At 56.5% G+C, this 115,024-nt stretch carries 103 protein-coding genes, 3 tRNA genes and 1 pseudogene (1 of these 107 cut by a window edge); 63 read left to right on the top strand and 44 right to left on the bottom strand.

From position 1 onward, the window contains the following. On the bottom strand, positions 1-266 hold the 5' portion of the coding sequence (gene barA / locus PGQ95_RS00535; protein WP_087858596.1) for a two-component sensor histidine kinase BarA. Its footprint begins 2,485 nt before the window's first position; 266 of the gene's 2,751 nt are visible here — the first part of the coding sequence; the start codon lies at positions 264-266; its stop codon lies beyond the left edge, outside the window. 110 nt (positions 267-376) lie between these two features. Between barA and rlmD the strand changes: the two genes are divergently transcribed. The 5 genes from rlmD to eno all read left to right on the top strand — a co-directional run bounded on the left by rlmD (position 377) and on the right by eno (position 8,240). Further along, entirely contained in the window at positions 377-1,681 is a 1,305-nt protein-coding gene (rlmD, locus tag PGQ95_RS00530; RefSeq protein WP_087858595.1) for a 23S rRNA (uracil(1939)-C(5))-methyltransferase RlmD, read from the top strand. A 121-nt stretch (positions 1,682-1,802) separates the two neighbouring features. Next, positions 1,803-4,040, top strand: a complete 2,238-nt coding sequence (gene relA / locus PGQ95_RS00525; RefSeq protein ID WP_047078980.1) for a GTP diphosphokinase — start codon at positions 1,803-1,805, stop codon at positions 4,038-4,040. A gap of 112 nt (positions 4,041-4,152) precedes the next feature. Then, complete coding sequence (gene mazG, locus PGQ95_RS00520; RefSeq protein ID WP_430916685.1) at positions 4,153-4,944, top strand: nucleoside triphosphate pyrophosphohydrolase; 792 nt, start codon at positions 4,153-4,155, stop codon at positions 4,942-4,944. 279 nt (positions 4,945-5,223) lie between these two features. Further along, positions 5,224-6,861: a glutamine hydrolyzing CTP synthase gene (pyrG, locus tag PGQ95_RS00515; RefSeq protein ID WP_015703305.1), complete on the top strand. Its 1,638-nt coding sequence runs from the start codon at positions 5,224-5,226 to the stop codon at positions 6,859-6,861. An 80-nt stretch (positions 6,862-6,941) separates the two neighbouring features. Further along, a complete protein-coding gene (gene eno, locus PGQ95_RS00510; RefSeq protein ID WP_015369968.1) occupies positions 6,942-8,240 on the top strand; it encodes a phosphopyruvate hydratase in 1,299 nt (432 codons plus the stop codon). 67 nt (positions 8,241-8,307) lie between these two features. Here eno and PGQ95_RS00505 read toward each other — a convergent pair whose 3' ends face one another. Then, positions 8,308-9,417, bottom strand: a complete 1,110-nt coding sequence (locus tag PGQ95_RS00505) for an SDR family oxidoreductase (protein ID WP_430916683.1) — start codon at positions 9,415-9,417, stop codon at positions 8,308-8,310. A gap of 514 nt (positions 9,418-9,931) precedes the next feature. Here PGQ95_RS00505 and queE point away from each other — a divergent pair. After that, positions 9,932-10,603 carry a 7-carboxy-7-deazaguanine synthase QueE gene (gene queE / locus PGQ95_RS00500; protein ID WP_087858621.1) on the top strand — a complete coding sequence of 224 codons (672 nt, stop codon included), beginning with the start codon at positions 9,932-9,934 and terminating at the stop codon, positions 10,601-10,603. Positions 10,604-10,793: 190 nt separating this feature from the next. Continuing rightward, positions 10,794-11,582: an SDR family oxidoreductase gene (locus PGQ95_RS00495; protein ID WP_430916681.1), complete on the top strand. Its 789-nt coding sequence runs from the start codon at positions 10,794-10,796 to the stop codon at positions 11,580-11,582. Between the two features lie 66 nt (positions 11,583-11,648). On the opposite strand, the gene queD is transcribed toward PGQ95_RS00495, so the two are convergent. Then, positions 11,649-12,014, bottom strand: a complete 366-nt coding sequence (gene queD, locus PGQ95_RS00490) for a 6-carboxytetrahydropterin synthase QueD (RefSeq protein WP_430916679.1) — start codon at positions 12,012-12,014, stop codon at positions 11,649-11,651. Positions 12,015-12,331: 317 nt separating this feature from the next. Between queD and cysJ the strand changes: the two genes are divergently transcribed. From cysJ to cysH, 3 genes are all read left to right on the top strand, one after another. Beyond that, positions 12,332-14,131, top strand: coding sequence for an NADPH-dependent assimilatory sulfite reductase flavoprotein subunit (gene cysJ, locus PGQ95_RS00485; RefSeq protein ID WP_087858592.1), 1,800 nt, complete (start codon positions 12,332-12,334; stop codon positions 14,129-14,131). Further along, entirely contained in the window at positions 14,131-15,843 is a 1,713-nt protein-coding gene (cysI, locus tag PGQ95_RS00480) for an assimilatory sulfite reductase (NADPH) hemoprotein subunit (protein WP_015369975.1), read from the top strand. The genes cysJ and cysI overlap by 1 nt, the downstream gene beginning before the upstream one ends. Before the next feature lie 101 nt (positions 15,844-15,944). Beyond that, a complete protein-coding gene (gene cysH / locus PGQ95_RS00475; protein WP_032709016.1) occupies positions 15,945-16,679 on the top strand; it encodes a phosphoadenosine phosphosulfate reductase in 735 nt (244 codons plus the stop codon). Positions 16,680-16,719: 40 nt separating this feature from the next. Here cysH and PGQ95_RS00470 read toward each other — a convergent pair whose 3' ends face one another. The 8 genes from PGQ95_RS00470 to ecpA form a co-directional block, all read right to left on the bottom strand. Then, the gene (locus tag PGQ95_RS00470) at positions 16,720-18,336 is read right to left on the bottom strand and encodes a fimbrial adhesin EcpD (protein ID WP_430916677.1); all 1,617 of its coding nucleotides are present in this window, start codon (positions 18,334-18,336) and stop codon (positions 16,720-16,722) included. Between the two features lie 56 nt (positions 18,337-18,392). Then, positions 18,393-20,081, bottom strand: coding sequence for a fimbrial adhesin EcpD (locus PGQ95_RS00465; RefSeq protein ID WP_430916920.1), 1,689 nt, complete (start codon positions 20,079-20,081; stop codon positions 18,393-18,395). Between the two features lie 121 nt (positions 20,082-20,202). After that, the gene (locus PGQ95_RS00460) at positions 20,203-21,912 is read right to left on the bottom strand and encodes a fimbrial adhesin EcpD (protein WP_430916675.1); all 1,710 of its coding nucleotides are present in this window, start codon (positions 21,910-21,912) and stop codon (positions 20,203-20,205) included. Between the two features lie 40 nt (positions 21,913-21,952). After that, positions 21,953-22,657, bottom strand: a complete 705-nt coding sequence (locus PGQ95_RS00455) for a fimbria/pilus periplasmic chaperone (protein WP_430916673.1) — start codon at positions 22,655-22,657, stop codon at positions 21,953-21,955. Then, positions 22,626-22,748 carry a hypothetical protein gene (locus PGQ95_RS00450; RefSeq protein ID WP_430916671.1) on the bottom strand — a complete coding sequence of 41 codons (123 nt, stop codon included), beginning with the start codon at positions 22,746-22,748 and terminating at the stop codon, positions 22,626-22,628. The genes PGQ95_RS00455 and PGQ95_RS00450 overlap by 32 nt, the downstream gene beginning before the upstream one ends. After that, positions 22,738-25,275: a CS1-pili formation C-terminal domain-containing protein gene (locus tag PGQ95_RS00445; protein WP_430916669.1), complete on the bottom strand. Its 2,538-nt coding sequence runs from the start codon at positions 25,273-25,275 to the stop codon at positions 22,738-22,740. Before PGQ95_RS00445 ends, PGQ95_RS00450 begins: the two co-directional genes overlap by 11 nt. Positions 25,276-25,298: 23 nt before the next feature. Next, a complete protein-coding gene (locus tag PGQ95_RS00440) occupies positions 25,299-25,967 on the bottom strand; it encodes a hypothetical protein (RefSeq protein WP_087858585.1) in 669 nt (222 codons plus the stop codon). Positions 25,968-26,025: 58 nt separating this feature from the next. Next, positions 26,026-26,616: a common pilus major fimbrillin subunit EcpA gene (gene ecpA, locus PGQ95_RS00435; protein ID WP_430916667.1), complete on the bottom strand. Its 591-nt coding sequence runs from the start codon at positions 26,614-26,616 to the stop codon at positions 26,026-26,028. A gap of 1,056 nt (positions 26,617-27,672) precedes the next feature. Here ecpA and cas3 point away from each other — a divergent pair. Then, a pseudogene (cas3, locus tag PGQ95_RS00430) lies at positions 27,673-29,403 on the top strand (CRISPR-associated helicase Cas3'); the annotation flags it as partial. A gap of 255 nt (positions 29,404-29,658) precedes the next feature. On the opposite strand, the gene PGQ95_RS00425 reads toward cas3, so the two are convergent. After that, positions 29,659-31,701 (bottom strand): hypothetical protein, encoded by a 2,043-nt coding sequence (locus PGQ95_RS00425; RefSeq protein ID WP_430916665.1) that lies wholly within the window; start codon positions 31,699-31,701, stop codon positions 29,659-29,661. A 133-nt stretch (positions 31,702-31,834) separates the two neighbouring features. Further along, positions 31,835-32,890, bottom strand: a complete 1,056-nt coding sequence (locus tag PGQ95_RS00420; protein ID WP_113372931.1) for an aminopeptidase — start codon at positions 32,888-32,890, stop codon at positions 31,835-31,837. A 246-nt stretch (positions 32,891-33,136) separates the two neighbouring features. On the opposite strand from PGQ95_RS00420, the gene cysG reads away from it, so the two are divergent. The 13 genes from cysG (at position 33,137) to rpoS (ending at position 44,364) form a co-directional block, all read left to right on the top strand. Next, positions 33,137-34,543 carry a siroheme synthase CysG gene (gene cysG / locus PGQ95_RS00415; protein ID WP_183269044.1) on the top strand — a complete coding sequence of 469 codons (1,407 nt, stop codon included), beginning with the start codon at positions 33,137-33,139 and terminating at the stop codon, positions 34,541-34,543. Positions 34,544-34,552: 9 nt separating this feature from the next. After that, positions 34,553-35,461 carry a sulfate adenylyltransferase subunit CysD gene (cysD, locus tag PGQ95_RS00410; protein ID WP_015369979.1) on the top strand — a complete coding sequence of 303 codons (909 nt, stop codon included), beginning with the start codon at positions 34,553-34,555 and terminating at the stop codon, positions 35,459-35,461. A 9-nt stretch (positions 35,462-35,470) separates the two neighbouring features. Next, complete coding sequence (gene cysN, locus PGQ95_RS00405) at positions 35,471-36,898, top strand: sulfate adenylyltransferase subunit CysN (protein WP_430916662.1); 1,428 nt, start codon at positions 35,471-35,473, stop codon at positions 36,896-36,898. Further along, positions 36,898-37,503: an adenylyl-sulfate kinase gene (gene cysC, locus PGQ95_RS00400; protein ID WP_047044279.1), complete on the top strand. Its 606-nt coding sequence runs from the start codon at positions 36,898-36,900 to the stop codon at positions 37,501-37,503. The genes cysN and cysC overlap by 1 nt, the downstream gene beginning before the upstream one ends. A 50-nt stretch (positions 37,504-37,553) precedes the next feature. Next, complete coding sequence (locus PGQ95_RS00395) at positions 37,554-37,880, top strand: DUF3561 family protein (RefSeq protein WP_430916660.1); 327 nt, start codon at positions 37,554-37,556, stop codon at positions 37,878-37,880. 138 nt (positions 37,881-38,018) lie between these two features. Beyond that, the gene (gene ftsB, locus PGQ95_RS00390; protein ID WP_015369983.1) at positions 38,019-38,330 is read left to right on the top strand and encodes a cell division protein FtsB; all 312 of its coding nucleotides are present in this window, start codon (positions 38,019-38,021) and stop codon (positions 38,328-38,330) included. Positions 38,331-38,349: 19 nt separating this feature from the next. Next, the gene (gene ispD, locus PGQ95_RS00385) at positions 38,350-39,060 is read left to right on the top strand and encodes a 2-C-methyl-D-erythritol 4-phosphate cytidylyltransferase (protein ID WP_047039060.1); all 711 of its coding nucleotides are present in this window, start codon (positions 38,350-38,352) and stop codon (positions 39,058-39,060) included. Next, positions 39,060-39,539, top strand: coding sequence for a 2-C-methyl-D-erythritol 2,4-cyclodiphosphate synthase (gene ispF, locus PGQ95_RS00380; protein WP_015703296.1), 480 nt, complete (start codon positions 39,060-39,062; stop codon positions 39,537-39,539). Before ispD ends, ispF begins: the two co-directional genes overlap by 1 nt. Further along, positions 39,536-40,585, top strand: coding sequence for a tRNA pseudouridine(13) synthase TruD (gene truD / locus PGQ95_RS00375; protein WP_430916658.1), 1,050 nt, complete (start codon positions 39,536-39,538; stop codon positions 40,583-40,585). Before ispF ends, truD begins: the two co-directional genes overlap by 4 nt. Beyond that, entirely contained in the window at positions 40,566-41,327 is a 762-nt protein-coding gene (surE, locus tag PGQ95_RS00370) for a 5'/3'-nucleotidase SurE (protein ID WP_015369987.1), read from the top strand. Before truD ends, surE begins: the two co-directional genes overlap by 20 nt. Then, positions 41,321-41,947, top strand: a complete 627-nt coding sequence (locus PGQ95_RS00365; RefSeq protein ID WP_087858575.1) for a protein-L-isoaspartate(D-aspartate) O-methyltransferase — start codon at positions 41,321-41,323, stop codon at positions 41,945-41,947. The genes surE and PGQ95_RS00365 overlap by 7 nt, the downstream gene beginning before the upstream one ends. Positions 41,948-42,071: 124 nt before the next feature. Next, complete coding sequence (nlpD, locus tag PGQ95_RS00360) at positions 42,072-43,214, top strand: murein hydrolase activator NlpD (RefSeq protein ID WP_045361378.1); 1,143 nt, start codon at positions 42,072-42,074, stop codon at positions 43,212-43,214. A gap of 157 nt (positions 43,215-43,371) precedes the next feature. Next, positions 43,372-44,364, top strand: a complete 993-nt coding sequence (gene rpoS, locus PGQ95_RS00355) for an RNA polymerase sigma factor RpoS (RefSeq protein ID WP_015703292.1) — start codon at positions 43,372-43,374, stop codon at positions 44,362-44,364. Positions 44,365-44,416: 52 nt separating this feature from the next. On the opposite strand, the gene PGQ95_RS00350 is transcribed toward rpoS, so the two are convergent. Then, positions 44,417-44,794 (bottom strand): DUF4440 domain-containing protein, encoded by a 378-nt coding sequence (locus PGQ95_RS00350; RefSeq protein WP_015703291.1) that lies wholly within the window; start codon positions 44,792-44,794, stop codon positions 44,417-44,419. Between the two features lie 122 nt (positions 44,795-44,916). Here PGQ95_RS00350 and PGQ95_RS00345 point away from each other — a divergent pair, with 122 nt between their 5' ends. Then, positions 44,917-45,804: a LysR family transcriptional regulator gene (locus PGQ95_RS00345; RefSeq protein ID WP_430916656.1), complete on the top strand. Its 888-nt coding sequence runs from the start codon at positions 44,917-44,919 to the stop codon at positions 45,802-45,804. Here the strand turns inward: PGQ95_RS00345 and PGQ95_RS00340 are convergent. Then, positions 45,801-46,220 carry a MarR family winged helix-turn-helix transcriptional regulator gene (locus PGQ95_RS00340; protein ID WP_213317175.1) on the bottom strand — a complete coding sequence of 140 codons (420 nt, stop codon included), beginning with the start codon at positions 46,218-46,220 and terminating at the stop codon, positions 45,801-45,803. The two genes, PGQ95_RS00345 and PGQ95_RS00340, sit on opposite strands and share 4 nt — an antisense overlap. 173 nt (positions 46,221-46,393) lie before the next feature. Here PGQ95_RS00340 and PGQ95_RS00335 point away from each other — a divergent pair, with 173 nt between their 5' ends. From PGQ95_RS00335 to PGQ95_RS00295, 9 genes are all read left to right on the top strand, one after another. Next, complete coding sequence (locus PGQ95_RS00335; RefSeq protein ID WP_087858571.1) at positions 46,394-46,984, top strand: non-oxidative hydroxyarylic acid decarboxylases subunit B; 591 nt, start codon at positions 46,394-46,396, stop codon at positions 46,982-46,984. A gap of 2 nt (positions 46,985-46,986) precedes the next feature. Next, positions 46,987-48,414: a non-oxidative hydroxyarylic acid decarboxylases subunit C gene (locus PGQ95_RS00330; protein WP_430916653.1), complete on the top strand. Its 1,428-nt coding sequence runs from the start codon at positions 46,987-46,989 to the stop codon at positions 48,412-48,414. 10 nt (positions 48,415-48,424) lie between these two features. After that, positions 48,425-48,661 (top strand): non-oxidative hydroxyarylic acid decarboxylases subunit D, encoded by a 237-nt coding sequence (locus PGQ95_RS00325; RefSeq protein ID WP_430916651.1) that lies wholly within the window; start codon positions 48,425-48,427, stop codon positions 48,659-48,661. Between the two features lie 414 nt (positions 48,662-49,075). Next, positions 49,076-49,612 (top strand): fimbrial protein, encoded by a 537-nt coding sequence (locus PGQ95_RS00320; RefSeq protein ID WP_015703287.1) that lies wholly within the window; start codon positions 49,076-49,078, stop codon positions 49,610-49,612. Between the two features lie 44 nt (positions 49,613-49,656). Further along, positions 49,657-50,343: a fimbria/pilus periplasmic chaperone gene (locus PGQ95_RS00315; protein WP_015703286.1), complete on the top strand. Its 687-nt coding sequence runs from the start codon at positions 49,657-49,659 to the stop codon at positions 50,341-50,343. A gap of 38 nt (positions 50,344-50,381) precedes the next feature. Next, on the top strand, positions 50,382-52,973 hold the full coding sequence (locus tag PGQ95_RS00310; protein ID WP_430916649.1) for a fimbria/pilus outer membrane usher protein: 2,592 nt from the start codon (positions 50,382-50,384) through the stop codon (positions 52,971-52,973). Continuing rightward, positions 52,973-53,524, top strand: coding sequence for a fimbrial protein (locus PGQ95_RS00305; RefSeq protein ID WP_087858568.1), 552 nt, complete (start codon positions 52,973-52,975; stop codon positions 53,522-53,524). The genes PGQ95_RS00310 and PGQ95_RS00305 overlap by 1 nt, the downstream gene beginning before the upstream one ends. A 23-nt stretch (positions 53,525-53,547) precedes the next feature. Next, positions 53,548-54,099 carry a fimbrial protein gene (locus PGQ95_RS00300; RefSeq protein WP_213317180.1) on the top strand — a complete coding sequence of 184 codons (552 nt, stop codon included), beginning with the start codon at positions 53,548-53,550 and terminating at the stop codon, positions 54,097-54,099. Positions 54,100-54,120: 21 nt separating this feature from the next. Next, the gene (locus tag PGQ95_RS00295) at positions 54,121-55,263 is read left to right on the top strand and encodes a type 1 fimbrial protein (protein WP_430916647.1); all 1,143 of its coding nucleotides are present in this window, start codon (positions 54,121-54,123) and stop codon (positions 55,261-55,263) included. A gap of 56 nt (positions 55,264-55,319) precedes the next feature. Here the strand turns inward: PGQ95_RS00295 and mutS are convergent, their stop codons facing one another. From mutS to PGQ95_RS00265, 6 genes are all read right to left on the bottom strand, one after another. Next, on the bottom strand, positions 55,320-57,881 hold the full coding sequence (gene mutS / locus PGQ95_RS00290) for a DNA mismatch repair protein MutS (RefSeq protein WP_430916645.1): 2,562 nt from the start codon (positions 57,879-57,881) through the stop codon (positions 55,320-55,322). Between the two features lie 180 nt (positions 57,882-58,061). Continuing rightward, the gene (locus tag PGQ95_RS00285; RefSeq protein WP_430916643.1) at positions 58,062-58,841 is read right to left on the bottom strand and encodes a heme ABC transporter ATP-binding protein; all 780 of its coding nucleotides are present in this window, start codon (positions 58,839-58,841) and stop codon (positions 58,062-58,064) included. Further along, positions 58,834-59,829: a FecCD family ABC transporter permease gene (locus PGQ95_RS00280; protein ID WP_087858563.1), complete on the bottom strand. Its 996-nt coding sequence runs from the start codon at positions 59,827-59,829 to the stop codon at positions 58,834-58,836. Before PGQ95_RS00280 ends, PGQ95_RS00285 begins: the two co-directional genes overlap by 8 nt. Next, positions 59,829-60,647, bottom strand: a complete 819-nt coding sequence (locus PGQ95_RS00275; protein ID WP_430916641.1) for a heme/hemin ABC transporter substrate-binding protein — start codon at positions 60,645-60,647, stop codon at positions 59,829-59,831. Before PGQ95_RS00275 ends, PGQ95_RS00280 begins: the two co-directional genes overlap by 1 nt. Beyond that, complete coding sequence (locus tag PGQ95_RS00270) at positions 60,644-61,675, bottom strand: hemin-degrading factor (RefSeq protein WP_430916639.1); 1,032 nt, start codon at positions 61,673-61,675, stop codon at positions 60,644-60,646. Before PGQ95_RS00270 ends, PGQ95_RS00275 begins: the two co-directional genes overlap by 4 nt. Before the next feature lie 73 nt (positions 61,676-61,748). Further along, a complete protein-coding gene (locus tag PGQ95_RS00265) occupies positions 61,749-64,100 on the bottom strand; it encodes a TonB-dependent receptor domain-containing protein (RefSeq protein ID WP_430916637.1) in 2,352 nt (783 codons plus the stop codon). A gap of 323 nt (positions 64,101-64,423) precedes the next feature. On the opposite strand from PGQ95_RS00265, the gene PGQ95_RS00260 reads away from it, so the two are divergent. After that, positions 64,424-64,717 carry a SelT/SelW/SelH family protein gene (locus tag PGQ95_RS00260; RefSeq protein WP_430916635.1) on the top strand — a complete coding sequence of 98 codons (294 nt, stop codon included), beginning with the start codon at positions 64,424-64,426 and terminating at the stop codon, positions 64,715-64,717. A 15-nt stretch (positions 64,718-64,732) separates the two neighbouring features. On the opposite strand, the gene PGQ95_RS00255 is transcribed toward PGQ95_RS00260, so the two are convergent. Together PGQ95_RS00255 and PGQ95_RS00250 are read right to left on the bottom strand one after the other, a co-directional pair. Then, positions 64,733-66,442 (bottom strand): thiamine pyrophosphate-requiring protein, encoded by a 1,710-nt coding sequence (locus PGQ95_RS00255; RefSeq protein WP_430916633.1) that lies wholly within the window; start codon positions 66,440-66,442, stop codon positions 64,733-64,735. A 35-nt stretch (positions 66,443-66,477) separates the two neighbouring features. Next, positions 66,478-67,419, bottom strand: coding sequence for an AEC family transporter (locus tag PGQ95_RS00250; RefSeq protein WP_395226891.1), 942 nt, complete (start codon positions 67,417-67,419; stop codon positions 66,478-66,480). A gap of 183 nt (positions 67,420-67,602) precedes the next feature. Between PGQ95_RS00250 and PGQ95_RS00245 the strand changes: the two genes are divergently transcribed. After that, positions 67,603-68,490 carry a LysR family transcriptional regulator gene (locus tag PGQ95_RS00245; RefSeq protein WP_101705353.1) on the top strand — a complete coding sequence of 296 codons (888 nt, stop codon included), beginning with the start codon at positions 67,603-67,605 and terminating at the stop codon, positions 68,488-68,490. Positions 68,491-68,550: 60 nt separating this feature from the next. Beyond that, positions 68,551-68,892, top strand: coding sequence for a nitrous oxide-stimulated promoter family protein (locus PGQ95_RS00240; protein ID WP_271032887.1), 342 nt, complete (start codon positions 68,551-68,553; stop codon positions 68,890-68,892). A gap of 111 nt (positions 68,893-69,003) precedes the next feature. Here the strand turns inward: PGQ95_RS00240 and PGQ95_RS00235 are convergent, their stop codons facing one another. The 10 genes from PGQ95_RS00235 to hypA all read right to left on the bottom strand — a co-directional run bounded on the left by PGQ95_RS00235 (position 69,004) and on the right by hypA (position 78,559). Further along, the gene (locus tag PGQ95_RS00235) at positions 69,004-69,858 is read right to left on the bottom strand and encodes a metal ABC transporter permease (RefSeq protein WP_430916630.1); all 855 of its coding nucleotides are present in this window, start codon (positions 69,856-69,858) and stop codon (positions 69,004-69,006) included. After that, a complete protein-coding gene (sitC, locus tag PGQ95_RS00230; RefSeq protein WP_015370015.1) occupies positions 69,852-70,700 on the bottom strand; it encodes an iron/manganese ABC transporter permease subunit SitC in 849 nt (282 codons plus the stop codon). Before sitC ends, PGQ95_RS00235 begins: the two co-directional genes overlap by 7 nt. Beyond that, a complete protein-coding gene (locus PGQ95_RS00225; protein WP_047740375.1) occupies positions 70,697-71,518 on the bottom strand; it encodes a manganese/iron ABC transporter ATP-binding protein in 822 nt (273 codons plus the stop codon). The genes sitC and PGQ95_RS00225 overlap by 4 nt, the downstream gene beginning before the upstream one ends. Continuing rightward, positions 71,515-72,432, bottom strand: coding sequence for a metal ABC transporter substrate-binding protein (locus PGQ95_RS00220; RefSeq protein ID WP_430916628.1), 918 nt, complete (start codon positions 72,430-72,432; stop codon positions 71,515-71,517). The genes PGQ95_RS00225 and PGQ95_RS00220 overlap by 4 nt, the downstream gene beginning before the upstream one ends. 302 nt (positions 72,433-72,734) lie before the next feature. Then, the gene (gene flhA, locus PGQ95_RS00215; RefSeq protein ID WP_087858555.1) at positions 72,735-74,807 is read right to left on the bottom strand and encodes a formate hydrogenlyase transcriptional activator FlhA; all 2,073 of its coding nucleotides are present in this window, start codon (positions 74,805-74,807) and stop codon (positions 72,735-72,737) included. A 138-nt stretch (positions 74,808-74,945) separates the two neighbouring features. Next, complete coding sequence (gene hypE / locus PGQ95_RS00210; protein WP_430916626.1) at positions 74,946-75,956, bottom strand: hydrogenase expression/formation protein HypE; 1,011 nt, start codon at positions 75,954-75,956, stop codon at positions 74,946-74,948. After that, positions 75,953-77,074: a hydrogenase formation protein HypD gene (gene hypD, locus PGQ95_RS00205; protein WP_430916624.1), complete on the bottom strand. Its 1,122-nt coding sequence runs from the start codon at positions 77,072-77,074 to the stop codon at positions 75,953-75,955. Before hypD ends, hypE begins: the two co-directional genes overlap by 4 nt. Continuing rightward, positions 77,074-77,346: a HypC/HybG/HupF family hydrogenase formation chaperone gene (locus PGQ95_RS00200; RefSeq protein ID WP_032708973.1), complete on the bottom strand. Its 273-nt coding sequence runs from the start codon at positions 77,344-77,346 to the stop codon at positions 77,074-77,076. Before PGQ95_RS00200 ends, hypD begins: the two co-directional genes overlap by 1 nt. Beyond that, positions 77,337-78,209: a hydrogenase nickel incorporation protein HypB gene (hypB, locus tag PGQ95_RS00195; protein WP_087858552.1), complete on the bottom strand. Its 873-nt coding sequence runs from the start codon at positions 78,207-78,209 to the stop codon at positions 77,337-77,339. Before hypB ends, PGQ95_RS00200 begins: the two co-directional genes overlap by 10 nt. 5 nt (positions 78,210-78,214) lie before the next feature. Continuing rightward, entirely contained in the window at positions 78,215-78,559 is a 345-nt protein-coding gene (gene hypA, locus PGQ95_RS00190) for a hydrogenase maturation nickel metallochaperone HypA (RefSeq protein WP_015370023.1), read from the bottom strand. 212 nt (positions 78,560-78,771) lie between these two features. Between hypA and hycA the strand changes: the two genes are divergently transcribed. The 9 genes from hycA (at position 78,772) to hycI (ending at position 86,615) form a co-directional block, all read left to right on the top strand. Further along, complete coding sequence (gene hycA / locus PGQ95_RS00185; RefSeq protein ID WP_015370024.1) at positions 78,772-79,221, top strand: formate hydrogenlyase regulator HycA; 450 nt, start codon at positions 78,772-78,774, stop codon at positions 79,219-79,221. Positions 79,222-79,303: 82 nt separating this feature from the next. After that, positions 79,304-79,912, top strand: a complete 609-nt coding sequence (locus PGQ95_RS00180; RefSeq protein ID WP_015370025.1) for a 4Fe-4S dicluster domain-containing protein — start codon at positions 79,304-79,306, stop codon at positions 79,910-79,912. After that, positions 79,909-81,735 (top strand): formate hydrogenlyase subunit 3, encoded by a 1,827-nt coding sequence (gene hycC, locus PGQ95_RS00175; protein ID WP_213317193.1) that lies wholly within the window; start codon positions 79,909-79,911, stop codon positions 81,733-81,735. Before PGQ95_RS00180 ends, hycC begins: the two co-directional genes overlap by 4 nt. 2 nt (positions 81,736-81,737) lie before the next feature. Continuing rightward, positions 81,738-82,661 carry a respiratory chain complex I subunit 1 family protein gene (locus PGQ95_RS00170; protein ID WP_045395381.1) on the top strand — a complete coding sequence of 308 codons (924 nt, stop codon included), beginning with the start codon at positions 81,738-81,740 and terminating at the stop codon, positions 82,659-82,661. Positions 82,662-82,677: 16 nt separating this feature from the next. Continuing rightward, on the top strand, positions 82,678-84,387 hold the full coding sequence (gene hycE, locus PGQ95_RS00165) for a formate hydrogenlyase subunit HycE (RefSeq protein WP_015370028.1): 1,710 nt from the start codon (positions 82,678-82,680) through the stop codon (positions 84,385-84,387). A gap of 9 nt (positions 84,388-84,396) precedes the next feature. After that, the gene (locus PGQ95_RS00160; protein ID WP_015370029.1) at positions 84,397-84,939 is read left to right on the top strand and encodes a formate hydrogenlyase complex iron-sulfur subunit; all 543 of its coding nucleotides are present in this window, start codon (positions 84,397-84,399) and stop codon (positions 84,937-84,939) included. Next, positions 84,939-85,706, top strand: coding sequence for an NADH-quinone oxidoreductase subunit B family protein (locus PGQ95_RS00155; protein ID WP_087858548.1), 768 nt, complete (start codon positions 84,939-84,941; stop codon positions 85,704-85,706). Before PGQ95_RS00160 ends, PGQ95_RS00155 begins: the two co-directional genes overlap by 1 nt. Further along, complete coding sequence (locus PGQ95_RS00150) at positions 85,703-86,113, top strand: formate hydrogenlyase maturation HycH family protein (protein ID WP_015370031.1); 411 nt, start codon at positions 85,703-85,705, stop codon at positions 86,111-86,113. Before PGQ95_RS00155 ends, PGQ95_RS00150 begins: the two co-directional genes overlap by 4 nt. Then, on the top strand, positions 86,106-86,615 hold the full coding sequence (gene hycI, locus PGQ95_RS00145) for a hydrogenase maturation peptidase HycI (RefSeq protein ID WP_308958580.1): 510 nt from the start codon (positions 86,106-86,108) through the stop codon (positions 86,613-86,615). The genes PGQ95_RS00150 and hycI overlap by 8 nt, the downstream gene beginning before the upstream one ends. A 104-nt stretch (positions 86,616-86,719) precedes the next feature. Here hycI and PGQ95_RS00140 read toward each other — a convergent pair whose 3' ends face one another. Both PGQ95_RS00140 and ascF read right to left on the bottom strand, forming a co-directional pair. Further along, on the bottom strand, positions 86,720-88,144 hold the full coding sequence (locus PGQ95_RS00140; protein ID WP_430916621.1) for a 6-phospho-beta-glucosidase: 1,425 nt from the start codon (positions 88,142-88,144) through the stop codon (positions 86,720-86,722). Between the two features lie 26 nt (positions 88,145-88,170). Beyond that, positions 88,171-89,607, bottom strand: a complete 1,437-nt coding sequence (gene ascF, locus PGQ95_RS00135) for a PTS cellobiose/arbutin/salicin transporter subunit IIBC (protein WP_430916619.1) — start codon at positions 89,605-89,607, stop codon at positions 88,171-88,173. 267 nt (positions 89,608-89,874) lie between these two features. On the opposite strand from ascF, the gene PGQ95_RS00130 reads away from it, so the two are divergent. The 4 genes from PGQ95_RS00130 (at position 89,875) to PGQ95_RS00115 (ending at position 94,802) form a co-directional block, all read left to right on the top strand. Continuing rightward, positions 89,875-90,888: a LacI family DNA-binding transcriptional regulator gene (locus tag PGQ95_RS00130; protein ID WP_308958577.1), complete on the top strand. Its 1,014-nt coding sequence runs from the start codon at positions 89,875-89,877 to the stop codon at positions 90,886-90,888. Positions 90,889-91,022: 134 nt separating this feature from the next. Then, positions 91,023-91,550 carry an electron transport protein HydN gene (gene hydN, locus PGQ95_RS00125; RefSeq protein ID WP_015370036.1) on the top strand — a complete coding sequence of 176 codons (528 nt, stop codon included), beginning with the start codon at positions 91,023-91,025 and terminating at the stop codon, positions 91,548-91,550. 8 nt (positions 91,551-91,558) lie between these two features. Continuing rightward, positions 91,559-93,787, top strand: a complete 2,229-nt coding sequence (hypF, locus tag PGQ95_RS00120; protein ID WP_308958576.1) for a carbamoyltransferase HypF — start codon at positions 91,559-91,561, stop codon at positions 93,785-93,787. Between the two features lies 1 nt (position 93,788). Next, positions 93,789-94,802, top strand: coding sequence for a HoxN/HupN/NixA family nickel/cobalt transporter (locus PGQ95_RS00115; protein ID WP_047044127.1), 1,014 nt, complete (start codon positions 93,789-93,791; stop codon positions 94,800-94,802). A 309-nt stretch (positions 94,803-95,111) separates the two neighbouring features. Here the strand turns inward: PGQ95_RS00115 and norW are convergent, their stop codons facing one another. Beyond that, complete coding sequence (norW, locus tag PGQ95_RS00110) at positions 95,112-96,245, bottom strand: NADH:flavorubredoxin reductase NorW (RefSeq protein ID WP_271032899.1); 1,134 nt, start codon at positions 96,243-96,245, stop codon at positions 95,112-95,114. Then, entirely contained in the window at positions 96,242-97,690 is a 1,449-nt protein-coding gene (norV, locus tag PGQ95_RS00105) for an anaerobic nitric oxide reductase flavorubredoxin (RefSeq protein WP_047064118.1), read from the bottom strand. The genes norW and norV overlap by 4 nt, the downstream gene beginning before the upstream one ends. 186 nt (positions 97,691-97,876) lie before the next feature. Here norV and norR point away from each other — a divergent pair, with 186 nt between their 5' ends. After that, entirely contained in the window at positions 97,877-99,427 is a 1,551-nt protein-coding gene (gene norR, locus PGQ95_RS00100) for a nitric oxide reductase transcriptional regulator NorR (protein ID WP_430916616.1), read from the top strand. On the opposite strand, the gene gutQ is transcribed toward norR, so the two are convergent. The 7 genes from gutQ to srlA all read right to left on the bottom strand — a co-directional run bounded on the left by gutQ (position 99,390) and on the right by srlA (position 104,372). Next, positions 99,390-100,355 (bottom strand): arabinose-5-phosphate isomerase GutQ, encoded by a 966-nt coding sequence (gene gutQ, locus PGQ95_RS00095; RefSeq protein ID WP_087859297.1) that lies wholly within the window; start codon positions 100,353-100,355, stop codon positions 99,390-99,392. The genes norR and gutQ overlap by 38 nt on opposite strands. Further along, entirely contained in the window at positions 100,348-101,121 is a 774-nt protein-coding gene (gene srlR, locus PGQ95_RS00090) for a glucitol operon DNA-binding transcriptional repressor SrlR (protein ID WP_032708956.1), read from the bottom strand. The genes gutQ and srlR overlap by 8 nt, the downstream gene beginning before the upstream one ends. A 67-nt stretch (positions 101,122-101,188) precedes the next feature. Then, positions 101,189-101,548, bottom strand: coding sequence for a transcriptional regulator GutM (gene gutM / locus PGQ95_RS00085; RefSeq protein ID WP_430916614.1), 360 nt, complete (start codon positions 101,546-101,548; stop codon positions 101,189-101,191). A gap of 124 nt (positions 101,549-101,672) precedes the next feature. Then, complete coding sequence (gene srlD, locus PGQ95_RS00080) at positions 101,673-102,452, bottom strand: sorbitol-6-phosphate dehydrogenase (RefSeq protein ID WP_213317203.1); 780 nt, start codon at positions 102,450-102,452, stop codon at positions 101,673-101,675. Between the two features lie 12 nt (positions 102,453-102,464). Next, positions 102,465-102,827, bottom strand: a complete 363-nt coding sequence (gene srlB, locus PGQ95_RS00075; RefSeq protein ID WP_113374629.1) for a PTS glucitol/sorbitol transporter subunit IIA — start codon at positions 102,825-102,827, stop codon at positions 102,465-102,467. Positions 102,828-102,840: 13 nt separating this feature from the next. Continuing rightward, complete coding sequence (srlE, locus tag PGQ95_RS00070; RefSeq protein ID WP_430916612.1) at positions 102,841-103,812, bottom strand: PTS glucitol/sorbitol transporter subunit IIB; 972 nt, start codon at positions 103,810-103,812, stop codon at positions 102,841-102,843. After that, the gene (gene srlA, locus PGQ95_RS00065; RefSeq protein ID WP_087859294.1) at positions 103,809-104,372 is read right to left on the bottom strand and encodes a PTS glucitol/sorbitol transporter subunit IIC; all 564 of its coding nucleotides are present in this window, start codon (positions 104,370-104,372) and stop codon (positions 103,809-103,811) included. Before srlA ends, srlE begins: the two co-directional genes overlap by 4 nt. Positions 104,373-104,648: 276 nt before the next feature. Between srlA and mltB the strand changes: the two genes are divergently transcribed. From mltB to PGQ95_RS00005, 12 genes are all read left to right on the top strand, one after another. Further along, positions 104,649-105,728, top strand: a complete 1,080-nt coding sequence (gene mltB, locus PGQ95_RS00060; protein ID WP_020078114.1) for a lytic murein transglycosylase B — start codon at positions 104,649-104,651, stop codon at positions 105,726-105,728. Between the two features lie 305 nt (positions 105,729-106,033). Further along, complete coding sequence (locus PGQ95_RS00055) at positions 106,034-106,744, top strand: metal ABC transporter ATP-binding protein (RefSeq protein WP_162750228.1); 711 nt, start codon at positions 106,034-106,036, stop codon at positions 106,742-106,744. Then, positions 106,741-107,604, top strand: a complete 864-nt coding sequence (locus PGQ95_RS00050) for a metal ABC transporter permease (RefSeq protein ID WP_430916610.1) — start codon at positions 106,741-106,743, stop codon at positions 107,602-107,604. Before PGQ95_RS00055 ends, PGQ95_RS00050 begins: the two co-directional genes overlap by 4 nt. A gap of 7 nt (positions 107,605-107,611) precedes the next feature. Continuing rightward, positions 107,612-108,490 (top strand): metal ABC transporter substrate-binding protein, encoded by an 879-nt coding sequence (locus PGQ95_RS00045; RefSeq protein WP_087859293.1) that lies wholly within the window; start codon positions 107,612-107,614, stop codon positions 108,488-108,490. 138 nt (positions 108,491-108,628) lie between these two features. Next, complete coding sequence (gene pncC / locus PGQ95_RS00040) at positions 108,629-109,126, top strand: nicotinamide-nucleotide amidase (protein WP_087859292.1); 498 nt, start codon at positions 108,629-108,631, stop codon at positions 109,124-109,126. Positions 109,127-109,215: 89 nt separating this feature from the next. Continuing rightward, entirely contained in the window at positions 109,216-110,274 is a 1,059-nt protein-coding gene (gene recA, locus PGQ95_RS00035; RefSeq protein WP_015370055.1) for a recombinase RecA, read from the top strand. 70 nt (positions 110,275-110,344) lie between these two features. After that, positions 110,345-110,845 carry a recombination regulator RecX gene (recX, locus tag PGQ95_RS00030; RefSeq protein ID WP_042894995.1) on the top strand — a complete coding sequence of 167 codons (501 nt, stop codon included), beginning with the start codon at positions 110,345-110,347 and terminating at the stop codon, positions 110,843-110,845. Positions 110,846-111,096: 251 nt separating this feature from the next. Continuing rightward, entirely contained in the window at positions 111,097-113,724 is a 2,628-nt protein-coding gene (gene alaS / locus PGQ95_RS00025; RefSeq protein ID WP_045395419.1) for an alanine--tRNA ligase, read from the top strand. A 363-nt stretch (positions 113,725-114,087) separates the two neighbouring features. After that, positions 114,088-114,273, top strand: coding sequence for a carbon storage regulator CsrA (csrA, locus tag PGQ95_RS00020; protein ID WP_000906486.1), 186 nt, complete (start codon positions 114,088-114,090; stop codon positions 114,271-114,273). A 337-nt stretch (positions 114,274-114,610) separates the two neighbouring features. Further along, a tRNA-Ser gene (locus PGQ95_RS00015) sits at positions 114,611-114,703 on the top strand. A 4-nt stretch (positions 114,704-114,707) separates the two neighbouring features. Beyond that, a tRNA-Arg gene (locus tag PGQ95_RS00010) sits at positions 114,708-114,784 on the top strand. 150 nt (positions 114,785-114,934) lie between these two features. Continuing rightward, positions 114,935-115,011 (top strand) — tRNA-Arg (locus tag PGQ95_RS00005). Positions 115,012-115,024: the final 13 nt, after the last annotated feature.

The raw sequence follows: 115,024 nt of genomic DNA, 5'->3' as shown, positions 1-115,024 counted from the left end.
TAAATGGAAATGGCCCGCACAATATCGGAATGGCGGCGGTGAAGCACGCTGATAAGTTGGCCGATCGCCTCGCGATTTTGCAAATTCATGCCGTATTCGCTGGATACCGCCAGCGGTTCAATAATACTGGCGCCGGCATCTTCCAACTGCCGCTGCAGGTCGTTATAGCGGTGGGCAACGAAGAAAATACTGAGCAGCAAACCAATCAAAACGGTCGGCGCCAGAATAAGAATCATCATGCGAGCACGTAGGCTGTAGTTGGTCATGCGGTTCCATTATGGGAGAATATACATATCAACCTTCAGACGGCTTCTGCATTGGTAGCCCGAATGATTTCATGTATAGAGTCAGTATATTTTTGAGATAATCCTCTACGATGGCGCAATTCTACTCTGCAAAACGGCGTGTGACGACGCGCCAGATCATAACCGTGACGGTAAATGACCTTGATCCCTTTGGCCAGGGCGTAGCCCGTCATCAGGGTAAGGCGCTGTTTGTCCCCGGCCTGTTGCCGCAAGAGCAGGCGGAAGTCGTGCTGGTAGAGGATAAAAAACAGTATGCCCGCGCTCAGGTTAAACGCCGCCTGAACGACAGTCCACAGCGCGTCGCGCCGCGCTGTCCGCATTTCGGCGTCTGCGGCGGATGTCAGCAGCAACATGCGAGCATTGAACTACAGCAGCAAAGCAAGCGCGCCGCGCTCTCCCGCCTGATGAAACGTGACGTTGACGACATTATAGCCGCTGAACCCTGGGGCTACCGTCGTCGGGCGCGTTTGAGCTTGAATTATCAGCCAAAGACCCAACAACTGCAGATGGGTTTTCGCAAGGCCAATTCCAGCGAAATCATCGATGTGGTGCAGTGCCCTGTTTTGGTGCCCCAACTTGAGGCGTTGTTACCCGCGGTGCGCGAGTGTTTAACCAGCCTGCAATCACAACGTCAACTTGGCCACGTTGAACTGGTGCAGGCGGACAATGGACCGCTGATGGTTTTACGCCATACCGCCGCGCTGACGGCGGCGGATAAAGAAAAACTGGAACGTTTTTCGCAAACTCACGGTCTATCCCTGTACCTCGCGCCGCAAAGCGAGATACTTGAACATATTCGCGGCGATGAACCCTGGTACACGTCAGACGGACTACGCTTAGTGTTCAGTCCGCGCGATTTTATCCAGGTCAACGATGGCGTAAACCAGAAGATGGTGCGTACGGCGCTGGCCTGGTTAGATATTCAGCCGCAGGACCGCGTTCTGGATCTGTTTTGCGGTATGGGTAATTTCACCCTGCCGTTGGCCAAAGCGGCGGCGAGCGTGGTGGGCGTCGAAGGCGTGCCCGCGCTGGTGGCGAAGGGGCGAGAAAATGCCGCCCTCAATGGGTTGCAGAACGTGACTTTCTTTCATGAAAACCTGGAAGAGGATGTCACCCGGCAGGCCTGGGCGAAGCATGGCTTTGATAAAATTCTGCTCGACCCGGCAAGAGCCGGCGCGCCGGGCGTGATGGCGCATATTATCAAGCTGGCTCCGCGGCGGGTGGTCTATGTTTCATGTAACCCGGCGACGCTGGCGCGCGATAGTGAGGCGTTGCTTCAGGCAGGATATCGTATTCAACGTCTGGCGATGCTGGACATGTTCCCGCACACCGGGCACCTGGAATCGATAGTATTGTTTGAACGCGAGCTTACATAAAATTGTTCAGCCCGCATCGAGGCGACAGTGAAGATGCCTGATGGCGGTGTGGACTGAAGGATGACGGGTTTAAAATATGGCTTGCTGACTTCGGTAGGCTGAGTCCCTTAAGGAGAGGACAATGGTTGCGGTAAGAAGTGCACATCTTAATAAAGCTGGTGAGTTTGACCCGAAGAAATGGATCGCGAGTCTGGGGATTTCCAGCCAGCAGTCGTGTGAGCGCTTAGCCGAGACCTGGGATTATTGTCGCGTAACAACGCAGGGACACCCGCAGGCAGATCTCCTGTTATGGCGTGGCGTGGAGATGGTAGAAATTCTCTCCATGCTCAATATGGATATCGATACCTTACGGGCCGCTTTACTGTTTCCGCTGGCGGACGGCAATGTTGTCAGCGAAGAGGTCCTGCAAGAGAGCGTCGGCAAATCCGTCGTTACCCTGATTCACGGCGTGCGTGATATGGCGGCGATTCGCCAGCTCAAAGCCACCCACACCGATACCGTCTCCTCAGAACAGGTCGACAATATTCGCCGCATGCTGCTGGCGATGGTCGATGATTTCCGCTGCGTGGTCATCAAGCTTGCGGAACGTATCGCTCACCTGCGCGAGGTAAAAGATGAACCCGAAGATGAACGCGTACTGGCCGCAAAAGAGTGTACCAATATCTATGCGCCGCTGGCGAACCGCTTAGGAATAGGTCAACTGAAGTGGGAGCTGGAAGACTATTGCTTCCGTTATCTGCATCCAGCCGAATACAAGCGCATTGCTAAGTTGCTGCACGAACGCCGTATCGACCGCGAACATTACATCGATGAGTTTGTCGGCCATCTGCGTTCAGAAATGAAAACCGAAGGCGTAAAAGCTGAGGTGTATGGGCGTCCGAAGCATATCTATAGCATCTGGCGCAAAATGCAGAAGAAGCATCTCGCTTTTGATGAACTGTTTGACGTGCGCGCGGTTCGTATCGTCGCCGAACGTTTACAGGATTGCTACGCGGCGCTGGGGATCGTGCATACTCACTATCGTCATCTGCCTGACGAATTTGATGATTACGTCGCCAACCCGAAGCCGAACGGCTACCAGTCTATTCATACCGTGGTGCTCGGGCCAGGCGGGAAAACGGTCGAAATCCAAATTCGCACCAAACAGATGCATGAAGACGCCGAGCTCGGCGTGGCGGCGCACTGGAAGTATAAAGAGGGCGCCAGCGCCGGGGCGAGCGGCGGTCGCGGCCATGAAGACCGTATCGCCTGGCTGCGTAAGCTGATCGCCTGGCAGGAAGAGATGGCCGACTCCGGCGAAATGCTCGACGAAGTGCGCAGCCAGGTCTTTGACGACCGGGTCTATGTGTTTACGCCGAAGGGTGACGTGGTTGACCTGCCGGCGGGCTCAACTCCGCTCGACTTTGCCTACCATATCCATAGCGATGTCGGGCACCGCTGCATCGGCGCCAAAATCGGCGGACGCATTGTGCCGTTCACCTATCAGCTGCAGATGGGCGATCAGATTGAGATAATCACCCAGAAGCAACCGAACCCAAGCCGCGACTGGCTGAACCCGAACCTCGGCTATGTAACCACCAGCCGCGGGCGCTCAAAAATTCACGCCTGGTTCCGTAAACAGGATCGCGACAAGAACATTCTCGCCGGGCGGCAGATCCTTGACGATGAGCTCGAGCATCTGGGCATCAGCCTGAAGGATGCCGAGAAACATCTGCTGCCGCGCTACAACTTTAATGAACTGGATGAACTGCTGGCGGCTATCGGCGGCGGGGACATTCGCCTTAATCAGATGGTCAACTTCCTGCAGGCGCAGTTCAACAAACCGAGCGCCGCCGAGCAGGATGCGGCCGCGCTGAAGCAGCTGCAACAGAAAACCTATACCCCGCAGAACCGCAGCAAAGACAATGGCCGGGTGGTGGTTGAGGGCGTTGGCAATCTGATGCATCACATCGCCCGCTGCTGCCAGCCGATTCCCGGTGACGAAATCGTCGGCTTCATCACCCAGGGGCGCGGGATTTCGGTACACCGCGCCGACTGCGATCAGCTGGCTGAGCTGCAGTCTCACGCGCCGGAACGTATCGTTGATGCGGTATGGGGCGAGAGCTATTCGGCGGGATATTCGCTGGTGGTGCGCGTGGTCGCCAACGACCGCAGTGGCCTGCTGCGCGACATTACCACTATTCTTGCCAACGAGAAGGTGAACGTGCTGGGCGTGGCCAGCCGCAGCGATACCAAACAGCAGCTGGCGACCATCGATATGACCATTGAAATCTACAACCTGCAGGTGTTGGGCCGGGTGCTCGGCAAGCTGAACCAGGTGCCGGATGTCATCGACGCGCGTCGTCTGCACGGCGGTTAATTCGTCCGTAGGCCGGATAAGGCGAAGCCGCCATCCGGCAATTTCTTAACGTCGGATAAGGTATCAATGCTTTATCCGGCCTACCTTTTTTTTAAATTTCCAGGATTGTCACATGACTCAAATTGACCGCTTGCTCGGCATCATGCGCCGCCTGCGCGACCAGGAAAACGGCTGCCCGTGGGATAAAGAACAGACCTTTGCCACGATTGCCCCTTACACCCTTGAAGAGACCTATGAAGTGCTGGACGCCATTGCGCGCGAAGATTTTGACGATCTGCGCGGCGAGCTTGGCGATCTGTTATTCCAGGTGGTGTTCTATGCGCAGATGGCGCAGGAAGAAGGGCGTTTTGATTTCAACGATATCTGCGCCGCCATCAGCGACAAACTGGAACGTCGTCATCCGCATATCTTTGGCGATGCTTCAGCCGGGAACAGTGCGGAAGTGCTGGCGCGCTGGGAGCAGATCAAGAGCGCGGAGCGAGCGGAAAAGGCGCAACACTCGGCGCTGGATGATATTCCACATAGCCTGCCGGCGCTGATGCGCGCGCATAAAATTCAGCGCCGCTGCTCGGCGGTGGGCTTCGACTGGACCTCGCTTGGCCCGGTGCTCGATAAAGTGCATGAAGAGATAGATGAAGTCATGCATGAAGCGCAGCAGGCGGTGGTTGATGAAGCTAAACTCGAGGAAGAAGTGGGCGACCTGCTGTTCGCCACGGTGAATTTATCCCGCCATTTAGGGGTAAAAGCCGAGGTCGCATTGCAGAAAGCGAACCTCAAATTTGAGCGCCGCTTCCGCGAAGTTGAGCGTATTGTCGCCGCCAGAGGCCTGGAAATGACCGGTGTTGACCTCGAAACCATGGAAGAAGTGTGGCAGGAAGTAAAACGCCAGGAAACTGATCTCTAACGAGTTTTCGTGATCAAGCGCTATTTGTGTGATTTTATAAATAACAAGCGCTTGATTTACGTCAAAAACATTTCGCCAAAAGCGGCTATTTTCTCATTCCGTTATGTTGTTGAAACACCATGTAGCCTGCCTCTTCGAGTTGTTCGAGTCGCAACGCAGGTGCGGCTGGTAGAAAGAAGAGGAGGGGAGAATGAAAGTTTGTGGCATCACGCATGTTCGGGTATACTACTTTCCCGTCCTGGTTATTCCATCGTTTTACCCTAACTTCTCAGGTTCAGCATGACAACGAACTATATTTTTGTGACCGGCGGGGTCGTATCCTCTCTGGGTAAAGGCATTGCCGCAGCTTCCCTGGCAGCCATTCTTGAAGCCCGTGGGCTCAACGTAACTATCATGAAACTGGATCCGTACATCAACGTCGATCCGGGCACCATGAGCCCAATCCAGCACGGGGAAGTGTTCGTTACTGAAGACGGCGCTGAAACCGATCTGGACCTGGGTCACTACGAGCGTTTCATCCGTACCAAGATGACTCGCCGCAACAACTTCACTACCGGTCGTATCTACTCCGACGTTCTGCGTAAAGAGCGCCGTGGCGACTATCTCGGCGCAACCGTACAGGTTATCCCGCACATCACCAACGCCATCAAAGAGCGCGTACTGGCTGGCGGCGAAGGCCATGACGTGGTGCTGGTTGAAATCGGCGGTACCGTAGGCGATATCGAATCCCTGCCGTTCCTCGAAGCTATTCGCCAGATGGCGGTAGAAATCGGCCGTGAGCATACCCTGTTCATGCACTTGACCCTGGTGCCATACATGGCGGCGGCGGGTGAAGTCAAAACTAAACCGACTCAGCACTCTGTAAAAGAGCTGCTCTCCATCGGTATCCAGCCTGATATCCTGATTTGCCGCTCCGATCGCGCGGTTCCGGCCAACGAACGTGCAAAAATTGCATTGTTCTGTAACGTCCCGGAAAAGGCTGTGATTTCTCTGAAAGATGTCGATTCCATTTATAAAATTCCAGGCCTGTTGAAATCTCAGGGTCTGGACGATTATATTTGTAAACGATTCAGCTTAACTTGTCCGGAAGCAAACCTGGCCGAATGGGAACAGGTAATCTATGAAGAAGCTAACCCGGCAGGCGAAGTCACTATTGGTATGGTCGGTAAGTACATTGAACTGCCGGATGCCTACAAATCGGTGATTGAAGCGCTGAAACACGGTGGTCTGAAAAACCGCGTGACCGTCAACATCAAGCTTATTGATTCGCAGGATGTTGAAACGCGCGGCGTCGAAATCCTCAAAGATTTGGACGCGATCCTCATCCCGGGCGGCTTCGGCTACCGCGGCGTTGAAGGCAAGATCGCCACCGCGCGCTATGCGCGTGAGAACAATATTCCATATCTGGGCATCTGCCTGGGTATGCAGGTTGCGCTGATTGAGTTCGCGCGCAACGTAGCGGGCATGGAAAACGCCAACTCTACGGAATTTGTGCCAGACTGTAAGTACCCGGTGGTGGCGCTGATTACCGAATGGCGTGACGAAGAAGGCAACGTTGAGGTGCGTTCCGAGAAGAGCGACCTCGGCGGCACCATGCGCCTTGGCGCGCAGCAGTGCCAGCTGGGTGATGATTCTCTGGTTCGCCAGCTGTACGGCGAGCCGACAATCACCGAGCGCCATCGTCACCGCTACGAAGTCAACAACATGTTGTTGAAACCGATTGAAGCTGCCGGCCTGCGCGTTGCGGGCCGTTCCGGGGATGATCAGTTGGTCGAGATCATCGAAGTGCCGAACCATCCGTGGTTTGTGGCCTGCCAGTTCCACCCGGAGTTTACTTCGACGCCGCGTGACGGCCACCCGCTGTTTGCAGGCTTTGTGAAAGCCGCGAGCGAGTACCAGAAGCGTCAGGCGAAGTAAAAGAGTTAGAACGGCAATGCACCCAACTGGGTGCATTGTTTGTCTGGAGTTTTAGTTTAACTTGTACTGAGGAAAACCTAATGTCCAAAATCGTTAAAGTCATCGGTCGTGAAATCATCGACTCCCGTGGTAACCCGACTGTTGAAGCCGAAGTACACCTGGAAGGTGGTTTCGTCGGTATGGCAGCTGCTCCGTCAGGTGCTTCTACTGGTTCCCGCGAAGCGCTGGAACTGCGCGATGGCGACAAATCCCGTTTCCTGGGTAAAGGCGTAACCAAAGCTGTTGCTGCGGTAAACGGCCCGATCGCTCAGGCAGTCCTGGGTAAAGATGCTAAAGATCAAGCTGGCATCGATAAGATCATGATCGACCTGGACGGTACTGAAAACAAATCCAACTTCGGTGCGAACGCAATCCTGGCGGTATCCCTGGCGAACGCCAAAGCAGCAGCTGCTTCTAAAGGCCAGCCGCTGTTCGAACACATTGCTGAACTGAACGGCACTCCGGGCAAATACTCTATGCCGGTTCCGATGATGAACATCATCAACGGCGGTGAGCACGCTGACAACAACGTCGACATCCAGGAATTCATGATTCAGCCGGTTGGCGCGCCGACTCTGAAAGAAGCCGTACGTATGGGTTCTGAAGTGTTCCATCACCTGGCGAAAGTTCTGAAGTCCAAAGGCATGAACACTGCAGTTGGTGACGAAGGCGGCTACGCGCCGAACCTGGGTTCCAACGCTGAAGCGCTGGCTGTTATCGCTGAAGCGGTTAAAGCAGCAGGCTACGAACTGGGCAAAGACATCACTCTGGCGATGGACTGCGCAGCTTCTGAATTCTACAAAGACGGTAAATACGTTCTGGCTGGCGAAGGCAACAAAGCTTTCACCTCTGAAGAATTCACCCACTTCCTGGAAGAACTGACCAAACAGTACCCGATCGTGTCCATCGAAGATGGTCTGGACGAGTCTGACTGGGACGGTTTCGCATACCAGACCAAAGTACTGGGCGACAAAATCCAGCTGGTTGGTGACGATCTGTTCGTAACCAACACCAAGATCCTGAAAGAAGGCATCGAAAAAGGCATCGCTAACTCCATCCTGATCAAATTCAACCAGATCGGTTCTCTGACCGAAACTCTGGCTGCAATCAAGATGGCGAAAGACGCTGGCTACACCGCTGTCATCTCTCACCGTTCTGGCGAAACTGAAGACGCTACCATCGCTGACCTGGCTGTTGGTACCGCTGCAGGCCAGATCAAAACTGGTTCTATGAGCCGTTCTGACCGCGTTGCTAAATACAACCAGCTGATTCGTATCGAAGAAGCTCTGGGTGAAAAAGCGCCGTACAACGGTCGTAAAGAGATCAAAGGCCAGGCGTAATCCTGACTTTTTGTGAAATAAAAATGCCAGTCTGCGGACTGGCATTTTTTTTACCTGCGCATCGTGTTTACTTAAAATCGACGGCCATTTGCTGCGGGATAGAAAGCCCGCGGGTGGTTTGTACGCAGCGGTCGATATAATCGGTGAAACGCGGCGGTTTGGGCATGCCCATGCTAAGCAGTTTATCATTGCTGAAGCGGACGTTAAGCGTCGCAAAGGCGCCATACAGGCGCATCGCTTTAAGCATTAAGCGCTCGTTGCACGGGCCAAAAATATCCTTCAACTCGCGGCGCATTTTTACCAGCGTCTCATAGCTGACCTGCGCGTATCGGTCGCCTACCGGGGCTTGCTCCAGCGCCGAGGCCATCGCGCGATCGATTTCCGCAAACTTGACGCTATTCTCTTCACCGGCGGAGATATGCACCACTTCACCGCGCGCCAGCGGGCGTTGTAATAACATCAGCAGCGCGTCGGCACAGTAGTCGACCGGGATGACGTCAACGCGGTCTTCCATTGAACAAAGGAATTTTTGCAGCATCAGCCCCATGCTGAACACCCAAAAAATGCTGCTGGAGGGCTGGCAGCCGTGATGAGTATGACCAACGACGATAGAAGGGCGGGCGATGATTAACGGCAACGTCGGACACTGCTCCTGCATCAGGCGCTCAATGGTCGATTTGGAGTGCGTATACTCCACCAGATGCTCGGCGTGCTCGCGGAATTCAGCGCTTTCTGCGACCAGTGAATCTGGCTCCGGGGTACAGGACATCGCGGTGCCGACGTGCAGAAAACGTTGTAGTCCAGCTACGCGGGACATCCGTTGAGCAAATTTGAACGTTCCTTCGACATTCACCTTCCAGATGAGCGGATTATTACCAAATGAGGCAACGGCGGCGCTGTTGATCACGTGAGTGACCTGCTCCAGGCGCGGGTCGCTCAGGAACGTCTCCGGTGATGACAAATCGCCGAGCAGGATCTGCCTGGGGGTTAATGCGGCCAGCTTCTCCTCTGCAATATTGAATTTACGCAGGTTTTCCTTCACCCGGGCCAGAGCCGCTTCATCGTTATTGGCTCGCACCAGGAGCAGTAGATTAATCCCATTTTCATTATTAAGGATATTCTCTAATACCGCTCCGCCCAGAAATCCGGTAACGCCTGTAATTAATAATGTATTCATGAATGCAGTCTCTCATGGTTGGTCGACTGGATTCTAGGCGCGGAAAATTAAACGGAGATTAAATAAAAACAGGCGGCAATAATCGGTTTCTTAAGCTTATTTTAAGCTATGAAAATCAAGTGAATTGAATTTGACCCTGAGCGTAGATAAAAGATTCATTGTTTCATGTATCGGTTTGTACATCTTTGATTAATAGTTTCTTTTTATTCGTTTGAGCAGCAATAAATAACGACCGTTACGGTCATGAAAAACATTCTTTGTTACATCTTTATCCGCGAGAAGATACGTCACAAGAAAGTTATCAATGCGCGGCTTAATGACTGGACGCGATGCATGCTAAAATAATACTCAATGTATCGTAAATACATTTTGTGCTTATTTCATAGTTTGCTAACTAATATAAAAAGAGGGCTTGCACCCGGTTGACAATGGGCTCTGGTAAGCGCAGCTGAGGACAAGACCTGAGCGCCTGAATCTGCGATAATACCCTTTTACCACCTGAACAGAGATGACTATGCAGTACCCGATTAACGAGATGTTCCAGACCTTGCAAGGCGAGGGTTACTTTACCGGCGTGCCTGCCATTTTTATTCGTTTGCAGGGATGCCCGGTTGGTTGCGCCTGGTGCGATACCAAACATACCTGGGATAAGCTGGCCGATCGGGAAGTGTCTCTATTTAGTATCCTCGCTAAAACCAAAGAGAGCGATAAATGGGGCCCGGCGACCAGCGACGATCTGCTGGCGATCATTGGCCGTCAGGGATGGACCGCCCGACATGTCGTGATTACCGGCGGCGAGCCCTGTATTCACGATCTCACGCCGTTGACAGAGTTGCTTGAGCAAAATGGTTTCAGCTGTCAGATTGAAACCAGCGGCACGCATGAAGTCCGCTGCAGCCACAATACCTGGGTTACGGTCTCGCCGAAGGTGAACATGCGCGGCGGCTACGATGTGCTGTCGCAGGCGCTGCAACGTGCAGATGAAATCAAGCATCCGGTTGGCCGCGTGCGTGATATCGAAGCGCTTGATGAGCTGCTGGAAACGCTGGCTGATGAAAAGCCGCGAATTATTGCATTACAGCCGATTAGCCAAAAGGAAGACGCCACGCGGTTGTGCATTGAGACCTGTATCGCCCGAAACTGGCGGTTATCCATGCAGACGCATAAATATCTGAACATCGCCTGATCCCCGCTTTCTTTGCCGGGTAGGGTGCTCACCGCCCGGCAGCTCTCTTCTTCATATATGAATTCATCTTAACCCTCGACTTCAGCATGGTGTTGAGATACGCGCCAATGACAGCAATGCTATCATTGGCGCGTTAATTCAGCCGCCTGAGGCGGGCGGCTGATACGTTGACTTAAGGAACGAGTTAACCATGCAGCTAATTGATCCACCCACGGCCTTCTCTATGGACTTCTTCTCGCTCAAGGGGAAAACCGCTATCGTTACCGGCGGCAATAGCGGCCTGGGGCAGGCCTTTGCCGTCGCCCTGGCGACCGCCGGCGCGAATCTGTTTATTCCTGCTCTGCGCGAAGAACAAGCTCAAACCCGAGAACTTATCGAACAGCAGGGCGTTGAGATGGAATTCATGCTGGCGGATATCACCGATGGCGGTATGCCACAGCGTATTATCGCCGCCTGCTGCGAGCGTTTCGGTACCGTTGATGTTTTGGTGAATAATGCCGGTATTTGCCAGTTGAATAAGGTGCTGCGCTTTGGTCGCACAGACTGGGATCCGATGATCGAGACTAACCTGACGGCAGCGTTTGAGCTTAGCCACGAAGCCGCGAAAATTATGGTTCCGCGGCGAAGCGGTAAGATTATTAATATCTGCTCGGTGTTTTCTTATCTCGGCGGCAGCTGGTCGCCGGCCTATGCCGCCACCAAGCATGCGCTGGCTGGCTTAACCAAAGCCTACTGCGATGAGCTGGGCCCGCATAATATTCAGGTTAACGGCATCGCGCCGGGCTATTATGAAACCGCCATGACCGCTATCACCCGCAGTATCCCAAAGGAAAACAGACGCGTGTTGGCGCATATACCCGCAGGCCGTTGGGGAGAAGCGCAGGATTTAATGGGCGCCGTTGTTTTCCTCGCCAGCCGGGCCTCGGATTACGTTAACGGTCATATTCTGGCGGTGGATGGCGGCTATCTGGTGCGCTGATTCACACGGTGTTGATGAAATAGAAAACCGCCATGGCAGCAGCCCGATGGCGGATAAGGCAGGGAATTACTCGCCGCGATAGACGCAGCCTGCGGTGCAGGTCTCTTTTACCATTACCGCGCTCAGCAGAGGAACCAGCGGTTTCATTTGATCCCAAATCCATTTGGCCAGCACTTCGCTGGTTGGGTTCTCCAGTCCTGGGATATCGTTCAGGTAATAGTGGTCTAAACGATCGTAGGTCGGTTTAAACGCGGCTTTCAGCTCGGCGAAATCCATGATCCACCCGGTATGGGGATCGACTTTACCAGTAATCTCCAGACGCACCATAAAAGAGTGACCATGCAGGCGACCGCATTTGTGGCCTTTCGGTACGTGCGGCAGGTGGTGGGCGGCTTCGAAGGTGAAATCTTTAAACAGCGTGGTGGACATCATTAACTCTCAACAGGACGAAAAAAACCGCCGTAGGGTACCGGAAAGTACATTTTTTAGCATTAACTAAAACGGCCCTGAACGCAAAATCGCCGTTTTTGTGGTGTTTTGATGATTTAATCTATTGTTTTTCAATTGGTTAACTAATCGCTTTTGTTGTTAATAACTATAACTAAAACAGGTTAGTCCATTTGGTTATTTGATATTTCCATCCCTTCTTTAATTGTTAGTATGCCCGCCGTTAACCTTACAATCTCTTCTGTTTTTGTCGCGCTGACAGGGCGTGAATAACAGCTTTGCTTACTGGAACATAACGACGCATGACGACACAGGCCCCACCTTCCAATCTGCTGCCGCTAAACCCGGAGCAACTGGCGCGCCTACAGGCGGCCACGACTGACTTTACGCCAACCCAACTGGCTTGGGTGTCCGGCTACTTCTGGGGCATGCTGAATCAGCAGCCCGGCGCCGCGGTAAGCGCGCCCGTTCAGGCGGTAGAAGCGCCGGCCATCACCCTGATTTCCGCTTCGCAGACCGGCAACGCGCGTCGGGTTGCCGAAGCGCTGCGCGACGATTTACAGGCCGCGCAGCTGAACGTGAAACTGGTGAACGCTGGCGACTATAAATTCAAACAAATCGCCGGTGAAAAACTGCTGGTCGTGGTGACGTCGACTCAGGGTGAAGGTGAGCCGCCGGAAGAAGCCGTCGCATTGCATAAGTTCCTGTTTTCAAAGAAAGCGCCGAAGCTCGATGGCACCGCCTTCGCGGTGTTTGGTCTCGGCGATACCTCCTATGAGTTTTTCTGCCAGTCCGGCAAAGATTTCGATAGCAAACTGGCCGAACTGGGCGGCGAACGCCTGCTCGATCGCGTTGACGCCGACGTTGAATATCAAGCCGCGGCGGCGGAATGGCGCGCTCGCGTAGTGGATGTGCTGAAAGCGCGTGCGCCGACGGCAGCGCCGGCCCAGCTTGCGACCAGCGGCGCAGTGAATGAAATTCATACCAGTCCGTATACCAAAGAAGCGCCGCTGACGGCGACGCTTGCTGTGAATCAGAAAATAACCGGTCGCGATTCGGAAAAAGACGTCCGTCATATCGAGATCGATCTGGGTGATTCCGGCCTGCGTTATCAGCCGGGAGATGCGCTAGGCGTGTGGTATCAGAACGATCCGGTGCTGGTCAAAGAGCTGGTGGAGCTGCTGTGGCTTAAGGGTGATGAACCGGTCACGGTAGAAGGCAAAACGCTGCCGCTGGCGCAAGCGCTGGAGTGGCATTTTGAGCTGACGGTCAATACCGCCAATATTGTTGAGAACTATGCCACCCTGACCCGCAGCGAAACGCTGCTGCCGCTGGTCGGCGATAAAGCGCAGTTGCAGCACTACGCCGCGACGACGCCTATCGTCGATATGGTGCGCTTCTCGCCGGCACAGTTGGATGCCGAAGCCTTAATCGGCCTGCTGCGCCCGCTAACGCCGCGCCTCTACTCGATTGCTTCTTCGCAGGCGGAAGCGGAAAACGAAGTCCACGTGACCGTTGGCGTCGTGCGGTATGACATTGAAGGCCGTGCTCGCGCCGGCGGCGCGTCCAGCTTCCTCGCTGACCGCGTGGAAGAAGATGGCGAAGTGCGCATCTTTATCGAACACAATGACAACTTCCGTCTGCCTGCTAACCCGCAAACGCCGGTTATCATGATTGGCCCTGGAACCGGTATCGCGCCGTTCCGCGCCTTTATGCAGCAGCGCGCAGCGGAAGGGGCGGAAGGGAAGAACTGGTTGTTCTTCGGCAATCCGCACTTCACGGAAGATTTCCTTTATCAGGTGGAATGGCAGAGCTACGTCAAAGAGGGCGTGCTGAGCCGAATCGACCTGGCCTGGTCTCGCGATCAACAACAAAAAGTCTATGTACAGGACAAACTGCGCGAGCAGGGGGCTGAAGTGTGGCGTTGGATTAACGACGGCGCCCATATTTATGTCTGCGGCGATGCCAATCGAATGGCGAAAGACGTCGAGCAGGCGTTACTGGAAGTGATTGCCGAATACGGCGCGATGGACGCCGAAGCGGCGGACGAATTTTTAAGTGAGCTGCGCGTTGAGCGCCGTTATCAGCGAGATGTCTACTAATGAGCGAAAAACATCCTGGCCCGCTGGTGGTCGAAGGTAAACTCTCCGACGCCGAGCGTATGAAGATCGAGAGCAACTACCTGCGCGGCACCATTGCGGAAGATTTAAATGACGGCCTGACCGGCGGTTTTAAAGGCGACAACTTCCTGCTCATCCGCTTTCACGGCATGTACCAGCAGGACGACCGCGATATTCGCGCGGAACGCGCGGCGCAGAAACTGGAGCCGCGCCACGCGATGCTGCTGCGCTGCCGTCTGCCGGGCGGCGTTATCACCACCAAACAGTGGCAGGCGATTGATAAATTCGCCGCGGATAACACCATCTACGGCAGTATTCGCCTCACTAACCGTCAGACCTTCCAGTTCCACGGTATTCTGAAGAAGAATGTGAAGCCGGTGCATCAGATGCTGCACTCCGTTGGGCTGGACGCGCTGGCGACCGCCAACGACATGAACCGCAACGTGCTGTGCACCTCGAACCCGTTTGAGTCGCAGCTGCACGCCGAAGCCTACGAGTGGGCGAAGAAGATCTCTGAGCATCTGTTACCGCGTACCCGCGCCTATGCTGAGATCTGGTTGGATCAGGAAAAGGTCGCCACTACCGACGAGGAACCGATCCTCGGCCAGACCTATCTGCCGCGTAAATTCAAAACGACGGTGGTGATCCCGCCGCAGAACGATATCGATCTGCACGCCAATGACATGAACTTCGTGGCGATTGCGGAAAACGGTAAGCTGGTCGGCTTTAACCTGCTGGTGGGCGGCGGTTTGTCTATCGAGCACGGTAATAAGAAAACCTATGCGCGTACCGCCAGCGAGTTTGGCTATCTGCCGCTGGAGCACACCCTGGCGGTGGCGGAAGCGGTCGTGACCACCCAGCGCGACTGGGGTAATCGTACCGATCGTAAAAACGCGAAAACCAAATATACCCTTGAGCGCGTCGGCGTGGAGACCTTCAAGGCGGAAGTTGAGCGTCGTGCCGGGATCAAATTCGAACCGATTCGTCCGTACGAGTTTACCGGCCGCGGCGACCGCATCGGCTGGGTTAAGGGTATCGATAATAACTGGCACCTGACGCTGTTTATTGAGAATGGCCGTATTCTGGATTATCCGGGCCGCCCGCTAAAAACTGGCCTGCTGGAGATCGCGAAGATTCACAAAGGTGAATTCCGCATTACCGCCAACCAGAACCTGATCATCGCCAGCGTACCGGAAGATCAGAAAGCGCGGATTGAGAAACTGGCGCGCGATCATGGCCTGATGAATGCCGTCACGGCGCAGCGTGAGAACTCAATGGCCTGCGTGTCGTTCCCGACCTGTCCGTTAGCGATGGCCGAAGCCGAACGTTTCCTGCCGTCATTTATCGACAAGGTCGAAGAGGTGATGAGCAAGCACGGCGTCGGCGATGAGCATATTGTAACCCGCGTCACGGGTTGCCCGAACGGCTGCGGCCGCGCGATGCTGGCGGAAGTTGGCCTGGTGGGTAAAGCGCCTGGCCGCTATAACCTGCATATCGGCGGCAACCGCAGCGGGACGCGCATCCCACGGATGTATCGCGAAAATATCACCGAGCCGGAGATCCTGGCCTCGCTCGATGAGCTGGTTGGGCGCTGGGCGAAAGAGCGCGAAGCGGGTGAAGGCTTCGGCGACTTTACGGTGCGTGCGGGCATCATTCGCCCGGTGCTCGACCCGGCGCGTGATTTCTGGGAATAACCTGAATTGCCGGATAGCGGCATGAATGCCTTATCCGGCCTACCGTTCGCGTAGGCCTGATAAGCGAAGCGCCATCAGGCAAGGCACACAGTGAGGAACCTATGTCCAAACTCGATCTAAACGCGCTGAATGAGCTACCGAAAGTAGAACGCGTCATGGCGCTGGCGGAAGTTAACACTCAGCTGGAAAAACTCAGCGCCGAAGAACGCGTGGCATGGGCGCTGGAAAACCTGCCCGGCGACTATGCGCTCTCTTCAAGCTTTGGTATTCAGGCGGCGGTCAGCCTGCATCTGGTGAACCAGCTGCGCCCGGACATTCCGGTGATCCTGACCGATACCGGCTATCTGTTCCCGGAAACCTATCAGTTTATTGATGAATTGACCGAGAAGCTCAACCTGAACCTTAAAGTCTACCGGGCGACGGAAAGCGCCGCCTGGCAGGAAGCGCGTTACGGCAAACTGTGGGAGCAGGGCGTTGAAGGCATTGAGAAGTACAATGAAATCAACAAAGTGGAGCCGATGAACCGGGCGCTGAAGGAGCTCAATACCCGCACCTGGTTCGCGGGCCTGCGCCGCGAGCAGTCCGGCAGCCGGGCGCATTTACCGGTACTGGCTATCCAGCGCGGCGTCTTTAAGCTGCTGCCGATTATCGACTGGGATAACCGGACGGTTTATCAGTATCTGCAAAAGCACGGCCTGAAATACCACCCGCTCTGGGAGCAGGGGTATTTGTCCGTCGGTGACACTCACACCACCCGTAAATGGGAGCCCGGTATGGCGGAAGAAGAGACCCGCTTTTTTGGCCTCAAACGCGAGTGCGGATTACACGAAGGTTAAGTGTTATGTGGCAGCCTTGGCGGCGAAAGCCGCCAAGGGCTTAATTTATATCGCGCCACGTGGCCTGAACGTAGATCTCTCCGGAGGCGCTGACATCACCGTACCACTCATTGTTATCCAGCGTTTTCAGCGAAATTTCATCGTTCATCGGAATAGAAAATTTCACCGTAGCTTTGTCCATCGTCCCTGCCTCGCCGGAGATATCGGTCCACGCCGAGGTTATCCATAGCGCATCGGTCATATCGCGCCAGCTGCCGTCGCAGCCCGCGTCATAGGTCTTGATGCTGCCATCCTGTTTGCTGAAGGAGAGCGTGGCCGGGAAGGGCACTTTAATGCTGCCGTCGTCGGCGCTGAAGATGCAGTAGGCGCGGCCGTTAATTTGCTGCGTCGGGCCGGTGGCTTTAATCAGCACCTCGTCGGCGGCGGTTTTACCGGTAGTAGTGACAATGTAGTTAAAATCTAATAAGGGTTCGTCCTCGCCAACGTAACCAGCAAGCGAAGGGGCGTCGCTATAGTCTTTAGCGGTAATGCTAATACTGAAATCGCGCGGCTTAATTAACAGTGAATTAGACGTGGTAAATTCATACATCCTACTGATTGTGGGAGTGCCGTTCGGCCTTTCGATGCGTAAATTCAACAAATCTTTGCTATCGGTGTCAGTAATGCCTGCCTCCACCATTTTTTTAAATAATCTTTCGGAAAAAAAGAAATAAATCGCGCTGGACGACGTCAGTTCCCCTAGTGTGTAGCTCTGTACGCTCGAATTGCTCACCGGTTTCCACGTACTGCCGTCAAGACTAAACTGCATATCATACGATCCCTGCGAAGGGACAATTGCCGCCAGCGCACTATTAAGGATCATCGGATAAACCAGAACGGTTTGCGCCCCGCCACCGCCGTCCAGACTATAAGAGACCATCTTGCAGGCCAATCCTGAATGGGCGCCTACGGTTTGCAATTTGCAGTTGGTATTTCCTTCGGCGGGCGTGGGTACGCCATCGCTATTGATAAAGACTTCATCAACAGAATTGGTGTTAATAAGCGTAAGGTGAGCGCTTTTAGTGATAGTTATTGTGCCATAGCTATAGAAAGGGGCCACACGGGAACAGCGCCAGGTGCTCGTCGGGTCGTAGGTTCTGCTTGTCGCACAAGTATACATCATCATTGAAAAGCTGCTGCCGGTTGGCATTTGCTGCATATACTGGTAAAAAGCCTCTGATAAGGTCCCTCTGAGGTTTTTATCCACTTTGGCGCCATAGATGCCATTTTTCTCCAGCACCACACCTGGCAACGTTGAGGTGCTTTCATCACAATCGCTTCTGGCTGACGGCCCATATGAATCACAACTCTGTCCTGCCATCAGGTAGGAAATTGGCGGATTATCCAGCCATAAATCTCCCTCGGTTTGTGTAGCAAAATATTGGTTATCTGAGATATATCCGAGAGAGGTTTGATAACCTGCCGAGCGCAAACGCATACTTCCCCAGCGGTTAGTGCCGGAAATGACAGCTGCACTACCGGTGTAAGTAATAAAAAAGTTATTGTCGATATTATTTTCAACGAATAAAGTCGTTTGCTGCATATCAGCCAATGCTGACGGCGCGCCGTGAAATAACGCGCCCGTCAGCCCTAAAATTCCCCAAGGGTTTATTTTCATGGTAATGCTCTGTTTACCAATTTTAGCGTGATTCCGGGTCTTAATCAGCCCGGAGGTTAATTAATATCGCGCCAGGTGGCCTGGACGTAAATTTCTCCTGAGGCGCTGACGTCGCCGTACCACTCGTTGTTATCCAGCGTTTTCTGCGAAATATCATCATTCATGGGAATCGAAAACTTCACCGTGGCTTTTTCCATAACGCCGGGTTCGCCGGAAATATCGGTCCATGCCGAAGTGAGCCACAGCGCGTCGGTCATATCGCGCCAGCTGCCGTCGCAGCCCGCGTCATAGGTCTTGATGCTGCCATCCTGTTTGGTGAAGGAAAGCGTGGCCGGGAAGGGGACCTTAATGCTGCTGTCGTCGGCGCTGAAGATACAGTAGGCGCGGCCGTTAATTTGCTGCGTCGGGCCGGTAGCTTTAATCAGCACCTCGTCGGCGGCGGTTTTGCCGCTGGTGGTGACAATGTAGTTAAAGTCCAGCGAGGGTTCATCACGGCCAACGTATCCTTCGCGCGACGGGGCATCACTGTAGTCTTCAGAGGAGATATTGATGCTGAATTCGCGGGGTTTTATCTCCAGTGAATTGGAGGTGTTAAAGTCGTAAACGGTGCCAGCTGATTTTGAATCAGGCATACCGCACCCGGTGAAATTGTATAGGCGGAAAAATAGCAGGTTTCGGCTGTCAATATCGCTCATGCCCAAGGCGACCATCTGTTTAAAAAAGTTATCTGCAAAAAATAAATAAATTGAACTTGATGAGCCCATTTGATCGAGATTATAGTTGTAATAATTATAGTATAAAGCATCATTTGTTGAACTGGTGTTGCCTATTATTTTCCAGTTATTGCCATCGAGACTAAACTGGATATCACCCTCCGTTATTGCCGACGATAGAGAACTATTGTTTAAGACGGGAGTAAAGCGAATTCTGTCATTACTTTCACCATTAGCCTGTAGTGAGTAACTGACCATTTTGCAGGCCAAACCAGAGCGATTGCCCACGGTCTGCACCCGGCAGTTGGTATTACCTTCCCCTGGTGTTGGAGTTCCGTCGCTGTTGATAAAAACTTCATCCACGGCGTTAGTATTAATTAATCGCAAGTGCGCGCTTTTGGTAAAGGTGGCCTCCGATGCAAACCAGGTCGCATTACTCTGGTCTTTACAGCGTTCGCCTGAGCTTGGATCGTAATTTATTCTGGTGCGGCATTCATTAATAATGAAGGATAGCGTGCTGCCGGTACCCATTTGAAGCAAATACTGATAAAACGAGTTTGATAACATCCCATTAATCACAGGCTTAGGATCGTCTTTTGATACGGAAGCGCCGTAATATCCTTGACTATCGGTTACCGAGCCCGAAATGACATTGGATGAGCAACCTGATTGCGAGCGGCTGCAAGGTTTACCCAGTAAAGGGTATGAAATCGGCGAATTATCCAGCCACATATCTACGAACATCCCGGAGTTAGCGCCCAGGGTATCGCTACTAATATATCCCAGAGAATACTGATAAAAAGCGCCCCCTCCGCTATCGGTATCCAGCGTTTGTACCCAATTGTTACTGCCTCCTATTTCTGGAAAACCGGACATATGACTAGTGATGAAGTAGTTCCCATCAATTTGGTCATCAACAAAGATGAACGATGTTGACATATTTAAGCCAATAGTTTTAGTCGCTGCGTCGGCCACCGGCGCGCACAGTACAGTGGTTAACGCGATTAGCGATAATAATCCTTTCATCTTTATACTGGCCTCCAGCCATTGTGCAACTCCGCTGCGCCGGTACTTCACTTCAGCGGGTAGTCGTCGGTTATTTTGATAAATTTTTCGTTATAGACGATATAGTGGTTGCCCGGCTGGCGGGCGTTTAATTTATATCGCGCCAGGTGGCCTGAACGTGAATTTCTCCGGAGGCGCTGACGTCGCCGTACCACTCGTTGTTATCCAGCGTTTTCTGCGAAATATCATCATTCATGGGAATTGAAAACTTCACCGTGGCTTTATCCATAACGCCGGGTTCGCCGGAAATATCGGTCCATGCCGAAGTGAGCCACAGCGCGTCGGTCATATCGCGCCAGCTGTCGTCGCAGCCCGCGTCATAGGTCTTGATGCTGCCATCCTGTTTGGTGAAGGAGAGCGTGGCCGGGAAGGGGACCTTAATGCTGCTGTCGTCGGCGCTGAAGATACAGTAGGCGCGGCCGTTAATTTGCTGCGTCGGGCCGGTAGCTTTAATCAGCACCTCGTCGGCGGCGGTTTTGCCGCTGGTGGTAACGATATAGTTAAAGTCGAGCGAGGGTTCATCACGGCCAACGTAGCCTTCGCGCGTTGGGGCGTCGCTGTAGTCTTCAGAGGAGATATTGATGCTGAATTCGCGGGGTTTTATCTCCAGTGAATTGGAGGTGTAAAATTCATATGCCAGGTCGGCATCTAGTGAGGAAGTGGATGCGCGATCGTTGTAGAGGCGAAAATACATTATATCCTGGCTATTGGTATCGCTGAGACCGGATGCCACCATCTGTTTAAAGAAGTTGTCTGAAAAGAATACATAAATGGCGTTGGAGGAGGCCATCTCATTAAGAGTGTAGTAGCTGGCGGCGGGCCTCTCGCTGTGGGTCAATGATGTCTGTTTCCATGCGCTGCCGTCCAGGCTGAACTGCATATCTTCAGATTTAACAGCCGAAAACAATGCGGCGTTGTTCAGCATCGGGTAAAGGCGTATCGCGGAGCCACCTGTTCCGCTGAAGCTGTAGTTCACCATCCTGCAGGCGAGGCCGGAGAGGTTACCGATATTTTGCACTCTGCAGTTAGTATTTCCTTCACCGGGGGTCGGGACGCCATCGCTGTTGATGAAGACTTCATCAAGGGCGCCGGTGTTAAGTAACCTCAGGTGCGCGTCTTTGGTATAAGTGAGACGTGTGGCGTACCAGGTCGCATTACTCTGGTCTTTACAGCGGGCGCCGGTACTTGCATCGTAATCTTTGTCAGCTATTTTGTCGGTCAGGCATTCGTTGAGGGTCATTGAGAAGCTGCTGCCGGTGCCCATCTGAAGCAGGTATTGAAAAAAGGTATCTGAGATACTGCCGCTCAAATACTGCATCCCGGTATAAGGAAGCTTGAGGCCGTACACCCCCTGAGCATCGGTTACGGATGTGTCCGTTGTCACGATAACAGGGTCCTTGTTGCGGGAACGGGTGCAGAAATTATCCACATACGAGCAAGTGATCCCGGCTAACGCATAAGATACCGGCGCGTCTTCAAGCCATAAATCTACCATTCTGGTAAGCCCATCAGAAAAAATATGCATACTTCGTGTGGAAATAAATCCCGGGCTGAGCTGATATGTGTAATCACGTACATTATCCCACCAGGAAAGATCAACCCAGCGGTTGGCCCCGGACATGACGGGCAGCGCTGATGAACCCACATTCGTAACAAAGTAGGTATTATCGATCTGGTCTTCGATAAACGCGAAGCTCCCGGACATATCGCCCTGTGTCACTTTGGTCGCCGCCCCGGCCTGCGCCGCGTACAGCGCCGCGACCAGCGCCATTAACCCTGCTAATCCTTTAATTTTCATACTGGCCTCCTGCCATTGCGCGCTCCGCTGAGCCGGTGCTTTACTTCAGCGGGCAGTCGTCGGTTATTTTGATAAATTTTTCGTTATAGACGATATAGTGGTTGCCCGGCTGGCGTAGCCCCGGCTGGCGGACGACATCGCCAGGGCGCAGGTACCAGGCGTCCCCTTCTTCTTCCGTGGTGTTGCATCCCGGCTTAATCAGCAGCTTGAACCAGGTATTGCCGGTATTGCTGAGAGTGCCGCTCGCCCGGTCGAGGGTCCATTTGAAGTTCGCTTCACGCGGGCGCACCACCAGGATAGTGTCCATTACCACCACCGGCTCCATGCTGACGCCGGCACCCGATGCCTTACGCGCCACGTGGTTAAAGGAGGGAACTTCGCGGAACATGACCCGGTAATAACGTTCGCGGTTATCCTTCGGGCCGTGGTAGTAAAATTTGAAATATTCGCCTTCTCCGGCCTGCAGGGTTATTTGCCGCGGGGCGAACAGCAGCTCGCCGTCCGACGGGCGGGAGCGCACCTCTTTGCCGCCGGGGCGGTCGATGGCGCTCACCGACACCTGATACAGGCGCGCGCTTTTGTTGTTGTTCAGCACCCGCTTGGCGGCAAACGCCGCCTCCGGGGAGAGGGAGAAGGTCAGATTACCGACCGACATCGCCTGCGCGGCCAGCGGCAGGCCCAGCGCCAGCAGGCAAATTGCCGCCCGCAGGCGGCTAATTACTGCCGCGCCACGTCGTTTGTACATGAATTTCTCCTGAGACGCTTACGTCGCCGTACCACACGCTGTTATCCAGCGTGTTCTGCGAAATTAACCCTAACAACCCGTTAGCTTTCATGACCATCTTCCTTCCCTTGCACGCCCGCATAGCTCTGCAGGCCGCTGCACACCACGTCGCCAACCCATACCGCGCCGCGCGCCTGGTTCAGATCCAGCGCCACTTCGCAGCTCAGTCCTTTGCCGTAGTTGAAGTCGATGACCGGGAATTTTTTATCAACATCCATCACAAACTCGCCGTTATCGTCGGTGCGGGTACGCCCGATATGGTTGCTGATGTGGGCATTCGCCAGCAGGCTGCCGTCCTCGGCGCGGATGCGCCCGGACACCGTGACCATCTGCTTCACTTCCGGCTCCAGCACCGCCACGTTGCCCGGATAGAGCGTCAGGCGGCTTTTACGTCCGCTGACGATGTCGTAGCTGTCCAGCGAGTTTTTGCTGTTCTGCAGTTCCACTTCATAACGGTTGTACGGCGACAGCGGCAGATAGTTGCGATTGCCGGAGAGCTGCACGATGCGGCCATTAACCTTGGCGCTCAGCTGACCGTCATCCTCCAGACCGGTATGGAAAATCACCCCGGCGTTGCCGTCGGTGCGGCCGCTGGCGGCGATATGTTTTCCCTGCCAGCCGACGCTGCCGCTGGCGCTCAGGTTGGTATTCACATAGCCATCGGCGCCGCTGTTGACGTTCAGCGTGCCGTTGGCATAGCGGGTTTCGAACTGCGCATAGGCGCCGCCGCTGAGGGTTTTGTCATCGCCGGTATTGCCGGAAACCGCCCGCGACATATTGGCGCCGATGGTACGAATTGGGCCTTCTTTAAAGCGCTTACGCGCCGACAGGTTAGCCGTTGAATAGCCGTTCTGGTGCGACATACCGGCGCTGAGCCAGTTGCCGAGCGGCAGCGACAGGTCAAGGGCGATATATTTCCCGGTATCGCTGCCGCTATTGCTGCTGCTTCCCGAGTTGTTAAAACGCTGGATCCCGGCGCGCAGACCCAGAGAGCCGAATGAGCCGCTATAGATAGTCTGATAGTAATCCGCGGTATAGTAGTGGCTGTTGTTTTCTCGGTCGTCGTTGTAGCTGATGCTGAAAGTACCCAGTTTTGACCACAGCGAACCAAGGTTTAACGAGCCGCCAATGGCCCGGTTATCGGCATCGCTACGGCGCAGCGTGTCGCCAATCGAGGTTTTCTCCTGGTTAACCCATACGGAGCTGAAACCGCCCGGCAGCGTAGCGCTTACGTTGCTGATGGTGCTCCATGAGCCGTCGCTGGCCGCCATATTTTGCAAATTGACGTTAATGGCGTTGGTTAGCGGCAGAGTAAAGCGCGCTTCGGCCACCGCGCTGGTGTCGTAGCCATAACCGGTCGCGGACCAGCTGAGGGTGCTGATAGCGCCGGAGGAAGACACGCCGGCCAGCCAGGTATCTTTCGCCTCTTGTGTTTTTCTGCCGCTTTGCGACCAGCGATCCATATGGAAGCTGCCGCCCCATACCTGCCAGGCCAGCGGCGCGCCCGCGCCGCGCCCGCGGGAGAACAATTTGTTGACTCGCTGCGTGCGTTTGCTGACCGAGCGGCCGTTAATGATGACTTCAACTTCAATATCGTAGATCCCGTAGGGCAGCCCGCGGGTATCCACTTCGTGGTTACCCATCGCAAAGTTCTGCACGCTGAGCAGGCGGCCATCGCGCTTCAGATGTACTTCACCGGCGGCGGATAAAAAGGCGACGATCGGGGTGACCGACTGGCTGTTATCAAATACCGTAGAGCTGGCCTGGTTCCCCCAGGAGGCGCCATATATTTTACCCGCGGAAATGGCGGTCATTGGGCCGAGCGACTGTAAATTCCAGGTGTCGAGCATACCGCCGGCAAAACGGTGGCCAGCGAAATCTCGCTCGTACATTGCTTTATACAACTGCTGATTCTGATTGCTGGTCCCGGCGCCGTATATCGAACCGTCCAGTACCAGATGGTGTTCGCGCAATGCGATAACGTTGTTCAATGACAGATAGCTGGAGGTGCTATCGCCGCCGCTGCTCATCTGGTTGTTATAGACCCCTAGGTTGTAGGTGAGGCTACTGCTCAGGCCGTCCACGCTGGACTGGCCGATATCTTCGCTACGCGAGCGCAGCACGGTGCCAAGCGCCCCTTTTTTAACCACCAACTGCAGCAGTAGCCGGCGCAGGTCGAACTGAAGCTTAGCGTCGGCGGACAGCGGAATGCTCAGCGATTTGTTAAAGGGTTCATCCGCCATTTGCGTCAGCGTTTGCCTGATCTGATCGCTGACGGTGGCGTTTTGCTCTTTATCTTCCAGACGGATTTGTCGTAGGCGCACCTTACCGTTATCCAGCCAGATAAAAGCGCTACCGATGCGCTGGTCGTCCTGCGTTCCACTATTGCCTTCGAGGTGAATAAACAGCGGCAGGCTCATGCCGTCTTGCAGCGCCACGCGAAACGTTTGGGGAATAATAACGCCGCCAATCTGCGATATTTTTTCTGCGTCAGCCATAACGAAACAGGGAGACGAAAACACGACAATTCCGGACGTGATTAATACACGACGTCCATGACGATTCCATAATGAGGACATATCCCTATCCCATGGTTATTAATCTATTTTACCGGTACAAACTGCTCGCCCTGCCACAGCGCGACTCGCCCTTTTTTATCTGCGACATTCACGCGGGTGAAGCGGCGGTCTTTGCCCGGCATCAGGAAATAGCTCTCTTTGCATTCCTTACCGTCGGCGGCTTTCAGGCAGGGGCCGTAGGCCAGGATGCGCAACGTGGCGTTACCGGTATTGGTCATTAAGCCGTTGTTATACTGATAGCGGAAGTTCACCTTGCGCGGCGCGACGACCAGAATGGTGCCGATGCGGGCGGAAGCCGTGGCGACCGCATTGCGCCGGGCGCCGGTTTTTTGCGCGTCGCCCAAGGCCTGATCGAACCAGACGATGCGGTAATAGCGCTCCTGGTCATCGGCAGGGCCTTTATAGAAAAAGCGGATTTGTTCGCTGCTCTTTGCCGGCATCAGCAGGCTGGCGGGAGTTTGTAGCACTTCATCTCGCGATGACATTGGGATCACGCGGCCATCTTCCAGCGGGGATGAGAGGCGTTCAAGCTGAATAGTAATCAGGCGACCGCTATCGGTCGTATTCTTAACTTCTTTACTTAACGTACTGCTGCCGCTGTTCATAAAAGAGGAAATATCCCCCACGTCCAGCGCACTGGCGGGAGCGATCCCGCTTAAAAACAGACAGACTGCCAGAAGACGATATTTCATATGATTTCATCCATGAAAAAGCAGGGGAGCGACCCCTGCTTGATGCAATATAAAAAAATCAGCTGGTCCAGGTTGCGTCGAACTGCACGCTAACGTCGCCGCTCCAGATACCTTCCGGCAGGGTGCTGTAATCAGTTACAGCAGTCTTACCGTCGGAGGTGCCGCCATTGATGGAGAAGGTGAAGCTATCCTGTGCGCTGGTACGGCCCGCGGTGTTATAACCATTGGACAGGGCGCTCAGGTTACCGCCCAGAATGTTGTTCGCGGTATCGATCATCACGGTATCGGAAGCCTTATCAATGGCGGTGCCGTTATAATCGATGCCCACGCTCAGGGTAGAACCGGAAGTATCCAGCTGAGTCAGGGTGTTGGTCAGCAGACGGGAGGTCAGTTTGAAGCCAGTTGCAGTGGTGTCGCCTTCAACGGTAACGTCATACAGACCTTTCTGAGTGTTAAAGCCTTTGATGCCGTCAGCATACTGGAAAGTCAGGCTTCCCAGCGGAGTAACAGCCAGTTTGCTGGCGGTATCTTTTTTGGCGGTTGCAGACCAGGTGGCAACGGATTGCGCGGTGACGCTTGTTGCTGCCTGAGCCACACCCATACCTGCAAATGCAGCGACCAGAGCTATAGCAAGAACCTTTTTATTCATAACAATTCATCCTGATTTAAAATTAAGGGCCGGAGCCCTAGATTACGCATTAGTCATTAATACGCGGTAATACAAATGGTTTGGTTAAGTACTCAAAGAACCATCCTGACTATGTTTTATATGGTTCTTTATCCCAGAGGCTTTTAAATTTCTACAATCAAATCAACGGGCTTTTATTAATTGGCCTTTTAAGTAATGGGGCTGCCTGCGACTGGCGTATATGAATTATGTTACATGAATATATGTATTAATTTTATTGCACCCATTAATTTTATAAACACCTGCAATGTCACGTTATCAATTATATGCTTAATAGAATAAGGATTATTATTTTTTGAGATAGCGTGTTGTCGATGAGATAAAATGTATTCGCTTAACATGAACAAGTCAATGTGGTGTCTTCATCAATATTGTGATGTAATCATGCGCGGTTATGATTAGGGGGTGGGGTATATGAATTTCTATTTATTAACTCCAGTTTTATTCTTTTTATAGGTTGTTAAATTTCTTTTTATTTCAAGTGAATGCGTGTATTTGTTCGTTTTTTGATTTTACATATTGTTCGTTTTTCCTAAATTCACTTTAGTACGTCGAATGGTTTTCTTTGCGTTGCTCTCATTTTTTTGAAGAATGTTTTTAACTCATATTAGTTATTATGGATATGTTGATGGCGAAGATGGCGGGTGATTTTTATTGTCAATAATAATCCGAGCAAATGCTTTTGTAAGTGATATTGCTAAATGTTAATTTATAATTTTGAAGTTTGAATTGTTGAGTTTTGTGAATTTAGAGACGATATTTTTTCTATAACATCATCTTTGTATTAATGAGGTTTCATTGTTTGATGTTTAGACTGATTCATATCATTTTTCATAAGCATGTCTGTTTTCCTGGTTATGATATTTGTGTTGATACGGTTGTTTGATTGGTTCTATGAATGTTATATGGCTGTTTATGTGTGTGAATAATAAGTAATTATATTGAGGGAGGTCATCTTTTAAATGGTTTAAAAGAGTAAATTGCATATTCGATTTTTATTATACCACTGGATATGCCGTGTCAATTTATAAGCACTGGGGGAAAACCCGACGGGGAGATGCTGGCGGAGGCGACGATTATCACCTGCTATGCTGGCATTCTTTGGATGTAGCCGCGATGGGCTACTGGATGGTAAAGAATAACATTTATAGCCTCGCGGATTATTTTCGCCGTTTGGGCCTCATCGATATTGAGGCTGCCGCTCAATTCTTTGCCTGGTTATTATGCTGGCATGACTGTGGAAAGTTTGCCCGTTCCTTCCAGCAACTCTATACCAATGACAATCTTGCCGCGACTGTCGAAAGCCGTCGGGACTATGAAACAATACCGCATTCAACGCTGGGTTACTGGTTATGGAACACCTGTCTAAGCGAATGCCCTGAACTATTCCCTAACTCCCGGCTTCCTACGCGAAAGCTTAAACGCGTTATTGCAATGTGGATGCCGTTAACCACCGGACACCATGGACGCCCACCGGTGGGGATGCGCGATCTGGATAATTTTCTTCCCGCTGATATTGAAGCGGCGCACGACTTTCTGTTGGCCATTAAGGCGCTGTTTCCGCGCGTTAATATTCCGCCGTGCTGGGATGACGATGAAGGTATTGAGCAGTTCAACCAGCTGTCGTGGTTTATTTCCGCCGCGGTCGTGCTGGCCGACTGGACGGGCTCCTCGACCCGCTTTTTCCCGCGAGTTTCCCAACGCATGCCGCTGGAAGTTTACTGGCGGAAGGCATACTCGCAGGCAGAACAGGCGATGCACGTTTTTCCGCCTGCAGCGGCGGTTGCGCCATTTAGGGGAATAGACGCATTATTTCCTTTTATTCAGCACCCTACGCCGCTTCAGCAGGCGGTACTGGATCTGGATATCAGTCAACCGGGGCCGCAGTTGTTTATCCTTGAGGATGTTACCGGCGCAGGTAAAACGGAGGCGGCGTTAATCCTGACCCACCGTTTGATGTCTGCCGGGAAGGCGCAGGGGCTGTTTTTTGGTCTGCCGACCATGGCTACGGCCAATGCCATGTTTGAGCGTTTAGCTCAATCGTGGCTGGCGCTCTATCAACCCGGCGCGCTTCCAAGCCTGATGCTGGCGCATAGCGCACGCGGCTTGATGGATAGCTTTAATCAGACCATCTGGTCCGGCGATTTCTCCGGTTCGGAAGAGCCTGATGATGCTCAACCTTTTAGCCAGGGCTGCGCCGGATGGTTTGCCGATAGCAATAAAAAAGCGCTGCTGGCGGAGGTGGGCGTCGGTACGCTCGACCAGGCCATGATGGCGGTGATGCCTTTTAAACATAATAATCTGCGGTTGCTGGGGCTTGACAATAAAGTGCTGCTGGCCGACGAGATCCACGCCTACGATGCTTATATGTCGCGGATCCTGGAAAGCCTGATTGAACAACAGGCGCGCAGTGGCAATTGCGTCATTCTGCTTTCCGCGACGCTATCGCAACAGCAGTGCAATAAGCTTGTGACCGCCTTTAGTCGCGGCAGCGGCTATACCGCTGACGCGCCGTTATTGAGTTATGAAGACTACCCCTGGCTGACGCAAGTCGCAGGTCAGGAGATTATTTCCCGCCATGTTGCGACCCGCAAAGAGGTTGAGCGCAGCGTAGATATCGGCTGGCTGGATAACGAAGAAGCCTGCCTTGCCCGTATCGAGCAATCCGCCAGCGAAGGGCGTTGTATCGCCTGGATACGCAATTCAATCGACGACGCCGTGCGCATCTATCACCAGTGTTCCCCGCGCCAGCAGGGATAAACCGCGCTATTATAATCGTGAACGTAGCGCAGAAGTGTGTTCCCCGCGCCAGCGGGGATAAACCGCAGGTCAGCGGATACAGATTTCCATTGGTATGGTGTTCCCCGCACCAGCGGGGGTAAACCGCACCAAAGCCGGATTACCGCGCGCTGTTAAATGTGTTCCCCGCGCCAGCGGGGATAAACCCTAGTTTTGTTTTAGGTTACGATCGCCACTTCTCATTCCCATTTCATTCTCGACTCTTTAGCTTTTCCCACTAACCTTTCGCTCAGAAAAATCCGGAGATGGACACTGTCGGCCAAATTTCTCAGCCCAGGGGAATGGCGCCCCGTTTTTCACGTAAAGCTGGTACAGCCGCTTAACCGATTGTTGGTCGCTCGAGACCCAATTGCTGGCATTGCAAAGTATAGCGGCATAAGCCTGAGATTTACGCGGAAGCAAACTGGCTGCTTTTTCAGCAAATTTTGCTGCCCTCCAGCGATAATGCTCCACATGGTTAAACGGTTTGGTTCCTGATTGCTGTATGCGATATTGCTCCTCGCTACCAACCCATGAATTTACTCCAGAGATATTGTTTATGGCGTCTGCGCAGGACTGGTACGTATTTGCGTCACTTAAATACTTTTGGTCAGGCTCCAAAAAATAGCTCATCAGGTTGTCGCCATGCTCGCGCAAAATGACCGCAGCCTGCCACCAGCCCTCGGCTTGGTCGATTTTAGAGCCGCTTTCGGGAAGCGTATCAACAAATGACTGTGCAAGCTGGCGGTCCTGCTGATTATCAAAATAGGGTAAGGCTTTTTGATACTGGCCATCGCGCATCAGGCGATGGGCGAGGAGGGTGCGAAATTCGATACCGTATGTATCTTCCTTATCGCGCTGTGGATTTTGCGTTTGTGGTGAGTCTGATGGCGGAAAATATTTGTCTACAAATGCCGTTAACTCTTCCATGGTGAGTAGCCGCTCGCCAATCCAGATCGGGCCTCGCCAGTAGTATGTTGGGCGATACATCAGCTCCATCGCTTGAGGGTAGTTATTATTTTTTAACGCCAGTAATGCTCGCTCGGCGCTAATTCGCTCACTCGGAATCTCATATGAGTACTCCTCGATTGCCATATTGAAGAATGGGTTTACCCAATTCTCTCCTTCCACGGGAAGTGAGCTGGCCGCTTTTTCGTACCAGACTGTCGCTTTTTTTACATCACCTTCACGCAATGCCATTTTAGCCCGCAGCCATGATGTCAGCATATTCTCTTCCGCATGTTGTAATAGCTGCGTAACCGTAGAATATTGCCCGTAACGGTAGGCCAGGGCGATAAGATGAACATCCGAAGGCAAATCATCATTGGCCGTTTTTAACAGCGCTGCCACCACTTTAGGGTAGTAAGCGCCAATCTGAAAGATGTCGTCATTGGCTGAAGCATCAACGGGAGTGGCGTTCAAATGGGCAATAAGCAACTGCCGGATAAGCGGGTCAGTAATATGTTCTTGAAGGAAAAAATCATTTTCCGGATGATTGATACTCTCGGCCACTTGATACAAACGTACGCTGCTGGGCAGCGAGCCCTGTGCCGCCAGCCGGGCATTAAAGTGGGCTTCTGCAACAAAGCCGCCCGTTTCGTTTTGCCTGGCGATACGCGCCTGTTGTACTAAACCTGCCAGTGAAAGTAACTGCGGATCGTCCTGGCCGTTACGTACAGCATCGATAATTTGCTGAAAGAGAGCAAAGGCCTCTGCTGATTCAGGACGGCTAACCTCAATATCTCTAGTGTCGGGCAAGGCTTCCAGATCGCTTAAGCTGGCTAGTGGATTCTCATGTATTAAATCCTGCCCCAGCGCAAAAAGCGCTTTTAATCCCCATTCGCCTTGCCGGTCCGCTGGCAGCGCAAGCAGCTGGCGGAAATATTCACGTGCTAGTTCACGATCGCTGTCATACGCAACGGCGCCGAGCGCGTACAGGCGCTCGGCGGCGGGAAGGTTAGCGGTCATCTTCTCGGCAGCCTCTACTGAGCCGCTATCGAGGATCGCTTTCAGCTGGACGCCCTGAGCGGAAGTGGCGAGCTTATCATTGGCGGTGTCGCGCCATTGCGGCAGGAGCGGGTCGGGCGGTAACAGGTGGCTGCTGACAAAGGCAAAGTTGCCCTGCGGCAATTCGAGCAGGCGGGCCTCGCGGTTAGTCAGAAAAAAATAGTCCGGGCATTCCGACAATGGAGATTCGCAGGCGTGGCCGCTGGCTGCACCAAGCGCGGCGATCAGAAATACAGCCAGAGACAATTTGCGTAAAGGCATGTTGCATTCCTTGCTAAGAAGCCTGGCATCCTGCCAGGCCGTCGCTTAATGTTGGCTAAAACGACTTAACGTCTTAAGTAGAGACATTATTGTTAATGGGCGATGCTATTCTCGCAATCCGAAAAAAGAGAGACTACTTTCCTGAATGAGGCGCGCCTGCCTTCGCCAGCTCTTTCACCAGCGGCAGCATCACTTTCACGACATCGCGCCCGCGGTGCTCGATCCTTCCCGGCAGCGCTTTGTCGATATATTGTTGGTTATCCAGTTGTACGTCATGCCAGCTAGTACCCTGCGGGAAGCTGCGGGTTTTACTGCGCTGCTGATAGCCATCTTTCTTACCGAGCGACCAGTTGGTCGCTTCCACGGAGAGCACCGGGATCCCGGCGCTGTCAAAAACGCTGGCGTCGTTACAGCAGCCGGTACCTTTCGGGAACTCCGGATTCAGCCCGGGATTGGTGAACGCGGCGATGCCGTGACTCCGGGCGATAGCCAGCGCGCGATCGCGGGTCAACTTGCGTACCGACGCCGGCGTACTGCGCCCGCTGTTGAAATAGAGCTTATCGCCGACCACCAGGTTGTCGAGATTAATCACCAGCAGCGTGTTTTTCTTTTCCGCTTCGCTCATGCGTTTCAGCAAATTTTGCGCGCCCAGGCGGCCTTCTTCCTCGCCGCTGGTGGCGATAAAGCGAATGCCGTAACGGGTGGGGACGTTCTTTAAATGTTCCGCCAGTTCCAGCAGCACCCCGAGCCCCATCGCGTTATCGTCGATCCCCTGCAGCGTCAGGCCGCCGAGGTTGTTTTCTACGTCTTTATCGCTCTGCGGCGCATAGGTATCGAGGTGCGCCATAATGATAATTTGCTGACGAGACTGGCCTTCATGCGCGGCGATAACCGTGCTGCCGGTGGCGTTGTGCCAGTTCTTACGTTGGTTGCTGTCGGTATAGATGTAGCGGGTATTAAAGTTACGCACGTCGCTTTGATAACCCATCTGGGCAAACTGCTGGCGAAGATAATCGGCTGAAAGCATCTCGGCCGGCGTACCGGTCATTCTTCCGGGGAAGACGGTGGCAATATGGCGGGCCTGAGTATTTGCGGTGTCGCCCAGAGCGCTGAATGCCGGGGCGGCGGAGAAGACAAAACCTGCGCCAAGCGTCAGCGGAAGCAGACGACGGCACATCGCGGAAAACATAATGGGTCCTTACACGAGCGAAACATTTCGACCGCGTTAGTATGAAACTGTGACGCCGCTTAAACAATTTCATTTGCTCTTAAATAGCGGAAAACTCGCGCGTTAAGCACTTTTTGATATTTAGATTTCCAGCTCGTTATTCTTTTGCGTCACAACTCATTCCATTTCGTAATTTCATTTGCTTAAAGCCGCCCCCTATAGTCCCTCTATTGCTGAATGTAAGAGAGTTGTTGCGCCGTGGATTACTTGCCCCTGTTTGCCGAGTTGAAAGAGAGACCCGTGCTGGTTATCGGCGGCGGTGAAATTGCCGTCCGCAAGATTAAATTCTTGCTGCGGGCGCAGGCGAAGGTACAGGTGGTCGCCGCCGTCCTGTCGCCAGAGCTCGCTGAACAGGTTGAACGTCAGCAAATCAGCTGGCGGGCAACCGCCTTTGATGAACAGCAGGTGGACGACGTATTTCTGGTCATTGCCGCAACCGACGATCGTGAACTCAACCAGCGGGTGTTTGCCGCGGCTAACGCGCGCTACCGCCTGGTGAACGTGGTGGATGACCAGCAACTGTGCTCATTCGTCTTTCCTTCTATTGTCGACAGATCGCCGCTGCTGGTGGCTATCTCCTCCAGCGGCAAGGCGCCGGTGCTGTCGCGCATTCTGCGTGAAAAAATCGAAGCGCTACTACCCACGAATCTTGGACGGCTGGCCGAAACGGCGAGCTACTGGCGCCATCATCTGAAAACCCGTCTGACCACCACCGAAGCGCGTCGTCGCTTCTGGGAGCGCGTTTTCACCGGGCGCTTCGCCAGCCTGATGGTGGCCGGTAACCATGCGGCGGCGGAACGGGCGCTACAGGATGAACTCGACAGGCCGGAACGCAGCGTGGGCGAAATTATTCTGGTGGGCGCCGGTCCGGGGGATGCCGGGCTGCTGACGCTACGCGGCCTGCAGGCGATTCAGCAGGCGGACGTGGTGTTTTATGACCACCTGGTGACCGAGAGCGTGCGCGAACTGGTGCGCCGCGATGCCGAAATGATCTGCGTTGGCAAGCGCGCGGGCGAGCACTCTGTGCCGCAGCACGAAACGAATCAGATGCTGGTGGAGGCCGCCAAAGCGGGGAAAACGGTGGTGCGCCTTAAGGGCGGCGACCCGTTTATCTTCGGGCGCGGCGCTGAAGAGCTGCAGGCCGCCGCTGCCGCCGGGATCCCGTTCCAGGTGGTGCCAGGCGTTACCGCCGCGGCGGGTGCGACGGCCTATGCCGGCATCCCGCTGACCCATCGCGATTACGCGCAAAGCGCTGTCTTTGTCACCGGTCACTATAAATCAGACAGCGCGCCGTTTGACTGGGCGCTGCTGGCGAAGAGCCAACAAACGCTGGCGATTTATATGGGCACCATGAAAGCGGCGGACATCAGCGCTCAGCTGATCGCCCATGGCCGCGACGCGAATACCCCGGTGGCGGTGATTTCCCGCGGCACCCGCGAGGATCAGCAGACGCTGACCGGCACGTTACAACAGCTCGAACATCTGGCGAAAGATGCCCCAATGCCCGCGCTACTGGTGGTGGGCGAAGTGGTACAGCTGCATCAGCAGCTCGCCTGGTTTCAACACACAACGACAGCGGAAGGGTTTAACTCTTCTGTGGTAAATCTGGCTTAAGGAACGGTTATGGACCAAAAACGACTCACTCACCTGCGGCAACTGGAGGCGGAAAGCATCCATATCATTCGTGAGGTGGCCGCCGAATTCTCTAACCCGGTGATGATGTACTCCATCGGTAAAGATTCCAGCGTAATGCTGCATCTGGCGCGCAAAGCGTTTTATCCGGGAACCCTGCCGTTCCCGCTGCTGCACGTCGATACCGGTTGGAAATTCCGTGAGATGTATGAATTCCGTGACCGTACCGCCAAAGCCTACGGCTGTGAGTTGTTGGTGCATAAAAACCCGGAAGGGGTGGCGATGGGCATCAACCCGTTCGTTCACGGCAGCGCCAAGCATACCGATATCATGAAAACCGAAGGCCTGAAGCAGGCGCTGAACAAATACGGCTTTGATGCCGCGTTCGGCGGCGCGCGCCGCGACGAAGAGAAGTCCCGCGCTAAAGAGCGTATCTATTCCTTCCGCGACCGCTTCCACCGCTGGGACCCGAAAAATCAGCGTCCGGAGCTGTGGCACAACTACAACGGCCAGATTAACAAAGGCGAAAGCATCCGCGTCTTCCCGCTCTCTAACTGGACCGAGCTGGATATCTGGCAGTACATCTACCTGGAAAATATTGAAATCGTTCCGCTGTATCTGGCGGCAGAGCGGCCAGTACTGGAGCGCGACGGCATGCTGATGATGATCGATGACGACCGTATCGATCTGCAGCCGGGCGAGATGATCAAAAAGCAGATGGTGCGCTTCCGTACCCTCGGCTGCTGGCCGCTGACCGGCGCGGTAGAGTCCAACGCGCAAACGCTGCCGGAAATTATTGAAGAGATGCTGGTATCCACCACCAGCGAACGTCAGGGGCGCGTCATTGACCGCGACCAGGCAGGCTCCATGGAGCTGAAAAAACGTCAGGGGTATTTCTAAGGAGCCGCCATGAACACTACGATTGCACAACAAATTGCTAATGAAGGCGGCGTAGAAGCTTACCTGCACGCGCAACAGCACAAAAGCCTGCTGCGTTTTCTGACCTGCGGCAGCGTCGATGACGGCAAAAGTACCTTGATTGGCCGCCTGCTGCACGATACGCGCCAGATTTATGAAGATCAGCTCTCTTCCCTGCACAATGACAGCAAGCGTCACGGTACTCAGGGCGAGAAACTGGATCTGGCGCTGCTGGTGGATGGCCTGCAGGCCGAGCGCGAGCAGGGCATCACCATTGATGTCGCCTATCGCTACTTCTCGACTGAGAAACGCAAATTTATCATTGCCGACACGCCGGGCCATGAGCAGTACACCCGTAATATGGCGACCGGCGCGTCCACCTGCGATCTGGCGATCCTGCTGATTGACGCCCGTAAAGGCGTGCTCGACCAGACTCGCCGCCATAGTTTTATCTCCACGCTATTGGGGATTAAGCACCTGGTGGTCGCAGTGAACAAAATGGATCTCGTCGAGTTCAGCGAAGCGCGCTTCAATGAAATTCGTGAAGATTATCTGACCTTCGCCGAACAGCTGCCGGGCAAGCTTGATATCCGTTTCGTGCCGCTGTCGGCGCTGGAAGGGGATAACGTCGCCAGCCAGAGCGACAAAATGCCGTGGTACAGCGGCCCGACGCTGCTGGAAGTGCTGGAAACCGTTGACATTCAGCGCGAGGTTGAAAGCCAGCCGCTGCGCTTCCCGGTGCAGTACGTGAACCGTCCGAACCTGGATTTCCGCGGCTTCTCCGGCACCGTCGCTTCCGGTACGGTCACCGTTGGCCAGCGCCTGAAAGTATTGCCGTCGGGCGTGGAGTCGAACGTGGCGCGTATTGTCACCTTTGACGGCGACCTGCCGCAGGCCGGAGCGGGGGAAGCGATCACTATCGTCCTGAAAGATGAAATCGACATCAGCCGCGGCGATTTGCTGGTTGACGCCGCCGCCTCGTTACCTGCGGTACAAAGCGCCAGCATCGACGTCGTGTGGATGGCGGAACAGGCGCTGTCGCCGGGCCAGAGCTATGACATTAAAGTGGCTGGCAAGAAAACCCGCGCCCGCGTTGACGCTATCCGCTATCAGGTGGACATCAATAATCTGACCCAGCGTGAAGTCGAAACCCTGCCGCTGAACGGCATCGGGCTGGTGGAGCTGACCTTTGACGAGCCGCTGGTGCTCGATCCGTATCAGGACAATCCGGTGACCGGCGGGCTTATCTTTATCGACCGCCTGAGCAACGTGACGGTGGGTGCGGGAATGGTCAACGAACCGCACCTGCAGGCGCAGGCTCCGACGTCACAGTACAGCGCCTTTGAGCTGGAACTGAATCAATTGATTCGTAAACACTTCCCGCACTGGGACGCGCGCGATCTGCTGGGAGGTAAGTAATGGCCCGGCATGACGAAAACGTCGTCTGGCATGCGCATCCTGTCACCCGCGAGCAGCGCGAACAGCATCATGGCCATCGCGGCGTGGTGCTGTGGTTTACCGGCCTCTCGGGGTCGGGTAAATCCACCGTCGCCGGGGCGCTGGAAGAGGCGCTGCACGAGCTTGGCGTGAGCACCTATTTGCTTGACGGCGATAATGTGCGCCACGGGCTGTGTAGCGATCTGGGATTCAGTGACGACGATCGCAAAGAGAACATTCGCCGCGTCGGTGAAGTGGCTAAGCTAATGGTCGATGCCGGGCTGGTTGTATTGACGGCGTTTATATCTCCGCATCGAGCGGAACGGCAGATGGTGCGCGAGCGTTTGGGGGAAGGACGCTTTATCGAAGTGTTTGTCGATACCCCTCTGGCCACTTGTGAGACGCGGGATCCGAAAGGACTGTACAAGAAGGCGCGGGCAGGGGAGCTGCGTAATTTTACCGGTATTGATTCGGTCTATGAATCCCCGGAGAACGCTGAAATTCATCTGGATGGTGAACAATTGGTAACAAATTTGGTGCACCAACTATTAGACCTGCTTCGACAGAGCGATATTATCAGATCCTGAAAAGGCAACGGCATCGAGGGGTGCCGGTCGCCCGGTCAACAGGATTCGATATGCGCAATACCCAGAACCTCAGTATTATTCGTTCAGAACCGCCTCCGGCGGCCGGCGACGAGACCACCTGGTCTTTGTCGGGCGCCGCCGTGGGCTTTATTTCATGGCTGCTGGCGCTGGGTATTCCCTTCCTCATGTATGGCGGTAATACGCTCTTTTTCTTCCTCTATACCTGGCCTTTCTTCCTTGCCATTATGCCGGTCGCCGTGGTGGTCGGTATTGCGCTACATTCATTACTGGACGGCAAGCTGTTTTACAGCGTTTGCGCGACGATTTTAACCGTCGGGCTGATGTTTGGTCTGCTGTTCCTCTGGCTGTTGGGATAGCCTTTTTGGGATGAATCAAGCCTGGGTATCCATCGCAAAAATGTGGTACAGTCCCCGCGTTACGCGGCATCGTCCGCGCGCCAGGGTAGAGTACTCTGGCGAGTTATGGGATGATGATGCCGTTTTTCAGGGGGCAGGATGGGTAAATTAACGCTGCTATTATTAGCTTTGCTGGTCTGGCTACAGTACTCGCTGTGGTTTGGCAAAAATGGTTTGCACGACTATAGCCGGGTTAATGACGATGTCTCCGCTCAGCAGGCCACTAACGCCAAATTAAAAGCGCGCAACGATCAGCTTTTCGCCGAAATTGACGATCTCAACGGCGGTCAGGAGGCGATCGAGGAACGCGCGCGCAATGAACTCAGCATGACCCGCCCGGGCGAAACGTTCTATCGTCTGGTGCCGGATGCCTCAAAACGCAATCAGGGTTCTGCGCAGAATAATCGATAAACAAGCCCAGGATGACAATATGGCAGCCACTTTTCCGGGCGTTTGCGCCGTGGTGCCGGCAGCCGGTTTTGGCCGCCGTATGCAAACGGAGTGCCCGAAACAATATCTCTCAATCGGTAACAAAACGATTCTCGAACATTCGGTCGCCGCGCTGCTGGCGAACGAGCGCGTTCAGCGAGTGGTCATCGCCGTTAGCCCCGGCGATATCCGCTTTAGTCAACTTCCCTTAGCCCACCATCCGCAGGTCACCGTCGTTGACGGCGGCGCCGAGCGTGCCGATTCGGTACTGGCGGGGCTGAAAGCGTTAGCGGATGCGCAATGGGTGCTGGTTCATGATGCCGCGCGGCCGTGCCTGCATCAGGACGATCTCTCGCGACTGCTGGCGCTGAGCGCAACCAGCCGCGTCGGCGGCATACTGGCGGCGCCGGTGCGCGATACCATGAAGCGTGCCGAACCGGGCAAAACCGCGATCGCCCATACCGTTGAACGCAATGATTTATGGCATGCGCTGACGCCGCAATTTTTCCCGCGTGAACTGCTATTTGACTGCCTGACGCGCGCGCTGGATGAAGGCGCGACCATCACCGATGAAGCGTCGGCGCTGGAGTACTGCGGCTTCCATCCCGAATTGGTCGCCGGACGAGCTGATAATATTAAAGTAACGCGCCCGGAAGATCTGGCGCTGGCCGAATTTTACCTTACCCGTTCCCGACACCAGGAGAAGGCTTAATGCGAATTGGACATGGTTTTGACGTACACGCTTTTGGCGGTGAAGGGCCAATTATTATTGGCGGGGTACGTATTCCTTATGAGAAAGGGCTGCTCGCCCATTCCGATGGCGACGTCGCGCTACATGCGCTGACCGACGCGCTGCTGGGCGCCGCGGCGCTCGGCGACATCGGTAAACTGTTCCCGGATACCGATCCGGCCTTTAAAGGCGCGGATAGCCGGGAGCTGCTGCGTGAAGCGTGGCGGCGGATTCAGGCTAAGGGATATACCCTTGGCAACGTTGACGTCACCATCATCGCCCAGGCGCCAAAAATGCTGCCGCATATCCCGCAGATGCGCGTGTTTATCGCCGAAGATCTCGGCTGCCATATGGACGACGTCAATGTGAAAGCGACCACCACCGAGAAGCTTGGCTTCACCGGCCGTGGCGAAGGCATCGCCTGTGAAGCGGTGGCGCTGCTGCGTAAGGCTGCGCAATGATCGCCTTTGATGACTTAACATACCTGCACGGCAAGCCGCTCAGCCAGGGGCGGCTGAAGGCTAATCCGGAAGACTTTCTGGTGGTCGAAGACCTCGGTTTCGCCCCTGATGGCGAAGGCGAACATGTGCTGGTGCGGATTCTGAAAAATGGCTGCAACACCCGTTTCGTTGCCGACGCGCTGGCGAAATTCCTTAAAATCCATGCGCGCGAAGTGAGCTTTGCCGGGCAAAAAGATAAGCACGCTGTCACCGAACAGTGGCTGTGCGCCCGCGTGCCGGGCAAAGAGATGCCGGATCTGAGCAAGTTTCAGCTCGAAGGCTGCCAGGTGCTGGAGTATGCCCGCCATAAGCGTAAGCTGCGTTTAGGCGCGCTGAAGGGCAACCAGTTCACGCTGATCCTGCGGGAAATCAGCGATCGCGACGATGTCGAAAAGCGCTTGCAGGCGATAGCCGCCGCCGGCGTGCCGAATTATTTCGGCGCGCAGCGCTTCGGTATCGGCGGCAGTAACCTGCAGGGCGCATTGCGCTGGGCCGAGAGCGGCGAGCCGGTGCGCGATCGCAATAAACGTAGTTTTTGGTTGTCGGCGGCACGCAGCGCGTTGTTTAATCAGCAAGTTGCAATTAGATTAAAAAAAACGGAATTTAATCAGGTTGTTGATGGCGATGCGCTACAATTAGCGGGGCGCGGAAGCTGGTTTGTGGCAACCACCGAAGAGTTGGCGGAATTGCAGGCGCGGGTCGATAACCGCGAGCTGATGATTACCGCTGCGCTGCCGGGCAGCGGCGACTGGGGCAGCCAACGCGACGCGCTGGCCGCCGAGCAAGCCGCGATAGCCGAAGAAACGTCGCTACAGGCGCTGCTGGCGCGCGAAAAAGTCGAAGCCGCGCGCCGGGCGATGCTGCTGTATCCGCAGCAATTGTGCTGGAACTGGTGGGATGATGTCACTGTTGAACTGCGCTTCTGGCTGCCAGCGGGAAGTTTTGCCACCAGCGTGGTAAGGGAACTTATCAATACAACGGGTGACTATGCGAATATTGCTGAGTAACGATGACGGTATCCACGCGCCGGGGATCCAAACCCTGGCGAAGGCCTTACGCGAATTTGCCGAGGTCCAGGTTGTTGCACCCGATCGTAATCGCAGCGGCGCCTCAAATTCGCTCACGCTGGAGTCTTCTCTACGCACGTTCACCTTTGAAAATGGCGATATCGCCGTCCAGATGGGCACGCCGACCGACTGCGTTTATCTTGGCGTTAACGCGCTGATGCGTCCGCGCCCGGATATTGTGGTCTCTGGAATCAACGCGGGCCCCAATCTTGGCGATGACGTTATCTATTCCGGTACCGTTGCGGCGGCGATGGAAGGCCGCCATCTTGGTTTTCCCGCCCTTGCCGTTTCGCTGAACGGCTATCAACATTACGATACCGCGGCGGCAGTGACGTGCACGATTTTGCGCGCGTTAAGCCGCGAGCCGCTGCGTACCGGGCGGATCCTCAACATCAACGTGCCGGATCTTCCCCTCGAGCAAATCAAAGGCATTCGCGTGACCCGCTGCGGCAACCGGCATCCGGCCGACCAGGTCATTCCGCAAAAAGATCCGCGCGGCAATACGCTGTACTGGATCGGCCCGCCGGGCGATAAGCGCGATGCCGGGCCGGGAACCGATTTTGCGGCGGTGGATGAAGGCTATGTTTCCGTCACGCCATTGCATGTCGATTTAACCGCTCATCAGGCACATGAGGTGGTAACCGATTGGTTAGAACGCGTCGGGGTTGATACGCAATGGTAAGTAAACGTGTTGAAAGTTTGTTGAATCAGCTACGTACTCAGGGCATCGTCGATGAGCGAGTCCTCGAGGCAATCGCGCAGGTTCCGCGCGAGAAATTCGTTGATGAAGCCTTTGAACATAAGGCGTGGGAAAACACCGCGCTGCCGATTGGCCAGGGGCAAACTATCTCGCAGCCCTATATGGTGGCGCGGATGACGGAGCTTCTGGAACTGACGCCGGACTCAAAGGTGCTGGAAATCGGCACCGGCTCCGGCTATCAGACGGCGATCCTGGCGCACCTCGTGCACCACGTCTGCTCGGTTGAGCGGATTAAGAGCCTGCAGTGGCAGGCGCGTCGGCGACTTAAACAACTTGATTTACATAATGTTTCAACCCGTCATGGCGATGGATGGCAGGGTTGGCAGGCTCGCGCGCCTTTTGACGCGATTATCGTCACCGCCGCGCCGCCGGAAATTCCGGCCGCGCTGATGGCGCAGCTTGATGAAGGCGGCGTGCTGGTTTTGCCGGTCGGTGAAGAACATCAGTACCTGAAGCGGATCCGTCGCCGCGGCGGCGAATTTTTCATCGATACCGTCGAGGCCGTTCGCTTTGTTCCGCTCGTCAGAGGGGAACTGGCCTGAACCCGGATTATTCCAGGTTTTTTTTGCCTAAGTTTAGGCGTAGGGTGGACACATTTTTCAGTGTCCTGGCCGGGCGCTGCCCGGTAAGCAAGATATTGGCAGTTAACATATTCCTGGGGGATAAATGAGCGCGGGAAGCCCAAAATTTACCGTAAGCCGTATTGCGGCGTTGTCACTGGTTTCACTCTGGCTGGCCGGGTGTACAAATACCAATAATCCGCCTGCGCCGGTGAATTCGGCAAGCGGCGCTGCGTCCTCCAGCACCAATTCCGGGATGCTGATTACACCGCCATCCTCCGGCGCGCAGCAAGTTCCTCCGGCTCAGCCGATTCAACCGATGCAGACCCAGCCAATTCAGACCCAGCCGACTCAGGTTCAGCCGATGGCTCAACAACCGGTGCAGACGGTGAACGGTAAGATTGTTTACAACCGTAAATATGGCGATATTCCGAAAGGTAGCTATACCGGCGGCAGTACCTATACCGTTAAGCGCGGCGATACCCTGTTCTATATCGCCTGGGTCACCGGCAACGATTTCCGCGACCTTGCGGAACGCAACAACGTCCCGGCGCCGTACGCGCTGAACGTGGGCCAGGTGCTGCAGGTCGGCAACTCCGCAGGCCAGCCGATCACCGGCGAAAACCCGGTATCTCAGGCTAGCGCGCAGGCAAGCGGCGGTGCGACGGCCACCACAACTTCTGCACAAAAATCCACCGCAGTGGTTGCGTCACAACCGACTATTACGTATTCTGAATCTTCAGGTGAACAGAGTGCTACTAAGATGTTGCCGAATAATAAACCAGCAACGACCACAACAACGGTCGCTCCGGTTACGGCGCCATCAACCGTTAGCACAACCCAACCGACTGCAAGCAGTACGTCTACCAGTTCGCCGATCTCATCATGGCGCTGGCCGACTGATGGCAAGGTTATCGAGAACTTTAGCGGCGCGGAAGGCGGCAATAAAGGTATCGACATTGCAGGCAGTAAAGGACAGGCTATTGTCGCGACCGCCGATGGGCGCGTCGTCTATGCCGGTAACGCACTGCGCGGTTACGGTAATCTTATTATCATCAAACACAACGATGATTACCTGAGTGCCTACGCTCATAACGATACCATGCTGGTTCGGGAGCAACAGGAAGTCAAAGCGGGGCAGAAAATCGCTACCATGGGTAGCACCGGAACCAGCTCAACAAGATTACATTTTGAAATTCGTTACAAGGGGAAATCCGTCAACCCGCTGCAGTACTTACCGCAGCGATAATTTGGCAAAGTACGGATAAGCGTAACACCATGAAAGGCGCCAGGGCGGTCGCGATATGCCTCCTTCAGTGGAGGTATAAAGAGGATAACTCCGGCGTCGTTTAGTGATGGGTCGCGGAAGGTGCTTTGCTCAGGGATCACGGGTAGGAGCCACCTTTATGAGTCAGAATACGCTGAAAGTTCATGATTTAAATGAAGACGCGGAATTTGATGAGAACGGAATGGAGGTTTTCGACGAGAAAGCCTTAGTAGAAGAGGAACCCAGTGATAGCGATCTGGCTGAGGAAGAGCTGCTGTCGCAAGGCGCCACCCAACGCGTTCTCGATGCGACACAGCTGTATCTTGGTGAGATTGGTTATTCCCCGCTGCTGACGGCCGAAGAGGAAGTCTATTTCGCCCGTCGCGCACTACGTGGAGATGTTGCTTCACGCCGTCGCATGATTGAAAGTAACCTGCGTCTGGTGGTGAAGATTGCTCGTCGTTACAGCAATCGTGGTCTGGCGCTGCTGGATCTGATTGAAGAAGGTAACCTCGGCCTGATCCGCGCAGTTGAGAAGTTTGACCCGGAGCGTGGGTTCCGTTTTTCAACCTACGCCACCTGGTGGATCCGTCAAACGATTGAACGGGCGATTATGAACCAAACCCGTACCATTCGTTTGCCTATCCATATTGTGAAAGAGCTGAACGTTTATCTGCGTACCGCGCGCGAGTTGTCGCATAAGCTGGACCACGAGCCAAGCGCCGAAGAGATAGCCGAACAGCTGGATAAACCGGTTGATGACGTTAGCCGTATGCTGCGTCTGAACGAGCGCATTACCTCAGTGGATACCCCGCTGGGCGGTGATTCAGAAAAAGCGCTGCTGGATATTCTGGCCGATGAAAAAGACAACGGCCCGGAAGACACCACGCAGGACGATGATATGAAACAAAGCATCGTCAAATGGCTGTTCGAACTGAACGCCAAACAGCGCGAAGTACTGGCTCGTCGTTTCGGGCTGCTGGGATATGAAGCCGCAACGCTTGAAGATGTGGGTCGTGAAATCGGCCTGACCCGCGAACGCGTGCGTCAGATTCAGGTGGAAGGCCTGCGCCGCCTGCGGGAGATCCTGCAGGGACAGGGGCTAAACATCGAAGCGCTATTCCGCGAATAAATCGTTTTCTCTCAAAAAGGCCCAATCCAGCGATTGGGCCTTTTCCTTTGTATTAACCGATACGGGTTTCCTGCAGGTGACGCCAGAGGATTTTTCCCTCAATGCGTTGAAATATCGCCGTCGACCAGCGCACGACTTCGCCTTGTTCCGGCAGGGTCTGGCTTTCGCGGTACAGCACCGCGCCGCCGTCATGCCATTCGCTCAACACCTGCGCATTATCAACCACGATACTTAATCCCGGGCGACTGCCGCCAGCGCTATGGAAAAAGCCGCTTACCGTTGGGTAATCCATCTTTGCGCCGCTGATAGGGACCATTGTAAATTCTTGCGCAAAGCGGCTCATCAGCGCTTGCGCGCTACCTTCTTTTCGGCCCAACCATTGTTCAATGATTACGTGGGCGTCGATAACTTCTTGGATCCATGGGTTCATGTTTACTCCAGGTTAAGCTGCAGGCAATGCAGGCGATTACTGTAAACCGCGCCTCAGGGGCGGATAAACGCGCTTTTCAGGGATATACTGTCTAAAAATTTTTGACAATAAGCACTATTCAAATGCTAAACCTGCAGCGCGTTACCATGTTTGTCGCCGTTGTTGATGCCGGGAGCTTTACCGCCGCGGCGACGGCGCTTGGGCAGACCAAAGCGGTGGTCAGTTTTAACGTTCGCCAGCTTGAGAGTGAGCTGGGTGTGACGTTGCTGCTGCGTTCGACGCGCCGGTTAACGCTCACCGAAGCCGGGGCGGTGTTTTACCAGCGCGGCGTTGGGCTGCTGAAAGCCGCGGAGAATTTACAGGACGAGGTGCGCGCCAGCCACACCGGGTTAAGTGGTGAACTGCGGATCACCACCACCCCGGAATATGGCGCGCAGGTGATCATCCCGGCGCTGGCGGAATTTGCTCGTCAACATCCGGCGCTGCGGGTGCGTCACGTCTCATCGTCTTATCACGCGGATTTGATCTCTGAACGTTTTGATGTCGCGATACGCCTCGGGACCCTGGCCGATTCGCGCTATCACGCGGCTCGGATTTCGCGTTTCGCCATCGTGCCCGTGGCCTCGCCGGTTTTGCTGGATAAACATCCGCTGCGCACGCTTGCCGACCTGGCGCAGGCGGAGTGGATTGTTAACGAGCGCTTAGCGACCCCGCTACGCTGGCAGCTCCTGACCGTCGAAGGGCAATCGATCGCTTTTGAAATTACGCAACCACCGCGGATCTCAGCCGATAGCGCACAAGCGTTAATGGGCTTTGCGCTGGCGGGAAGCGGGGTGGCGCTGCTCCCGGAGTGGCTGGTGGCTGAAGCCATCGCGCGGCAGGAGCTAGTGCGGGTATTGCCGGAGTATATTTTTCCCTCTCAGGGGGTATACGCCGTCTACCCGGACGCGCAGCATGTGCCAACCAAGGTCCGGGCATTTATCGATTTTCTGCGCGAGCGAACCGCTTAATCCGCGGTTTTACTTTCCATCATTTTCAGCACCAGCCGGGAAAACTGCGCGCGCTCCTCTTCGTTAAGGCGGCTCAAAAACTCTTCATCGACACGGTTGCCCTGCGGCATGGAATTTGCGAGCAGCGCCTGTCCTTCATTCGTCAGATAGACAAAGCGGCGACGTTTATCGCTCGGATCGTGTTCGCGGCGCACCAGCCCGCGTTTTTCCATCCGGCTTAGCATCTCCGCCAGCGTCGCTTTCGTGCTGACGGCCGCTTCGATAAGCGTCACCTGCTCGATACCAGGATGTTCGGCGACCGAGCGCATCACCGCGTATTGCGGCTTGGTCAGTTCCGGTAATTCATGTTGCCAGCGCGCGGTGTGCTGTTGAAAAAGCTGGCGCAGAAGGTGGAACGCCTCGTTACGTAACTCCATGAACACTCCGTCACAAAAATATCACCTTTATGATAGCCGCATTTACGGCTTCTTTTCACATCTCATTTTTTTGATTATTGATGCGGATCGTATGCGAACGATATTGAGATCCCGTAAAAATGAGCGTAGTTTTAACACAAAGGTTCGTATACGAACAATGTGTGAGGTAGTGAATGAAACTGATTATTGGGATGACCGGGGCGACCGGCGCGCCGTTGGGCGTCGCGCTATTGCAAGCGCTGAACGAAATGCCGGATGTGGAAACGCACCTGGTGATGTCGAAATGGGCAAAAACCACTATTGAGCTGGAAACGCCCTATAGCGCTCGTGAAGTCGCCGCGCTGGCGGACTTCTGCCATAGCCCGGCGGATCAGGCCGCGACCATCTCATCAGGATCGTTTCGTACCGACGGCATGATTGTTATCCCGTGCAGCATGAAAACGCTGGCAGGTATCCGCGCAGGCTATGCGGAAGGGTTAGTCGGCCGCGCGGCGGACGTCGTGCTGAAAGAGGGGCGCAAGCTGGTTCTGGTGCCGCGTGAAATGCCGCTGAGCACCATTCATCTGGAGAACATGCTGGCGCTGTCGCGCATGGGCGTGGCGATGGTGCCGCCGATGCCTGCCTACTACAACCACCCGGAAACGGTGGAGGATATTACCAACCATATCGTGACCCGGGTGTTGGATCAGTTCGGTCTCGAATACCGCAAAGCGCGCCGCTGGAACGGCCTGCGCGCGGTCGAGAATTTATCACAGGAGAATTAGTCATGGCTTTTGATGATTTACGCAGCTTTTTGCAGGCGCTGGATGAGCAGGGGCAACTACTAAAAATCAGCGAAGAGGTGAATGCCGAGCCGGATCTCGCCGCTGCCGCTAACGCCACAGGGCGCATCGGTGACGGCGCGCCAGCGCTGTGGTTCGATAACATTCGCGGCTTTACCGATGCCCGTGTCGCCATGAACACCATCGGTTCCTGGCAAAACCACGCGATTTCGCTGGGGCTGCCGCCAAACACGCCGGTGAAAAAACAGATTGATGAATTTATTCGCCGCTGGGATAAATTCCCGGTAACGCCGGAGCGTCGCGCTAATCCAGCGTGGGCGGAAAACACCGTTGATGGCGACGATATCAACCTGTTCGATATTCTGCCGTTGTTCCGCCTGAACGATGGCGACGGTGGTTTCTATCTCGACAAAGCCTGCGTGGTTTCTCGCGATCCGCTTGACCCGGACAACTTCGGTAAACAGAACGTCGGCATTTACCGGATGGAAGTGAAAGGCAAGCGCAAGCTGGGCCTGCAGCCGGTACCGATGCACGATATTGCGCTGCATCTGCATAAAGCGGAAGAGCGCGGTGAGGATCTGCCCATTGCCATCACTCTGGGTAACGACCCGATTATTACCCTGATGGGCGCCACACCGCTGAAATATGACCAGTCAGAATATGAGATGGCGGGCGCGCTGCGCGAAAGCCCGTATCCCATCGCCACCGCGCCGCTGACCGGCTTTGACGTACCCTGGGGCTCGGAAGTGATCCTTGAAGGGGTGATTGAAGGGCGCAAGCGTGAAATTGAAGGGCCGTTCGGCGAGTTCACCGGCCACTACTCAGGCGGCCGCAATATGACGGTGGTGCGTATCGATAAAGTCTCTTATCGCACAAAACCGATTTTTGAATCGTTGTATCTCGGAATGCCGTGGACCGAAATCGACTACCTGATGGGCCCGGCGACCTGCGTGCCGCTGTACCAGCAGCTGAAAGCCGAGTTCCCGGAGGTGCAGGCGGTCAACGCCATGTACACCCATGGCCTGCTGGCGATTATCTCCACCAAAAAACGCTACGGCGGTTTTGCTCGCGCGGTGGGATTACGGGCGATGACTACCCCGCACGGACTCGGCTACGTGAAAATGGTCATTATGGTCGATGAAGATGTCGATCCGTTCAACCTGCCGCAGGTGATGTGGGCGCTCTCCTCGAAGGTCAACGCGGCGGGCGACCTGGTGCAGTTGCCGAACATGTCGGTACTGGAGCTTGATCCTGGTTCCAGCCCGGCGGGGATCACCGACAAATTGATTATCGACGCCACCACTCCGGTTGCGCCGGACCTTCGCGGTCACTACAGCCAGCCGGTGCAGGATTTACCGGAAACCAAAGCCTGGGCTGAAAAACTGACCGCCATGTTGGCCAACCGTAAATAAGGAGAAGAAGATGATTTGTCCACGTTGCGCTGATGAACAAATTGAAGTGATGGCGACGTCGCCGGTAAAAGGGGTATGGATCGTTTATCAGTGCCAGCACTGCCTCTATACCTGGCGTAATACCGAACCGCTGCGTCGTACCAGCCGCGAACATTATCCGCAAGCGTTCCGCATGACGCAGAAAGATATTGATGAGGCGCCGCAGGTACCGCATATTCCACCGCTGTTGGCGAAAGATAAGCGTTAAATGACTGGCCCGGATATTCCGGGCCTTTTTATTTAGAATTAAAGGGCGTGACAAGTATTTTTAATTAGATTATAACTAATGACGTAATCATTAATGGTTATAATTCACATCTTGTCAGCTATCATTACTCATTTTTGCTTCTCCCTGGTCGTTTTTTCAAACAGTCAACCCTCCGTAAGTTTTTAATTAAATACATCCAGTTTGAATCAATCTGTAAATATCTTGTAGTCTAAATATGGACTCGAACGAGTATTTAGAAATACATATTAACGTCCATTTTTGTCGAAGCGAGTTAATAAGCATTATCACTGAACGTGCATTATTTAATGGGCGTTTGGTGATAATGCTTTTCGATTGTCATGATGACAGCGTTAATAATTGCGATGTTTATTATTTTTATTGGGATATTAAAGAATGAAACTTACTAAAATCGGCGCAGCTCTGGTTCTGACTTTTGGCATGAGCGCGGCAGCGATGGCATCTAACACCATTACCTTTAACGGTGAAGTGCTGGAGACGGGTTGCAACATCACTGTTGATGGCGGTACTCCGGATGCAACCGTTGAACTGGGCAGCGTGGCAGCAACTGATTTGGTAGCAAAAGGTGACCTCGGCGCGCCGAAACAGTTCGTTTTTAATCTGGACCAGTGCCCGACTGCGTCCAATGTCAATATTGTCTTCTCTGCGCCGGTTGACCCGGTGGCTGGTGATGACTCGTACTTCGCGAATACTGCCAGTGGGGTTGGCGTCACTGCTGCACAAAACGTTGCCGTTCAACTGAAGCAAGGCGGTTCTAATGGCACCATCGTGAAGAACAATGCAGACAACGATCCTATTACCCTGGACTCTGGCTCTGCTACCGAGACCTACACCGCATCGATGATTGCTGTTGATCAGGCTGTTGCTGGTACGGTTCAGTCCGTCGTGACCTATAACGTCCGTTATAACTAATCCTGAAGGAGGGGAAACCCTCCTTATATTTTTGTGAGTGCATAATGAAACCCATCGCAGCTTTTGTTTTTTGTGTGGCCGCCGTTGCCAGCCTGAATGCGTCTGCCAGTATCGTTACCGGCGGAACGCGGGTGATTTTTGACGGCTCCCATCAGGCCGCCTCGTTATCCGTGGAAAACTCGGACAAAGTTACCAATCTTGTGCAATCCTGGGTCAGTCCCGCCGAAGGTAGCGCGCTGAAAAAAGAAACTATGATTATTACGCCGCCGCTGTTTCGCCTCGAAGCCGGGAAAAAAGCGTCGATCCGTATTGTTCGTTCAGGGATGCCGGTTCCGGAAGATCGCGAATCATTATTGTGGCTAAACGTAAAAGGTATTCCCGCTACGGATGATAGTTCTGCTGGCAAAAATACCATGCAGATTGCCATCAATTCGAAAATTAAGCTGATCTATCGCCCGGTTGCGCTCAAAGGCCAGTCGCCGGAAAGCAGTGCAAATAAAGTGGTATGGAAGCCGGCTGCCGGCGGTGTGCAGGTCAATAACCCGACGCCGTTTTATATGAACTTCTCCCGCATAGAAATTAATAATCATGCGCTCAGCGGCCAATATTTTGTCGCACCGTTCTCCACGCTGAATATTTCCGAAGGGAAGATCCCCTCCCACGGCAAAGTGACCTGGTCGCTGATTAATGATTACGGCGTGAAAGGTCAGGACAAAGTCTCTTCATATTAATCGGCACGGTACGTATCCCGTACGGATACAGGGTAATAATGGAAAAAGTTAAGCATACCTATGTCCTTTCTTTAGGGCTGGGGCTCAGTATTGCCTTCAGTTCTTTCAGCGCCATTGCTCAGGAACATTTTAACCCTCGTCTTTTGGAAACGGATAGTACAGAGACGCCAATGATGGATCTCAGTCTGTTTGCCAAAGATGAGGTACCGCCTGGTGACTATAACGTCGATATTTATATCAACGGTAGCCTGGTGGATACTAAAACCATTTCCTTTCGCAAGCTGTCGGACGACAAAAACACCACCGCCGGGCAGGTTGTTGGAGCGTGCCTGAGCGTGTCTGAGCTGAAAGCCTGGAATGTGCGGGTCGATAACTACTTTAGCGAACAGGACAAAGCCAGCGAGTGCGCCAGCCTGCAGGCTATTCCGGGTCTGGAACAGAAAATGGATCTGGCGAATCAGCGCTTTGATCTCACTATCCCGCAGGTTGCCCTGCTCAACACCGCCCGTGGCTACGTTTCGCCAGAACGATGGGATGAAGGTATTGCCGCCGGTTTGCTTAACTACAGCGTCTCTGGTCAGCAGGATTTGCACCACCGTAATGGCGTGGACAGTAGCAACCAGTTCGTCAGCCTACAGCCGGGGCTGAACCTGGGGGCGTGGCGTTTGCGTAACTATTCCACCTACAGCCACTCTGAATCCGAAAGTGAGTGGGATTCGGTGTACACCTACGCTTCCCGCGATATTAAATCTCTGAAAAGCCAACTGGTTCTCGGGCAGGGCACCACCCGTGGCGGCGTGTTCGATAGCGTGGGTTTTACCGGGGTACAGATGTATTCCGATAATGATATGAAGCCGGACAGCATGCAGGGCTTCGCGCCGGTGATCCGCGGTATCGCCCGCAGCAACGCCGAGGTCACGGTGTACCAGAACGGACACAGCATCTATAAGGCTACGGTGCCGCCGGGGCCATTCGAATTCAGCGATATGTACCCGACCGGTAGCTCCGGCGACCTGAAAGTGGTGATCAAGGAGTCTGATGGTTCGCAAAGTAGCTTCATCGTCCCTTACGCCACATTGCCGGTGCTACAGCGCGAAGGACAGGTGCAGTATGGCCTGGTGGCGGGTAAAACCCGCCAGGACGGCTCGGATTCGCGGGCGGAAGACTTTAACTTTGTCCAGGGATCGGCGGCCTGGGGCGTCGGCAAAGGCGTGACGCTGTACGGCGGCTATATTCAGGCGGAAGACAAATACTCCAACCTGATTGCCGGTACCGGTTTTAACCTCGGCAGCGCCGGTGCGCTCTCTTTTGATATTTCACAGTCGTGGGCGGATGTCCCGCAGCCGGACAATATACGGCAGATGGAACACCATAGCGGCCAGTCGTACCGCGTGCGCTACAGCAAGACGCTGCAGCAGACCAACACCGATATTGCGGTGGCTGGCTACAAATTCTCAACCCGCGGTTATCTGTCGTTCCAGGATTTCCTCAATGATTGGGACCCGGGCAACAGCGCCATCGATAACGGTCGCGAACGTAACCGTTTCGACGTGACTATCTCGCAGACGCTGCCTTTCGGTACGTTATCCCTGACCATGTATGACGCCTCCTACTGGAACAGCCAGCACGCCGACTCGCTGAACCTCGGCTTCAGCAGCACGCTGGGGCCGGTATCGTACTCGCTGAACTATGCGCACACGAAAAACGTTGATGGCGGTTATGGCAACGATTCCGATGAATACGATGACGATAACGTCTTCTCGCTTAACTTTAGCGTACCGTTCAGCGCCTTCAGCAATAGTGAAGCGGCGCAGTCGATTTCGGCTAACTACTCGATGAACAGCAGCAAACACGGCGATACCACGCATAACATCGGTATTTCCGGCACCGCAATGCAGCAAAACCAGCTCAACTGGCAGGTATCGGAAGGCTATAACGCCGATGCAGAAGCGACCAACGGCAACGTTACCGTCGGCTACCAGAGCTCGTATGCCGATGTGTCCGCCGGTTACAGCTACGACGACTACAGCCGTCGTCTGAACTATAGCCTGCGCGGCGGAATGGTGGTTCACAGCGGCGGTATTACCCTGGCCCGTCAGTTGAATGACAGCGTAGCGCTGGTGGAAACGCCGGGCGTCTCCGGGGTGCCGATCAATGGCCAGACTAACGTCCATACCGACTACTTTGGTAATGCGATTGTGCCGTACGTGCGTCCGTACCACAGTAACCAGATTTCGCTCAATACCGTGGAGGCCAGCGATGCCACTGCGGCCATTGATAACGTCGCCAAAACCGTGGTGCCGACCAAAGGCGCGGTGGTCCGCGTGAAGTACAACACCTGGATTGGCCGGAAGGCGATGATGACGTTGATCTTCAACGGTAAGTCGGTGCCGTTCGGCGCGGTAGTCACGCAAACCAGTGATGATTCGGACGACACCCGCAGCAGCATCGTCGGCGACAGTGGCGAAGTGTACCTGGTTGGTCTCGCCGATAAAGGGCAACTGATGGTCAAGTGGGGCGACGGGGCGAACAAACAGTGTGCCGTTGACTACTCACTGGCGGGCGCGAAGTCGCAGGCCGATATTCTGTTTATCAACGGGATATGTCATCCCGTCCCGGGGGCTCACTGATGTCACGCTTTCATTTTGCTACCGTCCGACGCATGGCGGCGACGGGCCTGCTCTTCGTTGCCGGGCTGCCGTCTGCGCTGGCGTACAACACACAGGATGTCATTAACTTCAGCGTCACGGGGAATATTGTGGCAGGCAGCTGTAATGTTAGCTATCCCGCGACCGTTGAACTGGGAACCTATCTGCCAACGGATTTTATTAATGAGGGCGATAGCACGGACAATGTCCCGTTCACCGTCTCTTTCACTAACTGTTCTCCCTCGCTGACTAAAGCGACGGTAGCGTTTACCGGTGCCGTAGATGGAACCCAGCCATTCTATTTTGCCAACGGGATTACGGCAGAGGGGGGCGGGGCAACCGATGTTGCACTGGAATTATTAACCGATGCGGATCACTGGCAAATGTCTAACGGGCAGAGTCATGACGTCACTCTCGAGTCAGACAGTCATGCCGGTGAGATAATTTTTGTCGCAAGAATGGCAACCCCAGGCCACAACCCCGGTACCGGGGAGTTCCAGAGCGTCGTCACCCTGAACGTTGTTTATAACTAGTTACCTGATAAAAGGCAGGAGAGATGTCAAAATTTTTATATGCTGTTCTGTTTTTAACGGGGATGCTGGTTAGCGCAATGCCAGCTCTGGCTCGGGATAATAATCTCCAGCAGACACGTGATATTACCTTTCACGGCAGGATTGCCGCAGGGACCTGTAATGTCACCACTCCTGAAACCGTAGATCTGGGGAAATACTATAAAGGAGACTTTTCTGTTGCCGGCGGTAACACCGGCAACGTTCCAGTCACCATCAGTTTTGACAGCTGTACTGCTGAAATCAGCCAGGCCACCGTCACTTTCACCGGCACACCCTATTCCGAAGACTCGACCTATGGCTCGGTCATTTATGCCAATCAGGTGACGCCTGATGCCGATGGCGCTACCGATGTTGGATTGCAGTTGTTCGATTATCCAGCTATCCACGTGGCGCTGGCCAATGGGGTGAGTTATCCGGTACCCATTGAAAATGGCGCGGGCGCATTGAAATTTATTGCCCGCATGTACACCCCTCATGGCGCCCCAACGGCGGGTAAATTCAGCTCCGCGGTCACGTTGAACGTGACCTATAACTAACCCCGATTTAAGGCAAACAACGTGTTAAAATTTTTATATGCCACCCTGTTATTGTTGGGGCTGTTTCCGCTGGCGGCCCAGGCGGTTTGTCATCGTATCGACGACACGCCATCGCAATCTTATGTTGCGATGCCGCAGCAGCTACTGGTCTCCAGTAAAAATTATGCGCCGGGCGAGATCCTTTATGACTCCGGATATATGTCCGGCGGCACGACAACCATCAAGAACTGTGCGGGGACCTATTACGTCGGCTTTCACTACGCCGGCGCGTTAACCACTGCCAGCCCGCTGCAGGATAATGTTTATCCGCTGAGTAATGGCTCAACCGCCACCGGGCTCGGTATTCGCGTCTATACCATTAATCAGGCGGGTCCGTTTGATGACGAACGGGCGATCGATAACAGCTGGCAGGAACACGATGCCGGGGCGGGCTCCGACCACACCCTCAACAATTCCGCTTATCGGGTGCAAATTATCGCCACCGGCGGGCCGATAACCAGCGGCACGTTTAACGTACCGAGCCCGCTGGCGCGGGTCGACTATCGCGAAACGCAGAGTATTGATAGCAGTGATGGCGACATCGCCTCCACGCTGACGCTGTCGACCACCACGGTTGAAGTACATGCGATGGGCTGTACGGTGGATGTGGCGAGTCTCAACTTCCCAATGGGGGATGTCGAAGTGTCGGCATTTGATAGTACCGGCTACGTCTATTCCGGTCCGGAAAAAAACGTCAATCTGACCTGCGAGCCGGGAACCAATGTCTCGATGACCATGAATGCGGCGACGGTGTCCGGCGATAACTCAACTATTGCGCTATCCGATAATGGCGACGGGAGTACGGCGACGGGGGTGGGGGTACAGCTGGAAAGAAAACTTCCCAATGGCGGATTCTATGTGTTGATGAGCGCAGGCCAGACGGTACCGATCTTTTACTCAAAGCGCAGCGACACTTCAACCTGGTCTGCGGGGACCGACGCTGATGGCGCTACTCCCTTTTCCGGAGATACCGGCACGGCTAGTACCTATGCTGACGCGACCAACCCTGGCGGCGCTTCCGCCAATGAAACTCTGACCTTCCGGGCTAACTACCATAAAATAGGGGAAACCATTACCCCCGGTACCGCCAATGCCACCGGGACGATCACCCTGCAATATAACTGATGCTAAAAACAAAAAGCCTGACGATGACGCCAGGCTTTTTGCTATTTAGCGGCTAATTACACCAGGCTTTTCAGGCGGTAAATCCACTCCAGCGCCTGACGCGGGCTCAGTGAATCCGGGTCAAGATTCTCCAGCGCTTCCAGCGCCGGTGAGGTCTCTTCCGGCGCGGAGAGCAGCGACATCTGCGTACCATCAACCTGCGTGGCGGCGGCATTTGGCGAAATGCTCTCCAGCTCGCGCAGTTTCTGTCGCGCGCGTTTGATCACTTCTTTCGGCACCCCTGCCAGCGCGGCGACCGCCAGGCCATAGCTCTTGCTGGCCGCGCCGTCCTGCACGCTGTGCATAAAGGCGATGGTATCGCCGTGCTCCAGCGCATCGAGGTGCACGTTGGCCACGCCTTCCATTTTTTCCGGCAACTGGGTGAGCTCGAAGTAGTGGGTAGCGAACAGGGTCAACGCTTTGATCTTATTTGCCAGATTCTCCGCGCAGGCCCACGCCAGCGACAGACCGTCGTAGGTAGACGTACCGCGGCCGATCTCGTCCATCAGCACCAGGCTGTGTTCGGTGGCGTTGTGCAGAATATTGGCGGTTTCGGTCATCTCCACCATGAAGGTGGAACGGCCGCTCGCCAGGTCATCCGCCGCGCCGACGCGGGTAAAGATGCGGTCGATCGGGCCAATTTCTACCTTCTGCGCCGGCACGTAGCTGCCGATATAGGCCAGCAGCGCAATCAGCGCGGTCTGGCGCATATAGGTACTTTTACCGCCCATGTTGGGCCCGGTGATGATCAGCATGCGGCGCTGCGGCGCCAGCTGCAGCGGGTTGGCGATAAACGGCTCTTTCAGTACCTGTTCCACTACCGGGTGACGGCCTTCGGTAATGCGAATGCCGGGTTTATCGATAAAGGTCGGGCAGCAGTAGTTGAGGGTTTCCGCGCGTTCCGCGAGGTTCACCAGTACGTCCAGCTCGGCCAGCGCGCTGGCGCTGATTTGTAAGTCGGCCAAATGCGGCAGCAGCTTTTCGAACAGGTCGTCATAGAGCTGTTTTTCCAGCGCCAGCGCCTTGCCTTTTGAAGTCAGGACCTTATCTTCGTATTCCTTCAGTTCCGGAATAATGTAGCGTTCGGCGTTTTTCAGCGTCTGGCGGCGCACGTAGTGAATCGGCGCATGCTGGCTCTGGCTGCGGCTGATCTGGATGTAGTAACCGTGAACGGCATTGTAGCCGACCTTCAGGGTATCAAGGCCCAGGCGCTCACGTTCGCGGATTTCCAGTTTGTCGAGATAATCGGTCGCGCCATCGGCCAGCGCTCGCCACTCATCCAGCTCTTCATTATAACCCGGAGCGATAACGCCGCCGTCACGCACCAGTACCGGCGGCGCGTCGATGATCGCGCGTTCCAGCAATTCGCGTAGCTCGGCGAACTCACCCATTTTCTCGCGCAGCTGTTGCACCGGCTGACAGTCAACGTCGGCCAGCAGCTCGCGCAGCAGCGGCAGCTGCTGGAAGGCATGACGCATACGGGCTAAATCGCGCGGGCGGGCGGTACGCAGCGCCAGACGCGCCAGAATACGCTCGAGATCGCCGACCTGACGCAGCACCGGCTGCAGCTCGGTATAGCGTTCTTGTAAGGCGCCAATTGTTTGTTGGCGTTCAACCAGCACCGCGGTATCGCGTACCGGCATATGCAGCCAGCGTTTGAGCATGCGGCTGCCCATCGGCGTGACCGTGCAGTCGAGTACCGAGGCAAGAGTGTTATCAACGCCGCCGGCGAGATTCTGGGTGATCTCCAGATTGCGACGGGTGGCGGCATCCATAATGATGCTGTCCTGCTGGCGTTCCATAGTGATGGAACGAATGTGCGGCAGCGAGGTGCGCTGGGTATCTTTGACGTACTGCAACAGGCAGCCGGCGGCGCACAGCCCGCGCGGGGCGTTTTCAACGCCGAAGCCCACCAGATCGCGGGTGCCGAACTGCAGGTTGAGCTGCTGGCGCGCGGTGTCTATTTCGAACTCCCATAGCGGGCGACGGCGCAGGCCGCGGCGGCCTTCAATCAGTGAAGATTCGGCAAAATCTTCCGCATACAGCAGTTCCGCCGGATTGGTACGTTGTAGTTCCGCCGCCATGGTCTCGCGGTCGGCCGGTTCGCTCAGGCGAAAGCGCCCGGAGCTGATATCCAGCGTCGCGTAGCCGAAGCCCTTGCTGTCCTGCCAGATGGCGGCCAGCAGGTTATCCTGGCGCTCCTGCAGCAGCGCTTCATCGCTGATGGTGCCCGGCGTGACGATGCGTACCACTTTGCGTTCTACCGGCCCTTTGGTGGTAGCCGGATCGCCAATCTGTTCGCAAATCGCGACCGACTCGCCCTGATTCACCAGTTTAGCCAGATAGTTTTCCACCGCGTGGTGGGGGATGCCGGCCATGGGAATCGGTTCGCCCGCGGAAGCGCCGCGTTTGGTCAGCGAGATATCGAGCAGCTGCGAGGCGCGTTTGGCGTCGTCATAAAACAGCTCGTAAAAGTCGCCCATCCGGTAAAACAGCAGGATCTCCGGATGCTGAGCCTTCAGCTTCAGGTACTGCTGCATCATCGGGGTATGGGCGTCTAAATTGTCGATTGTGCTCATAGGGTGTTATCCAGGTCCCTGATTTTTAATGGAGTGCGATTTTGTTATTGTCGTCGTTATCGCATGAGGAAGACATGATAACGGAGATAGGCATTTGAGGGAAAGTGACGAAGTGGACGCAGCGATCCTGATTCCACTTCTCGAACGCGCGGCCATCGCTAAGCTGGCCGCGCGTGACGTTCAGGGCGCCAGATAAACCTGCGGAATCGCTTTTTCCGGATGCTGGCCGAGGCGCACGTCCGCGCCGTACCAGCGGCTAATGATATCCTGCTGGATAACCTGATGCGGCGTGCCCTGCGCCACCACCTGTCCCTGGTGTAGCAGCAGAATCTGGTCGGCCCACAGGGCGGCGAGGTTGAGATCGTGCAGCACCACGCAGACATGTAGCTGGCCGGTAGCGGTCAGACGCTTGAGCAGGCGTAACAGATGCTGCTGGTAATAGAGATCCAGCGCCGAGGTGGGTTCATCCAGAAACAGCCATCCCTGCGGCGCGCCGTTTTGCCACAGTTGCGCGAGGCAGCGGGCCAGCTGTACCCGCTGCTGCTCGCCGCCGGAAAGCGACGGATAGCGCCTGCCGCGCAAATGATCGCAGCCGGTTTCGGCCATAACATCGCGCAGAGTCTGCGGACTGGCGGTCGCTTCCCACGGCGAGCGCCCCATGGCGATAACCGTTTCCACCGTCCAGTCGGCCTGGAGTGGAGTGCGCTGCAACATCACCGCCCGGCGGCGCGATAGCGCCTGCGGCGACCAACGCTCCAGCGCTTTGCCGTCCATCATGCGTTCGCCGCTGTCCGGGGTAAGGAAGCCGGTTAGCAGCCGCAGGAGGGTGGATTTTCCCGCGCCGTTCGGGCCGATCAGCGCGGTCATCTCGCCGCCGCGAAGCGTCAGCGAAACCTGGTCAATCACCTGTCGTTGGCCGAGCCGCAGCGACAGCCCTTGCGCCCGATAGTCTTTATCCATGGATTGGTTTCTCCCGACGAAATATCAACCACAGGAACCACGGCGCGCCCAACAGGCTGGTCAGCAGCCCCACCGGCATCTCCGCCGGCGCGGCGACGGTGCGCGCCAGGGTATCGGCAATCAGCAGCAGAATCGCGCCCGCCAGCAGCGAGCCAGGGATAAGCCCGCGGTGGTCCGCCCCCAGCCACAGTCGCATTAGATGCGGCACCACCAGGCCGATAAAACCGATGACGCCGCTTATCGCTACCGCCGCGGCAACCAGCACCGCGCTACATAACAACAGCAGCCGTTGCAGCGCCCGCACGTTAACGCCGAGGTAGTGCGCCTCTTCATCACCGAGTTGCAGCAGGTTAAGGCGTGACGCCATCCACCACACCGCTATTGACGCCGGAATAATCAAGCTAGCCGCCACCAGCAGCGTCGGCCATTCGGCCTGGCCGAGGCTTCCCATCCCCCACAGCGACAGCTGGCGTAGCTGAGCATCGTTGCTTAGCCAGGCCAGCACGCCGACCAGCGCGCCGCATAAGGCGTTGATGGCGATCCCCACCAGCAGCAGCCGCGACAGCGAACCGTCACCTGCGCGGCTGAGGATAAAAATCACTGCCATCACCGCCAGGCTGCCGATAAACGCCGCCAGCATCGGCATATACAGGGCTAACAGCGCCGGCACGCTGAGCGGCAGCACCAGCCAGCAGGCCACCGCCAGCGCCGCGCCGCTGCTGATGCCCAGAAGCCCCGGGTCGGCGAGCGGGTTGCGAAACAGCCCCTGCATCACGCAGCCGGACAGCGCCAGCGCGGCGCCGACCAGCAGCGCCAGCAGCACCCGCGGCAGACGGATCGTCAGCCAGATATGGCGCAGGATTTCATCGCCGGAGGGCAGCAGGTTGACCAATGGCAATCGCATTGCGCCGAGGGTGGTGGCGTAGAGCGTCAATGCGACCAGCAGCAGCGCCATTAACAGCAAATGGCGAACGAGGGCAGGGCGCATCAGGGCAGCTGCTCCGCTTTTTTCCGCAGTTCGAGGATCGCCTGCGGCGTACGCGGGCCGAAGCCAAGCAGGGCCATATCGTCGATCGCCAGTAGTTGTTTATGGCGGCCAGCGGGCGTTTGCGCCAGACCGGGCAATTTCCATAACCCGCTTTCGCCGCCCATCCCTTTGAGGCCATCGGCGGAAATTACCACCAGATCCGCCTGGCTTGCGGCCACCCCTTCTTGCGACATCGCGCGATAATGGTCAAAGCCCTGCATCGCGTTTTGCAGCCCGGCAGCGCGGATCGCGCCATCGGCGGCGGTGTTCTGCCCGGCCACCATGGTATTCATCCCGCCGTGGCTGAGGATAAACAGTACCCGTTTGGCGATAGGCTGTGTGGGAAGGGCGGCTATCTGCTGCTGGACCTGCTGGCGCAGTACGTCGCCCGCCGGTTTTTTGCCTAATGCTTTGGCGATAACGGCGATTTTGTTATCGATGGCGGCAAGGTTATCGCCGCCCGGCACGTTGACGACCGTCACCTTGCTGTCCTGCACTTTCTGCAGCACCAGCGACGGCTGCGCCTCCGCGCTGGCCAGTACCAGCTGCGGGCGTAAGGAGAGGATCCCCTCGGCGTTTAACTGCCGTAGATAGCCGATGTCCGGCAGCTTCTGTGCGGCGGCAGGCCAGGTGCTGGTGCTGTCCTTCGCCACCAGCTGCTGCCCGGCGTTCAGCGCATAGACAATTTCGGTGACGTCGCCGCCGAGGGAGATTACCCTGTCGGCGGCCGCGCTGGCGAACAGCGGCAGTGCGGCAAGCAGTATTCCCCAACGTTTCATGCCGGCTGCCCTTCCGCGCACAGACGCGCCACCTGCGCGCGCCACTGTTCTTGCTCCGGGTGGCCTTCGCTGCGCTGGCCGTACAGCTGGGCGATTTGCGTACCGTCTTTGGCAAACAGTTCGACGCTGGTGACGTGGCCATCGGAGGTCGGTTTACGGGTGACCCAGATTTCATCCACGCTGTCTTCGCGAAGATGAAGTGTAAAGGCGCTGTTGAAGATGTTGATCCAGCCGCGCATCGGCGCCAGCTTTTCCAGCGCGCCGGTGAAGATCTGCACGCAGCCGCGGTTGCCGACGAAGATCATGATTTCATTGCCGTCCTGGCGCACCGTTTCCAGCAGTCCCGGCAGAGCATTATTGTCGATGCGGCAGGCCAGATCGTCGCTCACCAGGCGGAAGGCCTGCTGACGGGAAAGGTTGTGTTTACGCAACAGGCCGAAGAACTGATGTACATCGGTCATCGCGCGCCACTCCTTTTCCAGCGCCGCGGCGTCGGCGGAGTCGGCGTACTTTACGCGGTCGGCCGGGCGAATCGTCAGCGCGCCGGGCGCCGTCTCGCTGAATTTGGCTACCAGCGTTTGCCATGCCGCTATATCGGTTTGCCCGGTGGCGTAAACCTTTAGCAGCGCATCGCCGTGCGGGTCAAAGAACTGGATGCTCTGGCGGCCGTTATCGTTGAGGTGGAACACGCTCGACCACTGGCTGAGGAACAGGCGCAGGTCGAGCGCCCGCGGGTTGAGCACCAGCCCGGCGTGGCCGCTCAGGTGCTGATGGGTAAATTCGCCGACCTGCTCGTGCACCGCGTATTCGTTGCGGCAGATGCATTTGGTTTCGCCGACGCTCTCCAGGGCGGCGATAATCGCCCGTACGTCGTCGTGCAGACGCACGGCATCGTGACCGACGCGCGCGGCGGTTAATTCGGCTTCGCTAATTCCCATCTCTGCGGCGATGTCGCGGGCATATTTGGCGGTGGAGCGGGCTTTGGTGGCCTGGTAGCGCTGCCACAGATCGTCGTGTGCGTTTTGCATAATTCACATCCTTCTCTACGATGAATTTCCCCGGCCCGCGGGCCGGGGGGCAGGTTTGTTATTATTCGGGCGATCAGAAATCGATATTCACGCCCAGTTGCCAGGTCCTTCCGGGCATCACAGCCAGCGCTTTATCGTTGGCATCCTGATTGGTACTGGTCTCGATGTTGCGGCTGCTCAGGTAGTCCCAGTATTTACGGTCGGTAATGTTGTAAACCCCGCCGTTAAGACGAACGTTCTTCGCCACCTGCCAGTAAGCGGTCCAGTCCAGCATGCCGTAGCCCGGCACGCGCATATATTCGGTGCTGGAATCGGCCATGGCGGAGCCGGTATTGTTATAGCTCTCGCGGCTGGTGGCGGTGGCCTGTTTGCCCTTAACAAAGGTGGCGGTCAGCGCCGTACCGTAGCGCTTAGCCGGATCGTCCCACGCCACGCCGACGATCGCTTTCATCGGCGCGACGCTGTCGAGGTCGACGTATTTATCGCCGTAGTAGCTGGATTTCGATTTCCCTTCGCTATAGCCCCAGGCGAGGGTGGCGCTCAGGCCATCTACCTGCTCAAACCAAGTGCCGAAGTTAAATTTAGTGCTGATCTCGCCGCCGTAGATATAGGCCTTATCGCGGTTTTCCGCTTGATAAATGGTGTAAATATTCGACGGGACGTTAGTGAATTTGCCCGGATTGTTGGCGCGCGAATAGCGCGTATAGGCGATAAAGTTCTTATAGCTGTTGTAGAACAGCGCGGTACGCACGGTGATGCCTTCGGTGACTTCACCCTTGATACCCCATTCGATATTGTCGCTGGTCTCGGTTTTCAGATCGTTGTTGCCGATAAGCGCGTACTGCTGGCTGCCGGCATAGCTGGAGCCCAGGTTCCACGAACCATACAGCTGGCTGGCATTCGGGAACTGCGCGCCGCGCTGGTACTGCAGATAGGTCATCAGCCGCGGCGTAATGTCGTACTGGAACGTCAATGACGGCAGCACCTGGGTGTCGCTGTTTTTACCATACAGATTCGCCACCGACGATTCGGTGAGCACGCTGCTGTTGGCGCTAAGATCGGACAGATCTTCCGGTTTAGTGGACTGATGCGTTACGCGTACGCCGGGAATAATCGCGAAGTTGTGGCTATCGAGGTCGAAGTTGATCTTATCCTGCACGTAGCCGCCGAGGGTGTAGCTGCGGCTGTCCGCTTCCGGCTGCATAATTTCGCTGTAGACGCTGGGGATCGGCGACTGGCTAAACGGCCGCTGGGTTTTGGTCGTGCTGGCGTTAAAACCGGCGCTCAGGTCGTGGCGGCCGATACTTTTCGCGAGCATAGTCTGCAGGCCCCAGGTATCGGTATCGTAGTCTGAATTGACCGTCTGCATTTTGCGGGTGACGCTATCCGGCATCCAGGTCCAGTCGTGAGCCTCGGTATGCTGGTAATACACCTTGGTCGAGACGCTGTCGATGTAATCGTTCAGCGGCGTCCAGTCATCTTTTAGACTCAGCCCCCAGCGCCGCGTCTGGTTGGTTTGGTTGGCGGTGCCGATCACGCTGTTACCGCTGGAGTCCCACGAATCGAAGTGGCTGTGGTTGGTCTTGTGATAGTAGTCGAAGGTGCTGGTGAACTTATGTTCATCGTTCGGCTGCCAGATGCCGGAGGCCATAAACGCGTCAGAGTGCCAGTTTGCCGGGTAAGCGTCGACGCTGCCGCTGTTGTTCTCGGTTTCCTGGCCATCGCGGCGGCTGTAGACGAAAATGCCGCGCAGCGTTTCATCGCCGCCGGCGACGGTGACGCCGTTATGCCAACTGCGGTCGGAAGAGTCGTAGCCGCTCTGGTAGCCAAAGGCGCTGGTTTTGCCCGGGCGCAGATAGTCATCCGCCGATTTCGGGCGGAAGGAGACGTTGCCGCCGATGGCGCTGTTAGCGGTCTCCGTTGAGGTGGCGCCGGACTGAATATCCACGCTGCCGTACATATAGGGATCGATATAATCGCGGCCAATGCCAAAGGTGTTGAGGCCGGAACGGCCGACGTAGCCGCGGCCGGTGGCGTTCGGCTGGGCAATGCCGTCAACATCGATGCCGACGCGGTTGCTTTCAAGACCGCGGATGTTGTAGCCGGTATAGCCGCCGCGATCGAAACCGCTTTTACCATTGCCGGAACCGCCGCTGGCGCCGGTGGCGCTGATGAGGGGTTCATAACGCATGATTGAGCCGAAGTCGTTGGCGCCTTTGTCCTGCAGCTCCTGCGCGCTCACCGAGTGCTCGCTGCCGGCTTTCAGCTGTGGGGCCGGGGCGGTCACCACCATCTGTTCCGCGCTATCCGTCGTGTTATCCTGTGTCACGGCCGCGATAGCGGCATTCTGCGCGATTGCTGCGAGCAGAGAAGTCGCCAGCAGGCTTTTCTTACACCATGCTGCTGATTGAGTCGATTTGTACATTTGTAGCCACGCCTTGATAATTATTAGTATCGGCTCACGCGTTACTTCCAGAGTGCAGGTTGGTCCGTGTTTTCCCTGGCGGACAGTGGTATTCCTGATTTAGTAATTGCGAATGGTAATGATAGGTATTATCGTTTGCAACAAAATATTTACCTATACCCTAAATAATTCGAGTTGCAGGCAGGCGGCGACGCAGAGAAGCCCCAGGAGCTTACTCAAGTAAGTGACTGGGGTGAGCGAGGAAGCCAACGCACATGCAACTTGAAGTATGACGGGTATATTCTGCATTTTGTTTACATTCCTTCGGACGAGAGCAACACAACATGACTCATAAAGCGGCGATTACCATTCACTACTGTTCCCAATGCAACTGGATGCTGCGCGCCAGCTGGATGGCCCAGGAGCTGCTGCATACCTTTAGTACCGATATCGCTTCGGTCACGCTGGTGCCCGGTAGCGGCGGCATTTTTACGGTGAGCGTCGATGAGGCGCTCATCTGGGAGCGCAAACGGGACGGCGGTTTCCCGGACGCTGCCGAGCTGAAACGGCGGGTGAGGGACGTCTGCTTCCCGGAAAAAGCGCTGGGGCACGTGGATAATGCCGGGAAGCAGATCTAAAACGGCTGGTTGCGATTAACGTCCTAGTTCAACGTTGACCAGTACGCTTTGTCGGCGAGTGCGAATAATAGCGACCGCCTCTTCCAGTACGCCGGGGAGATCTTCCGCCAGCGAAACCGTCAGCGCAGCCGCGCGGCTGGAGGCGGCGAGCGCGGCGAAATCTGGCGACGACGAAAACGCGGTGGCCGGAATAGCTTCCATTTTGGCGGCATAGCCGTCGGGATAGAGCGCTTTGGTGCCGCCCGCTACCGCTCCCCAGCCGCCATTGTTGCCAACCACCACCAGTACGGGAAGCTTCATCACTTCCGCGATGTGATGACATACCGCCGGATTGGCAAAGAGATAGGAGCCGTCGCCCACGGCGGCGATGATTAGCTCGCCTCGCCGGGCGAGCTGCAGCCCTAAGGCGATGGGCAACGCTTCACCCAGACCACCCGCCAGCGCTTCCTGGTAATAACTGTCCGCCTGAGTCAGGCCGGCGAACTGCGGCATTGTTGTCAGTTCGGAGACGATCTTCCCCTGATGTTGATTGGCAAGCTGACCCAGACAGTAGCTCAGCCAGGGTTTGCCAATCGCCCCTTTTTGACCGGCGTGGAGGAGGGCTTCCCGTTGGCTCTTCGCGTGTTGTATCAGGCTAAGCACATGCTTTTCACGTTCAGCCACCTGCTGTTGCTTCGCTGCCACAAGCGGCTGGAGCGCCTCTTGTAAAAGTTCGAATACCTCGTCGGTTTCTCCGGCCAGATTGATATCGGCGCGATAACCGCGGACGGGGTAGCGGGAAAAAAGCGGATCGGGGCCGATCTGGATAAGCTTACAGCCGTCGTTGCAGCAGCTTTCTTCGATGATCCACGGGGCCTGTGAGTCGATAACGATGATGACGTCGGCGGCGGAAAGCCAGCCTTCGGGATCGCTGCCGGCCAGCATAGGATTGTCGCTGCCGAGGGTGACTTCAGTACCCCAGTATTCCACCACCGGAATGGCCCACTCCTTAACCAGGGTATTGAGCCGCGCAAAGCCCCCGGACGTTCGCGCGCCGCGCTGGGCAAAGATGACCGGCTGTCTGGCATTGGCTATCGCATCGGCGGCGCTGGCAATATCCGCCCGCGTTGGCGCATAGCGGACCGGCTGTTGAGTTGGTGCGGCATGAAGCGCTTGTTCATCGATCGTGAATGTTTCGCATAGCGGCTCGCGGGGCAGGCTTAAATACACCGGCCCCTTTGGCAATGAACGGGCTATCGCCCATGCTCTGTCAACATGCTCGCCGACCTGATCGGCAATGCGTAATTCGAAGTCCCATTTCACCGACTCGCGAATGAGCGCCGCCTGATCGCGCATCTCCTGGCCGTAGCCAATCGGCGTGTTGCGACAACCAAAGTGCGAATGCTCGCTAATCGGCGTACGTCCGCCAAAAATCAGCACCGGAATATTGCTGTTGGCCAGATTGATGACGCCGCAGGCGGCATTGGCCAGGCCTACGTTAGTGTGAACCATGACGGCCTGCACTTTCCCGCTCCCGAGATAATAGCCGTGGGCCATGCCGATTGCGGCGTTTTCGTGGGGACATATCACCAGCTCCGGTACCTTTTGTCCCGTGGCGCGCATTTTGGCCCACGCTTCAATAACCGGGGGATAATCGGTACCCGAATTAATAAAAATATAGGCCACGTCGAGGGCCTGAAGCCGGTGCAGTAATAATTCAGCGGCCGATACAGTGATAGAAGTCATATTCTCTCCGGATTAACGCGATGTTATCGCCGTGATTAAAAGGTCAGGAAAATAAATGCGCCCATCGTAATGATGGAAGTAATAATACTTAGCGCCATGGTCGAGGCCATCTCTTGCTCGCCGGACTTATATTGCATGGCAATAATAATGGCGATCGAGCCCACAGGAATCGCCATCGTTAATACCACTTGTTTTATTTGCTCCATGCTGAAACCCATTTTTAACAAAATGAGGTAGCAGGCGCCGGGCACAAGAATATTACGGGCGATAACGGTAATAATGGTGGCGGAGGTGATGACAATGCTGCGAGTATAGAGCACGATGCCTGCGGCAAACAGCGCCAGTCCGCCGGAGGCCTTACCCAGCAGACCTAGCGACATTGATACGGTTTCTGGAATATGAATATCCATTAATACTAATATCAGCGCGACAACCGGCGACCATACCACCGGCTGCTTGATGGCGTTGATGACCCGCGTGGCAAAAGAGATATTCTGGCTTTTATCCCCCGTTGCAATGGACATCAGAATCATCACCAGCGGGAGCTGGAAGACATTTTGCGTAATACTGGAAACAGTAATTAATGAGGCGCTGACGGTGCCGAATAAAAAAGCCAGTACCGAGGTGCCAATGAAGGGAACGGCCGGCGAGCCGATGGCCAGAGCCTGTAGGGTACTGAGTGCCAGGGAGCGTTTACAGATATAACGGGCGATAGCTAAGGGAATAAGGAAACTCAGAATTAGCGCCAGGATAATAGCGATAGCGACAGGGCCCATACTCATCACGATATGCCGCGGCGTCATGACCATATTACTGAAAATGCTCAGCGGTAAAGCATACAGCATCACAATTTTATTAATATCACCAGCCTGCTGCCAGTTAAAGTCTTTGCGTTTACCGCTGATATAGCCAATGAGAACGGTAATGATAACGGGTAAAATAGCGCCGAGGATTAATAGGATGTTGTTCTGTGTCATAGTGATTTATTCTCATTATAAATTATCGTTAGGGGCAGGGTGTTGAACTATAAATATTGAGAGTGTTCACCCCGGAAATTCGCCGCTGTTGCACTATTCATTTTTTTCGTTGCTTACTGCATTCTTGACGCAAAAAGAAGCGTGAGGGAAATGTAAAAATAATTCGTTCAATGAGTAATTGTCATGGCTATGAAAATTAAACAAATACAAGCCTTTCTTACCGTCGCCAGCGAAGGGAATTTAACTCTGGCAGCGGAGAAAATGGGGATTACGCAATCCGGGCTAAGCCGATTGTTGCTGACCCTGGAGGAGGATCTGAATGCTACCTTATTTGAACGGCATAAGCATGGAATGGCGTTAAGCGAGTACGGCAGCGCGTTTTTACCCTATGCCATGACAATGTTGAACACGGAGAACAAAGCCAGAGAGGAAATGGCGCTGATCCGCGGGGCGGGCAAGGGGATTTTGAGAATCGGCTGCGTATCCAGTCTGTTAACCAGCCATTTTATTGATAAATTAGCCGCCTTTCATAAACGCCATCCCCAGATACACATCAAAATATTCGACCGCATTGACTCAGAGTTGTTTAAGTTGCTGCTGATGCATGAAATAGACATCGCCCTCTGCGGGCCTTTACCTCATGACGATAAAATCGTGGTGCGTGGAAAGATTAACTGGCAGGACCGTATTTGCATCATCTCGAGGCCAGATCATCCATTGCAAAAGGCCAGGCATTTGTCGCTGGCGGCGATGCTGGATTATCCGTGGATCATGCCGCCGCCGTTAAGCACGCCGATGCTTATCCTTGAAGATATTTTTCGCTCGCATCAGTTACCCTGTCCGGTTCCCATTATCGAGTGCGCTTCATCCGCGGCGATAAAATCCTTTATTGCTGAGAGCGATCTTTTAACGTCAATGCCTGCCCCCGTCTATCGACTGGAAGAGAAGCTTGGATTGTTGCGACCGCTGGAAGCGGAGGGCAGCGTGTTTGTCAGAGATTTCTATGCCTGGAGCCATTTTGGCGTGTTATCCGGAGCCGCTCTGCAGTTAATCCAGCATCTGAAGCAGTGAGATGCCCTGACAGATACAAAAGTGTATAATAAATGCATCTTATTGGCTTGAGGTTGTGACATGGGCAAACGCATCGAACGTGAAAAAAAGACTATCAGCTGTATGATTCGGCTGTATCAACGCCGCTGCCCGGACGCCCGTGACGAAGGTGAGCATTACCAGGCGCTTAATATCTACGCCGACAAGCGGCTGGATAAGTGCGTATTTGGCGAAGAGAAGCCGGCCTGTAAACAGTGTCCGGTACATTGCTATCAGCCGGCGAAGCGAGAAGAGATGAAGCGGATCATGCGCTGGGCCGGGCCGCGGATGCTCTGGCGGCATCCGATTCTGACCATTCGTCACCTGATTGACGACAGGCGGCCGGTGCCGGAGCTGCCGGAAAAATACCGGCCGAAAAAATAGCGGCCTTTCCACGGTTTGCGCTGCGCTTCGCCGCCACCGGGATCGCGGTTGAAGGATCGTAGGTCGGATAAGCCTAGCGCCATCCGACAATTCTCCCTGCTCGCGCTGGCGTTAACCGCCATCGGAGATCGTTGCTGACACCCTCTGTTTTTGGGCGTCACGAATAGTACTGGCGACGAAGGCCAGCACGAACAGCGCGGTAAATAGCACCACGATGGTTGGCGCCGGGGCGCTATCGAGATAAAACGACAGCCAGACGCCCGCCAGCGAACAGCCCACGGCGATTACCGTTGCCAGCAATAATGCGCTGACAAAGCGCCGCGTCAGCAGCAGAGCGATAGCGCCGGGCGCTATCAGCAGCGAAATCGACAGAATAATCCCCACCGACTTTAACGTCGCGACGATAGTCAGCGCGATCATGCACAGCAGACCATAATGCAGCAGCCCGCAGCGCAGGCCGCTGGCTTTGGCCTGATTGGGATCAAAGGCGTGCAGTAAAAAATCGCGCCACTTTAGCCCGATAATCAGCGCAATCGCCAGCGCAATCACCGCCGTTTGCCCGATATCGCTAACGGATATTCCCAGCATATCGCCAAACAGAATGTGGTCGAGATGGACCTCGGATTGAATCGCCACGTACAGCACCAGCCCGGCGCCGAACATCCCCGAAAAGACGATCCCCATAATGGTATCGCGCTTGATGCGGCTGTTATCGTCGAGAAAACCGGTGGCGACGGCGCAAAATAAGCCGGCAATAAACGCGCCGATGGCGAAGGGGATGCCAATAATGTAGGCCACCACCACGCCGGGAAACACCGCGTGGCTCATGGCATCGCCCATCAGCGCCCAGCCTTTTAACACCAGAAATACCGACAGCAGCGCACAGGGGACGGCGACGATCGTCGCCACCAGCATCGCGTTGACCATAAACGGAAACTGTAATGGTTCAAGGAGCATCGTTAGCATGAGGCCTCCCTGGCGCGACGGCGGTTGGCCAGCAGGCCGTGCTTCGGCGCAAAGACAAAGGTAGCTAAGAACAGCAGCGTCTGCGCCACCACGATGATGCCGCCGGTGGCGCCATCAAGATAGTAGCTCAGCCACGCGCCGAAGAAGCTGGTCAGACTGCCGATAGCGACGGCGATGGCCAGCAGACGCGGGAAGCGGTCGGTTAACAGCCAGGCGGTGGCGCCGGGCGTCACGACCAGACAGATGACCAGAAACGCGCCGACGGTTTGCAGCGCCGCCACGGTGCAGGCGGCCAACAGAGTGAAGAACAGCAGCTTCAGGCCGCTGGTGTTAAGGCCAATCGAGCGGGCGTGGTTTTCGTCGAAGAAGGTGACCATCAGGTCTTTCCACTTCAGCAACAGGATCGCCATCGAAATAAAGCCAATCGCCGCCAGTTGGATAATATCCTCCGGAGCGATGGCGAGGATATTGCCGAGAATAATGGTCTGAATGTTCACCGAGGTCGGATTCAGCGACACCATAAACAGGCCGATGCCGAAAAACGAGGAGAAAATCAGCCCGATGATGGCATCCTCTTTTAGTCGCGAACGCTGGTTAAGAAACAGCATGCTGCCTGCCGCCAGGCCGCCGGAGAGAAACGCGCCGAGCGCAAAGGGCAGGCCGAGCATATAAGCGCCGGCGACGCCGGGAACGATCGAGTGGGAGAGGGCGTCGCCAATCAGCGACCAGCCTTTGAGCATCAGGTAGCAGGAGAGAAAGGCGCAGACGCCGCCGACTAATGCCGAGACCCACATCGCGTTGAGCATGTATTGATAGCCAAACGGCTCCAGCAGCCAGCTCATCGTTGCCCCCCCGCCGCGCGATGGCTGATAAACGGTCGCTCATCGTCGGTGATAATGCGCTCTTCCGCGCCGGTGAGCGTGACGTGACGCAATACGCCGCTGAAGGCCAGCTCCAGATTCTCGGCGGTGAAGGTGGTTTCCGTCGGGCCGCTGGCCAGCACGGTGCCTTTCACCATCACCGTATAATCGCAAAATTCGCTGACTGAACCGAGGTTATGGGTAGAGACCAGCATGGTACAGCCTTCGTCGCGCAGTTCTCGCAGCAGGGTGATGATCCGCGCCTCGGTCTGCACATCGACGCCGGTAAAAGGCTCATCGAGCAGGATGACTTTGCCTTCCTGAGCAATGGCGCGGGCGAGGAACACGCGCTTTTTCTGCCCGCCGGAGAGCTCGCCAATCTGTCTTTTGCGGTATTCGCTCATCCCTACGCGGGCCAGCGCGGCATCGACAATCTGCCGGTCGCGGGGCTTCGCCCGCCGCAGCCAGCCCATATGACCATAGCGGCCCATCATCACTACATCTTCCACCAGCACCGGAAAAGACCAGTCCACCTCTTCCGATTGCGGTACGTAGGCAACAAGATTTTGCCGTAGCGCGCGGTTGACCGGCTGGCCGAGAATGGCGATATCGCCGTGGCCGACGCGCACGAAACCCATCAGCGCTTTGAACAACGTGGATTTACCGGAGCCGTTGACCCCCACCAGCGCGGCAATCGATCCGCGCGGAACGCTGAACGAGGCATCGCGCAGGGCGGTGTGGCCGTTGCGATAGGTCACCGTGACCTGGTCGACGATAAGTCCCGCTTGCGGCGCAATCATGACTGTTTCCTCAGGCCATCGTTGATCCCTTTGACGATGGTTTCGGTGGTGACACGCAGCAGGTCAAGATAAGTCGGCACCGGGCCGTCGGCGGCGCTTAGCGAGTCAACATACAGCACGCCGCCATAGTGGGCGCCGGCTTCACGGGCGACCTGTCGCGCCGGTTTGTCGGAGATGGTGCTTTCACTGAAGATGGTCGGGATATGCTCCTTCTTCATGGTGTCGATGGTTTTACGCACCTGCTGCGGCGTGCCCTGCTGGTCGGCGTTAATCGGCCACAGATAACGGTCCTGCAGGCCGTTATCGCGCGCCAGATAGGAGAATGCGCCTTCGCTGGTAACCAGCCAGCGTTTGTCCGCCGGCAGTTTCGCCAGTTCGGCCTTCAGCGGCGCCATGGTCTGGCGGATTTTATCTTTGTAGGCGTCGGCGTTGCGGCGATAGGTGTCGGCATTGACGGGATCGTATTTCATCAGCGCATCGCGAATGTTATCGACGTAGATCAGCGCATTATCCGCCGACATCCACGCGTGCGGGTTAGGTTTGCCGTTGTAGGGGCCATCGCTGATGCCCATCGGCTGAATACCGTTACTGACCACGACTTCCGGTACGCCGTTCAGGTGCTGATAAAAACGGGCGAACCACAGTTCGAGGTTGAGGCCGTTGGCGAGAATAAGCTTCGCCCCCTGCGCGCGTTTGATATCGCCCGGCGTCGGCTGGTATTCGTGAATTTCCGCGCCCGGTTTGGTGATTGAGCTGACGTCAGCGGCGTCGCCGGCGACGTTCTGCGCCATATCGGCGATCACGGTGAAGGTGGTAATGACTTTGAATTTTTCCTGCGCCTGAGCGGGGGCGATAGCAAGCAGCGCTAATGCGGCGGAGAACAACAGGTGCTTGAACGGCGGCAGATGCGTCATAGGATCCCTCACGGTATTGCGATTAATTAATCATCGTTTATAGCTTTTGCTATGTTATATAGCACAAGCTATTTATAAATGAAAATAATTCTTATTTAGATGTTGAGGTAATGATTAGGTTGAGAAGGATTGCGAAGGGGATTAAATCAGGGGCGGTCCGCTATTCGATGGGTCGCCGCGTTATTTTGTCGGATGGCGCGATGCTTATCCGACCTACGATCCTGTGCGATTTGGTAGCCCGGAGAAGGCGCAATGCGCCGCCTCCGGGAAAATCCCTACGCCATGAGAGACATATCGTCGGGCTAGACTAACCGATCCTTATTAATGCCTAAACGTTTCATGCGCGACAGCAGCGTCGTGCGCTTGAGCCCCAGGCGCTGGGCGGCGCCTTTTGGCCCGGCCACCACGCCGTTGCTCTCTTTCAGTACCCGGACGATGAGCTGATATTCATCTTCGCCTTCCTCCGGCAGCACTTCCGGCGCTAGCGTCTCCTGTTCAATATGCATTTCCGGCAGCGACAGTTGCAGTACGTTACCGCGGGTTAACAACACCGCGCGCTCGACGACGTTTTCCAGCTCGCGCACGTTGCCCGGCCAATCCATGCGCGAAAGCGTGCGCAGTGTCTCCGCCGGAATACTGTCGATGTTGCGCCCCAGACGGCGGGCGATTTTGAAGGTGAACGCTTTCACCAGCAGCGGAATATCGTCCGGCCGTTCGCGCAGCGGCGGCAGGTGGATCGGGAACACATTGAGCCGATAGTAAAGATCGCTGCGGAATTCACGATCGATAACCATCTGTTTGAGATCGCGGTTGGTGGCGGCGATCAACCGTACATCGGTCTGAATCAGTTTATTACTGCCCAGGCGTTCGAATTCCTGCTCCTGGAGAACGCGCAGCAGCTTCGGCTGCAGCTCCAGCGGCATATCGCCGACTTCATCGAGGAACAGCGAGCTTTTGTCCGCCAGTTCGAAACGGCCGATGCGCTGGGCGCTGGCGCCGGTAAAAGCGCCGCGCTCGTGGCCGAACAGATCGCTTTCCAGCAGGCCAGCGGGCATCGCCGCGCAGTTCATTTTCACCATCCGTCGGCCATTGCGTCCACTCAGGTTATGAATAGCGCGAGCGATCAGTTCCTTACCGGTGCCGGTTTCACCGAGGATCAGCACCGTACTGTCGCTCTGCGCTACCATTTCCACCTGCTTGAGCACGCTGTGCATCGCTTCGCTGCGACCAATGATTTCGCCGAACTCGCTTTCGACATTATTGAGCTGTTCGGTGAGCGCCAGGTTTTCATCTACCAGCCGTTCTTTCAGCCGCTGGATCTCGCGATAGGCGAGGGCGTTATCGATAGCTATCGATACGCGTTCGGCGATTTGCCGCAGCAGTTTAAGGTTGGTAGTGGTAAACACTTGCTCATCGCACTGCGCCAGCTTCAGCACCCCGAGCAGCGTATTGCCGGACATGAGCGGTAACAGGCACAGGGTCTGGATCTGGTTATCCCACATCTCGAAGAGCATTTTCTCATACGGCGCCAACGAGTCGTGCTCATGCAGATTGAGTAACAGCATCTCTTTGCTCTTAAACACCCGCTCGGTTAGCGTGCCGGCTTCATCGACTTCGCTTTGGTCGTGGACCGGATGGCTGGCGTCGAGATAGTGGGTGGAGTAAATGTTGAGCTTGCCTTTGCGGTTGCTGCGCAGCACCACGCTGATCGCGTCGATGCGGAAATAGCGGTGGATCTCTTTTGCCACCTCGCTGACCAGTTCGTCAATATCGAGGCGCGACAGGACGGCGTTGGTGATGGCCACCAGGATGCGGAAATTATCGCGCTCGTGGCACAGCAGATCGTAATCGACGTTGTTGCTGACCCGGTTTTGGATCTGCTCGGTCACGACGGCGACAATCTGCGCGAAAGTATGCAGGCGCTGGTACTCTTTTTCGCTCCATGGCCGGTTGTCGTCGCGGATGAACTCACAACCGCCGAAGATGCGGCCTTCCGCCGCCAGCGGCAGCAGGCAGTAGTAGCCGAATTCCGGGTAAATGCCGCTGGCGGCCAGCTGCGGCCAGGTTTCGGCGAAGGTCGCGTTGTCGCAATGTAGCGCGTCGGGGCGCGACAGCAGGCGGCGTACCGGGCCATGTGCCAGTACGGTTTCATCTTCGTAGCTTGCCGGCTGTCCGGCGTCGTCGCAGGCGTACCTGGCGGCGCGATGGTTGCCGTGGTTCCACAAGATAATCGCCGCCCGGTCGGCAAGCGAGGATTGCTGCACCAGACGGGTTAGCGTTTCGCTCAGCGCGGCCAGATCGGGCTGCTGTAATAAAATACGGGTGATATCAAACAGACCCTGCTGCCCGAGATCGCCCATTGGTGTATACGACATTGCTTAAGTCCAAAAAGCGCCGCAGCGCGGCGCAGAATAAAGAGATGAATCAAATAATAGTCTGTTAATAAAACAATTGTTGCCGTCGTTGAGGTCGACCTGATAAGGCGACCTCCGCCCTCCGGGCCGGTTCAGTGGTTAGCAAATTCTCGGTAGCGGCTCGGCGTGGGGAAGATCGAGCGTCCGTTTAACGCCATATAACCCTACGGAGCGCACGCCGGCGCGCTCGACAACGTCGCCAATTATCGCGGCATTCTGTCCGAGCGGGTGAGACCGTAAATGCTCAAGTACGCGCGGCGCGGCTTCTCTGGCGACGGCAATCACCAGTTTACCTTCGTTGGCGAAATTCAGCGCGTCCAGGCCCAGCAGTTCGCAGACGCCTCGCACCGTATCGTTGACCGGCAGCTTCGCTTCATGCAGTTCGATACCGCAGCCGCTGGTAGCGGCGAACTCGTGCGCCACCGCGTTGACGCCGCCGCGAGTGGCGTCGCGTAGCGCTTTGATGCCCGGAATCTCGCGCAGGGTTTGGATAAGCGGCGTCAGCACCGCGCAGTCGCTGGATAACGCGCCGTCCAGCCCCAACTGTTCGCGCAGGTTAAGAATGGTGGCGCCGTGATCGCCTAACGTGCCGCTGACCAGCAGCACATCGCCGGCGCTAATCTGCTGCGCTCCCCAGTGAATATCGCCGGGGATGGCGCCAATACCGGCGGTATTGATGAATAATTTATCCGCTGCGCCGCGCGGCACCACTTTGGTATCGCCGGTCACAATGGCAATCCCGGCTTGCTGCGCGGTAGTTGCCATGCTGCGCACCACCGCTTCCAGCGTCGCCATCTCCAGCCCCTCTTCGAGGATAAACCCGCAGGAGAGATAGCGCGGCAGGGCGCCGCTGACCGCCACGTCGTTGGCGGTGCCGCAGATCGCCAGCTTGCCGATATCGCCGCCGGGGAAAAATAACGGATCAATGACGTAGCTGTCCGTTGAGAAGGCCAGCCGATCGCCCTGGGCGGCAAGCCCGGCGAGATCTAAACGCGCCTGATCTTCCTGTTCGGCCAGCCAGGGATTGGCGAAGGCCTGCATAAACAGCTCGCCAATGAGTTGCTGCATCGCCTGACCGCCGCTACCGTGAGCTAACTGAATGCTTTTCATGCTTTATTTTCCTGACTGCGATATTGATACCAGGCGGCGCAGGCGCCCTCTGAGGAGACCATCAGCGCGCCAAAGGCGCTCTGCGGGTTGCAGACGCGGCCAAACAGCGGGCACTGGTGTGGTTTACAACGCCCGGTCAGCACTTCACCGCAGCGGGCGCGCGGGTCGTCGCAAACGCGCTGCGGCGCCGGGCGGAAATGGGCCTCGGCGTCAAAGCGTTGATAATCTGGCGTCAGGCAAACGCCGGAATCGTTGATCGTCCCCAGCCCGCGCCATTCGCTATCGCCGCTCAGGCAAAAGACCTCGGCGATTGCCGCCTGCGCCAGCGCGTTACCGGCATCCGGCACCACGCGACGGTACTGATTCTCTACCCGACTGCGCTGCGCTATTTTCTGCTCAACTAGCATGATCACGCCTTGCAGTAGATCAACTGGTTCAAATCCAGCAACGACTAATGGCCGATGATAGTCGCTGGCGATGAAACCGTAGGCGTCGGTGCCAATCACCATACTGACGTGGCCGGGGGCGAGAAACGCATCGATACCGTTGTCCGGCTGGTCCAGCAGGCTGCGCAGCGTCGGCAGTAAGGTGATGTGCTGACAGAAAAAGTAGAAGTTGCCGACGTTGCGCTCGCGGGCCTGACGCAGCGTCAGCGCGGTGGCGGGCATGGTGGTTTCGAAACCAAGACCGAAAAACACCACCTCGCGCTGCGGATTCTGCTGCGCCAGCCGCAGGGCGTCCATCGGCGAGTAAACGATTCGCACATCGGCGCCGCGACTCTTCGCCTGCAGCAGCGACCCGTTTTTTCCCGGCACGCGCATCGCATCGCCAAAGGTGCAGAAAATCACATCCGGACGGCTGGCTATCTCGATACACGCATCAATGCGGCCCATCGGCAGGACGCACACCGGGCAGCCGGGGCCGTGAATAAATTCAATATTACTCGGTAATAGCTGGTCGAGGCCGAATTTAAAGATGGCGTGGGTATGACCGCCGCAGACCTCCATCATCCGCAGCGGGCGGGTTTCACTATAGTCCAGCAGCCGGGCGCGTTGCTGCAGATGTTCGACCAGCTGCAGCACCTGCTCCGGCGCGCGGTATTCATCAACAAAACGCATTATCGCTCCTCGCCGTACAGCAGCGCGCCGACGTCCGGTTCCACCTCGAACATGTTTTGCAGCGCCTCGAGGGTATCGCGCGCTTCGGCTTCGTTAATCACGCTCATGGCGAACCCGACGTGTACCAGCACCCACTGACCGATGCGCGGCTGGCCCTGTTCGTCGTCGGCGCCGACCAACGTCAGATCGACTTCGCGCTGAATGCCGCACACTTCAACCTTCGCCATCACGCCGTCAATCGTGCGAATTTGCCCCGGAATGCCTATGCACATCGCTGCGTCTCCAGCCAGTTGAGCCACTGCTCCATGCCTTCGCCGCTGGTGGCGGAGAGCAAAATAATCTCGATATGCGGATTCACTTCCCGCGCACAGGCGAGGCATTTCTCAACGTCAAAGTTGAGGTACGGCAGCAGGTCGACTTTGTTGAGCAGCATCAGGCTCGCGGCGGCAAACATATGCGGATACTTCAGCGGTTTATCTTCCCCCTCGGTAACCGACAGCACCGCCACTTTATGACGTTCGCCAAGGTCGAAGCTGGCCGGGCAGACCAGGTTGCCGACGTTTTCGATAAACAGAATACCGTTATCGCCAGCCGGCAGACGCGCAGAGGCGTCGGCAATCATTTGCGCATCGAGATGGCAGCCCTTGCCGGTATTGACCTGAATCGCCGGCGTGCCGGTGGCGCGGATACGCGCGGCATCGTTGACCGTCTGCTGATCGCCTTCAATGACCGCGCAGTCGACGATGCCTTTCAGGCGCGTCAGGGTTTCGGTGAGCAGGGTGGTTTTACCGGAGCCGGGGCTGGAGACCAGATTCAGTACCAGTTGATTGTTCGCCGCGAAACGCGCGCGGTTGCGCGCCGCCAGGCGGTTGTTTTTATCCAGCACGTCGATTTCGATTTCCAGCATCCGCCGCTGGCTTTGCCCCGGCGCATGGGTACCCGCTTCGCCGTGGCCGTAGTGCAGATCGCCTTGCGCGCTCCGGGTCGGGGTGAAGTTATCGGTTTTTACGCCGGTGATGGTCATGGTCTGACGCGGGGCGGGAGCGAAGGGGGCGCTGCGAAACGCCGAATGCGGGTTATGTTCATCGCCTTCGATATAAAGGTTGCCTTCTCCGCATCCGCAAGTCGTACACATAATTTTTACTCCAATTCTAAACGCTGAATCTGTAAGCCATCATCCGCCACGATCTGCAACTGGTCGTTATCGCAGTGCGGGCAGCGGCGGACATGCTGAGAGACAAGATGCACATACTGCTGACAGCGTTCACACCAGCATTCAGCCTGTTGCTCGGCAATGTGCAGCGCGCAGCCTTCCGCCAGCGTGCCGCGGCACACCAGTTCAAAACAGAAGGTGAGGGCGCTGGCCTCCACGCAGGAAAACGCGCCGACCTTCAGCCACACGCCGGTGACCCGGCGCGCGCCGTTTTGCCGCGCCTGTTGCTCAATGATTTCCAGCGCCCGCTGGCTTAGCGTGATTTCGTGCATGTTGGCCTCCGTTAATACTATGGCGGCTATATGCAATAACGATGCCAGGAGACCATAAACGGTGGGGGAACTGTCGATGACGACGACGGATGGCTGTCATCGACATGTCGCGATGGCGCCAGTATTTTTAATAATTCCTTTAAATTCATATAAATAAATTTTGGCATGGAAAATGCTTAACCGGTGCATCTCATGTAACGGGAGGATCCGGGATGACAATTTGGGAATTAAGTGAAAAGGCGGACTACATCGCCGATCGTCACCGCCAGCATCAGGAGCAATGGCACACATACTGCAACTCGCTGGTTCAGGGCATCACCCTGTCGAAAGCGCGTCTGCATCACGCGATGAGCTGCGCGCCGGACAAAGAGCTGTGCTTCGTGCTGTTCGGCCACTTTCAGGTATATGTCGCGCTGGCGGAAGGCTTTAACAGCCACACCATTGAATATTACGTAGAAAGCAAAAATGGCGATGACAAACGGCTGATCGCCCAAGCGACGCTGGATGCGGAAGGGGTGATTGACGGGCGCATCAGTAACCGTTCCCGCGAAGCGGTGCTGGAACACTACCTGGCGATCATCGCCACCGTCTATGACCGTCTGTATGAGGCCATGGAGCGCGACCAGCCGGTGGATTTAAGCCATCTGGCGCAGGTCCATTAATTATGAAGTGTCGACAAGTGTCGAAACCGACACCTGCGCGGCCTGATTTCGTCAAAAGTGACTTTCACCCGAGGATGACCCGGTGAACCGTTTTGTAATTGCTGATTCCAGCGTCTGTATTGGCTGCCGCACCTGCGAAGCCGCCTGTTCCGAGACGCACCGCCAGTATGGCCTGCAAAGTATGCCGCGCCTGCAGGTCATGCGTAATGAAAAAGAGTCTGCGCCGCAGATGTGCCACCACTGCGAAGACGCGCCTTGCGCCGCGGTGTGCCCGGTCAACGCCATTACTCGCGTTGACGGCGCGGTACAGCTGAATGAAAGCCTGTGCGTGAGCTGCAAACTGTGCGGCATCGCCTGCCCGTTCGGCGCGATTGAATTCTCCGGCAGCCGTCCGTTGGATATTCCCGCCAACGCTAACACGCCGATGGCGCCCGCCGCGCCGCCGGCTCCGGCTCGCGTCAGCTCGCTGCTCGACTGGGTGCCTGGCGTTCGCGCTATCGCCGTGAAATGCGACCTCTGCCACTTTGATGAGCAGGGCCCGGCCTGCGTGCGCACCTGCCCGACCAAAGCCTTAGTGCTGGTGGATATTCGCGATATTGCTAAGTCCAGCAAGCGTAAGCGCGAACTGACCTTTAATACCGACCTCGGCGATTTGTCGCTGTTTCAGGCGCAACAAGGGGGCGTGAAATGAGCGTGGTTGCATTAGTGAATCAGGCGGTTGCCTGGTATGCCGCCAGCGCGGTGCTGGCGTTTTTATTTAGTTTGCGTAAACCGCTGAGCGGCGCGATTGCCGGGATCGGCGGCGCGGTCGCCAGCGCGATGTTAATCGTCGCCGGCTTCTCGGCGCTGATCGCGCCGGAGCGGATCAACGGCGGCATGCTGCAGTATCTGCATCTGGCGATGCGGGTGGGCGGGATTAACGCTCTGTGGCTGTTGGCTATCGGCCTGTCGGCGCTGCCGATTTCGCTGTTTAACATTTCCTGGCATCGTCATCCGCAGGTCAAATCCAACGGCCTGCTAGTTAACCTGCTGCTGGCTGCCGCCACCTGCGCGGTGGTGGTGACTAACTTCGGCAGCCTGGTGGTGATGGCGGAAATCATGGCGCTGTGCGCCGCGTTCCTTACCGGCTGCGCGCAGTCCGGCAAACTGTGGTTTGCGCTGGGGCGTCTCGGTACCCTGCTGCTGGCGTGGACCTGCTGGCTGGTGTGGTCGTTCTACGGCACTCTCGATCTGGCGGCGATTAGCCAGTTGGCCGCCGGCGCGCCGCAGAACATGGCGCTGTGGCTGCCGGGTCTGCTCGGTTTTGCCCTGCTCGCCGGGGTAATCCCGCTGCACGGCTGGGCGCCACAGGCGCATGCGGGCGCCAGCGCCCCGGCCGCCGCGCTGTTTTCTACGGTGGTGATGAAGGTCGGTCTGTACGGCATCCTGACCGTGTCGCTGGCCGGTAGCGTGCCACCGCTGTGGTGGGGCGTGCTGCTGCTGGTGTTGGGGATGATTACCGCCTTTATCGGCGGGCTGTACGCGCTGATGGAACATAACATCCAGCGCCTGCTGGCTTACCACACCCTGGAAAACATCGGCATTATTCTGCTTGGCCTCGGCGCGTTCGTCACCGGTATTGCTACCGGCAATAATGCGCTGATGGTGCTGGGCTTTATCGGCGGCATGTACCATCTGATCAACCACAGCCTGTTCAAAACCACGCTGTTCCTTGGCGCGGGGGCGGTGTGGTTCCGTACCGGCCATCGCGATATCGAGAAGCTGGGCGGCATCGGTAAAAAAATGCCGCTGATTTCACTCGCCATGCTGGTGGGGCTGATGGCGATGGCCGCGCTGCCGCCGCTGAACGGCTTTGCCGGCGAATGGGTTATCTATCAATCCTTCTTCAAGCTGAGCACCGGCGAGGTGTTTATCGGCCGTCTGCTGGGGCCGCTGCTGGCGGTTGGCCTGGCGATTACCGGGGCGCTGGCGGTGATGTGTATGGCCAAAGTCTACGGCGTCACCTTCCTCGGCGCGCCGCGCAGTAAAGAGGCGGAAAACGCCACCTGCGCGCCCTGGCTGATGACCTTAAGCGTGGTGCTGGCCGCCGCGTGCTGCGTCATCGGCGGCGTGGCGGCGCCGTGGCTGTTGCCGCTGGTCGGCCACGTCATTCCGGTTCCAGCGCAGGCCACTAGCGTCGTATCGCAGCCGCTGATCGCCATTCTGCTGATTGCCTGTCCGCTGCTGCCGTTCCTGCTGATGATCTTCTTCAAAGGCGACCGCCTGCCGGCGCGCTCGCGCGGCGCGGCGTGGGTCTGCGGCTACGACCATGAACAAGCAATGGTGGTCACCGCCCACGGCTTCGCCATGCCGGTGAAAGAAGCCTTTGCGCCGCTGCTGAAGCTGCGTCACTGGTTGAATCCGGTACGGCTGGTGCCCGGCTGGCAGAACGCCTCCGCGCCCGCCTTGCTGCGTGGCGTGGCGCTGATCGAACTGGCGGTACTGGTGGTGATTGTGATTTCGCGAGGAGCCTGAGAGTGAACCTATTCGTTGCATTAATACAGGCGCTGGTACTTTTTGCCGTCGCGCCGCTGCTGTCCGGCCTGACCCGCGTTGCCCGCGCGCGCCTGCATAACCGCCGCGGGCCGGGGGTACTGCAGGAGTATCGGGATATCCTGAAACTGCTGGGTCGCCAGAGCGTGGGCCCGGACGCTTCCGGCTGGGTATTCCGCCTGACGCCGTTTGTGATGGTTGGCGTGATGCTGACCATCGCCGCCGCGCTGCCGGTGGTGACCGTAGATTCACCGCTGCCGGGGCTGGGCGACCTGATTACGCTTATCTACCTGTTCGCCATCGCCCGTTTCTTCTTCGCCATTTCCGGCCTGGATACCGGCAGTCCGTTCACCGCCATCGGCAGCAGCCGTGAAGCGATGCTCGGCGTGCTGGTCGAACCGATCCTGCTGCTTGGGCTGTGGGTCGCGGCGCAGGTAGCCGGTTCCACCCATATTAGCGCGATTACCGACACCATTTACCACTGGCCCGCCGCGCGCAGCATCCCGCTGATCCTGGCGCTGTGCGCCTGCGCCTTCGCCACCTTTATCGAAATGGGCAAACTGCCGTTCGATTTAGCCGAGGCCGAACAGGAGCTGCAGGAAGGACCGCTTTCCGAGTACAGCGGTAGCGGTTTCGCGGTGCTGAAGTGGGGCATCAGCCTGAAACAGCTAGTGGTACTGCAGATGTTCGTCGGCGTATTTATCCCGTGGGGACAGATGACCAGTTTTAGCGCTCCAGGCCTGCTGCTGGCGCTGGTGGTCGCCATCGTCAAGCTGGTGGCGGGAGTGCTGATTATCGCGCTGTTCGAAAACAGCATGGCGCGTCTGCGCTTCTGTGCCACTTCCCGCGTCACCTGGGCCGGGTTTGGTTTCGCCTTTTTAGCTTTCGTCTCCTTGCTGGTGGCGTGATTAAGAGAATTTGAGCATGTCTGAAGAAAAAATCGGTCAACACTATCTTGCGGCGCTGCACCAGGCCTTCCCTGGCGTGGTGCTGGACGAAGCCTGGCAGACCAAAGATCAGCTAACCGTCACCGTGAAGGTTAACTACCTGCCGGAAGTGGTCGAGTTCCTGTACTACAAGCAGGGCGGCTGGCTGTCGGTACTGTTCGGCAACGACGAACGTAAGCTGAACGGCCACTATGCGGTTTACTATGTGCTGTCGATGGAGCAGGGCACGAAGTGCTGGATCACCGTGCGCGTGGAAGTCGACGCTAATAAACCGGAATATCCGTCGGTGACCCCGCGCGTGCCGGCGGCGGTATGGGGCGAGCGCGAAGTGCGCGATATGTACGGTCTGGTGCCGGTGGGCTTGCCGGACGAGCGCCGCCTGGTGCTGCCGGACGACTGGCCGGATGAACTCTATCCGCTGCGTAAGGACAGCATGGACTACCGCCAGCGCCCGGCGCCGACCACCGACGCGGAGACCTACGAGTTCATTAACGAGCTCGGCAGTAAGAAAAACAACGTGGTGCCGATTGGCCCGCTGCACGTCACCTCCGATGAGCCAGGCCATTTCCGTCTGTTTGTCGACGGCGAGAACATTATCGACGCCGATTACCGCCTGTTCTATGTCCATCGCGGCATGGAAAAGCTGGCGGAAACCCGCATGGGCTACAACGAAGTAACGTTCCTGTCGGACCGGGTATGCGGCATCTGCGGCTTCGCCCACAGTACCGCCTATACCACCTCGGTGGAAAACGCGATGGGCATCGTGGTGCCGGAGCGCGCGCAGATGATCCGCGCCATTCTGCTGGAAGTGGAACGCCTGCACTCGCACCTGCTGAACCTTGGTCTGGCATGCCACTTCACCGGCTTTGACTCCGGCTTTATGCAGTTCTTCCGCGTGCGCGAAACCTCAATGAAGATGGCGGAGATCCTCACCGGCGCGCGTAAAACCTACGGTATGAACCTGATCGGCGGGATTCGCCGCGATCTGCTGAAAGAGGACATGATCCAGACCCGCCAGCTGGCGCAGCAGATGCGCCGCGATGTGCAGGAGCTGGTGGATATGTTGCTCAGCACGCCGAACATGGAACAGCGCACCGTCGGTATTGGCCGTCTGGATCCAGAAATCGCCCGCGACTTCAGTAACGTCGGCCCGATGGTCCGCGCCAGCGGCCACGCCCGCGATACTCGCGCCGATCACCCGTTCGTTGGTTACGGTCTGCTGCCGATGGAAGTTCACAGCGAGCAGGGCTGCGACGTGATTTCCCGCCTCAAGGTGCGTATCAACGAAGTTTATACCGCGCTGAATATGATTGATTTCGGTCTCGACAATCTGCCCGGCGGCCCGCTGATGGTGGATGGCTTCACCTATATTCCGCACCGCTTCGCGCTGGGCTTCTCGGAAGCGCCGCGCGGCGACGATATCCACTGGAGCATGACCGGCGACAACCAAAAACTGTACCGCTGGCGCTGCCGTGCGGCGACCTACGCCAACTGGCCGACCCTGCGCTATATGCTGCGCGGCAACACCGTCTCCGACGCGCCGCTGATTATTGGCAGCCTCGACCCTTGCTACTCCTGTACCGACCGCATGACGGTGGTCGATGTGCGTAAGAAAAAGAGCAAAGTGGTGCCGTACAAAGAGCTGGAGCGCTACAGCATCGAGCGTAAAAACTCGCCGCTGAAATAAGGAATCGCCATGTTTACCTTTATCAAAAAAGTCATCAAGACCGGCACCGCGACCCACTCCTATCCGCTGGAGCCGATGCCGGTGGATAAAAACTTCCGCGGCAAACCGGAACACAATCCGCAGCAGTGCATTGGCTGCGCGGCCTGCGTGAATGCCTGTCCGTCTAACGCCCTGACGGTAGAGACCGATCTGGCGACTAACCAGTTGGCGTGGCAGTTCAACCTCGGGCGCTGCATTTTCTGCGGCCGCTGTGAAGAAGTTTGCCCGACGGCGGCGATTAAGCTGTCGCAGGAGTATGAGCTGGCGGTGTGGAAAAAAGAGGATTTCCTCCAGCAATCGCGCTTTGCCATCTGCCACTGTCGGGTCTGCGAACGGCCTTTCGCGGTACAAAAAGAGATCGACTACGCTATCGCGCTGCTTAAGCACAACGGCGATACCCGCGCCGAATTGCACCGCGAAAGCTTTGAGACCTGCCCGGAATGCAAGCGTCAGAAATGCCTGGTGCCATCCGATCGTATTGAACTGACTCGCCACATGAGGGAGGCCAGCTGATGAGCAATTTATTAGGCCCGCGCGATGAAAACGGCATTCCGCTGCCGATGACGGTGGAGGAATCCATCGCCAGCATGAAGGCCTCGCTGCTGAAAAAAATCAAACGTTCCGCCTACGTTTATCGCGTCGACTGCGGCGGCTGTAACGGCTGTGAAATCGAGATTTTCGCCACCCTTTCGCCGCTTTTCGATGCCGAACGCTTCGGAATTAAAGTAGTGCCGTCGCCGCGCCATGCCGATATTCTGCTGTTCACCGGCGCGGTGACCCGCGCGATGCGTTCGCCGGCGCTGCGCGCCTGGCAATCGGCGCCGGATCCGAAAATCTGCATCTCTTACGGCGCCTGCGGCAACAGCGGCGGTATCTTCCACGATCTGTACTGCGTATGGGGCGGCACCGACAAAATCGTGCCGGTCGACGTCTATATTCCGGGTTGTCCGCCGACGCCTGCCGCCACGCTGTACGGTTTTGCGATGGCGCTTGGTCTGCTGGAGCAAAAAATCCACGCTCGCCTGCCGGGCGAGCTTGACGAACAGCCAACCGAATTGCTGCATCCCAACATGGTGCAGCCGCTGCGGGTGCGTATCGATCGCGAAGCGCGCCGTCTGGCTGGCTATCGCTATGGTCGCCAGATTGCCGACGACTATATGCGTCTACTGGGGCAGGGCGATAACCAGGTACTGCGCTGGCTGGAGGCGGAGAAAGATCCGCGTCTGACCGAGATCGTCACGCACCTGAATCAGGTGGTCGAGGGGGCGCGTATCCGATGAGCGAGACGGTGGTGTTCAGTCAGCTGAGCCGTAAATTTATTGATGAGAACGACGCGACGCCGGATCAGGCGCAGCAGGTGGTCTATTACAGCCTGGCGATTGGCCACCACCTCGGCGTCATTGACTGCCTGGAAGCGGCGTTAAGCTGCCCGTGGGAGGACTATCTGGCGTGGATTGGCACGCTGGAGGCGGGCAGCGCCGCGCGGCGTAAAATGGAAGGCGTGCCGAAGTATGGCGAGATCGTTATCGACAGCAATCACGTGGCGATGCTGGCTAATGCCTTTGATAAAGCGCAGTCCGCGCAGACCCCGCAGCAGCAGGCGTGGAGTAAAACCCTGCTCAGCATGCTGCACGATATTCACCAGGAAAGCGCCATCTATCTGATGGTGAGGAGACTACGTGACTGACGTTTTACTGTGTGTCGGCAACAGCATGATGGGCGATGACGGCGCAGGCCCGCTGCTGGCGGAAATGTGCGCGGCCAATCCGGTCGGCGGCTGGGTGGTGATTGACGGCGGCAGCGCGCCGGAAAACGATATCGTCGCCATCCGCGAACTGCGCCCGACGCGGCTGCTGATCGTCGATGCAACCGATATGGGGCTCAACCCTGGCGAAATTCGCATTGTCGACCCGGACGATATCGCCGACATGTTTATGATGACCACCCACAATATGCCGCTTAACTATCTTATCGATCAGTTAAAAGAGGATATTGGCGAGGTGATTTTTGTGGGCATTCAGCCCGATATAGTCGGTTTCTATTACCCGATGACTCAGCCTGTTAAGGATGCCGTCGCGACGGTATACGCGCGGCTTGATGGCTGGCAGGGGCAGGGCGGTTTTGCCGCGCTGGAAGCGGCCGAGGAGCAGGCGTTCCCTGGCCTTCCGGGAACGTCTCAGCGATTTTGAGGACACCAATACCGGTAGTTTCAGCCAGCGTGGTGAATAAAATAACGGCAGGCCGTACGGACCGTAGGCCGGGTAAGGCGTAAGCCGCCACCCGGCAATACCGACTACTCCAGATCCGCCCCGTTGCTGGCGATGACCTTCTTATACCACCAGAACGATTTCTTGCGCTTGCGCGCAAGCGTGCCGTTTCCGGCATCGTCGCGATCGACATACACGAAACCGTAGCGCTTGCTCATCTCGCCGGTGGAGGCGGAGACCAAATCGATACAGCCCCAGCTGGTATAGCCGATGACCGGAATGCCGTCATCGATGGCGTCGCGCATCGCCTTGATATGCTCGCGCAGATAGCTAATGCGGTAGTCGTCGTTGATTTCGCCGTTGGCGTCAATTTCATCGCGCGCGCCGAGCCCGTTTTCCACGAGGAATAGCGGTTTCTGATAGCGGTCATACATCATGTTCATGGTGATGCGCAGGCCGAGCGGATCGATGCCCCAGCCCCATTCGCTGGCCGCAATGTACGGATTCTTCAGCGACTTGACGATATTGGCGGCGTTGGTATTGCTGGCGTTCATCTCCGCTGACGCGCAGCGCGAGGCGTAATAGCTAAAGGAGACAAAATCAACGGTGTTTTTGAGGATTTCGTCGTCGCCCGGCTGTTTGCCAATAGTGACGCCTTTCTCGCGGAATACCCGCGCGGCCCACACCGGATACGCGCCGCGTGCCTGCACATCGATAAAGAACAGGTTTTCACGATCTTTTTCCAGCGCCATCCAGACATCTTCCGGCTTACAGGAATACGGGTAGAAATTACCGCCCGCCAGCATGCAGCCGACCTGGTTTTGCGGGTTAACCTGATGGGCGATTTTTGTCGCCAGCGCGCTGGCCACCAGCTCGTGATGCGCGGCCTGATATTTCACCTGCTCCTGATTTTCTCCCTCCTCAAACACCAGACCGGCGCCGGAGTAGGGACTATGCAGCATAATGTTGATTTCATTGAAGGTGAGCCAGTATTTCACCAGTCCGTCAAACGCTTCAAAACAGGTGCGCGCATAGTGGCTGAAGAAATCGACCATCTTCCGGTTACGCCAGGAGCCATATTCCGTCACCAGATGCATCGGGACATCAAAGTGGCACAGGGTGACCAGCGGTTCGATCCCGTACTTTCTGCACTCTTCAAACATCGCACGATAGAAGGCGATACCTTCCGGGTTTGGCTGTTGTTCATCACCGCGCGGGAACAGTCGGCTCCAGGCGATAGAGGTGCGGAAGACGCTAAATCCCATCTCCGCCATCAGGGCGATATCCTCTTTATAGCGATGGTAAAAATCAATCGCCACGTGGCTTGGGTAGAATTCATCTTCGCGAAGCGAAAAGCGCTTCTCCTGGCCCAATTTCACCGCCAGGCGATGAGCGCCGTGCGGAATAGTATCAACGGTTGTCAGCCCTTTGCCGCCCTCAAGATAAGCGCCTTCAGACTGGTTAGCGGCCAGAGCGCCGCCCCATAAAAATCCGTGTGGAAAACTCGACATGCGTTACCTCGCGTTCAAAAAAGTGTTCAGGCGTGAGTGGCCGCGCCCTGGCGCTGTCTGGCGTCGGCGGCGGCATTTTCTACCGGGATATCTTCAAAACCGAGCAGCAGCGTCAGCGCAAAGGAGAGCACCACCGACAGCGCCATCACGCCAAAGACCCAAACGATAGTCATCGGATTGGCCGGATCGAAAAACTGGACGCTGGTGAACAGCCCCGGCGCCGCCATCGAATGGCTGGCCAGCCCGGCGATCCCCGCCACCGCCCCGCAAATAAAGCCGCTGATTAAGCTGGCGACCAGCGGGCGTTTCAGACGTACCGCCACGCCGTACAGCGCCGGTTCGGAAATCCCGGCCAGAATCGCCGATGCCGCCGCCGCTAATGCGGTCTGGCGCAGCTCCGGGTTTTTGGTTTTCCACGCCACCGCCAGCGACGAGCCGCCCAGCGACAGGTTGGCGCCGATTTCCGATGGCATCACCATGCCCTCTTTGCCGGTTTCGGCGATGGTCTGAATGATGGTTGGCGTAAAGACGCGGTGCATCCCGGTCATCACCAGCAGCGGCCAGAGTCCGCCCATGATCGCCACCGACAGCCAGCCGAGATAGCTATGGATCGTGTACACCAGCGCGGAGATCGCGCTGCCGATCCAGATGCCGAGCGGGCCAATCAGCAGGATCGCCAGCGGCGCGGCAATCAGCACGATCAGCATCGGTTTAAGGAAGTTTTTCGTCACCGCTGGGGTGATGCGATCGACCCAGCGTTCGATATAAGAGAGACACCAGGTCATCACCAGCGCCGGGATCACTGTGTAGGTGTATTTCACCGCGGTAACCGGAATGAAGGCGAACTCAACGTGTTCTCCCTGCGCGGCTTTGGCCATTAATTCGATGAATCCCGGATGCACCAGCACCCCGGCGATAGCGATAGCCAGCGACATATTGGTTTTGAATTTTACCGCCGCGGAAGCGGCAACCATCAGCGGCAGGAAGAAGAACGCGCCGTCGCCGATAAGCGTCAGAATGGTCAGCGTCGGAGAGCCTTTTGGCAACGCGCCGCTCATCTCCAGGATCATCGCCAGCAGTTTGACCATCGATCCGCCGATAATCGCCGGGATCAGCGGCGACATGGTGCCGATCAGCGCATCAAGGATCCCGGCGCCGATGCGTTTTAAGGTCAGCGGCGGTTTCCCCTGCGGCTCCGCCGGGCGCAACTCGCCGGGCAGCAGATTCAGCACCTCGCGATACGCCTGCGAGACGGTATTGCCGATGATCACCTGACATTGGTTATCGCTACGCACGACGCCAAGTACCCCTTGCAGCGCTTTCAGCGCCGTGGCGTCCACGCGTTGGTTATCTTTCACCACGAAGCGCAGGCGGGTCATGCAGTGGGTCACGGCAACGACATTATCTGCGCCGCCGAGCGCCGTCAGGATCTGGTTCGCCAGGGCTGCATAATTTTTAGACATCGGATTTTATCCTGTTTTATCAATAGGGTACTGATTACACGCCAGCGCCTGACGGCGGCTATGCGCGGTATATGCATAGGAAACCGGTTCCACAAAATCATGATGAGTTTCATTGAGTCATACAAGAATTAAAAAAATCACTTTGCAAATTTGTGATTTTGATCGCTTTGTAGGCAGCGGCTGGAAAGCATCCCGGTGATGTCGGCTGCTGAAAAACGGCGAGACGTGCAGTACACTGCAGGCAACTTAAGTTACAGGAAGAACCCCATGGCAACGATGCTGGAGGTTGCGAAGCGCGCGGGAGTATCAAAGGCGACCGTGTCGCGGGTGCTGTCGGGCAACGGCTATGTCAGCCAGGAAACCAAAGACCGGGTGTTTCAGGCAATTGCCGAAAGCGGTTATCGGCCGAATCTGCTGGCGCGTAATCTGGCGACCAAAAAAAGCCAGACTATCGGACTGGTGGTAACCAACACCCTTTATCACGGCGTTTATTTCAGCGAGCTGCTGTTTCACGTGGCGCGGCTGACGGAAGATCAGGGGCGGCAACTGATCCTTGCCGATGGCAAACACAGCGCGCAAGAGGAGCGTGAGGCGATTCAGTATCTGCTCGATATGCGCTGTGATGCGATCATCATCTATCCGCGCTTTCTTAGCGTCGATGAGATGGATGAGATCATCGACAATCATGAGCAGCCGATCGTGGTGCTGAACCGTCGCCTGCGCCGCCACGCCAGCCACTGCGTATGGTCCGATCACAAAGCCTCGGCGCGGATGGCGGTTGAAAAGTTAATTGCCAGCGGGCATCGTGACATTGCGTTTATCACCGGTTCGCTGGATTCGCCTACCGGGGTTGAGCGTCTCTCTGGTTATAAAGACGCGCTGGCAGGCCTGGGGCTTCCCGTGCGGCAAGAACTGATCGTCGAAGGGCGCTGGACGCCACAAACCGGAGCTGCCGCTGTCGAAGCGCTCTGCCAACGCGGCGTCAGTTTCAGCGCGCTGGTCGCCAGTAATGACGACATGGCGATCGGCGCGATTAAGCAACTGTACCAGCAGGGGATCGCGGTGCCGCAGCAGGTATCGGTGATCGGTTTCGATGACATCGCGCTGGCGCCGTATATGATCCCTTCGCTCTCCAGCGTTAAAATTCCGGTCACCGAAATGATGAAAGAGAGCATCAACAGGCTGATCTTTATGCTCGATGGCGGGGAATTTAAATATCAGCAAACTTTCCCCGGCGAGCTGATTGAACGCGAGTCGTTGGCGCGCGGCCCGCATGTCTGATGTCGTCAGCTGTCATCGTCAGTTGTGACGATGACAGCTGCTGTTAATTTAATTTCCTTAAATTTCAATGAAATAAAAGTTGGAACGTATTATGCATAATCCGGCGCGTTAACTTCTTTCCGCTGGAGAAATGGATGAACCGTTTCATTATCGCCGATGCGAGCAAATGCATCGGCTGCCGCACCTGTGAAGTGGCCTGCGTGGTCTCTCATCAGGAAAATCAGGATTGCGCCGCGCTGACGCCGCAGTCGTTCCTGCCGCGTATTCACGTGATCAAAGGTGTCAATGTGTCGACGGCGACGGCCTGTCGTCAATGTGAAGACGCGCCATGCGCCAACGTCTGCCCGAACGGCGCCATCAGCCGCGATAAAGGCTTTGTCCACGTGATGCAGGAGCGCTGCATCGGCTGTAAAACCTGCGTCGTGGCCTGCCCGTATGGGGCGATGGAAGTGGTGGTGCGCCCGGTCGTTCGCCACAGCGGCGCCGGGTTGAACGTCATGGCGGAAAAAGCCGAAGCCAACAAGTGCGACCTGTGCCACCAGCGCGATAGCGGTCCGGCCTGCATTGAAGCCTGCCCGACGCACGCGCTGGTTTGCGTCGACCGCAACAAGCTTGAGCAGATGAACCTCGAAAAACGTCGCCGTACGGCGCTGGCCTGGTAATACGCCGCATGAACGGGGTGCAAATCCGCATTCGCGGCAAAGTGCAGGGGGTGGGTTTCCGCCCCTTTGTCTGGCAACTGGCTCGGCAAATGGCGCGCGGCGGCGATGTCTGTAACGACGGCGACGGCGTGCTGGTCAGACTGACCGGCGACGACGGTGGTTTTACTGCCGCGTTGGCCCGTCACTGCCCGCCGCTGGCGCGTATTGACAGCACCGACTGCACCCCGTTTCACTGGCATAAGCTTCCTCAGGATTTCACCATTCGCCACAGCGGCGGCGGCAGTATGCGCACGCAGATTGTTCCCGATGCCGCAACCTGCCCGGCGTGCCTGGCGGAGATGAACGATCCGCAAGAACGCCGTTACCGTTACCCCTTTATCAACTGTACCCACTGCGGGCCGCGTTTCACCATTATTCGCGCCATGCCATACGATCGTCCCTTTACGGCGATGGCGCCGTTCCCACTTTGTCCGCGCTGCGCTGCCGAGTACCGGGAGCCTGCCGATCGCCGTTTTCACGCCCAGCCGGTGGCCTGTGCCGATTGCGGCCCACAGCTGGAGTGGCGGGCGGGAACGCTAACGCTATTCGCTGAAGCGGCGCTGCAGGCGGCCATCGCGCGGCTGGCTGCGGGCGATATTGTGGCGATAAAAGGGATTGGCGGTTTTCATCTGGCCTGCGATGCCGGTAATAGCGTGGCGGTGGCAGCGCTGCGCGCGCGAAAACGGCGCCCGGCAAAACCGCTGGCGGTAATGCTGCCGACGGCCACGGGATTACCCGCCGCGGCGGCAACGCTGCTGCGCTCGCCCGCCGCGCCGATTGTATTGCTGGCTAAAGCGCAGGTTCCCGGCCTGTGTGACGAGATTGCGCCAGGGCTTGCGGAAGTTGGGGTGATGCTGCCGTCTAATCCGCTGCAGCATTTACTTCTGCAGGCGCTGGCGCGCCCGATAGTGATGACCTCCGGCAACTTCAGCGGCCGCCCTCCGGCATTGAGTAATCGCGAAGCGCTCACCGACTTAGCCGATATCGCCGACGGTTTTCTGCTACATAATCGCGATATCGTGCAGCGTATGGACGATTCGCTGGTGCGCTCAAGCGGTGAGATGCTGCGCCGAGCCCGTGGCTATGTGCCGGATGCGCTGCCGCTGCCGTCGGGCCTGGATAATATTCCGCCGTTGCTGGCGCTGGGGGCGGATATGAAAAATACCTTCTGTCTGGCGCGCGGCGACGAGGCGGTGCTGAGCCAGCATTTTGGCGATCTCGGCGAGGAGGGCGTCGAGCAACAGTGGCGCAGTGCGCTGCAGTTAATGCAGAGCATTTATGCATTTGCGCCGCAGCGGGTGGCGGTTGACGCCCATCCCGGCTATCGCTCGACACAGTGGGCGGCGTCAATGTCGTTACCGGTCGAGCCGGTACTGCATCACCATGCCCACGCGGCGGCTTGCCTGGCAGAACACCGCTGGCCGCTCGACGGCGGCGATGTGATTGCCCTGACCCTTGATGGCATTGGCATGGGGGAAAACGGCGCGCTGTGGGGCGGCGAATGCCTGCGGGTGAACTACCGCGAATGCGAACATCTTGGCGGCCTCCCGGCCGTGGCTTTGCCGGGCGGCGATCTGGCGGCGCGCCAGCCGTGGCGAAATTTGTTGGCCCAGTGCCTGGCATTTATTCCCGACTGGCAGTCATACCCGCAAACCGCCGCGCTGGGGCAGCGAAACTGGCCGCTGTTGGCGCAGGCCATCGAACGCGGCATTAATTCGCCGCGCGCCTCTTCCTGCGGACGGCTGTTTGATGCCGTCGCCTGCGCGCTGGATTGCGCGCCGGAGAGCCTGAGCTACGAAGGCGAGGCGGCCTGTCGGCTGGAGGCGCTGGCCGCCAGCTGTCCGGGCGTCAGCCATCCGGTCACGCTGCCCTGGCGCGGCGGCGAGCTGGATTTAGCCACCTTCTGGCGACAGTGGTTGCGCTGGCAGGCGACGCCCGCGCAGAAAGCCTGGGCCTTTCATGATGCGCTGGCCTGCGGGCTGGCGGCGCTGGCGCGCGACCGCGCCGCTTCCCGCGGGATAGCGACGATCGTTTGTAGCGGCGGCGTACTGCATAATCAGCTGCTCGCCGCCCGCCTCAGCAATTACCTCTCTGATTTTACTTTGCTTTTGCCGCAGCAGCTTCCCGCTGGCGATGGCGCGATCGCCTACGGTCAGGCGGTGGTGGCCGCCGCCCGCTGGCAGTCTCAAAGGATTTAAGATGATAACGATGATTTTACGCCAACAGCCGCGTGCGGCGGCGCTGGTATTGGGACTTATCGCCGCGAACGCCCTGGCCTGGCTATGGGCGTTTCAGGCGTTTGGCGATAGCGGGGCATTGATGGCCGCCAGTCTGCTGGCCTGGGGTTACGGTCTGCGCCATGCGGTCGACGCCGACCATATTGCGGCGATTGATAGCGTCACCCGCAAGATGATGCAGCAGGGGCGGCGGCCGTTTGGCGTCGGGGCGTGGTTTTCGCTAGGGCATTCGTCGATCGTGGTGCTGGCGTCGGCGGCGATTGCCGCGACGGCCACCGCCTTCAGCCAGCAGATGAGCTGGCTACACGATACCGGCAGCGTGATTGGCACCGCGGTATCGGCGCTGTTCCTGCTGGCGATGGCGCTGGTCAATCTGGTGATTTTGCGCAGCGTGTGGCGCAGCTTCCAGGCGTGGAAGCGCGGTGAAAAGGTCAGCGACGAAATCGTTAGCGGCGGCGGTATGATGAGCTGGCTGTTTGGCAAGACCTTCCGGCTGATAAGCCGCAGCTGGCAGATGTATCTGGTGGGCTTTTTGTTCGGTCTTGGCTTTGATACCGCCACCGAAATCGGCGTGCTGGGTATTTCCGCCGCCGGCGCGTCGAGCGGCATTTCGATTTGGTCGATTATGGTCTTCCCGGCGCTGTTCGCCAGCGGTATGGCGCTGGTGGATACGCTTGATAATGTGCTGATGGTCGGCGCCTACGGCTGGGCGTTCAGCAAGCCGCAGCGCAAGCTCTATTACAATATGACCATCACCGGTACCTCGGTGGTGGTGGCGCTGTTTATCGGCGGCCTGGAGGCGCTGGGGCTGTTAATGGATAAGTTCGCCCTAAGCGGCGGGGTGTGGCGCTGGGTAGGGGCGTTAAACGATAACCTCGGCGATGCCGGGTTTGTGGTGGTGGGGCTGTTCGTCGTTTGTTGGGCGCTGTCGGTGCTAAATTATCGCTGGCGCGGTTACGATAATCTGGCGCGCTAGGCTGGTTATTTTCCCGGCTTGCGCTGCGCTTAGCCGGGAAAACCATCACCTCACCAGAACTGTAGATACTGTTATCGGTTGGCAACTTTTTTAAGGGGTTTTCCCGGACGCGGCGCGTTGCGCCTTCTCCGGGCTACCAAATCGCAAAGCGCTGTAGCCCCGGTAAGCGGCAGCGCCACCGGGGGATTTTGAGATCGCCAGCACCAGTAGTGTCAGCCAGCATGGTGAATAAATTAAAGGCAGGCCGCACGGACCGTAGGCCGGGTAAGCGTAGCGCCACCCGGCGAAACAGAGTTTCCTGGACGGTAATCACCTCACCAGTTGCTTGAGTAGCACAAAAGCTTCCTTCATTTTGTCTTCACTCACCACAAAGGCCCGCAGCTGATTTTCGGCATCCAGGCCTTTCGCCACCAGCCCCTCTTTGGTGGCCACGATATTCCACGTCAGATCGTCGCGGCGGGTGTCGCCGGCCAGATGCAGCGGCAGATCCGGTGTTTTCACTTTCACCAGCATTGGCGGCAATGTGAGCTCGCCCGCTTGCGCCAGCAGGTTTTTACTCAGGCACATGGCGCTGAGTAAAATCGGCTGCAGGAACGGCAGTACCGTACCGTTGATTTCCGCACAGTCGCCGAGCGCATAAATCGCCGGGTCGCTGGTTTGCAGTTGGTTATTGACCACCACGCCGCGGTTAATCTGCAATCCGGCATGGCGCGCCAGCGACGTTTCCGGGCGCAGGCCGGCAGCGGCCACCACCGCATCGACGGTTATCGCGCGCTGGCGATCGAGGCTGACGCGAATGCCGTCGGCGGTTTGCTCTAACCTCTCAAGCTGCGTTTTGAGCATCAGATGTACGCCCATCTCGGTAAGCCGATGCTGTAGGCGGCTGCTGGCTTCCGGCGGCATCAGCGCCGCCAGCACGCTGGCTGAGTTATCGACTACCGTTACTGCTTTACCGGCGCGACAGAAATCCATCGCCAGTTCGCAGCCAATCAGGCCGCCGCCGACGATCAGCACGCGCTTCGCGTCGTGCAGCTGGCTCTGCGCCGCGCCATATTCGCGCTGGCTGTTCAGCGTCAGCATCAGCTCGCGTCCCGGCACCGGCGGGATAAACGGCGTCGCGCCGGTGGCCAGCACCAGTTTGTCGTAGCGCCACTGGTTATCCTGGCTCTTCACTAACCGGTTTTCGGCGTCGATATCGCTTACCCAGGTATGGGGAAACAGACGCAGATTGTACTGCTCTGCGAACTCGCCGGCGCTTTGCAGGGTCAGATCGTCGGCCTTCTGCCCGCGGCTGATGACATGGCTGAGGTCCGGTTTGTTGTACTCATCCATGCTATCGGCGGCGATTAACGTCAGCGGGATTTGCGTATCCTGCTTACGGATATTTTTCACCAGCTGGCGGGCCGCGAAGCCCGAGCCGATGATGACGATGCCATCACTCATTTTGCCTCCGTCGCCAGTACGTCAAAGACATCTTTGCCAAGAGAACACTCAGGGCAGAGGAAATTGTCCGGCACTTCACTCCACGGCGTACCCGGCTGTACATCCTGGTTAGGTTCGCCTTTCGCCGGGTCATAGACCCACTGGCACACGCTGCACTGCATCATGGGACCGAGATCGGCGGCCGCGGCGGCGGCGCAGACGCAATCCTGTGGTTCCGGCGTTGTCGCTGCTTCAGCAACCGGCAGCGGCGAGAGGGCCCACTGGCGGGCGATGTCGCGTCCGTGTTGGCGGCACAATTCCAGCGCGTCGATATCCGGGCGCCATTTGGCTTTCAGGCTCAGCGACATCTCAAAGCCGGCATCCTGCAGGCGGGTGGACAGGCGGTCTACCGCGCCGCCGCTCCAGCCGTGCGAGCCAAAGGCGCTGGCGCGTTTATTGCGAAAACGCAGCCCGGTCATCTCTTCCACCAGCCCGGCGATTTTCGGCATCATCACGTTGTTCATGGTGGAGGTGCCCACCAGCACGCCTTTCGAGCGGAAAACATTGGTGAGAATGTCGTTTTTGTCGCTGCGGGCGACGTTGAAGATTTTTACCGCTACCCGCGGGTCGACTTCAGTGATCCCCTGAGCGATGGCGTCCGCCATCATGCGGGTGTTATTGGACATGGTGTCGTAGAAAATCGTGATGCGATCTTCCTGGTAATCCGCCGCCCACTCGAGGTATTTCTCGACGATTTGCGTCGGGTTATCGCGCCAGACCACGCCGTGGGAGGTGGCAATCATATCCACCGGCAGGTTGAAGCCGAGGATTTCGGTAATTTTCGGCGTCACCAGGCGGCTGAAGGGCGTCAGGATGTTGGCGTAGTAGCGCTGGCACTGTTCGTACAGTTCAATCTGGTCCACTTCATCGTTGAACAGGTGTTCGTCGCAGTAGTGCTGGCCGAAAGCGTCGTTGCTGAACAGCACCGCGTCGCCGGTCAGGTAGGTCATCATGCTGTCAGGCCAATGCAGCATCGGCGTTTCCACGAAGATCAGCTGTTTACCATTACCGATATCGAGAGTATCGCCGGTTTTCACCACGTGGAAGTTCCACTCCGGATGATGATGGTGGCCGTTGATCGAGTCGATGGCGTTGGCGGTGCAGTAAATCGGCGTATCCGGGATCTGCATCATCAGTTCGGTCAGCGCGCCGGCATGGTCCTCTTCGGCGTGGTTAATGACGATATAGTCGAGGTCAGCCAGATCGATTTCGCTGCGCAGGTTCTGCACGAACTCGCGGCTGAATTTATGATCGACGGTATCGATCAGCACGTTTTTCTCCTCGCGAATGAGATAGCTGTTGTAGCTGCTGCCGCGCAGCGTTTTATATTCGGTGCCGTGGAAATCACGCACTTCCCAATCGCGTTGGCCAACCCAAAGAATGTTATTTTTAACCGCAATAGACATAGCAACCTCAATCAATACAGTGTGTTTAAACTCAGTTGATTGGCTTATATCAAGTTGCGTGCCAACTTTTTAATTCATTGATAATTATCTATTTTTAATTTTTATGATTTTTGTTGCTGTCAAAATGACAATGATTAAAATAGTCGATATGACAATGGGTGTTGTCAAAATGACAATGGAGCGGCAATGAGTTTTTCCGTCGACGAGCTGGCGAGAATCGCCATTGATTTACAAAGCGATATTGGTCACACCGACCGTTTTTCGCGTCTGATTACTACCCTGCGGCAGATTCTCGGCTGCGATGCCTCGGCGCTGCTGCGCTACGAGGCGCATCAGTTTGTGCCGCTGGCGATCGATGGCCTGGCGCAGGATGTGCTCGGTCGGCGCTTTGCCCTGGAAGGACACCCGCGGCTTGAGGCGATTGCGCGTGCCGGGGATGTGGTGCGCTTCCCGGCGGATAGCGATCTGCCTGACCCCTACGACGGGCTGATCCCCGGTCATGAGAGTCTGAAGGTTCACGCCTGCGTTGGCCTGCCGCTGTTCGCCGGGCAGACGCTGATTGGCGCGCTGACCCTTGACGGCATGGATGCCGACCGTTTCGATAGCTTCAGCGATGAAGAGCTGCGGCTGATTGCCGCGCTGGTGGCTGGCGCCTTGAATAACGCGCTGCTCATCGCCCGCCTTGAGGCGCAAAATGTGTTGCCGGTGCAACCGGTGAATGACTCGCAGCCTGAGCGTCAGGAGATTATCGGCCTGTCGGCGCCCATGCTGCAGCTGAAAAAAGAGATCGATATCGTCGCCGCCTCGGATTTAAACGTGCTGATAAGCGGCGAAACCGGCACCGGTAAAGAGCTGGTGGCGAAGGCGGTGCACCAGGGATCGCCGCGAGCCGCCAATCCGCTGGTCTATCTCAACTGCGCGGCGCTGCCGGAAAGCGTGGCGGAGAGCGAGCTGTTCGGCCATGTGAAAGGGGCATTTACCGGCGCTATCAGCAACCGCAGCGGTAAATTTGAGATGGCTGATAACGGCACCCTGTTCCTCGATGAAATTGGCGAACTGTCGCTGGCGTTGCAGGCGAAGCTGCTGCGCGTGCTGCAGTATGGCGATATTCAGCGCGTCGGCGATGACCGCAGCCTGCGGGTCGATGTGCGGGTGCTGGCGGCGACGAACCGCGATCTGCGCCAGGAGGTGGTGGAAGGGCGCTTTCGCGCCGATCTGTACCATCGGCTGAGCGTCTTCCCGCTGTCGGTTCCGGCGCTACGCGAACGGGAAAACGATGTGGTGCTGCTGGCGGGCTATTTCTGTGAGCAGTGCCGCCTGCGGATGGGGCTGGCGCGGGTCATTTTGGCTGAGGCGGCGCGAAACAGGCTGCAGCAGTGGTCCTGGCCGGGCAACGTGCGCGAACTGGAGCATGCTATTCACCGGGCGGTGGTGCTGGCGCGGGCCACCCAGACCGGCGATGAAGTGGTACTGGAGCCGCAGCATTTCCAGTTTGCGGTGGCGGCGCCGATGTTGCCGACTGAGACGGCGGCAGCGGCGCCCGCGACGGGAAACGTCAATCTGCGCGAGGCGACCGACTCTTTTCAGCGAGAAGCGATTAGCCGCGCGCTGGAGGCGAACCAGCGCAACTGGGCGGCGACCGCCCGTGCGCTGGAACTGGACGTCGCCAACCTGCATCGGCTGGCGAAACGTCTGGGGCTTAAAGGATCCCTGCCTGGTAAAAGTTCTGCAGGTTGATGGCGCCGACCAGCAGGCCGTTTTCATCCACTACCGGCGCGGCGCTGATTTTATGTTTCATCAACCGCTCTTTGGCTTCCACCGCGCGACTTTCCGCCTGCAGCGTCACGCCGTTGCGGGTCATCGCCTGAGTGACGCCATCGTTGAGCGTACCGCCAGCAACCAGCCAGCGGCGCAGGTCGCCGTCGGTGAAAACGCCCTGCACGCGGTTGGCTTCATCGCAGACCGCCACCAGGCCGAGCCCGGTTCGGCTTAGTTCAAGCATGGCGTCCATGACGTTGGCGTCAGCATTGACCCGCGGCACTTCTTCATCGCGGCGCATCAGATGATGCACTTTGTTCAGCAGCCGCGCGCCGAGGGCGCCCGCCGGGTGGGAACGGGCGAAATCTTCTTCATTGAAACCGCGCGCCTGCATCACCGCCATCGCCAACGCGTCGCCCAGCATCAGCGTGTTGACGGTGCTGGAGGTCGGCGCCAGATGCATCGGACAGGCTTCGCGCTCTACGGCGATATCCAGCACCGCTTTCGCCGCCAGCGCCAGCGGCGAGGTGGATTTGCCGGTCATCGCCAGCAGCGGAATGGATTTCTCTTCCAGCCGCGGTACGATGAGATCCAGCTCTTTCGCGCTGCCGGAGTAGGAGATAAACAGCATCACGTCGCGGCTATCGAGCATGCCGAGATCGCCGTGCAGGGCTTCCGCCGGATGGACGAAAAAGGCCGGGGTGCCGGTGCTGGCGAAGGTTGCCGCTAGCTTTTTACCGATGTGGCCGGATTTACCGATACCGGAGACAATCAGTTTGCCCTCGCAGTGGATGATGGTTTCCGCCGCGCGGATGAAGTCGTCGCCCAGGCGTTCCGGCAGGCGGCTCGCCTCCTGCAGCTCAAGCATCAGGGTCTGGCGTCCGGCCTCTAACAAAAAGTTACTCATGATGTTCTCCAGTAATAATGACTTCAATACCTTTGGCTTCCAGCGCCCGCTGGAATTCAGGGTCAATATCGGCATCGGTAATCAATTTATCCACGCGTTCAAGGCCGCAGACAATGTTGGGACTTTTACGGCCAAACTTGGATGAGTCGGCCATCAGGATCACTTCGCGGGCGGCGTTACACATCGCCTTACTTACGGTATAGACCTCGTTAAAGGTGGTGACGCCCGCGACCAGATCAATGCCGTCGGTGCCCATAAACAGCTTGTCGAAGCTGAATTGTTCGAAGGCATTTTCCGCCAGTTGGCCGTGAAAGGAGGCCGATTTTTTACGGAAGGTGCCGCCCGGCATCAGGATGGTCTGCTCGTTATCGAGCTCGGAAAGCGCGTTGACGATATGCAGGCTGTTTGTCATCACCGTAATGTTATTGAAGCGGCTCAGCAACGGCACCATCTGCAGCACGGTGCTGCCGGCGTCGAGGATAATTGAATCGCCATCGTGGATGTATCGCACGGCGGCCTCGGCAATCTGCGCTTTCTTGTGGGTGTTGATCAGCGTCTTGTGGTCGATAGGCGGGTCGGCCTCGTCTTTATTTAACACTACGCCGCCGTAGGTGCGGATGACGGTCCCGGCATTCTCCAGTATCACCAGATCCTTACGGATAGTGGTGCCGGTGGTGTCGAAGTGTTGCGCCAGCTCTTCGACCGAGCATTTGCCCTGCGATTGCAGGTACTCGAGAATGGCTGCCTGGCGCTGACGTGGTTTCATAGGCGTTGTATCCTGCGTTTAAGTTTCGAAGTGATAATTTCGCAAGATATTAACTTTCACAACGAAATTATGCATGTTTCGGATTAAGCGCTAATGATAGTGCATTCTGACAGAGCGGATCATTGGGAAAGATCACATCAGGCTGCAATTCCTCGAGATGTTTACCGCTAAGCATGGGGATTTTTTGCGGGCTGGCGAAGACGGTGAGTCCCTTCATCAACAGCGTATCGCAAATACGATCGTTTTCATCGACGGCGATAGCGACAATCGCGCGCGGTTTAAAGCGCCCGGAGGAACGGCCTACGCCAACGCGGCCCTGCTGGCAAAGGCTATCAAAGGCGCGATTGAAGCGGCGGATCTGCCAGCCGCCGAACGCCAGTTGGCAAAGCCAGGCAATAGCGGCGGCGGTAATGAGTGCGGTAACCATAATGTCTCCTGAAGGTGTGATGCCGGGTACAACCCGGGTACCGTTTTTTGTCGGGTGGCGGCTAACGCCTTGCCCGACCTACAGTTTTGTTGCCCGGATAAGCGCAGCGCCATCCGGGAACCTTTTAAAACATCACCTGGCCGCCGGTGACGTTAATCGACTGCCCGGTGCAGTACGACGCCTGCGGGCTGGCGTAGAACATCAACACGTTCAGCACATCCTGGTAATCGCAGCCGCGTTTCAACGGCACCTTATCGATGTAGTACTGCTCGACTTCGCTCTCATCAATGCCGAGCTTGGTGGCGTACTGCGGCAGCAGCGACTGGAACATCGGTGATTTCAACAGATTGCCGAGCATCAGCGAATGCACGGTAATGCCGTATTCCGCCAGATCCAGCGCCAGCGACTGGGTCAGCCCGACGCCGCCGAACTTCGCCGCGCTATAGCCTGAGTTATGCTTACTGCCGACTTTGCCGGATTTCGAGTTGATCTGAATGATGCGACCTTTAATGCCATCGCGGATCATCAGTCGTGAGAACTCGCGGGCGCAGAGGAAATAGCCCACCAGGTTGACCTGCAGCGAGCGGTCAAAATCGCCCAGCGCGAAGTCGCTAATAAAGGCGGCCTTAGCGATACCGGCGCTGTAGACCAGGAGATCGACGCGCGTGAAAATCTCATCCACGCCGTGAGCCAGCGCCGTGACGCTGGCTTCGCTGGTGGCGTCGGCGCCGAAGCCGTATGCCGTACCTTCGCCATATTCAGTGTTGATCTCCTGGGCGACGCGGCTGGCTTTTTCACTTTGGATATCAACCACCGCCACGCGGTAGCCCTCGGCGGCCAGACCGCGGCACAGAAACTCTCCTAAGGTTTGTCCGCCACCAATGACAACAGCAACCTGATTCATCTTTCTCTCCTTCTAAGCAACAAATTTCAGTACACAGCCGGTCGCGATGGCGTCCGGCACCGGGCCCGCGACGTGAACGGTTCCGGGAAACTCCGCCTGACGATGACCGTCAAAGCGCAGGGTGATGTGGCCCAGCTCGCGCAGGTTTTGCTCGGCGACCTCGCCGACGGCGGTCACCGGATAATGCCGATCGCCGAGCTGTAGCTCTGCGCCCGGGCGCAGCGCGCCGCATAGCTCGCCGTGGTTGTGAATAAAGCAATACTCTTCGATATCCGCCGGTGCGCCTTCGCGGAAGGTAATGAGCATCTGTTCTTCCAGCGCCGTCGCCGCGCTGGCGCCGATACGGGTAATGGTGGTGTGGTAAATGACGGTCATCTTAAGGAACCTCTTATTGGTAAATAAATCCGGAAACGAACCACGCGATCAGCACGGTTGGCGCGCCGGTGAGGAAGCGGCTGACCAGTACCGACGGCACGCCGACGCGTACCGTCTCCTGACGGGCTTCGGCCAGCGACAGGCCTACCGGGATAAAATCGCAGGCGGCCTGGGCATTAATGGCAAACAGCGCGGGTAGGGCGAGATGCGGTGGAATGTTGCCCAGACCGATCTGGACGCCAATCAGTACGCCGATCACCTGGGCTATCACCGCGCCGGGGCCGAGAAACGGCGATAACAACGGGAAGGAACAGATCAGCGCCAGCGTCACCAGCCCCAGCGGATGGCTGGCGAGCGGCGCCAGGCCGTGGGCAATCCAGTCGCCGATGCCGGAGGCCATGATGATGCCGATCAGCGCCGAGACGAAGGCCATAAACGGCAGAATGGTTTTCAGCACCGTATCAATGGTGTCACGCCCGGCCTGGAACAGTACCGCCACTACCGAACCCATCCCCATCCCGACCTTAGCCAGCAGGCCGTCGCTCTGTTCGGTAATCTTCTTGCTGGTATCGTAATCGCGGCCCGCGGCGGGGAGTGGTTGCACTGCCGTCTCGCCGCTATCTTCCAGCAGTTTGATGTTCTCTTCTTTGACTCCGGAGACGTAAATATCTTCGACGATATACTGCGCCAGCGGCCCGGATTTACCGGTGGCGTGGATGTTGATGGTCGGAATACGGCGCTTCGGGTAGAGGCCGCAGCGCAGGGTGCCGCCGCAGTCAATAATGGCGAGGCCAATTTCGCTTTCCGCCGGTTCACCTTCTTTAAATCCATCAACCGCCTGCCAGCCGGTCAGGCTGGCGAGCGTATCGACGATCGCCGGGCGGGTGCCTGCGGTGATATAGACAATCTTTTTGCCCTCAACGATGTCGAGCTCAAGCGGGCCGCCCCAACCGCCGGTCCCTTTTTCAATACGAATACGGGTCATGATGTCGCTCCTGACAGATGCACTTTCTGGTCAAGTTGAATCGCCATTTTTCTTTCGAAAATAGAGGTGGTCAGGTCGGTGATCCAGCCGCGGAAGAAGTTGGTCACCAGGCCAACCAGCAGGTAGCTCACCGCCAGCGGGCCAAGCGGCAGGCCCAGCGTGGTGAGGCCGTTGGCGATGCCGAGATAAACAAACAGCTCGCCGGGGTTGATGTGCGGAAACAGCCCGTTCATCGAATGACAGCTATAGGAGGCCGCCGCGTAGTAGCTCGGTTTGTATTTCTCCGGCATAAAGCGGCCAAGGCTTAAGGTCATGGGGTTGCAGAAGACAAAGGTACCGATGCAAGGCAGCAGCAGGTAACGGGTAAGCGGGTTGCCGGCGCAGCGCTGCGCCAGCTTTTCGATCCGCTGCTGGCCGATAAAGTTGATCAGCGCGTTCATGATCACCAGCAGGCTTATCAGCAGCGGCAGGATCCCGGTCACCATACCGGTAAACACCTCGCCGCCTTTCTGAAACAGGCCGATGAACCACTCAGCGCCGTGGGTAACGATTTCAATCATTGTTCTCTCCTTCAGCGTATTATTTTTCTTGCTAACTGGAGGCTGATTTTAATCACTTTGAAAGGTTTAAAAGTGTTAAATTGATCGCAAAATGAAAGATAAATATTTTATTTTGAAAGTTTGTGCTCGATGAGTGAAAAAATTAACGTGCAGATCGAACTCGGAGAACGTGCAAAAAAAGGACTATTTTGTCTGCAAATGTATTGCCGCTTCCTTGTTGGCGGGCGCATGCTTTACCATAATTACCCTTTGCCGATTTTGTTAAATGGAATTCCCATGTTGAAGCGTCGCTATCTGGCTTTACTCCCTTTATGTGCACTTCTCGCTGCCTGCAGCAGCAAACCTAAGACCCCCGCGGAAGCGGAGATGGCGAGCGGAACCGGCGGCTTTTTGCTGGAACCGCAGCATAACGTGATGCAGATGGGCGGCGATTTCGCCAATAACCCAGCGGCGGCGCAGTTCATCGATAAGATGGTGGCGAAGCACGGCTTCGATAGACAGCAGCTCCAGGAGATTCTGTCGCAGGCTAAGCGCCTGGACTACGTGCTGCGGCTGATGGATCGCCAGGCGCCGAGCGGGCTGCCGCCGACCGGGCCAAACGGCGCCTGGTTACGCTATAAGAAACAGTTTATTACGCCGGATAACGTGCAGAACGGCGTGGTGTTCTGGAACCAGTATCAGGACGCGCTGAACCGCGCGTATCAGGTCTACGGCGTACCGCCGGAAATCATCGTCGGCATTATCGGCGTGGAAACCCGCTGGGGCCGGGTGATGGGCAAAACCCGCATCCTCGATGCGCTGGCGACGTTGTCGTTTAACTATCCGCGCCGCGCTGAATACTTCTCCTCTGAGCTGGAAACCTTCCTGCTGATGGCGCGCAGCGAAAGCGATGACCCGCTGGATCTGAAAGGCTCCTTTGCCGGCGCGATGGGCTACGGCCAGTTTATGCCGTCGTCGTATAAGCAATACGCGGTGGACTTCAACGGCGACGGTCATATCAACCTGTGGGATCCGGTTGATGCCATCGGTAGCGTGGCGAACTACTTTAAACAGCACGGTTGGGTGAGCGGCGATACCGTCGCGGTGCAGGCTCTGGGCCAGGCGCCGGGTCTGGATAACGGCTTTAAAACCAAATACAGCGTTTCACAGCTGTCGGCGGCGGGGTTAACCCCAACGCAGCCGCTGGGCAACCATCAGCAGGCCAGCCTGCTGCGGCTGGATATCGGCACCGGGTACCAGTACTGGTATGGCCTGCCGAACTTCTACACTATCACCCGCTATAACCACAGCACTCACTACGCGATGGCTGTCTGGCAACTGGGGCTGGCGGTTTCGCAGGCCCGCGGCGGGTATTGATCCTTTCATCCAGCCGACAAATTTCGAGTTCCCCGGATGGCGGCGCGTAGCGCCTTATCCGGGCTACGGTCTGGTATCTGTTTGGTAGCCCCGCGACGCTGCGCTTATCCATCCGTTTTTTCCCGTCTGCGTGCCTCTTGTTGACCTTTGTTACATTTCCTCTCGCTGACGCAGATTTACATTCTTTTCTGAATCCCATATTGTTATGTTATAACATTTTAATGGGGCGGGAATATGTTCACATCGGTTTTTATGGCATCCGGCGCGGCGCGCGTGGCAATCGCCAGCGGACTGCTGGCGGCGCTATGGCTGGCCACATGGTGGGCGGTGGCGCTGCCATGATTGAGCTGGATCACCTGGTTGCCGGGTATGAAGGCATGGCAATCACTCCGGCGCTAAGCGGCGTGATTGCGGCGGGAAGCCTGACGGCGATTGTCGGGCTTAATGGCTGTGGTAAATCGACGCTGCTGAAAACGCTGGCTGGATTTATTCCACCGGTTAGCGGCCGGCTGAACTGGCGCAAAGGGCGGCCAGTGGTCGGCTGGCTGGCGCAGCGCCATGCCCTGGAATCACAGTTTCCGCTGCTGGTGCGCGATGTCGTCAGCCAGGGGGCATGGCCGCGAGTCTCGCTGCTGCGCGGTCTGGGCGGCGGCGAGCGTCAGCGCATCAAGGCGGCGCTCGAGCGGGTGGGGCTCAGCGCGCTGGCCAATACGCCGATTGAAGAACTCTCGGGCGGCCAGTTCCAGCGCATGCTCTTTGCCAGGGTGATGGTGCAACAGGCGCCGCTGGTGATGTTGGACGAGCCGTTTACCGGCGTCGATGAGGCCACCAGCCGCGAGCTGATGGCGCTTATCGTCGATATGCATCGAGAGGGGCAAACGATACTGGCGGTGCTGCACGATAACCAGTGCGTGGCCGATTTCTTTCCCGAGACGCTGCTGCTTGAACCCCAGCACGCGCGCTGGGGCGAGACGTCAAGTGTGCTTCCTGCCTTCAACACCGCGAGGCAGGCATGATCTGGCATACCTTTTTTCAACCTTTTATTGAATTTGGCTTTATGCGCCGGGCGCTGGTGGTGTGCTTCGCGCTGTCGCTGAGCACCACCATGTTAGGCGTGCTATTGCTGCTGCGACGGATGAGCCTGATGGGCGATGCGCTGTCGCACGCCATTCTGCCGGGGGTGGCGGCGGGTTATCTCCTTAACGGCATGTCGCTGCTGGCGATGAGCGTTGGCGGATTTATCGCCGGGATCGCGGTGGCGCTGGTGGCAGGCTGGGTCAGCCGGCGAACGCCGCTGAAAGAGGACGCCAGTTTTGCCGGGTTTTACCTCGGCTCGCTGGCGCTTGGCGTCACGCTGGTCTCGCTGCGCGGCTCCAGCGTCGATCTGCTGCACCTGCTGTTCGGTTCGATTCTGGCGGTGGATAGCGACGCGGCGTTCTTTGTCACCGGCGTGGCGAGCCTGACGCTGCTGTGCATTGCGCTGTTTTATCGCGGGCTGGTCAGCGAGGCATTCGATAGCGCCTGGCTACAGGTCAACGCGCGGCGGCTACCGGCGCTGCTGCACGGCCTGTTTCTCGCGCTATTGGTACTGAACCTGGTGGCGGGGTTTCAGGTGCTCGGCACGCTAATGGCGGTAGGGCTGATGATGTTGCCCGCGGTAGCGGCGCGCTGCTGGGCACGAACGCTGCCGGGCATTTTGTTGCTGGCGGCGGCGATCGGCACGTTTTGCGCCTGGATGGGATTGAGCCTTTCGTGGGCAGTGAATTTACCCGCCGGGCCCGCCATCGTGCTGACCGCCAGCGTACTGTTTTTTATTTCAGTGTTTTTTGGCACGCGCAGCCGGCTGGTCGTTGGCTGGCGCAAATTGATGGGGTAAGGAAATGATGAAACGAAGTGCAGTGGTGATGGCGTTAGCCGTGGGGCTGATGGCGCAGGGGGCGATGGCAAAAACGCTGAACGTGGTAAGCAGTTTTTCGGTGTTGGGCGATATGGTGCAGCAGGTCGGCGGCGAGCATGTTCATGTCGATACGCTGGTAGGGCCGGATGGCGATCCGCACACCTTTGAACCCTCACCGAAGGATAGCGCGCTGCTCAGCAAAGCCGACGTGGTGGTGGTCAACGGGCTTGGCCTGGAAGGGTGGCTGGATCGGCTGGTGAAAGCGTCCGGTTTTAAGGGCGAATTAGTGGTGGCTTCAAAAGGGGTTAAGACGCATACCCTTGATGAAGACGGTAAAACGGTGACCGATCCGCACGCCTGGAATAGCGCCGCTAATGGCGCGTTGTACGCGCAGAATATCCTTGATGGCCTGGTGAAAGCCGACCCGCAGGATAAAGCGGCGCTCCAGAGCAGCGGTAAGCGTTATATCGAGCAGCTGACGGCAATTGACGGCTGGGCGAAGGCGCAGTTTAGCGCCATCCCGCAGGCGAAGCGTAAAGTGCTGACCAGCCATGACGCTTTCGGCTATTTTGGCCGCGCTTACAACGTGACGTTCCTTGCGCCGCAGGGGCTCTCATCCGAGAGCGAAGCCAGCGCGGCGCAGGTGGCGGCGTTGATTAAGCAAATCAAAGCCGATGGCGTACATACCTGGTTTATGGAGAACCAGCTGGACCCGCGTCTGGTGCAGCAAATCGCTGGCGCGACGGGGGCGCAACCGGGCGGCGAACTCTATCCGGAAGCGCTGTCTAAGCCGGGCGGCGTAGCCGATAGCTACGTTAAAATGCTGCGCCATAACGTCGAGCTCATCGCCAATAGTATGAAGTAACAGGTTGTCTGGTCGTCCCGGTTGCAGCGGGACGGCCCATTTTTGGATCCCCCCTCGTAAAATCACCACCTCGTCCCCATATCTCTGTCGAAAGTGCTATCTTTGATGGCCTCTTTATCTGGCTTAAGCGGGGCAAAAATGACCGATTCAGAATTAATGCAGCTAAGCGAACAGGTTGGGCTGGCGCTGAAAGCGCAGGGCGCGACGGTGACCACCGCGGAGTCCTGCACCGGCGGCTGGATAGCCAAAGCGCTGACCGATATTGCCGGTAGCTCAGCGTGGTTTGAGCGCGGTTTCGTGACCTATAGCAACGAAGCCAAATCGCAGATGATTGGCGTGAGCGAAGTGACGTTACTGGATAACGGCGCGGTGAGCGAACCGGTGGTTGTCGAGATGGCAATTGGCGCGCTACGCGCGGCGCGCGCCACCTATGCGGTATCGGTCAGCGGTGTCGCCGGCCCGGACGGCGGCAGCGCGGAGAAGCCCGTCGGCACCGTGTGGTTCGGCGTCGCCTGTGCGAACGGGCAGGGCGTGACCCGCCGCGAATGCTTTGCCGGAGACCGCGAAGCGGTGCGTCGTCAGGCGACGGCCTATGCGTTAAATCTGCTCTGGCAACAATTTCTACAAAATACTTGATACTGTATGACCATACAGTATAATTGCCTCAACTGAACAAATATTAACGGCGAAGCGAACGCGCTTCACCTCGCATGACAGGAGTAACAATGGCGATCGACGAAAACAAACAGAAAGCGTTGGCGGCAGCACTGGGCCAGATCGAAAAGCAATTCGGTAAAGGCTCCATCATGCGCCTGGGTGAAGACCGTTCCATGGACGTGGAAACCATCTCCACCGGTTCGCTTTCTCTGGATATCGCGCTCGGCGCAGGCGGTCTGCCAATGGGCCGTATCGTTGAGATCTACGGGCCGGAATCATCGGGTAAAACTACCCTGACGCTGCAGGTTATCGCCGCAGCGCAGCGTGAAGGCAAAACCTGTGCGTTCATCGATGCCGAACACGCGCTGGATCCGGTATATGCCCGCAAGCTGGGCGTTGATATCGACAACCTGCTGTGCTCCCAGCCGGATACCGGCGAGCAGGCGCTGGAAATCTGTGACGCGCTGGCGCGTTCCGGCGCGGTAGACGTTATCGTCGTCGACTCCGTGGCGGCGCTGACGCCGAAGGCGGAAATCGAAGGCGAAATCGGCGACTCTCACATGGGCCTCGCGGCGCGTATGATGAGCCAGGCGATGCGTAAACTGGCTGGTAACCTGAAGCAGTCCAACACGTTGCTGATCTTCATCAACCAGATCCGTATGAAAATCGGCGTGATGTTCGGTAACCCGGAAACCACCACCGGTGGTAACGCGCTGAAGTTCTATGCCTCCGTGCGTCTGGACATTCGCCGCATCGGCGCGGTGAAAGAGGGCGACAACGTTGTCGGCAGCGAAACCCGCGTGAAAGTGGTGAAAAACAAAATCGCCGCGCCGTTCAAACAGGCTGAATTCCAGATCCTCTACGGTGAAGGCATCAACTTCTTCGGCGAGCTGGTTGACCTCGGCGTGAAAGAGAAGCTGATTGAAAAAGCAGGTGCCTGGTATAGCTACAACGGCGACAAAATCGGTCAGGGTAAAGCGAACGCTATCTCCTGGCTGAAAGATAACCCGGCGGCGGCGAAAGAAATTGAGAAGAAAGTTCGCGAACTGCTGCTCAACAACCAGGACTCCACGCCGGACTTCGCGGTTGACGGCAACGACGCAGAAGAAACCGAACAAGATTTCTGATATCGTCTAAAAGAGTGACAAAGGGCTGCTGATGCGGCCCTTTTGCTTTTCTTAGATTATCGAGGTGCCTGTGACTGAGACTTCACCACGCCGCTCCGGCTATGCGCGTCTTTTGGATCGCGCAATTCGTATTCTGGCGATGCGCGATCATAGCGAACAGGAGCTGCGGCGTAAGCTGGCGGCGCCGGTAATGAGTAAAAACGGCCCTGAAAAGCTGGACATCACGCCGGAAGAGCTCGAACAGGTGGTCGGCTGGTGCCTGGAAAACCGCTATCTTGATGACCAGCGTTTTGTTCGCCAGTTTATTGCCAGCCGGAGCCGCAAGGGCTACGGGCCGGCACGTATCCGCCAGGAGTTGAATCAAAAGGGCATTGGCCGCAGCGACATCGAAAGCGCGATGCGCGAGTGTGAAATCGACTGGGCGGCGCTGGCGAAAGAGCAGGCGCAGCGTAAATACGGCGAACCGTTACCTACCGCCTTTACTGAAAAAGTTAAAATCCAGCGATTTTTGCTGTACCGCGGCTATCTGATGGAAGATATCCAGGAAATCTGGCGAAATTTTGCAGATTGACCCATCGGGGATTTTACTTCCCTCTAAAGAAAACTTATCTTATTCCCACTTTATTCCGTCGGGCCGCTGCTTGTGATTGCATAATCAGCGTCCAGGGCGATTATTCCTTATACACAAAATCATTCAAGCTGCATCACGGCGGCAAGAGAGAACAGCTTCTGGGGCGTACGTGAGTTCACTACCGGGAGAGGACGTTCCGCCAGGTCAGAGGCGACTTGAAGGATGAAGTGTAGCTTGATTTCAGGATAATTATGAGCAAGAGCACCGCTGAGATCCGTCAGGCGTTTCTCGACTTTTTCCATAGTAAGGGACATCAGGTAGTTGCCAGCAGCTCCCTGGTGCCGCACAACGATCCGACCCTGCTGTTTACCAACGCCGGGATGAACCAGTTCAAGGATGTCTTCCTTGGTCTCGACAAACGTAATTATTCGCGCGCGACCACCGCGCAGCGTTGCGTGCGTGCGGGCGGTAAACACAACGATCTGGAAAACGTCGGTTACACCGCGCGTCACCACACCTTCTTCGAAATGCTGGGCAACTTCAGCTTCGGCGATTACTTCAAGCAGGATGCCATCAAATACGCATGGGAACTGCTGACCGGTGAGAACTGGTTCGCCCTGCCGAAAGAAAAACTGTGGGTTACCGTTTACGAGACCGATGACGAAGCTTTCGACATCTGGGCCAATGAAGTGGGCGTTCCGCGCGAGCGTATTATCCGCATCGGCGACAACAAAGGCGCGCCGTTTGCTTCTGATAACTTCTGGCAGATGGGCGATACCGGTCCGTGCGGCCCATGCACCGAAATCTTCTTTGACCATGGCGACCACATCTGGGGCGGCCCTCCGGGAAGCCCGGAAGAAGATGGTGACCGTTACATTGAGATCTGGAACATCGTCTTCATGCAGTTCAACCGTCAGGCTGACGGTACCATGGAGCCGCTGCCGAAGCCTTCCGTTGATACCGGTATGGGGCTGGAGCGTATTGCCGCTGTACTGCAGCACGTTAATTCCAACTATGACATCGACCTGTTCCGCAACCTGATTGCGAGCGTGGCGAAAGTCACCGGCGCGACCGATCTCACTAACAAGTCGCTGCGCGTTATTGCCGATCACATTCGTTCCTGCGCATTCCTGATTGCTGATGGCGTGATCCCGTCGAATGAAAACCGCGGCTACGTGCTGCGTCGTATCATTCGCCGCGCGATTCGCCACGGTAACATGCTGGGCGCGAAGGATACCTTCTTCTGGAAACTGGTTGCTCCGCTTATCGACGTGATGGGCGCCGCCGGTGAAGAGCTGAAACAGCAGCAGGCTCTGGTAGAGCAGGTGCTGAAAACCGAAGAAGAGCAGTTTGCGCGCACACTGGAGCGCGGACTGGCGCTGCTGGACGAGGAACTGTCGAAGCTTAAAGGCGACACGCTGGACGGCGAAACCGCCTTCCGTCTGTATGACACCTATGGCTTCCCGGTTGATCTGACGGCGGACGTCTGCCGCGAGCGCAACATCAAGGTTGACGAAGCAGGCTTTGAAGCCGCGATGGAAGAGCAGCGCCGCCGCGCGCGCGAGTCCAGCGGTTTCGGCGCTGACTATAACGCGATGATTCGCGTTGACGGCGCATCGGAATTTAAAGGCTACGATCATCTGGAACTGAACGGCAAAGTTACTGCGCTGTTCATCGACGGCAAAGCGGTTGATAGCGTCAGCGCGGGTCAGGATGCGGTTGTAGTCCTCGACCAGACGCCATTCTATGCGGAATCCGGCGGTCAGGTAGGCGATAAAGGCGAACTGAAAGGCGCTGGCTTCTCCTTCACGGTCAGCGATACGCAGAAGTACGGCCAGGCTATTGGTCATATCGGTAAAGTCGCCAGCGGTTCCCTGAAAGTGGGTGACGCGGTGCAGGCCGATGTCGATCAGGCTCGCCGTCAGCGTATTCGTCTCAACCACTCCGCGACGCACCTGATGCACGCGGCGCTGCGCCAGGTTCTCGGTACCCACGTGGCGCAGAAAGGCTCGCTGGTTAACGATAAAGCGCTGCGTTTTGACTTCTCGCATTTTGAAGCGATGAAGCCGGAAGAAATTAGAGCGGTGGAAGATCTGGTGAACGCCCAGATCCGCCGTAACCTGGCTATCGAAACCAATATCATGGATATCGATGCCGCGCGTGAATCCGGCGCTATGGCGCTGTTCGGCGAGAAATACGACGATCGCGTTCGCGTACTGCGGATGGGCGATTTCTCCACCGAGCTGTGCGGCGGTACTCACGCGGCGCGTACCGGTGATATCGGCCTGTTCCGTATTACCTCTGAATCCGGTACCGCCGCAGGCGTGCGCCGTATTGAAGCGGTGACCGGCGAAGGGGCGATTGCCAGCCTGCATGCGCAGAGCGATCAGCTCAGCGATATCGCCCAGCTGCTGAAGGGCGATAGCCACAGCATCGGCGATAAAGTTCGCGCGGCGCTTGAGCGTACCCGTCAGTTGGAAAAAGAGCTGCAGCAGCTGAAAGAGCAGGCTGCGGCGCAGGAGAGCGCTAATCTCTCCAGTAAAGCGGAAGAAATTAACGGTGTTAAGCTGCTGGTCAGCGAGCTGGCCGGCGTTGAGCCGAAAATGCTGCGTACCATGGTTGATGATCTGAAAAACCAGCTCGGTTCGACGGTCGTTGTATTAGCTACGGTAGCGGATGGTAAGGTTTCTCTGATTGCAGGTGTGTCTAAGGATGTGACAGACCGCGTGAAAGCAGGGGAGCTGGTTGGTATGGTCGCCCAGCAGGTGGGCGGTAAAGGGGGCGGTCGTCCGGATATGGCGCAAGCCGGCGGTACCGATGCGTCTGCTCTCCCTGCTGCGTTAGCCAGTGTGAAAGGCTGGGTCAGCGCAAAACTGTAATAACTATAAACGCATTTACCCTAAATAATTCGAGTTGCAGAAAGGCGGCGACGCAGCGAATCCCCAGGAGCTTACTCAAGTAAGTGACTGGGGTGAGTGAGGAAAGCCAACATACATGCAACTTGAAGTATGACGGGTATAGGTGCCGTAACCTGATGGGAGCGGCATCTTGCGTCATAAGTACTGATAACGATAAAGTCGGGTTGAAGTTGTGTAGATCGGCTAAACTTAGGTTTAACAGAATGTGATGCCGTGACTGCTTACACCGCGAGGTGTTTGTCATCGCTTACTTTTTGGCGTTATATGATGGATAATGCCGGGATGCGAGAGACCCGACTCTTTTAATCTTTCAAGGAGCAAAGAATGCTGATTCTGACTCGTCGAGTTGGTGAGACCCTCATGATTGGAGATGAGGTCACTGTGACAGTTTTAGGGGTTAAGGGTAACCAGGTACGTATTGGTGTCAACGCCCCTAAAGAAGTCTCTGTACATCGTGAAGAAATCTACCAGCGTATCCAGGCTGAAAAATCCCAGCAGTCCAGTTACTAAGCTTTCCGCGCCTCGCTTTATTGTGAGGCGCATCCCTCCGGCGGTCGTTTTTCTCTTTTCTTCTCCTTTTTCTTCTCTCGCGACATCCTCTCTTTTGTTTTTATTCGCCGTGCGTCATTTTTCGTTGTCGCTTTTGAGTGGCCGTAAAGGGCTATTTCCTGTTGATAAAATACTCTTTTTGCCGTTTTTGCAGGCTAATTGCGCGTGAAGTGTGCAAACGGAAAAAGCTCTCGAAAAATTGTTTGACTTATAAGTCTCAGAAAGTAATATGTGCGCCATCGCAGCGACGAAGAGCAGAAACAAGTTCTTCGAAGCACTCGCAAGAGGCGTGTTGTGTGGTGAGGTGGCCGAGAGGCTGAAGGCGCTCCCCTGCTAAGGGAGTATGCGGTCAAAAGCTGCATCCGGGGTTCGAATCCCCGCCTCACCGCCATTTTGCATCCGTAGCTCAGCTGGATAGAGTACTCGGCTACGAACCGAGCGGTCGGAGGTTCGAATCCTCCCGGATGCACCATCTTCTCTCTGTAAACAGAAAGAAGAACGCTGTGAAAGCAGCGGCCCGCAGTGCGAGGCGTAATCGAGTCACTCTACCGATTACTCCATCATACTCAGTGTGGCATGTGTTAGTTGTGACACTGACGCGTAGTAAAGCAAGTTTCCCGATGCATCCGTAGCTCAGCTGGATAGAGTACTCGGCTACGAACCGAGCGGTCGGAGGTTCGAATCCTCCCGGATGCACCATATTCTCCTTAGT

It is taken from the genome of Klebsiella sp. 141240 (genome assembly GCF_050600805.1).
GTDB lineage: Bacteria > Pseudomonadota > Gammaproteobacteria > Enterobacterales > Enterobacteriaceae > Klebsiella > Klebsiella aerogenes.
Note: the sequence above shows the minus strand (reverse complement) of the source record. Positions and strands in the feature narration are given on the sequence as shown.

What these genes read in the sequence shown, in the direction of transcription:
- PGQ95_RS00505 (WP_430916683.1), bottom strand. Translation starts at nt 9,417, where the DNA reads ATGAATACATTATTAATTACAGGCGTTACCGGATTTCTGGGCGGAGCG.
- PGQ95_RS00305 (WP_087858568.1), top strand. Translation starts at nt 52,973, where the DNA reads ATGTCACGCTTTCATTTTGCTACCGTCCGACGCATGGCGGCGACGGGC.
- srlA (WP_087859294.1), bottom strand. Translation starts at nt 104,372, where the DNA reads ATGATTGAAATCGTTACCCACGGCGCTGAGTGGTTCATCGGCCTGTTT.
- PGQ95_RS00495 (WP_430916681.1), top strand. Translation starts at nt 10,794, where the DNA reads ATGCAGCTAATTGATCCACCCACGGCCTTCTCTATGGACTTCTTCTCG.
- PGQ95_RS00255 (WP_430916633.1), bottom strand. Translation starts at nt 66,442, where the DNA reads ATGACTTCTATCACTGTATCGGCCGCTGAATTATTACTGCACCGGCTT.
- ecpA (WP_430916667.1), bottom strand. Translation starts at nt 26,616, where the DNA reads ATGAATAAAAAGGTTCTTGCTATAGCTCTGGTCGCTGCATTTGCAGGT.
- hypA (WP_015370023.1), bottom strand. Translation starts at nt 78,559, where the DNA reads ATGCACGAAATCACGCTAAGCCAGCGGGCGCTGGAAATCATTGAGCAA.
- rpoS (WP_015703292.1), top strand. Translation starts at nt 43,372, where the DNA reads ATGAGTCAGAATACGCTGAAAGTTCATGATTTAAATGAAGACGCGGAA.
- PGQ95_RS00280 (WP_087858563.1), bottom strand. Translation starts at nt 59,829, where the DNA reads ATGCGCCCTGCCCTCGTTCGCCATTTGCTGTTAATGGCGCTGCTGCTG.
- cysC (WP_047044279.1), top strand. Translation starts at nt 36,898, where the DNA reads ATGGCCCGGCATGACGAAAACGTCGTCTGGCATGCGCATCCTGTCACC.
- PGQ95_RS00150 (WP_015370031.1), top strand. Translation starts at nt 85,703, where the DNA reads ATGAGCGAGACGGTGGTGTTCAGTCAGCTGAGCCGTAAATTTATTGAT.
- PGQ95_RS00340 (WP_213317175.1), bottom strand. Translation starts at nt 46,220, where the DNA reads ATGGAGTTACGTAACGAGGCGTTCCACCTTCTGCGCCAGCTTTTTCAA.
- PGQ95_RS00300 (WP_213317180.1), top strand. Translation starts at nt 53,548, where the DNA reads ATGTCAAAATTTTTATATGCTGTTCTGTTTTTAACGGGGATGCTGGTT.
- PGQ95_RS00455 (WP_430916673.1), bottom strand. Translation starts at nt 22,657, where the DNA reads ATGTACAAACGACGTGGCGCGGCAGTAATTAGCCGCCTGCGGGCGGCA.
- pncC (WP_087859292.1), top strand. Translation starts at nt 108,629, where the DNA reads ATGACCGATTCAGAATTAATGCAGCTAAGCGAACAGGTTGGGCTGGCG.
- srlD (WP_213317203.1), bottom strand. Translation starts at nt 102,452, where the DNA reads ATGAATCAGGTTGCTGTTGTCATTGGTGGCGGACAAACCTTAGGAGAG.
- PGQ95_RS00055 (WP_162750228.1), top strand. Translation starts at nt 106,034, where the DNA reads ATGGCTGGCCACATGGTGGGCGGTGGCGCTGCCATGATTGAGCTGGAT.
- recA (WP_015370055.1), top strand. Translation starts at nt 109,216, where the DNA reads ATGGCGATCGACGAAAACAAACAGAAAGCGTTGGCGGCAGCACTGGGC.
- PGQ95_RS00395 (WP_430916660.1), top strand. Translation starts at nt 37,554, where the DNA reads ATGCGCAATACCCAGAACCTCAGTATTATTCGTTCAGAACCGCCTCCG.
- PGQ95_RS00470 (WP_430916677.1), bottom strand. Translation starts at nt 18,336, where the DNA reads ATGAAAATAAACCCTTGGGGAATTTTAGGGCTGACGGGCGCGTTATTT.
- srlR (WP_032708956.1), bottom strand. Translation starts at nt 101,121, where the DNA reads ATGAAACCACGTCAGCGCCAGGCAGCCATTCTCGAGTACCTGCAATCG.
- hydN (WP_015370036.1), top strand. Translation starts at nt 91,023, where the DNA reads ATGAACCGTTTCATTATCGCCGATGCGAGCAAATGCATCGGCTGCCGC.
- hypF (WP_308958576.1), top strand. Translation starts at nt 91,559, where the DNA reads ATGAACGGGGTGCAAATCCGCATTCGCGGCAAAGTGCAGGGGGTGGGT.
- PGQ95_RS00130 (WP_308958577.1), top strand. Translation starts at nt 89,875, where the DNA reads ATGGCAACGATGCTGGAGGTTGCGAAGCGCGCGGGAGTATCAAAGGCG.
- eno (WP_015369968.1), top strand. Translation starts at nt 6,942, where the DNA reads ATGTCCAAAATCGTTAAAGTCATCGGTCGTGAAATCATCGACTCCCGT.
- srlE (WP_430916612.1), bottom strand. Translation starts at nt 103,812, where the DNA reads ATGACCCGTATTCGTATTGAAAAAGGGACCGGCGGTTGGGGCGGCCCG.
- flhA (WP_087858555.1), bottom strand. Translation starts at nt 74,807, where the DNA reads ATGTCGTATACACCAATGGGCGATCTCGGGCAGCAGGGTCTGTTTGAT.
- ispD (WP_047039060.1), top strand. Translation starts at nt 38,350, where the DNA reads ATGGCAGCCACTTTTCCGGGCGTTTGCGCCGTGGTGCCGGCAGCCGGT.
- PGQ95_RS00140 (WP_430916621.1), bottom strand. Translation starts at nt 88,144, where the DNA reads ATGTCGAGTTTTCCACACGGATTTTTATGGGGCGGCGCTCTGGCCGCT.
- sitC (WP_015370015.1), bottom strand. Translation starts at nt 70,700, where the DNA reads ATGAGCTGGCTGCTGGAGCCGTTTGGCTATCAATACATGCTCAACGCG.
- PGQ95_RS00235 (WP_430916630.1), bottom strand. Translation starts at nt 69,858, where the DNA reads ATGCTAACGATGCTCCTTGAACCATTACAGTTTCCGTTTATGGTCAAC.
- norW (WP_271032899.1), bottom strand. Translation starts at nt 96,245, where the DNA reads ATGAGTGATGGCATCGTCATCATCGGCTCGGGCTTCGCGGCCCGCCAG.
- rlmD (WP_087858595.1), top strand. Translation starts at nt 377, where the DNA reads ATGGCGCAATTCTACTCTGCAAAACGGCGTGTGACGACGCGCCAGATC.
- PGQ95_RS00365 (WP_087858575.1), top strand. Translation starts at nt 41,321, where the DNA reads ATGGTAAGTAAACGTGTTGAAAGTTTGTTGAATCAGCTACGTACTCAG.
- gutQ (WP_087859297.1), bottom strand. Translation starts at nt 100,355, where the DNA reads ATGAGTAACTTTTTGTTAGAGGCCGGACGCCAGACCCTGATGCTTGAG.
- cysI (WP_015369975.1), top strand. Translation starts at nt 14,131, where the DNA reads ATGAGCGAAAAACATCCTGGCCCGCTGGTGGTCGAAGGTAAACTCTCC.
- cysN (WP_430916662.1), top strand. Translation starts at nt 35,471, where the DNA reads ATGAACACTACGATTGCACAACAAATTGCTAATGAAGGCGGCGTAGAA.
- PGQ95_RS00270 (WP_430916639.1), bottom strand. Translation starts at nt 61,675, where the DNA reads ATGCAAAACGCACACGACGATCTGTGGCAGCGCTACCAGGCCACCAAA.
- hycE (WP_015370028.1), top strand. Translation starts at nt 82,678, where the DNA reads ATGTCTGAAGAAAAAATCGGTCAACACTATCTTGCGGCGCTGCACCAG.
- hypD (WP_430916624.1), bottom strand. Translation starts at nt 77,074, where the DNA reads ATGCGTTTTGTTGATGAATACCGCGCGCCGGAGCAGGTGCTGCAGCTG.
- PGQ95_RS00160 (WP_015370029.1), top strand. Translation starts at nt 84,397, where the DNA reads ATGTTTACCTTTATCAAAAAAGTCATCAAGACCGGCACCGCGACCCAC.
- norR (WP_430916616.1), top strand. Translation starts at nt 97,877, where the DNA reads ATGAGTTTTTCCGTCGACGAGCTGGCGAGAATCGCCATTGATTTACAA.
- PGQ95_RS00440 (WP_087858585.1), bottom strand. Translation starts at nt 25,967, where the DNA reads ATGAAATATCGTCTTCTGGCAGTCTGTCTGTTTTTAAGCGGGATCGCT.
- PGQ95_RS00345 (WP_430916656.1), top strand. Translation starts at nt 44,917, where the DNA reads ATGCTAAACCTGCAGCGCGTTACCATGTTTGTCGCCGTTGTTGATGCC.
- pyrG (WP_015703305.1), top strand. Translation starts at nt 5,224, where the DNA reads ATGACAACGAACTATATTTTTGTGACCGGCGGGGTCGTATCCTCTCTG.
- srlB (WP_113374629.1), bottom strand. Translation starts at nt 102,827, where the DNA reads ATGACCGTCATTTACCACACCACCATTACCCGTATCGGCGCCAGCGCG.
- mutS (WP_430916645.1), bottom strand. Translation starts at nt 57,881, where the DNA reads ATGAGCACAATCGACAATTTAGACGCCCATACCCCGATGATGCAGCAG.
- hycC (WP_213317193.1), top strand. Translation starts at nt 79,909, where the DNA reads ATGAGCGTGGTTGCATTAGTGAATCAGGCGGTTGCCTGGTATGCCGCC.
- PGQ95_RS00220 (WP_430916628.1), bottom strand. Translation starts at nt 72,432, where the DNA reads ATGACGCATCTGCCGCCGTTCAAGCACCTGTTGTTCTCCGCCGCATTA.
- ftsB (WP_015369983.1), top strand. Translation starts at nt 38,019, where the DNA reads ATGGGTAAATTAACGCTGCTATTATTAGCTTTGCTGGTCTGGCTACAG.
- surE (WP_015369987.1), top strand. Translation starts at nt 40,566, where the DNA reads ATGCGAATATTGCTGAGTAACGATGACGGTATCCACGCGCCGGGGATC.
- gutM (WP_430916614.1), bottom strand. Translation starts at nt 101,548, where the DNA reads ATGGTTACCGCACTCATTACCGCCGCCGCTATTGCCTGGCTTTGCCAA.
- PGQ95_RS00460 (WP_430916675.1), bottom strand. Translation starts at nt 21,912, where the DNA reads ATGAAAATTAAAGGATTAGCAGGGTTAATGGCGCTGGTCGCGGCGCTG.
- nlpD (WP_045361378.1), top strand. Translation starts at nt 42,072, where the DNA reads ATGAGCGCGGGAAGCCCAAAATTTACCGTAAGCCGTATTGCGGCGTTG.
- PGQ95_RS00155 (WP_087858548.1), top strand. Translation starts at nt 84,939, where the DNA reads ATGAGCAATTTATTAGGCCCGCGCGATGAAAACGGCATTCCGCTGCCG.
- mazG (WP_430916685.1), top strand. Translation starts at nt 4,153, where the DNA reads ATGACTCAAATTGACCGCTTGCTCGGCATCATGCGCCGCCTGCGCGAC.
- PGQ95_RS00260 (WP_430916635.1), top strand. Translation starts at nt 64,424, where the DNA reads ATGACTCATAAAGCGGCGATTACCATTCACTACTGTTCCCAATGCAAC.
- cysJ (WP_087858592.1), top strand. Translation starts at nt 12,332, where the DNA reads ATGACGACACAGGCCCCACCTTCCAATCTGCTGCCGCTAAACCCGGAG.
- hypB (WP_087858552.1), bottom strand. Translation starts at nt 78,209, where the DNA reads ATGTGTACGACTTGCGGATGCGGAGAAGGCAACCTTTATATCGAAGGC.
- PGQ95_RS00115 (WP_047044127.1), top strand. Translation starts at nt 93,789, where the DNA reads ATGATAACGATGATTTTACGCCAACAGCCGCGTGCGGCGGCGCTGGTA.
- cysH (WP_032709016.1), top strand. Translation starts at nt 15,945, where the DNA reads ATGTCCAAACTCGATCTAAACGCGCTGAATGAGCTACCGAAAGTAGAA.
- PGQ95_RS00275 (WP_430916641.1), bottom strand. Translation starts at nt 60,647, where the DNA reads ATGAAACGTTGGGGAATACTGCTTGCCGCACTGCCGCTGTTCGCCAGC.
- hycA (WP_015370024.1), top strand. Translation starts at nt 78,772, where the DNA reads ATGACAATTTGGGAATTAAGTGAAAAGGCGGACTACATCGCCGATCGT.
- PGQ95_RS00320 (WP_015703287.1), top strand. Translation starts at nt 49,076, where the DNA reads ATGAAACTTACTAAAATCGGCGCAGCTCTGGTTCTGACTTTTGGCATG.
- PGQ95_RS00445 (WP_430916669.1), bottom strand. Translation starts at nt 25,275, where the DNA reads ATGTCCTCATTATGGAATCGTCATGGACGTCGTGTATTAATCACGTCC.
- PGQ95_RS00240 (WP_271032887.1), top strand. Translation starts at nt 68,551, where the DNA reads ATGGGCAAACGCATCGAACGTGAAAAAAAGACTATCAGCTGTATGATT.
- truD (WP_430916658.1), top strand. Translation starts at nt 39,536, where the DNA reads ATGATCGCCTTTGATGACTTAACATACCTGCACGGCAAGCCGCTCAGC.
- PGQ95_RS00335 (WP_087858571.1), top strand. Translation starts at nt 46,394, where the DNA reads ATGAAACTGATTATTGGGATGACCGGGGCGACCGGCGCGCCGTTGGGC.
- PGQ95_RS00245 (WP_101705353.1), top strand. Translation starts at nt 67,603, where the DNA reads ATGGCTATGAAAATTAAACAAATACAAGCCTTTCTTACCGTCGCCAGC.
- PGQ95_RS00045 (WP_087859293.1), top strand. Translation starts at nt 107,612, where the DNA reads ATGAAACGAAGTGCAGTGGTGATGGCGTTAGCCGTGGGGCTGATGGCG.
- PGQ95_RS00420 (WP_113372931.1), bottom strand. Translation starts at nt 32,890, where the DNA reads ATGTTTTCCGCGATGTGCCGTCGTCTGCTTCCGCTGACGCTTGGCGCA.
- PGQ95_RS00200 (WP_032708973.1), bottom strand. Translation starts at nt 77,346, where the DNA reads ATGTGCATAGGCATTCCGGGGCAAATTCGCACGATTGACGGCGTGATG.
- cysD (WP_015369979.1), top strand. Translation starts at nt 34,553, where the DNA reads ATGGACCAAAAACGACTCACTCACCTGCGGCAACTGGAGGCGGAAAGC.
- PGQ95_RS00050 (WP_430916610.1), top strand. Translation starts at nt 106,741, where the DNA reads ATGATCTGGCATACCTTTTTTCAACCTTTTATTGAATTTGGCTTTATG.
- relA (WP_047078980.1), top strand. Translation starts at nt 1,803, where the DNA reads ATGGTTGCGGTAAGAAGTGCACATCTTAATAAAGCTGGTGAGTTTGAC.
- ascF (WP_430916619.1), bottom strand. Translation starts at nt 89,607, where the DNA reads ATGTCTAAAAATTATGCAGCCCTGGCGAACCAGATCCTGACGGCGCTC.
- PGQ95_RS00310 (WP_430916649.1), top strand. Translation starts at nt 50,382, where the DNA reads ATGGAAAAAGTTAAGCATACCTATGTCCTTTCTTTAGGGCTGGGGCTC.
- PGQ95_RS00315 (WP_015703286.1), top strand. Translation starts at nt 49,657, where the DNA reads ATGAAACCCATCGCAGCTTTTGTTTTTTGTGTGGCCGCCGTTGCCAGC.
- PGQ95_RS00425 (WP_430916665.1), bottom strand. Translation starts at nt 31,701, where the DNA reads ATGCCTTTACGCAAATTGTCTCTGGCTGTATTTCTGATCGCCGCGCTT.
- PGQ95_RS00330 (WP_430916653.1), top strand. Translation starts at nt 46,987, where the DNA reads ATGGCTTTTGATGATTTACGCAGCTTTTTGCAGGCGCTGGATGAGCAG.
- PGQ95_RS00265 (WP_430916637.1), bottom strand. Translation starts at nt 64,100, where the DNA reads ATGTACAAATCGACTCAATCAGCAGCATGGTGTAAGAAAAGCCTGCTG.
- csrA (WP_000906486.1), top strand. Translation starts at nt 114,088, where the DNA reads ATGCTGATTCTGACTCGTCGAGTTGGTGAGACCCTCATGATTGGAGAT.
- alaS (WP_045395419.1), top strand. Translation starts at nt 111,097, where the DNA reads ATGAGCAAGAGCACCGCTGAGATCCGTCAGGCGTTTCTCGACTTTTTC.
- PGQ95_RS00450 (WP_430916671.1), bottom strand. Translation starts at nt 22,748, where the DNA reads ATGAAAGCTAACGGGTTGTTAGGGTTAATTTCGCAGAACACGCTGGAT.
- mltB (WP_020078114.1), top strand. Translation starts at nt 104,649, where the DNA reads ATGTTGAAGCGTCGCTATCTGGCTTTACTCCCTTTATGTGCACTTCTC.
- PGQ95_RS00250 (WP_395226891.1), bottom strand. Translation starts at nt 67,419, where the DNA reads ATGACACAGAACAACATCCTATTAATCCTCGGCGCTATTTTACCCGTT.
- PGQ95_RS00350 (WP_015703291.1), bottom strand. Translation starts at nt 44,794, where the DNA reads ATGAACCCATGGATCCAAGAAGTTATCGACGCCCACGTAATCATTGAA.
- queE (WP_087858621.1), top strand. Translation starts at nt 9,932, where the DNA reads ATGCAGTACCCGATTAACGAGATGTTCCAGACCTTGCAAGGCGAGGGT.
- hypE (WP_430916626.1), bottom strand. Translation starts at nt 75,956, where the DNA reads ATGAAAAGCATTCAGTTAGCTCACGGTAGCGGCGGTCAGGCGATGCAG.
- PGQ95_RS00325 (WP_430916651.1), top strand. Translation starts at nt 48,425, where the DNA reads ATGATTTGTCCACGTTGCGCTGATGAACAAATTGAAGTGATGGCGACG.
- PGQ95_RS00285 (WP_430916643.1), bottom strand. Translation starts at nt 58,841, where the DNA reads ATGGATAAAGACTATCGGGCGCAAGGGCTGTCGCTGCGGCTCGGCCAA.
- queD (WP_430916679.1), bottom strand. Translation starts at nt 12,014, where the DNA reads ATGATGTCCACCACGCTGTTTAAAGATTTCACCTTCGAAGCCGCCCAC.
- PGQ95_RS00225 (WP_047740375.1), bottom strand. Translation starts at nt 71,518, where the DNA reads ATGATTGCGCCGCAAGCGGGACTTATCGTCGACCAGGTCACGGTGACC.
- ispF (WP_015703296.1), top strand. Translation starts at nt 39,060, where the DNA reads ATGCGAATTGGACATGGTTTTGACGTACACGCTTTTGGCGGTGAAGGG.
- norV (WP_047064118.1), bottom strand. Translation starts at nt 97,690, where the DNA reads ATGTCTATTGCGGTTAAAAATAACATTCTTTGGGTTGGCCAACGCGAT.